General features: G+C 39.9%; 103 protein-coding genes and 2 riboswitches (1 of these 105 cut by a window edge). Of the genes, 39 read left to right on the top strand and 64 right to left on the bottom strand.

The window, feature by feature from the left end; translation table 11 throughout:
• Nucleotides 1-147: 147 nt before the first annotated feature.
• From JET18_RS10790 to JET18_RS10850, 13 genes are all read right to left on the bottom strand, one after another.
• The gene (locus JET18_RS10790) at nucleotides 148-858 is read right to left on the bottom strand and encodes a HesA/MoeB/ThiF family protein (protein ID WP_202090957.1); all 711 of its coding nucleotides are present in this window, start codon (nucleotides 856-858) and stop codon (nucleotides 148-150) included.
• A gap of 140 nt (nucleotides 859-998) precedes the next feature.
• Complete coding sequence (gene thiH, locus JET18_RS10795; RefSeq protein ID WP_202090959.1) at nucleotides 999-2,117, bottom strand: 2-iminoacetate synthase ThiH; 1,119 nt, start codon at nucleotides 2,115-2,117, stop codon at nucleotides 999-1,001.
• 14 nt (nucleotides 2,118-2,131) lie between these two features.
• Nucleotides 2,132-2,908 carry a thiazole synthase gene (locus tag JET18_RS10800; protein WP_202090961.1) on the bottom strand — a complete coding sequence of 259 codons (777 nt, stop codon included), beginning with the start codon at nucleotides 2,906-2,908 and terminating at the stop codon, nucleotides 2,132-2,134.
• Nucleotides 2,905-3,519, bottom strand: a complete 615-nt coding sequence (gene thiE, locus JET18_RS10805; protein ID WP_202090963.1) for a thiamine phosphate synthase — start codon at nucleotides 3,517-3,519, stop codon at nucleotides 2,905-2,907. The genes JET18_RS10800 and thiE overlap by 4 nt, the downstream gene beginning before the upstream one ends.
• A gap of 7 nt (nucleotides 3,520-3,526) precedes the next feature.
• On the bottom strand, nucleotides 3,527-4,105 hold the full coding sequence (locus JET18_RS10810) for a thiamine phosphate synthase (protein ID WP_202090966.1): 579 nt from the start codon (nucleotides 4,103-4,105) through the stop codon (nucleotides 3,527-3,529).
• Nucleotides 4,102-5,913 (bottom strand): phosphomethylpyrimidine synthase ThiC, encoded by a 1,812-nt coding sequence (gene thiC / locus JET18_RS10815; RefSeq protein ID WP_202090969.1) that lies wholly within the window; start codon nucleotides 5,911-5,913, stop codon nucleotides 4,102-4,104. Before thiC ends, JET18_RS10810 begins: the two co-directional genes overlap by 4 nt.
• 25 nt (nucleotides 5,914-5,938) lie before the next feature.
• A complete protein-coding gene (gene thiS, locus JET18_RS10820) occupies nucleotides 5,939-6,145 on the bottom strand; it encodes a sulfur carrier protein ThiS (RefSeq protein ID WP_202090972.1) in 207 nt (68 codons plus the stop codon).
• A 56-nt stretch (nucleotides 6,146-6,201) separates the two neighbouring features.
• Nucleotides 6,202-6,299: riboswitch (TPP riboswitch) on the bottom strand.
• A 100-nt stretch (nucleotides 6,300-6,399) separates the two neighbouring features.
• Nucleotides 6,400-8,460 carry an Ig-like domain-containing protein gene (locus tag JET18_RS10825; RefSeq protein ID WP_202090974.1) on the bottom strand — a complete coding sequence of 687 codons (2,061 nt, stop codon included), beginning with the start codon at nucleotides 8,458-8,460 and terminating at the stop codon, nucleotides 6,400-6,402.
• A 386-nt stretch (nucleotides 8,461-8,846) separates the two neighbouring features.
• Complete coding sequence (locus tag JET18_RS10830) at nucleotides 8,847-9,677, bottom strand: hypothetical protein (protein ID WP_202090976.1); 831 nt, start codon at nucleotides 9,675-9,677, stop codon at nucleotides 8,847-8,849.
• Between the two features lie 21 nt (nucleotides 9,678-9,698).
• The gene (locus tag JET18_RS10835; protein ID WP_202092549.1) at nucleotides 9,699-10,379 is read right to left on the bottom strand and encodes an RluA family pseudouridine synthase; all 681 of its coding nucleotides are present in this window, start codon (nucleotides 10,377-10,379) and stop codon (nucleotides 9,699-9,701) included.
• A gap of 3 nt (nucleotides 10,380-10,382) precedes the next feature.
• Nucleotides 10,383-10,706 (bottom strand): hypothetical protein, encoded by a 324-nt coding sequence (locus JET18_RS10840; RefSeq protein WP_202090978.1) that lies wholly within the window; start codon nucleotides 10,704-10,706, stop codon nucleotides 10,383-10,385.
• A gap of 3 nt (nucleotides 10,707-10,709) precedes the next feature.
• On the bottom strand, nucleotides 10,710-11,525 hold the full coding sequence (gene panB / locus JET18_RS10845; protein ID WP_202090980.1) for a 3-methyl-2-oxobutanoate hydroxymethyltransferase: 816 nt from the start codon (nucleotides 11,523-11,525) through the stop codon (nucleotides 10,710-10,712).
• Between the two features lie 62 nt (nucleotides 11,526-11,587).
• The gene (locus JET18_RS10850; RefSeq protein ID WP_202090983.1) at nucleotides 11,588-12,301 is read right to left on the bottom strand and encodes a Crp/Fnr family transcriptional regulator; all 714 of its coding nucleotides are present in this window, start codon (nucleotides 12,299-12,301) and stop codon (nucleotides 11,588-11,590) included.
• Between the two features lie 88 nt (nucleotides 12,302-12,389).
• On the opposite strand from JET18_RS10850, the gene JET18_RS10855 reads away from it, so the two are divergent.
• From JET18_RS10855 to JET18_RS10905, 11 genes are all read left to right on the top strand, one after another.
• The gene (locus JET18_RS10855; protein WP_202090985.1) at nucleotides 12,390-14,768 is read left to right on the top strand and encodes a heavy metal translocating P-type ATPase; all 2,379 of its coding nucleotides are present in this window, start codon (nucleotides 12,390-12,392) and stop codon (nucleotides 14,766-14,768) included.
• Nucleotides 14,769-14,877: 109 nt separating this feature from the next.
• Entirely contained in the window at nucleotides 14,878-15,105 is a 228-nt protein-coding gene (ccoS, locus tag JET18_RS10860) for a cbb3-type cytochrome oxidase assembly protein CcoS (RefSeq protein ID WP_202090987.1), read from the top strand.
• A gap of 5 nt (nucleotides 15,106-15,110) precedes the next feature.
• Entirely contained in the window at nucleotides 15,111-17,372 is a 2,262-nt protein-coding gene (gene ccoN / locus JET18_RS10865) for a cytochrome-c oxidase, cbb3-type subunit I (RefSeq protein ID WP_202090988.1), read from the top strand.
• A gap of 16 nt (nucleotides 17,373-17,388) precedes the next feature.
• A complete protein-coding gene (locus tag JET18_RS10870; protein ID WP_062652071.1) occupies nucleotides 17,389-17,589 on the top strand; it encodes a cbb3-type cytochrome oxidase subunit 3 in 201 nt (66 codons plus the stop codon).
• Between the two features lie 10 nt (nucleotides 17,590-17,599).
• Nucleotides 17,600-18,481, top strand: a complete 882-nt coding sequence (locus JET18_RS10875) for a cbb3-type cytochrome c oxidase N-terminal domain-containing protein (RefSeq protein WP_202090990.1) — start codon at nucleotides 17,600-17,602, stop codon at nucleotides 18,479-18,481.
• Between the two features lie 94 nt (nucleotides 18,482-18,575).
• Nucleotides 18,576-20,030, top strand: a complete 1,455-nt coding sequence (gene ccoG, locus JET18_RS10880) for a cytochrome c oxidase accessory protein CcoG (protein ID WP_202090992.1) — start codon at nucleotides 18,576-18,578, stop codon at nucleotides 20,028-20,030.
• Between the two features lie 67 nt (nucleotides 20,031-20,097).
• Complete coding sequence (locus tag JET18_RS10885; protein ID WP_202090994.1) at nucleotides 20,098-20,550, top strand: FixH family protein; 453 nt, start codon at nucleotides 20,098-20,100, stop codon at nucleotides 20,548-20,550.
• Nucleotides 20,541-21,299 (top strand): sulfite exporter TauE/SafE family protein, encoded by a 759-nt coding sequence (locus JET18_RS10890; protein WP_202090996.1) that lies wholly within the window; start codon nucleotides 20,541-20,543, stop codon nucleotides 21,297-21,299. Before JET18_RS10885 ends, JET18_RS10890 begins: the two co-directional genes overlap by 10 nt.
• A gap of 18 nt (nucleotides 21,300-21,317) precedes the next feature.
• On the top strand, nucleotides 21,318-22,058 hold the full coding sequence (locus JET18_RS10895) for a hypothetical protein (RefSeq protein ID WP_202090998.1): 741 nt from the start codon (nucleotides 21,318-21,320) through the stop codon (nucleotides 22,056-22,058).
• 222 nt (nucleotides 22,059-22,280) lie between these two features.
• Entirely contained in the window at nucleotides 22,281-23,462 is a 1,182-nt protein-coding gene (locus tag JET18_RS10900; RefSeq protein WP_202091000.1) for a hypothetical protein, read from the top strand.
• A gap of 2 nt (nucleotides 23,463-23,464) precedes the next feature.
• The gene (locus JET18_RS10905) at nucleotides 23,465-24,880 is read left to right on the top strand and encodes a hypothetical protein (protein WP_202091002.1); all 1,416 of its coding nucleotides are present in this window, start codon (nucleotides 23,465-23,467) and stop codon (nucleotides 24,878-24,880) included.
• Nucleotides 24,881-25,155: 275 nt separating this feature from the next.
• Here the strand turns inward: JET18_RS10905 and serS are convergent, their stop codons facing one another.
• Both serS and JET18_RS10915 read right to left on the bottom strand, forming a co-directional pair.
• Complete coding sequence (gene serS, locus JET18_RS10910; RefSeq protein ID WP_202091004.1) at nucleotides 25,156-26,424, bottom strand: serine--tRNA ligase; 1,269 nt, start codon at nucleotides 26,422-26,424, stop codon at nucleotides 25,156-25,158.
• Nucleotides 26,425-26,489: 65 nt separating this feature from the next.
• Complete coding sequence (locus JET18_RS10915) at nucleotides 26,490-27,014, bottom strand: hypothetical protein (protein ID WP_202091006.1); 525 nt, start codon at nucleotides 27,012-27,014, stop codon at nucleotides 26,490-26,492.
• 70 nt (nucleotides 27,015-27,084) lie between these two features.
• Here JET18_RS10915 and JET18_RS10920 point away from each other — a divergent pair, with 70 nt between their 5' ends.
• Together JET18_RS10920 and JET18_RS10925 are read left to right on the top strand one after the other, a co-directional pair.
• Nucleotides 27,085-28,317: a lipopolysaccharide biosynthesis protein gene (locus tag JET18_RS10920; RefSeq protein WP_202091008.1), complete on the top strand. Its 1,233-nt coding sequence runs from the start codon at nucleotides 27,085-27,087 to the stop codon at nucleotides 28,315-28,317.
• Nucleotides 28,304-28,912 carry an acyltransferase gene (locus JET18_RS10925; protein WP_202091009.1) on the top strand — a complete coding sequence of 203 codons (609 nt, stop codon included), beginning with the start codon at nucleotides 28,304-28,306 and terminating at the stop codon, nucleotides 28,910-28,912. The genes JET18_RS10920 and JET18_RS10925 overlap by 14 nt, the downstream gene beginning before the upstream one ends.
• 21 nt (nucleotides 28,913-28,933) lie before the next feature.
• On the opposite strand, the gene JET18_RS10930 is transcribed toward JET18_RS10925, so the two are convergent.
• The 5 genes from JET18_RS10930 to JET18_RS10950 form a co-directional block, all read right to left on the bottom strand.
• The gene (locus JET18_RS10930; protein ID WP_202091010.1) at nucleotides 28,934-29,422 is read right to left on the bottom strand and encodes a hypothetical protein; all 489 of its coding nucleotides are present in this window, start codon (nucleotides 29,420-29,422) and stop codon (nucleotides 28,934-28,936) included.
• Nucleotides 29,423-29,525: 103 nt separating this feature from the next.
• Nucleotides 29,526-30,311 (bottom strand): (Fe-S)-binding protein, encoded by a 786-nt coding sequence (locus JET18_RS10935; protein ID WP_202091011.1) that lies wholly within the window; start codon nucleotides 30,309-30,311, stop codon nucleotides 29,526-29,528.
• Nucleotides 30,312-30,389: 78 nt separating this feature from the next.
• Nucleotides 30,390-31,727 carry a 4Fe-4S dicluster domain-containing protein gene (locus JET18_RS10940; RefSeq protein ID WP_202091012.1) on the bottom strand — a complete coding sequence of 446 codons (1,338 nt, stop codon included), beginning with the start codon at nucleotides 31,725-31,727 and terminating at the stop codon, nucleotides 30,390-30,392.
• 7 nt (nucleotides 31,728-31,734) lie between these two features.
• Nucleotides 31,735-32,685, bottom strand: coding sequence for an MlaD family protein (locus JET18_RS10945; protein ID WP_202091014.1), 951 nt, complete (start codon nucleotides 32,683-32,685; stop codon nucleotides 31,735-31,737).
• Between the two features lie 128 nt (nucleotides 32,686-32,813).
• The gene (locus tag JET18_RS10950) at nucleotides 32,814-34,964 is read right to left on the bottom strand and encodes a peptidylprolyl isomerase (RefSeq protein ID WP_202091016.1); all 2,151 of its coding nucleotides are present in this window, start codon (nucleotides 34,962-34,964) and stop codon (nucleotides 32,814-32,816) included.
• A 261-nt stretch (nucleotides 34,965-35,225) separates the two neighbouring features.
• Here JET18_RS10950 and lon point away from each other — a divergent pair, with 261 nt between their 5' ends.
• The gene (gene lon, locus JET18_RS10955; RefSeq protein ID WP_202091018.1) at nucleotides 35,226-37,631 is read left to right on the top strand and encodes an endopeptidase La; all 2,406 of its coding nucleotides are present in this window, start codon (nucleotides 35,226-35,228) and stop codon (nucleotides 37,629-37,631) included.
• A gap of 498 nt (nucleotides 37,632-38,129) precedes the next feature.
• A complete protein-coding gene (locus tag JET18_RS10960; RefSeq protein ID WP_202091020.1) occupies nucleotides 38,130-39,242 on the top strand; it encodes an AI-2E family transporter in 1,113 nt (370 codons plus the stop codon).
• Between the two features lie 115 nt (nucleotides 39,243-39,357).
• Here JET18_RS10960 and JET18_RS10965 read toward each other — a convergent pair whose 3' ends face one another.
• The gene (locus JET18_RS10965) at nucleotides 39,358-39,609 is read right to left on the bottom strand and encodes a bacteriocin-like protein (RefSeq protein ID WP_202091022.1); all 252 of its coding nucleotides are present in this window, start codon (nucleotides 39,607-39,609) and stop codon (nucleotides 39,358-39,360) included.
• A 159-nt stretch (nucleotides 39,610-39,768) separates the two neighbouring features.
• Here JET18_RS10965 and JET18_RS10970 point away from each other — a divergent pair, with 159 nt between their 5' ends.
• On the top strand, nucleotides 39,769-40,146 hold the full coding sequence (locus tag JET18_RS10970; RefSeq protein WP_202091024.1) for a DoxX family protein: 378 nt from the start codon (nucleotides 39,769-39,771) through the stop codon (nucleotides 40,144-40,146).
• Nucleotides 40,147-40,235: 89 nt separating this feature from the next.
• Here JET18_RS10970 and JET18_RS10975 read toward each other — a convergent pair whose 3' ends face one another.
• Nucleotides 40,236-41,594, bottom strand: coding sequence for an acyl-CoA dehydrogenase family protein (locus JET18_RS10975; RefSeq protein WP_202091026.1), 1,359 nt, complete (start codon nucleotides 41,592-41,594; stop codon nucleotides 40,236-40,238).
• Nucleotides 41,595-41,802: 208 nt separating this feature from the next.
• Between JET18_RS10975 and JET18_RS10980 the strand changes: the two genes are divergently transcribed.
• The 4 genes from JET18_RS10980 (at nucleotide 41,803) to JET18_RS10995 (ending at nucleotide 44,875) form a co-directional block, all read left to right on the top strand.
• On the top strand, nucleotides 41,803-42,714 hold the full coding sequence (locus tag JET18_RS10980; protein ID WP_202091028.1) for a DUF4349 domain-containing protein: 912 nt from the start codon (nucleotides 41,803-41,805) through the stop codon (nucleotides 42,712-42,714).
• A gap of 157 nt (nucleotides 42,715-42,871) precedes the next feature.
• Entirely contained in the window at nucleotides 42,872-43,744 is an 873-nt protein-coding gene (locus JET18_RS10985) for a TraB/GumN family protein (protein WP_202091030.1), read from the top strand.
• A 98-nt stretch (nucleotides 43,745-43,842) separates the two neighbouring features.
• Entirely contained in the window at nucleotides 43,843-44,277 is a 435-nt protein-coding gene (locus JET18_RS10990) for an RNA polymerase sigma factor (protein ID WP_394369521.1), read from the top strand.
• Nucleotides 44,267-44,875: a hypothetical protein gene (locus tag JET18_RS10995; RefSeq protein ID WP_202091034.1), complete on the top strand. Its 609-nt coding sequence runs from the start codon at nucleotides 44,267-44,269 to the stop codon at nucleotides 44,873-44,875. The genes JET18_RS10990 and JET18_RS10995 overlap by 11 nt, the downstream gene beginning before the upstream one ends.
• A gap of 103 nt (nucleotides 44,876-44,978) precedes the next feature.
• On the opposite strand, the gene JET18_RS11000 is transcribed toward JET18_RS10995, so the two are convergent.
• Nucleotides 44,979-45,368: a tautomerase family protein gene (locus JET18_RS11000; RefSeq protein ID WP_202091037.1), complete on the bottom strand. Its 390-nt coding sequence runs from the start codon at nucleotides 45,366-45,368 to the stop codon at nucleotides 44,979-44,981.
• Between the two features lie 339 nt (nucleotides 45,369-45,707).
• On the opposite strand from JET18_RS11000, the gene pgi reads away from it, so the two are divergent.
• The 8 genes from pgi to JET18_RS11040 all read left to right on the top strand — a co-directional run bounded on the left by pgi (nucleotide 45,708) and on the right by JET18_RS11040 (nucleotide 53,564).
• Nucleotides 45,708-47,348 (top strand): glucose-6-phosphate isomerase, encoded by a 1,641-nt coding sequence (pgi, locus tag JET18_RS11005; RefSeq protein WP_202091039.1) that lies wholly within the window; start codon nucleotides 45,708-45,710, stop codon nucleotides 47,346-47,348.
• Between the two features lie 3 nt (nucleotides 47,349-47,351).
• Nucleotides 47,352-48,182 (top strand): class I SAM-dependent methyltransferase, encoded by an 831-nt coding sequence (locus JET18_RS11010; RefSeq protein ID WP_202091041.1) that lies wholly within the window; start codon nucleotides 47,352-47,354, stop codon nucleotides 48,180-48,182.
• A gap of 22 nt (nucleotides 48,183-48,204) precedes the next feature.
• The gene (locus tag JET18_RS11015; protein ID WP_202091043.1) at nucleotides 48,205-49,089 is read left to right on the top strand and encodes a bifunctional 5,10-methylenetetrahydrofolate dehydrogenase/5,10-methenyltetrahydrofolate cyclohydrolase; all 885 of its coding nucleotides are present in this window, start codon (nucleotides 48,205-48,207) and stop codon (nucleotides 49,087-49,089) included.
• 7 nt (nucleotides 49,090-49,096) lie between these two features.
• Nucleotides 49,097-49,726, top strand: coding sequence for a 7-carboxy-7-deazaguanine synthase QueE (locus JET18_RS11020; protein WP_202091045.1), 630 nt, complete (start codon nucleotides 49,097-49,099; stop codon nucleotides 49,724-49,726).
• Between the two features lie 182 nt (nucleotides 49,727-49,908).
• The gene (locus tag JET18_RS11025; protein ID WP_202091048.1) at nucleotides 49,909-51,279 is read left to right on the top strand and encodes an exopolysaccharide biosynthesis polyprenyl glycosylphosphotransferase; all 1,371 of its coding nucleotides are present in this window, start codon (nucleotides 49,909-49,911) and stop codon (nucleotides 51,277-51,279) included.
• Nucleotides 51,280-51,398: 119 nt separating this feature from the next.
• Complete coding sequence (locus tag JET18_RS11030) at nucleotides 51,399-52,151, top strand: MlaE family ABC transporter permease (protein ID WP_153396412.1); 753 nt, start codon at nucleotides 51,399-51,401, stop codon at nucleotides 52,149-52,151.
• Nucleotides 52,151-52,966, top strand: a complete 816-nt coding sequence (locus JET18_RS11035; protein ID WP_202091050.1) for an ABC transporter ATP-binding protein — start codon at nucleotides 52,151-52,153, stop codon at nucleotides 52,964-52,966. Before JET18_RS11030 ends, JET18_RS11035 begins: the two co-directional genes overlap by 1 nt.
• Nucleotides 52,950-53,564: an outer membrane beta-barrel protein gene (locus tag JET18_RS11040; protein WP_202091052.1), complete on the top strand. Its 615-nt coding sequence runs from the start codon at nucleotides 52,950-52,952 to the stop codon at nucleotides 53,562-53,564. The genes JET18_RS11035 and JET18_RS11040 overlap by 17 nt, the downstream gene beginning before the upstream one ends.
• Nucleotides 53,565-53,599: 35 nt before the next feature.
• On the opposite strand, the gene JET18_RS11045 is transcribed toward JET18_RS11040, so the two are convergent.
• Both JET18_RS11045 and JET18_RS11050 read right to left on the bottom strand, forming a co-directional pair.
• Nucleotides 53,600-53,911 carry a hypothetical protein gene (locus JET18_RS11045; protein WP_202091054.1) on the bottom strand — a complete coding sequence of 104 codons (312 nt, stop codon included), beginning with the start codon at nucleotides 53,909-53,911 and terminating at the stop codon, nucleotides 53,600-53,602.
• Nucleotides 53,912-54,002: 91 nt separating this feature from the next.
• Entirely contained in the window at nucleotides 54,003-54,809 is an 807-nt protein-coding gene (locus JET18_RS11050) for a M48 family metallopeptidase (protein ID WP_202091056.1), read from the bottom strand.
• Between the two features lie 106 nt (nucleotides 54,810-54,915).
• Here JET18_RS11050 and JET18_RS11055 point away from each other — a divergent pair, with 106 nt between their 5' ends.
• Complete coding sequence (locus JET18_RS11055; protein WP_202091058.1) at nucleotides 54,916-55,464, top strand: DUF4251 domain-containing protein; 549 nt, start codon at nucleotides 54,916-54,918, stop codon at nucleotides 55,462-55,464.
• Here the strand turns inward: JET18_RS11055 and meaB are convergent.
• Nucleotides 55,461-56,444, bottom strand: a complete 984-nt coding sequence (gene meaB, locus JET18_RS11060; RefSeq protein WP_202091060.1) for a methylmalonyl Co-A mutase-associated GTPase MeaB — start codon at nucleotides 56,442-56,444, stop codon at nucleotides 55,461-55,463. The genes JET18_RS11055 and meaB overlap by 4 nt on opposite strands.
• Nucleotides 56,445-56,586: 142 nt before the next feature.
• Between meaB and JET18_RS11065 the strand changes: the two genes are divergently transcribed.
• Both JET18_RS11065 and JET18_RS11070 read left to right on the top strand, forming a co-directional pair.
• A complete protein-coding gene (locus JET18_RS11065) occupies nucleotides 56,587-56,877 on the top strand; it encodes a c-type cytochrome (RefSeq protein ID WP_202091062.1) in 291 nt (96 codons plus the stop codon).
• A gap of 23 nt (nucleotides 56,878-56,900) precedes the next feature.
• Complete coding sequence (locus tag JET18_RS11070) at nucleotides 56,901-57,188, top strand: cytochrome C (protein ID WP_202091064.1); 288 nt, start codon at nucleotides 56,901-56,903, stop codon at nucleotides 57,186-57,188.
• Nucleotides 57,189-57,312: 124 nt separating this feature from the next.
• Here JET18_RS11070 and JET18_RS11075 read toward each other — a convergent pair whose 3' ends face one another.
• The 18 genes from JET18_RS11075 to JET18_RS11160 form a co-directional block, all read right to left on the bottom strand.
• Nucleotides 57,313-58,305 (bottom strand): enolase C-terminal domain-like protein, encoded by a 993-nt coding sequence (locus tag JET18_RS11075; protein ID WP_228728538.1) that lies wholly within the window; start codon nucleotides 58,303-58,305, stop codon nucleotides 57,313-57,315.
• The gene (locus JET18_RS11080; protein WP_202091066.1) at nucleotides 58,306-58,809 is read right to left on the bottom strand and encodes a hypothetical protein; all 504 of its coding nucleotides are present in this window, start codon (nucleotides 58,807-58,809) and stop codon (nucleotides 58,306-58,308) included.
• A gap of 188 nt (nucleotides 58,810-58,997) precedes the next feature.
• The gene (locus JET18_RS11085; protein WP_202091068.1) at nucleotides 58,998-59,501 is read right to left on the bottom strand and encodes a tetratricopeptide repeat protein; all 504 of its coding nucleotides are present in this window, start codon (nucleotides 59,499-59,501) and stop codon (nucleotides 58,998-59,000) included.
• On the bottom strand, nucleotides 59,488-60,186 hold the full coding sequence (prfH, locus tag JET18_RS11090) for a peptide chain release factor H (protein ID WP_202091069.1): 699 nt from the start codon (nucleotides 60,184-60,186) through the stop codon (nucleotides 59,488-59,490). Before prfH ends, JET18_RS11085 begins: the two co-directional genes overlap by 14 nt.
• A 3-nt stretch (nucleotides 60,187-60,189) precedes the next feature.
• Nucleotides 60,190-60,741, bottom strand: a complete 552-nt coding sequence (locus tag JET18_RS11095) for a nucleotidyltransferase family protein (protein ID WP_202091070.1) — start codon at nucleotides 60,739-60,741, stop codon at nucleotides 60,190-60,192.
• Between the two features lie 157 nt (nucleotides 60,742-60,898).
• The gene (locus JET18_RS11100; protein WP_202091071.1) at nucleotides 60,899-62,290 is read right to left on the bottom strand and encodes an RtcB family protein; all 1,392 of its coding nucleotides are present in this window, start codon (nucleotides 62,288-62,290) and stop codon (nucleotides 60,899-60,901) included.
• Between the two features lie 24 nt (nucleotides 62,291-62,314).
• The gene (locus JET18_RS11105) at nucleotides 62,315-63,052 is read right to left on the bottom strand and encodes a hypothetical protein (protein WP_202091072.1); all 738 of its coding nucleotides are present in this window, start codon (nucleotides 63,050-63,052) and stop codon (nucleotides 62,315-62,317) included.
• A 409-nt stretch (nucleotides 63,053-63,461) separates the two neighbouring features.
• Nucleotides 63,462-64,442, bottom strand: a complete 981-nt coding sequence (locus tag JET18_RS11110) for a M28 family peptidase (RefSeq protein ID WP_202091073.1) — start codon at nucleotides 64,440-64,442, stop codon at nucleotides 63,462-63,464.
• Between the two features lie 78 nt (nucleotides 64,443-64,520).
• A complete protein-coding gene (gene scpA / locus JET18_RS11115) occupies nucleotides 64,521-66,641 on the bottom strand; it encodes a methylmalonyl-CoA mutase (RefSeq protein ID WP_202091075.1) in 2,121 nt (706 codons plus the stop codon).
• 138 nt (nucleotides 66,642-66,779) lie between these two features.
• Nucleotides 66,780-69,740 carry a reprolysin-like metallopeptidase gene (locus JET18_RS11120; RefSeq protein ID WP_202091077.1) on the bottom strand — a complete coding sequence of 987 codons (2,961 nt, stop codon included), beginning with the start codon at nucleotides 69,738-69,740 and terminating at the stop codon, nucleotides 66,780-66,782.
• A gap of 238 nt (nucleotides 69,741-69,978) precedes the next feature.
• Nucleotides 69,979-73,014, bottom strand: a complete 3,036-nt coding sequence (locus JET18_RS11125) for a reprolysin-like metallopeptidase (protein WP_202091079.1) — start codon at nucleotides 73,012-73,014, stop codon at nucleotides 69,979-69,981.
• Nucleotides 73,015-73,149: 135 nt separating this feature from the next.
• Nucleotides 73,150-75,186 (bottom strand): prolyl oligopeptidase family serine peptidase, encoded by a 2,037-nt coding sequence (locus JET18_RS11130; protein ID WP_228728539.1) that lies wholly within the window; start codon nucleotides 75,184-75,186, stop codon nucleotides 73,150-73,152.
• 152 nt (nucleotides 75,187-75,338) lie between these two features.
• Nucleotides 75,339-76,013, bottom strand: coding sequence for a hypothetical protein (locus tag JET18_RS11135; RefSeq protein WP_202091083.1), 675 nt, complete (start codon nucleotides 76,011-76,013; stop codon nucleotides 75,339-75,341).
• A 63-nt stretch (nucleotides 76,014-76,076) separates the two neighbouring features.
• Nucleotides 76,077-77,162 carry a peptide chain release factor 1 gene (gene prfA, locus JET18_RS11140; RefSeq protein ID WP_202091085.1) on the bottom strand — a complete coding sequence of 362 codons (1,086 nt, stop codon included), beginning with the start codon at nucleotides 77,160-77,162 and terminating at the stop codon, nucleotides 76,077-76,079.
• A gap of 895 nt (nucleotides 77,163-78,057) precedes the next feature.
• Nucleotides 78,058-79,356: an APC family permease gene (locus JET18_RS11145; protein ID WP_202091087.1), complete on the bottom strand. Its 1,299-nt coding sequence runs from the start codon at nucleotides 79,354-79,356 to the stop codon at nucleotides 78,058-78,060.
• Nucleotides 79,357-79,364: 8 nt separating this feature from the next.
• Nucleotides 79,365-81,788, bottom strand: a complete 2,424-nt coding sequence (locus JET18_RS11150; protein WP_202091089.1) for a TonB-dependent receptor plug domain-containing protein — start codon at nucleotides 81,786-81,788, stop codon at nucleotides 79,365-79,367.
• 96 nt (nucleotides 81,789-81,884) lie between these two features.
• A riboswitch (SAM riboswitch) is annotated at nucleotides 81,885-81,993 on the bottom strand.
• A gap of 228 nt (nucleotides 81,994-82,221) precedes the next feature.
• A complete protein-coding gene (locus JET18_RS11155; protein WP_202091091.1) occupies nucleotides 82,222-85,059 on the bottom strand; it encodes an alpha-amylase family glycosyl hydrolase in 2,838 nt (945 codons plus the stop codon).
• A gap of 212 nt (nucleotides 85,060-85,271) precedes the next feature.
• Nucleotides 85,272-87,350 carry a T9SS type A sorting domain-containing protein gene (locus tag JET18_RS11160; protein WP_202091093.1) on the bottom strand — a complete coding sequence of 693 codons (2,079 nt, stop codon included), beginning with the start codon at nucleotides 87,348-87,350 and terminating at the stop codon, nucleotides 85,272-85,274.
• 151 nt (nucleotides 87,351-87,501) lie between these two features.
• Here JET18_RS11160 and JET18_RS11165 point away from each other — a divergent pair, with 151 nt between their 5' ends.
• The gene (locus tag JET18_RS11165; protein ID WP_202091095.1) at nucleotides 87,502-88,371 is read left to right on the top strand and encodes a helix-turn-helix transcriptional regulator; all 870 of its coding nucleotides are present in this window, start codon (nucleotides 87,502-87,504) and stop codon (nucleotides 88,369-88,371) included.
• A 98-nt stretch (nucleotides 88,372-88,469) separates the two neighbouring features.
• On the opposite strand, the gene JET18_RS11170 is transcribed toward JET18_RS11165, so the two are convergent.
• Entirely contained in the window at nucleotides 88,470-88,754 is a 285-nt protein-coding gene (locus JET18_RS11170) for a hypothetical protein (RefSeq protein ID WP_185113286.1), read from the bottom strand.
• Between the two features lie 94 nt (nucleotides 88,755-88,848).
• Nucleotides 88,849-90,456 (bottom strand): fumarate hydratase, encoded by a 1,608-nt coding sequence (locus tag JET18_RS11175; protein ID WP_202091097.1) that lies wholly within the window; start codon nucleotides 90,454-90,456, stop codon nucleotides 88,849-88,851.
• A gap of 169 nt (nucleotides 90,457-90,625) precedes the next feature.
• Here JET18_RS11175 and fumC point away from each other — a divergent pair, with 169 nt between their 5' ends.
• Together fumC and JET18_RS11185 are read left to right on the top strand one after the other, a co-directional pair.
• The gene (gene fumC, locus JET18_RS11180; protein ID WP_202091100.1) at nucleotides 90,626-92,020 is read left to right on the top strand and encodes a class II fumarate hydratase; all 1,395 of its coding nucleotides are present in this window, start codon (nucleotides 90,626-90,628) and stop codon (nucleotides 92,018-92,020) included.
• Between the two features lie 243 nt (nucleotides 92,021-92,263).
• Complete coding sequence (locus JET18_RS11185) at nucleotides 92,264-92,473, top strand: bacteriocin-like protein (protein ID WP_202091101.1); 210 nt, start codon at nucleotides 92,264-92,266, stop codon at nucleotides 92,471-92,473.
• 47 nt (nucleotides 92,474-92,520) lie between these two features.
• Here JET18_RS11185 and JET18_RS11190 read toward each other — a convergent pair whose 3' ends face one another.
• From JET18_RS11190 to porD, 5 genes are all read right to left on the bottom strand, one after another.
• Nucleotides 92,521-93,456 (bottom strand): Dyp-type peroxidase, encoded by a 936-nt coding sequence (locus JET18_RS11190; RefSeq protein WP_202091103.1) that lies wholly within the window; start codon nucleotides 93,454-93,456, stop codon nucleotides 92,521-92,523.
• Nucleotides 93,457-93,466: 10 nt separating this feature from the next.
• Nucleotides 93,467-94,186, bottom strand: coding sequence for an ABC transporter ATP-binding protein (locus JET18_RS11195; protein ID WP_202091105.1), 720 nt, complete (start codon nucleotides 94,184-94,186; stop codon nucleotides 93,467-93,469).
• A 3-nt stretch (nucleotides 94,187-94,189) separates the two neighbouring features.
• Nucleotides 94,190-95,656, bottom strand: coding sequence for a DUF5687 family protein (locus tag JET18_RS11200; RefSeq protein ID WP_202091108.1), 1,467 nt, complete (start codon nucleotides 95,654-95,656; stop codon nucleotides 94,190-94,192).
• 53 nt (nucleotides 95,657-95,709) lie between these two features.
• The gene (locus JET18_RS11205; RefSeq protein WP_202091110.1) at nucleotides 95,710-97,359 is read right to left on the bottom strand and encodes a DNA repair protein RecN; all 1,650 of its coding nucleotides are present in this window, start codon (nucleotides 97,357-97,359) and stop codon (nucleotides 95,710-95,712) included.
• Nucleotides 97,360-97,437: 78 nt separating this feature from the next.
• Nucleotides 97,438-98,340, bottom strand: a complete 903-nt coding sequence (gene porD, locus JET18_RS11210; protein ID WP_202091112.1) for a type IX secretion system protein PorD — start codon at nucleotides 98,338-98,340, stop codon at nucleotides 97,438-97,440.
• A 330-nt stretch (nucleotides 98,341-98,670) separates the two neighbouring features.
• Between porD and JET18_RS11215 the strand changes: the two genes are divergently transcribed.
• Nucleotides 98,671-99,249, top strand: a complete 579-nt coding sequence (locus JET18_RS11215) for a DUF6273 domain-containing protein (protein ID WP_202091113.1) — start codon at nucleotides 98,671-98,673, stop codon at nucleotides 99,247-99,249.
• A gap of 123 nt (nucleotides 99,250-99,372) precedes the next feature.
• On the opposite strand, the gene coaBC is transcribed toward JET18_RS11215, so the two are convergent.
• From coaBC to JET18_RS11235, 4 genes are all read right to left on the bottom strand, one after another.
• Nucleotides 99,373-100,578 (bottom strand): bifunctional phosphopantothenoylcysteine decarboxylase/phosphopantothenate--cysteine ligase CoaBC, encoded by a 1,206-nt coding sequence (gene coaBC / locus JET18_RS11220; RefSeq protein WP_202091115.1) that lies wholly within the window; start codon nucleotides 100,576-100,578, stop codon nucleotides 99,373-99,375.
• Nucleotides 100,579-100,701: 123 nt separating this feature from the next.
• On the bottom strand, nucleotides 100,702-101,025 hold the full coding sequence (locus tag JET18_RS11225) for a DNA-directed RNA polymerase subunit omega (RefSeq protein ID WP_027372958.1): 324 nt from the start codon (nucleotides 101,023-101,025) through the stop codon (nucleotides 100,702-100,704).
• A 41-nt stretch (nucleotides 101,026-101,066) separates the two neighbouring features.
• Nucleotides 101,067-102,062, bottom strand: a complete 996-nt coding sequence (locus tag JET18_RS11230) for an outer membrane protein assembly factor BamD (RefSeq protein ID WP_202091116.1) — start codon at nucleotides 102,060-102,062, stop codon at nucleotides 101,067-101,069.
• A 103-nt stretch (nucleotides 102,063-102,165) separates the two neighbouring features.
• Nucleotides 102,166-102,795 (bottom strand): TetR/AcrR family transcriptional regulator, encoded by a 630-nt coding sequence (locus tag JET18_RS11235; RefSeq protein ID WP_202091117.1) that lies wholly within the window; start codon nucleotides 102,793-102,795, stop codon nucleotides 102,166-102,168.
• Nucleotides 102,796-102,894: 99 nt separating this feature from the next.
• Between JET18_RS11235 and JET18_RS11240 the strand changes: the two genes are divergently transcribed.
• The 4 genes from JET18_RS11240 to JET18_RS11255 all read left to right on the top strand — a co-directional run bounded on the left by JET18_RS11240 (nucleotide 102,895) and on the right by JET18_RS11255 (nucleotide 105,515).
• Nucleotides 102,895-103,521 (top strand): TatD family hydrolase, encoded by a 627-nt coding sequence (locus tag JET18_RS11240; protein WP_202091118.1) that lies wholly within the window; start codon nucleotides 102,895-102,897, stop codon nucleotides 103,519-103,521.
• Complete coding sequence (locus JET18_RS11245; RefSeq protein WP_202091119.1) at nucleotides 103,514-104,239, top strand: tRNA threonylcarbamoyladenosine dehydratase; 726 nt, start codon at nucleotides 103,514-103,516, stop codon at nucleotides 104,237-104,239. Before JET18_RS11240 ends, JET18_RS11245 begins: the two co-directional genes overlap by 8 nt.
• Nucleotides 104,239-104,613 carry a ribonuclease P protein component gene (gene rnpA, locus JET18_RS11250; protein WP_202091121.1) on the top strand — a complete coding sequence of 125 codons (375 nt, stop codon included), beginning with the start codon at nucleotides 104,239-104,241 and terminating at the stop codon, nucleotides 104,611-104,613. Before JET18_RS11245 ends, rnpA begins: the two co-directional genes overlap by 1 nt.
• Before the next feature lie 293 nt (nucleotides 104,614-104,906).
• The gene (locus JET18_RS11255) at nucleotides 104,907-105,515 is read left to right on the top strand and encodes a DUF4126 domain-containing protein (RefSeq protein WP_202091123.1); all 609 of its coding nucleotides are present in this window, start codon (nucleotides 104,907-104,909) and stop codon (nucleotides 105,513-105,515) included.
• Between the two features lie 59 nt (nucleotides 105,516-105,574).
• Here JET18_RS11255 and JET18_RS11260 read toward each other — a convergent pair whose 3' ends face one another.
• The 9 genes from JET18_RS11260 to JET18_RS11300 form a co-directional block, all read right to left on the bottom strand.
• On the bottom strand, nucleotides 105,575-107,608 hold the full coding sequence (locus JET18_RS11260) for a hypothetical protein (protein WP_202091125.1): 2,034 nt from the start codon (nucleotides 107,606-107,608) through the stop codon (nucleotides 105,575-105,577).
• 1 nt (nucleotide 107,609) lies between these two features.
• Nucleotides 107,610-108,131, bottom strand: coding sequence for an LPS assembly lipoprotein LptE (lptE, locus tag JET18_RS11265; protein ID WP_202091127.1), 522 nt, complete (start codon nucleotides 108,129-108,131; stop codon nucleotides 107,610-107,612).
• A complete protein-coding gene (locus JET18_RS11270) occupies nucleotides 108,128-108,829 on the bottom strand; it encodes a DUF4013 domain-containing protein (protein ID WP_202091130.1) in 702 nt (233 codons plus the stop codon). Before JET18_RS11270 ends, lptE begins: the two co-directional genes overlap by 4 nt.
• Nucleotides 108,830-108,839: 10 nt before the next feature.
• Nucleotides 108,840-110,126 (bottom strand): sigma-54 interaction domain-containing protein, encoded by a 1,287-nt coding sequence (locus tag JET18_RS11275; RefSeq protein WP_202091131.1) that lies wholly within the window; start codon nucleotides 110,124-110,126, stop codon nucleotides 108,840-108,842.
• Between the two features lie 31 nt (nucleotides 110,127-110,157).
• Nucleotides 110,158-110,955 carry a tetratricopeptide repeat protein gene (locus tag JET18_RS11280; protein ID WP_202091132.1) on the bottom strand — a complete coding sequence of 266 codons (798 nt, stop codon included), beginning with the start codon at nucleotides 110,953-110,955 and terminating at the stop codon, nucleotides 110,158-110,160.
• Nucleotides 110,927-111,370, bottom strand: a complete 444-nt coding sequence (locus JET18_RS11285) for a hypothetical protein (RefSeq protein ID WP_202091133.1) — start codon at nucleotides 111,368-111,370, stop codon at nucleotides 110,927-110,929. The genes JET18_RS11280 and JET18_RS11285 overlap by 29 nt, the downstream gene beginning before the upstream one ends.
• Nucleotides 111,371-111,448: 78 nt before the next feature.
• Nucleotides 111,449-112,885, bottom strand: a complete 1,437-nt coding sequence (gene miaB / locus JET18_RS11290) for a tRNA (N6-isopentenyl adenosine(37)-C2)-methylthiotransferase MiaB (RefSeq protein ID WP_202092552.1) — start codon at nucleotides 112,883-112,885, stop codon at nucleotides 111,449-111,451.
• Nucleotides 112,886-113,064: 179 nt separating this feature from the next.
• Nucleotides 113,065-113,550 carry an energy transducer TonB gene (locus tag JET18_RS11295; RefSeq protein ID WP_202091134.1) on the bottom strand — a complete coding sequence of 162 codons (486 nt, stop codon included), beginning with the start codon at nucleotides 113,548-113,550 and terminating at the stop codon, nucleotides 113,065-113,067.
• A 226-nt stretch (nucleotides 113,551-113,776) separates the two neighbouring features.
• A protein-coding gene (locus tag JET18_RS11300) for a thiamine pyrophosphate-dependent enzyme (RefSeq protein ID WP_202091135.1) crosses the window boundary here: on the bottom strand, nucleotides 113,777-115,343 show its 3' portion. It continues 167 nt past the right edge of the window; 1,567 of the gene's 1,734 nt are visible here — the last part of the coding sequence; the start codon falls outside the window, past its right edge — the gene reads right to left on this strand; its stop codon occupies nucleotides 113,777-113,779.

The following is a 115,343-nucleotide window of genomic DNA, read 5'->3' on the forward strand; positions in this document are numbered from 1 at the left end:
AGAAATTTTACTGCCTGTTTTTTCCCGCAAAGCAAGACAAAGGTTTTGTACTTTATGCTGATTTTAAGGTAGACAAAGCCGCTAACGCTTATTATCGAAATACAAGGTTGGGGCTGAATACTTTTATTCTATATTTTTCTTTCCGGATTAAAAATTTATTGTTTGAAATCTCCAGTGCAAAGTATCAATAAGGGTAAGCTGGTCCGTTTGTATAGGAAGTCCTGTGATTATTTTCAGAGTCTGCATCGCCATCATGCTTCCTACAATGCCCGCCAGAGCTCCCAGAACTCCAAGACTGTCGCAATCCGGAGCATCCTCATCAAAAGGCGGTTCGGGGAAAAGTTCTCTCAGATTTTTGCTTCCTTTATAATTAAAAACCGCCACCTGTCCTGAAAAACCCAGTATGCTTCCATAGACCAAAGGTTTTCCGAGCTTCACACAGGTATCATTGATCAGATATCTTGTTGTAAAATTATCGGAACCATCTACAACAATATCATATTGTGAGAGAATATCTTCTGCGTTTGAATTGTCTATTTTCTTATCGATTCCGGTAAATTTTACCTGATGATTAAGAGTTTTTACAAAAATTTCCGCACTTGTTATCTTTGAAATTCCGACGGTATTTTCAGTATGGATGATCTGGCGGTTCAGATTGTGAAGTTCAACCTCATCAAAGTCAGAAACTGCCAGATTTCCAACTCCGGCAGCTGCAAGGTACTGGATAACGGGACTTCCCAAACCTCCAGCCCCAATAACAAGAACTTTAGCATTCATGATTTTCCGCTGACCTTCCAGACCGATTTCTTCGATAAAAACCTGGCGGCTGTACCTTACAAAAGTATCTTTGCTTTTCATTTTGCTATAATTATTTTGAACCATTAAGATCTTTTAAGAGGTTAAGGAATATTAAGGTGGGCGTTGCTTTGAGATTAAAAAAAATATTGATTTTTCTTAATTAAACTTAATGACTTCAATATTCTTAATGGTTTAATTTTTTAAATTCCGCTGTACGCCGGGTCCCAGTCTTTCATCACCGGATCATAGCCTGCTTTTCTGATGATGCTTTTTACTTCTTCCATACTTCTCTCGTCACTGGTTTCAAACTGTTCCAGGGATTCCACGTCTACGGCATAGCCTCCCGGATTGGTTTTTGAAGCTGCACTCATCGTTGTAGCCCCGAGTGAGATGATATGGTTTCTGAATTTTTCGCTTTCCCTTGTGGATATTGAAATTTCAAGATCTTCATTCCAGATTCTGTAGGCACAGATCAGTTGAAGCAGATCTTTGTCTTCCATGATAAAATTAGGTTCGATGATTCCTTCTGCCGGTCTTAATCGTGGAAAGGAAACAGAAAAACGGCTTTTCCAATACTGCTTCTGAAGATAGTCGATGTGCAGAGCATTAAAGAAACTGTCTACCCGCCAGTCTTCAAGGCCAAGCAAAACCCCCAGGCCAATTTTATGAATGCCTGCTCTGCCAATTCTGTCCGGCGTATCCAGCCTGAAATGGAAGTTTGATTTTTTTCCTTTGGGATGGTATTCTTTATAGACTTCCTGATGATAGGTTTCCTGATACACCAGAACAGAATAAACGCCTGCCTGATGCAGCTGCAGGTATTCTTCTTCAGACAAAGGCTGTACCTCGATTGAAATATTGGCAAAATGAGGCCTCAGCTGGTGAACGGCATTCAGAAAGTAAGAAATTCCCACTGTTTTGTTCGCTTCTCCGCTTACGAGCAGAACATGGTTCACTTCCATTGATTTTAACACGGAAGCTTCAATCATCAATTCTGTATCGGAAAGGGTTTTCCTTCTTACGTCGTTATCCAGGCTGAAACCGCAGTAGGTACAGATATTCTGGCATTCATTGCTGAGATACATCGGTGCATACAGCTGAATGGTTTTTCCAAACCGTTTCTGGGTAAGCTGGCGGGTCATTTTTGCCATCAGTTCCAGTTCCGAAGCTGCCGCAGGGGAAATCAGGTTCAGAAAATCATCCAGGGTTTTATTTTTTTTCCGGAGGCTGTTCAGAACGTCGGAATGGGTTACTTTTCCCAATCTTTCTTTTATGTCATCCCAATGATAGCGTTCAAAAACATCTTTAAAGCTGGTCATTATTTTTCGCTTAATTATTCAAATAAAAAAGAAGTCAGCGGGCTTGAAGCTTCGGCATGATCCGCTATCGCTCCCAACCCTGATTCGTAGGCTCTTCTTCCGGCAATCACGCCTTCTTTAAAAGCCAAAGCCATATTCACAGGGTTTTGTGCCACTGCTATTGCGGTGTTTACCAGAACAGCATCTGCTCCCATTTCCATAGCTTTTGCAGCATCTGAAGGTGCCCCGATTCCGGCATCCACTACAACGGGAACATTACTCTGGCTGATGATAATCTCCAGGAAATCCAGTGTTCTTAACCCTTTATTGGTCCCGATTGGAGCTCCCAAAGGCATTACCACAGCTGTTCCTGCATCTTCAAGCCGTTTGCATAAAACAGGATCGGCATGAATGTAAGGCATCACGATAAATCCCAGTTTGGCAAGCTCTTCCGTCGCGTACAGGGTTTCAATAGGATCCGGAAGAAGGTATTTGGGATCGGGATGTATTTCCAGTTTTACCCAGTTGGTTTCCAGGGCTTCTCTTGCCAGCTCGGCTGCCAGTACCGCTTCTTTTGCAGTTCTTGCCCCGGAAGTATTGGGAAGGAGATGAACTTTGGTTTCTTTTAATGAATCCAGCAGGCCGTCTTCTGCCGCACCGGAATCTATCCTTTTCAAGGCCATGGTGACCATATCGGTGCCTGAAGCTACAACAGAGGCGGCCATTTCCTGCAGATTTCCGAATTTTCCTGTTCCCAGAAACAGTCTCGAATCAAATACTCTGTCTGCTATTATTAATTTCTGATTATTCATATCATTGCTTTTTTAAATTCACTGATCACAGACGGCTGGCTGGTGATCTCACCTGAGATGGCTGCACCATAGATCCCGATCTGCTGGAGGCGTTCCATATCCTGAAGGACCACTCCTCCGATGGCAAAAATTTTTGGAACCGGAATTGAGTTTTCTTTTAAATGGTTCACCATATCCTGATAGCCTTCAAAACCTAAAATAGGACTCAGCTGCTCTTTTGTGGAGGTAAACCTCAACGGTCCCAAACCGATATAATCACATGGTTCACCAATTCTTTGAAGCACATCTGCAATGGTGTTTGCGGTTCCCCCGATGATTTTATTTTTACCGAGAATATGTCTGGCAATATCGATGGACAGGTCTTTTAGGCCCAGATGAACGCCATCCGCATCTATATCTTTTGCTATATCAACATGGTCATTAATGATACAGGCTGCCTGGTAATCTGAGCACAGCTTTTTTGAAATTTCACAAAGTTTAAAAAATTCGTTTTCATCCGCGTTTTTCCAACGGACCTGTACCCATTTCACACCATGATCCAAAGCTTGCCGGATATTATATTCCTGCTCTTCTCTTGTGTGTCCCTGAGATATGTATTGTAATTTTTCCATGATTTAACTAAATGTTTCTGCATTTTTTGAATGTACTGACCGGTTCGTTACTCTCCCAAACAGCCCCTAAAAGTGCTGCACCATCAGCCCCGTTTTCAAAAACCTTCCGGATATTGCTTTCATTAATTCCTCCTAAAGCAATTAATTTTACCTGATGATGAGCTCTGTGTTTCATATCATTTAAAACATTTGAAGTTTCACCGTATCCTTTTTTAGAGATACTTGGAAAAACCGGGCTGAAGAATGCATATTCCCATTCCTGCCCCAAAGCATTAAAGGTTTCAATATCATGTACCGAGGTTGAAATCATATTTTGTCCTGCATAAGGTTTATACATTCCGTTATTCCGGTCATTTTCCCTGAAATGAAGCCGGGAAATATGATAATCCCCTGCCCAGTCATAAGATCCATGCAATACCAACTTTGAATAATACTTTTCTTCAATCCCTGAAATAAAGTTTTTTATTTCTTCTCCGTTCAGCATCGGTTTTCTGATATGAAGCAGATCCAATCCTTCCTGAAATAGCTCATTGATGATCTCCGTTTCGTTTGGAACTGCTTTTTCAGGGGTGATAACGAGGATCATATATAAATTTCTTTCCCTTTTTCTATAAATTCCTGGGATTTGTCCAGCATTCCTTTTTCTGCGGAATCACGGATCTCCTGTGTGATTTTCATGGAACAGAATTTTGGTCCGCACATCGAACAGAAATGGGCAATTTTAGCCCCTTCTGCCGGCAGTGTCTCGTCGTGATAAGCTCTGGCAGTATCTGGATCTAATGAAAGATTGAACTGGTCTTCCCATCTGAATTCAAACCTGGCTTTACTTAATGCATTATCCCTGTATTGCGCACCGGGATGGCCTTTCGCCAGATCTGCAGCATGGGCGGCTAATTTATAGGTGATGACTCCCACTTTTACATCTTCTTTGTTCGGAAGACCTAAATGTTCCTTCGGAGTGACATAACAAAGCATAGCACAGCCGAACCAGCCGATCATCGCAGCCCCGATTCCGGAAGTAATGTGATCGTAGCCCGGTGCGATATCGGTCGTTAAAGGACCTAAGGTGTAAAACGGAGCTTCATGGCATTCTTCCAATTGCTTTTCCATATTTTCTTTGATCATATGCATCGGTACGTGGCCAGGCCCTTCGATCATTACCTGTACGTTGTGTTTCCATGCAATTTTGGTCAGTTCACCTAAAGTTTCAAGTTCTGCAAACTGCGCGGCATCATTGGCATCGGCAATAGATCCGGGACGCAGACCGTCTCCCAGTGAGAAAGCCACATCATATTTCTTCATGATCTCGCAGATCTCTTCGAAATGGGTATACAGAAAGTTTTCTTTATGATGGTAAAGACACCATTTGGCCATGATAGAGCCTCCTCTGGAAACAATTCCCGTTACTCTTTTAGCGGTAAGATGAATGTATCTCAACAAAACACCCGCATGAATGGTAAAGTAGGAAACACCCTGCTCTGCCTGCTCTATCAATGTATCTTTAAACACTTCCCAGGTAAGATCTTCGGGAACTCCTTTCACTTTTTCAAGAGCCTGATAAATAGGAACGGTGCCAATAGGAACCGGGCTGTTCCTGATGATCCACTCTCTGGTTTCGTGAATATTTTTTCCTGTGGAGAGGTCCATGATGGTATCTGCTCCCCAACGGCAGGCCCAAACCGCTTTCTCCACTTCTTCTTCAATACTGGATGAAACCGCACTGTTCCCGATATTGGCATTGATTTTAACCAGAAAATTACGCCCGATGATCATCGGTTCACTTTCCGGGTGGTTGATATTGTTTGGAATAATTGCTCTTCCTGCTGCAATTTCATCTCTTACAAATTCCGGGGTGATCTTATTTTTAGGCGTATTGGCTCCGAAACTGTTTCCGGGATGCTGAAATGCCATATCTGCGGAAGCCGTTTCCAGCTGTTCGATCCGCTGATTTTCCCTGATGGCTACGTATTCCATTTCGTGGGTGATAATTCCCTGTCTGGCATAATAAAGCTGGGTGATCTCCTGATTTTCCTTCGCTACTTTCGGTTTATGATCATAACCAAAACGAAGTTCATCAAGACGGACATCTGCAAGACGGGCTTTTCCGTATTCTGAGGTGATTCCGTTCAGAACATCTACGTCTTTTCTTCCCAGTATCCATTCTTCTCTGATTCTTGGAAGTCCTTTCATAATGTCAATAGATGCATTTTCGTCTGTATAAGGACCTGAAGTGTCGTAAATGGTTACGGGAGGATTATCTTCCAAAGTTCCGTTGGTCAGTTTGGTGGGACTTAGGTGAATTTCACGCATTGCTACGCTGACCGGATGTATTTTTCCTTCAACATAGATTTTCCTGGCGTTCGGAAATGGCGAACAGGTGATTGAATGAGCCATAAGTTTTTGTTTTATTAAATGAAAATTAACCGCCCTGAGTGGCAGTAATGATTAAAACTGAATCTTTGTCTTTAAGGAGTGTTTCTGCCCAGGCGGACAGCGGAATAATACGGTTGTTGAGCGCTACTGCAATCCCTTTTTTCTTTCCGGGTATTTCCATAGCCATGAGTGCTTCCAGATTACCGGGAAGTACTTCAAATGTTTTCGTAGTGTGGTTGATTGTAAGTTCCATTCCTAATTATTTTATATACTTTAGGAATGGCTCTTATTGTACAGTGGAATGTACAGCAAAAGTCATCAGCTTTTCCCTACGCTGGTATAATCCAGATCAGGTTCAAAGGGTAAAGTCTCAGTCTGTATGTGTACAGACACCCCTAAAGTCGGGACGAAGGTAGACATTTTTTCAGAACGGGCAAAATTAAGTTTCAAAAGAAAGCCCGGAGCTGTTGAGAACTCCGGGCTATTAAATGCTTTATTAAAAAAGTTTTATTTTTTAATGGCTTTGATATGGGTAGCACTTCCATCTTTCATGGTCAAATGAAGAATATACAACCCGGATTTTAAATCTCCCAGATCAATTTCTCTGGACAGATGATCAAGCGTTCTGATATTTCTTCCTGCACTGTCGAAAACCTGAATAGATTTTACTTTTTCAATATCAGTAATCGTTATGATATCTTTAAACGGATTAGGATATACTTTCATCTGCTCTTTCCTATTTACTTCCGATGTGCTTAAGCAGGCACTGTCTACCGTAGCGGTCACCGTTGTTCTTACACTTTCACAGCTGCTGGTGATCTGCCAGTCGTAGAAATAATAATACGATGTTGAAGGCGAATTTGCCGTTAGATTTCCATCCGTTATAGACATTACCCCCGGAACTGTAAACGGATAACTGCCCCAGCTGCTTCCGGATTCTCTTACCAGACTGCTTACACCGCCGGCTCTGGTCAGCATCATTAATTTATACTTGGTTCCCGGTTGAACGGTAAAATTCAAAGGGACATAGGTTTTTACATACGGAGCCGGAGAACCCGTCAGGTTTACCGTAATGGTTTGCAGGGTTACAGCCGGAGAAACGTTTCCGTCCTGCAGTGCAATTTCTACAGTTCCTGCTCCGGTACCCATCGGATATACATACACTCCATTGATTGTAGTTGTCGAATAGACATCAAAAAGAAGACCTGCATCCAGGGTATATCCTGATGTAGATATGGCATTCGTCAATCCCGTTGCGGATGAACTTCCCGTTGAAGCCGCTACGTAATATTGTGTTGTATTGCTCAGAGCCGGTGTCGCAAAACTTGCCCCGGTACCCACTACATTTCCTGCGGTAGAAGCATCATACCACTTGATAGATGCTCCTGCATCGGCTGTGGCAGTAAGTGTTGCAGACTGACCAGGGCAAACCGTTGCACCGGAAGTGGTAAGTATTGCCGGCGGCAGGCATTGTGTTACAACCTGTACAGGCTGAAGAGACCAGATGCTTGTATTTCCGCCTCCACAATTTGATCTGATCCACACGTAATACAAGGTAGAAGGAGCCAACGGTCCTATTGAGGCTGAAGTTCCCGGAACATTTGGATTCGTAGGGGGTGTGGAAGATGTCGGAGCCGTGTTCGTGGTGCTGTAGTAAATATCATATCCTGAAGGAGATGACGGGGAAGCAGTCCATGAAACGTTCGAACTGTTATTGGTTGTTGTTCCTCCTGTAAGGCCCGATGGAGCATAACATGTTGGAGGAGTCCAGATGTAGGTTAATCCCGCAGTTGGCATTCCCGGAACTGAATTCACCGTATTAAATGCCTGTGTACTGCTATTTGCCGTACCGGGAGTGGAGTTGACAAATTCTAAAGTCGTTGCATTAAGACGGGTATTGAAATCCGTTGCAGCAGCTCCTCTCAGGCCTATCTGAGCTGTTCCTGAAATACTTGCAGATCCTACTAAATAAGCTCCGTTGCTATACACCATCTGAATAACATTAGAGGTTTCCTGCAAGCGGATCTGGAATGAAAAAGTATAGGCTGCAGTGGTAGAAGTGCTGCTGTTCGGTCTGAAATTTCTCCACTGGATCACGGTTTCGCGATTGGGAGCAGTACCGGATGTTTCCCACATGATATCACCTGTGGTTCCGGCAATGTCGAAAACACTGCTTATATCGCGTCCAAAAACAGAAACGGCACCATCATAAGCAGTTGTACTTGATATGGGTGTAGTCGTTGTGGTACCAGGAGTAGTGGCACCAAAAGTGATAAACCCGTTACTTGATACATTCAATGCGTTGTATGCCGTTCCGTTAAAAACAAAATCGAAGGGCATGGTTACCGGATAGACATTGCTGTTAAGGTTGGTTGCCGAGGCATTACCGGTAGCAACTCCCAGTACGGTTCCGGAGATTGGACTATACGTTCCTGCCGATTGGGTAAAACTGTAGGCACTTACCTGAGCCTCAACCGTAGTAGCGGCAGCAAGCAGTACAAAACTGAAGGCAGCCTTCAGGTACTTTTTCTTTTCGTTGCCGAAGAAAAATTTGTAAAAATGTTTCATAATTGAATAGGGAATTTAGATTACCGACTAATGTATGAAAATTTTAAAATACTTCATTAAAAAATCAATTTTAACAAAATATTTATAACAAATCAAAATAAAACAAATCAATTCACCACATAAAACAAGAAAATAATATAAAATAATTTTACACAAAAGCCTTTCTTTAAAGCAAAAACCATCTCAAAATAGAGATGGTTTTATATTTTTTATAACCTGTTGTGCATGATGAAGCTTATCTTAATTCAAATTATTCATTTAAAAAAATTGTTTAACCTTGCTATTATTAAACACAAAGAAAGACAAAGAATTAATTTAATCTATTTAAATTAAGATAAACAAAGGCGTTTTACTTACGTTCGAAATACAATGCATAACGGTTTTTTTTAATAGAAAAGTTTCAGATTTCCATTAGGCTCATACTGGTTAGTCCACTCCTGTGTGTTATAAGAAAATCCACCACCAGGCTGGGAATATCTGGTTATTTTTTTCTGCGGATTATTCTTGGATAATGAAAGATAAAAGTATTCATCAAATAAAGCCAGCCTTTTAAAAGGGTTTTGAGCCGTATCAAAATTACTGAACTCTGTTTCTTGAAGTACGAGAAAGTCAACATTATTACGTCTTTCTGTGGCTACAACCTTTTGTAAGTTCCCGGAAGTATCATAGGTAAATCGGTCTATATAAGTTAAAATATAATCATTCGGATCGGTCGGGACGTAAGGCATATTAGGCAATTGGGTTGAAATCTCAACAAGCTTTCCCGCGTTGTCATAAGTGTAGGTCAGATGCTTTTCCCACTCAGGATATGGTGAATCAATAACAGATTTTACTACTCTCCCCTGGCTGTCAAACTCAAATGATCTTTTATTCAGTTTAACATTAAAATCCGAACTGTAAGTACCTATAATCGCAGTGTTTCCATTATAAGATACAGTAGTGTATATAGAATTTGAAAAAACTGATCCCCCTCCTGTACTCGAAGGAAACGTCATAATACCTCCGATCTTTTTAATCACTTTTCCCTGCCCGTCATATTCAAAATAGTAGTTAGGGTCTTTACCCGGTGAACTTTGGGCCATAAGAGGAAATGTGCATGAAATTTTATTGGGCGCCTGAGATACCGGCTGAGAAATTTCAGTGGAAACTTCGTCATCATTATTGGAACAAGAAGTAAAAGCCAGCAATGTGGCGAAGAAAAGTAATTTGGTTTTCATGTATACTATTAGTTTTTATCTTTATCCTTCACAAGCTCTCCAGATGGCATCATTTTGCGGAACAGGAGCTATGATCTCAATTTCTTCTTTCGTAACAGGATGAATAAATTCCAGTTTTCTGGCATGAAGATTAATGCCTCCATCCGGATTGGAACGCGGGGCTCCATATTTCAGATCCCCTTTTATGGGAATTCCGGTTTTCGACAGCTGGGCGCGGATCTGGTGATGCCTTCCCGTTTCAAGATCAATCTCCAAAAGCATGTAATTATCCAATGTTTTGATCACATGATAAGTCAAGATAGCTTCTTTTGCGCCTTCTGTTACTTTGGGAAAAACAATGGCTTTATTATTTTTCTCGTTCTTTTTTAAATAGTGAACAAGTCTCTGGCTCTGCGGGATCATTTCTTTTCCCACAACGGCCCAGTATGTTTTTTTAACCTCCCTGTTCTTCACCATCTGCGTTAAACGGGAAAGCGCCTTGGAAGTTTTGGCATAAATAACCAGCCCGGAAGTTGGACGGTCTATACGGTGAACCAGGCCGAGAAAAACATTTCCCGGCTTGGTATCTCTTTTTTTTATAAAATTTTTAATGGACTCCAGTAAAGATTCATCACCGGTTTTATCGCCCTGAACAAGCTGTCCTACTTTTTTGTTGACCACCAGAAGATGGTTGTCTTCATATACAATCTGCTCCTCCATGATTCATTATTGACGACGTCTGTTGGATATCGAAAGGATAACGCCAGCCAGAAGACCGATGGTTTTAAGTACTGAAAGCTTTGAATCTGCCGGCAGAAATGCCCCCAGTATACAAGCTCCTGCCGCTGCGTACATGGCATACATAAAATTTCTGTTCGTAAGCAAAGGAGCCTGAATAAGAAAACTTGCTCCTATCAATACATAAAAAACCCTTGCTGAAAGCAGATGATTAACGGCTGGTGAAAACAGATTGAACCAGCCTATAGCCATACAGATCAATGCTGCAATTGATAAAATCCCCTGGATAGATCGTTGTTGTTGCTCTTTCATCAATTAGTAGCTTTCATTTTCGTTAGGGAATTCCACACTTTTCACATCTTTTACGTATTGGGCCACAGCTCCGGTAATTTCCGTATACAGATCAAGGTATCTTCTCAGGAATTTCGGGCTGAAGCCTTTGTTCATCCCCACCATATCGTGGTATACCAGAACCTGTCCGTCACAGTCAGGGCCCGCACCGATTCCAATGGTAGGAATAGAAATGCTTTCGGATACTTTTTTAGCCAGATCAGCAGGAATTTTCTCCAAAACCACTGCGAAACAGCCTAATTCTTCCAAAAGCTGGGCATCTGAAATCAGTTTTTCAGCTTCTGCTTCGTCTTTGGCTCTTACTTTATAGGTTCCGAATTTATAGATCGACTGTGGAGTCAATCCTAAGTGTCCCATGACAGGAATTCCGGCATTGATGATTTTCTTAATAGATTTTGAGATCTCTTTTCCGCCTTCAATTTTTACAGCGTGAGCCCCTCCTTCTTTCATCATTCTTACTGCAGACTCCAATGCTTTCTCAGGATTACTCTGATACGTACCGAAAGGAAGATCTGCTACCACAAGAGCTCTGTCCGTTCCTCTCACCACACTCTGGCAATGATAGATCATCTGATCCAAAGTAATAGGCAGTGTGGTTTCAAAACCAGCCATAACATTTGCTGCGGAATCTCCAATCAGAACGGAATCTACTCCACCTGCATCCACCATTTTGGCCGTGGTATAATCATAAGCCGTAAGCATGGTTATCTTTTCCTTGTCGAATTTCATTTTACGCAAGGTTTCCGTGGTAACTTTTTTAATTTCAGAATGAACAGACATAATGTATCTATTTTTTAAAAGTTAAAAAGTCGGCTTTCGCCGACTTAAATTTTGTATGATTTTTATAAAACTACGTGACCTAGTTTCATCAGTTTGTCGTGGTTGAGAATTTTGATGTTTCGCCCGTCTACTTCTATGAGGCTGTCCTGTTTGAATTCGGAAATCAAACGGATGGCACTTTCGGTAGCGGTACCAATAATGTTGGCAATTTCTTCTCTCGTCAAAGAAATCTTGATAAATCCTTCAGGATCTACACCCAATTTCTGCTCAAGAAGAATAAGGATCTCTGCCAGTCTTTCTCTTACTGTTTTCTGAGCAAGGAAGGTGATGGTATTGGATGATTCTCCCAATTCATAAGAGATCTTCTGAAGCATGGCAAAAGAAAGCTGCGGATCTACTTCCAGAAGGTACATGAAGACATCTGCCGGAAGGAAGATGCATTCAATATCTGTCATGGCCTCAGCCTTTGCCTGGAAATTTTCCCCGCAAAGTAATGAACGATAGCCGATAATATCCCCCTCTTTGATAAATCTCAGGATCTGATCTTTTCCAAAAGCTCCGGACTTGGAAAGCTTGGCTGCTCCCTTTTCCAAAACGTATACCCCTTTAGGTGTTTCACCATCTTCAAAAATGGTGTCGTGCTTTTGAAAACTTAATCTTTTCTTGCTGTTAATATATTTTTCAAAATCAGTGCTAGAAAGTCTTTCCTTAAATGATTTATCATTAAAAACTCTGGCGAACCTCTCTTCAATTGCAATCTGTTGTTCCTGCGACATTTTATATGACATTTATCACAAAAATAGAACTTTTTAACACGATAAACAAAAAAAATTGTTATAATTTTGTAGTTCAATATTTTATGTGGTGAGCGAGAACTGTTTTCATTGTGGTCAAGGGATAGAAAAGGAGCGAATTTTGTTTGATGAAAAGACTTTCTGCTGCAACGGCTGCAAGTCTGTCTACGAAATTCTGAATATCAATAATTTAACTAATTTCTACGAGCTTAATAAAAGAGCGGGAATCCGTCCGAGTGAGGAAGGCTCTTCACAGTTTGAATACCTTGATACACCGGAGATCTTTGAAAAAATCACTGATTTCTCTGAAGGAAAGACCAGTCTTGTCACATTTAAAATCCCCGTAATACACTGTTCATCATGCATCTGGCTTCTTGAAAGTCTTCATACCCTGAATGAACATATCAACTATTCCCAGGTGAATTTCACCAGAAAGACCTTACAGATCTCATTCAACCATAACGATCTGAAATTAAGCGAACTCGCTAATTTTTTAACGAATTTAGGCTACAAACCTGTTATCAGCCTTGAAACAGCGGATAAAAATGTAGATCATCTTGATAAATCACTGCTGATAAAATTTGCCATCGCCGGTTTCGCTTTCGGAAACGGAATGTTCCTGGCTTTCCCGGAATATGTAGGGGGCGAAGATTACTGGATGGAGCATTACAAAGGGCTTTTCAGAACACTGATGTTCCTTCTTGCCTGTCCGGTTGTATTTTATTCCGCTTCGGATTATTATAAGTCTGCCTGGTATGGATTAAAGAACAGAATCGTGAACATTGACGTTCCAATTGTTCTGGGAATTTTCGTCCTTTTCGGCCGAAGTATTTATGAAGTGGTTACAGATTACGGTCCGGGATACTTTGATACGCTTTGCGGACTGCTTTTCTTCATGCTTATGGGGAAAATTTTCCAGAAGAGAACCTACAGCGCGCTTTCTTACGACAGGGATTATAAATCATTCTACCCTATCGCCGTAACCAAAGTGGATTTCGAAGGAAAACAGGACAACATCCTTCTTTCTGAAATTAAAGTGGGCGACAGAATTCTGGTAAGAAACCAGGAAATCATTCCGGTGGACGCCATTCTGATCAACGGAGAAGGAAATATTGACAACAGCTTTATTACCGGAGAAAGTGAAAGCATCAGCAAACAGCCGGGCGATAAAATATTTGCGGGAGGAAAACAGATCGGATCTTCTTTAGAGCTTGAAGTGATTAAAGATGTAGATCAGAGTTATCTGACTCAGCTTTGGAACAAGGAGGCGTTCAAGAAACATGAAACCGGACTGGACACACTGACGAACAACGTCAGTAAATATTTCACATTCATAATTTTAGGCATCGCAGTCGTTTCCGGGACTTACTGGGCTTTTATTGACCTGAATATTATGTTCCAGGTGATTTCAGCCATCCTTATCATTGCCTGCCCATGTGCACTGGCATTATCCGCTCCGTTTACTTTCGGACATATTATGAGGATTTTAGGCCGTAACAAGTTTTACGTAAAAGATACTTTAACGATTGAGAAAATTGCAAAACTGGATACTATTGTTTTTGATAAAACGGGAACCATTACGCACAGAAAAAAATCAAACATCAGATACGAAGGCTCAGAAATCAATGAATTTGACCAGCTGAATATCAAGACATTATTAAAGAATTCCAATCACCCGCTTTCTAAATCTTTGTATGAATTCATAGAGGTTGGCGACCTTTACTTCCCGGTAGAAAGTTTCCGTGAGATTTCAGGAAAAGGCTATGAGGCAAGTGTAAGAGGAAGCGTTTACAAGATCGGTTCCGCCCGTTATAATGAGCAAGAGCCTAAAAACCTTGAAACCGCAGTTTATATCAGTAAAAACGGGGAATTCGTGGGTAAATTCATCTTTAAAAATGAATACCGCCCGAAATTAAAAGAACTGTTTACCAAGCTTACCAGCTACAAAATATTCATCCTGAGCGGTGATAATTCCTCTGAGGAAAACCAGCTTAAAGAACTGATCCCGAATTACAAAGGAATGGCTTTCAACCAGAGCCCGGAAGACAAGCTTAACTACATCAAAACCCTTCAGGACCAGCACATGAAAGTCGCTATGCTTGGCGACGGACTGAATGATGCGGGAGCACTGAAGCAAAGTAATGTAGGAATAGCTATTGCAGACGACACAAACAGCTTTACTCCTTCTTCCGATGTGATCATGAATGGTGATAAAGTGGTTACGCTGGACAAGTATCTTAATGTGTGTAAAGGCTCGATCACTATTGTAAAAATGACATTCATAATCAGTTTTCTGTACAATATTGTCGGTTTAAGTTACGCAGTCACAGGTCATATGCATCCGCTCTTCGCAGCAATCATCATGCCAATCAGTTCCATCACGGTGGTTACATTCACTACACTTTCAACCTGGATTTTAGGCCGCAAATATTTTAAAAAGCAGGCGTAGAAGCCCTTATTTAGACTGATTTTAAATTAGCTGAAATCGGCATTTCGTGATGAATGTCATTATTTTTCACTAAATTTGAACCCCGAAAATAGGTTAATTTTGTTGTCCAATGGATATTCTATATTTAATGATCCTCTGCAGTGTTTCTTTAGCTGCGATTTTCTTGGTCGTATTTATAGTGTATGCCCGAAAAGGACAGTTTGAAGATGACGAATCTCCGGCTGTCAGAATCCTTTTTGATAATGGAGAAATCAAGGAAAAGGAGGAACCAGGCGACAAAGATAAAGACGATAAAAAAATAGGAGAGAATAATAAAATTGAAGAAAAAAGTGAATAGTTGATATGGAAACACAAAAGTTTAGTTATGACAACAGTATTGTCCGTGCGTTCCTTTATGCGACCTTAGTTTTCGGTCTTATAGGATTTACGTTCGGGCTTACGGCGGCATTAATGCTTTTCTACCCGGAATTGCCGGAATTTATATTCGGTACAGATGATACAACCATCAAAAGCCTTGCATCAGGCAATATTCAAGGGTTAATAAACACTCATGGTGCATTTGGTTTTGGTAGAATCAGAATGCTTCATACCAATACCGTGATCTTTGCATTTGTATGTAATATCGTTTATACCGGTATTTATTACTCGTTACAGAGATTATTAAAAACAAGAATGTACAGTGATACTTTATCATGGCTGCATTTCTGGACTTGGCAGTTTATGATCGTTGCTACGTTCGTTACGTTCTTTATGGGGATCAATACTTCAAAAGAATATGCTGAACACGAGTGGCCGATCGACATATTGATTGCATTCTCATGGATTATCTTCGGGATCAACATGTTCCTGACGATTTCAAAAAGAAGAGTAAGACACCTTTATGTAGCGATCTGGTTCTACATCGGAACATGGATTGCGGTGGCAATGCTTCACATCTTCAACAACCTTGAAGTTCCTTTATCTTTCACTGGCTGGAAATCTTATTCGGCATATGCAGGGGTAAAAGATGCTATTGTACAGTGGTGGTACGGTCACAATGCGGTTGCATTCGTATTGACAACTCCGGTTCTTGGTTTGATGTATTACTTCCTTCCGAAGGCAGCAGACAGACCGGTATTCTCCTATAAACTGTCTATTATTCACTTCTGGTCATTAATTTTCGTATATATCTGGGCTGGTCCTCACCACCTTCAGTATACAGCTCTTCCTGCATGGGCGCAGGCTGTGGGAACTGGTTTCTCTATCATGCTTATCGCACCGTCATGGGGAGGAATGCTAAACGGACTTCTTACGCTGAGAGGAGCGTGGGATAAAGTAAGGGAAAACCCTATTCTTAAGTTCTTCGTAGTAGCAGTTACCTGTTACGGGATGGCAACTTTTGAAGGTCCGCTTTTAGCCACTAAAAACATCAACAAAATTGGTCACTTTACAGACTGGGTTATCGGTCACGTACACTTAGGAGCTCTTGGATGGAATGGTTTCATGGCATTCGGGGTTATCTATTACCTGGTACCTATTATGTGGAGAACCAAAATATGGTCTGTAAAATTAGCTAACTGGCATTTCTGGTTAGGGACATTAGGAATTATTTTCTACGCAGTACCCATGTATATTTCAGGATTTACTCAGGGGTTAATGTGGAAGCAGTTCAACCCGGACGGAACTTTATTATGGAAAAACTGGTTGGATACCGTAACGGCAATCATTCCTTATTTCAAAATGAGATTCTTAGGAGGTTTATTCTATATTTCAGGATCTATCCTGATGATTGTGAACGTAATTGCTACGGTAAGAAAAGGTTCATTCCAGAAAGAAGTTCCAGCTGAAGCACCTGCATTGGCTAATATCGGAAACAAACGTAAAGAAGGTGAAGGTACTCACTTATGGCTTGAAAGAATGCCGTTATTATTAGGTATCCTGTCTTTCTTCACTATATCTATCGGTAGTTCAATTGAAATTATCCCAACGCTTTCCCTAAAGAAAAGTGTCCCGACAATTTCAGCTGTAAAACCATACTCACCGCTTGAATTAGAAGGTAGAGATCTTTATATCCGTGAAGGATGTAATGCCTGCCACTCTCAGATGATCAGACCGTTCAGGGATGAGATCACGAGATTCAACGGTAAAAACGGACAGTATTCCAAAGCGGGAGAGTTCGTATATGACAGACCATTCCTATGGGGTTCTAAGAGAACAGGACCGGATTTGCATAGAGAAGGAGGGAAAAACCCAAGTTCTTGGCATTACAAACACATGTACAACCCAAGATCTACGTCTGCAGGTTCTATCATGCCTCGTTACCCTTGGTTAATTGCCAATAACCTTGACAGATCCAAGATGGTAGACAAAATGAAGCTTATGAAGAATACATTCGATGTTCCTTACAGCAAAGCTGAAATAGATTCTGCCAACACATGGGCTGATAATCAGGCAACGAAGATTGTAAAAGATATTTTCTCTGAAGCGAATGACCTTAAGCAGGCTTATTCCAAGAGACCTCAGGGAGAATTGGAGAAAAAAGAGATTGTAGCTCTTATCTCTTATCTTCAGAGACTGGGAACAGATATCAAGACTACAGAAATAAAAACAGCAAGTACTAACTAAACATTAAAAGGTTCACATGATTCCTCAGAACTTTAAAGATATATTATCCAATACAGAAAACGCTGGTCTCTACCAGACGCTGGCTCTGATTTTCTTTATGCTGTTCTTCGTAGCTCTTGTAATCTATGTTTTTAGCAGACCTAAAAAATATTATAAGGAAGAAGAAGAAGCACCGCTTGGGGATGATGAGGATGACGATTTTAATTTAAAAAATTAAACTATTTATTATGAAACAAAGAACACCTGTTGTTGTAAACATCTTAATAATAACCGGACTTCTAATAGTTTTTTATTATTTGTTTGTACAGAGCTACTCGTTCCTGGCTTCACCTTACTTCTGGGGAACTGTGGTGATCAGTGCTATTTTAGCCTACATCCACAGTGCAATCGGAGATTTAATTGAAAACAATAAATTCAAAAAATTAACTCCGGAAGAAAAAGCAGCTTATTTAGCAGAAAAGAAGGTTCCTTTCCTGAGAAGAATGTACGACAGTGCTTTCAAGAAACAGTCTGCTACAGAAGAAAAAGATATCCTTATCGACCACGGTTTCGACGGGATTATGGAATTAGACAACCAGTTGCCTAAATGGTGGGTAGGTTTATTCTATTTTGGGACTGCTTTTTGTATTGTATATATCGCAGCTTACTCTTTCACAGATTTCGCACACCCGTTGAGCGAATATGAAAAAGAATATAAGGAGCAGATGGCAAGCATTGCTGATTACGAGAAATCTCAGCCTCCTGTAACGATAGAAACAGCGAAGTATTCAGCTGATAATATCGCAGAAGGTAAAGAACTTTTCAAAACCAACTGTGCATCTTGCCACAAAGAAGACGGAAGCGGTGGTATTGGTCCGAACCTTACGGATAACTACTGGATCAACCAGCCGGAGAAGACTTTATTTAAGACTGTTTTCCACATGGACTGGAATGGTTCTCCTACTAACCCTGCGATGAGAGCATTCGGTAAGAACGGAGAAGTTTCAGGGGCAGAGATTGAGAAGATTGCAGCGTATGTATATCACATCAATCAGGAACAGCCGCCAGTGACGCAGGCTCAGGGAGGAGCAGCTCCTCAGGGAACCGAAGCGCATTGGGAAAAAGAATAATTTAAAAGATTAGAAATCATATGAAAAAAACATAATTTGTTATTAATAAAAATAGTAACGAATTATGTTTTTTCTTTTTTAAACCTATTACACAATGTCAGATATAGAAGAAATAGAAGTACGAGGCGGACAGGGACAGGTTCTGGATCCTGAGACTTACAGAGATTCTATCGGGACAATGGAGCAATCCGGTAAGAGAAGGTGGGTATTCCCGAGAAAACCAAAGGGAAAATACACCAACTACAGGAACCTTGTAAGCTATATTTTATTAATTATTTATTTTACGGTGCCATTTCTTAAGATCAATGGCAACCCTTTCTTTTTATTTAATGTTATCGATAGAGAGTTTTTCATTCTTGGACAGCCTTTCTATCCACAGGACTTTTTTATCCTTACTTTAGGGGCTATCGCGTCTTTAATTTTTATCATCATTTTTACGATTGCATTCGGAAGAATTTTCTGCGGGTGGATATGCCCTCAGACAATTTTTATGGAATCTATCTTCCGTAAAATTGAATATATCATTGAAGGCGACCGAAACAAGCAGATGAAGCTGGACAGACAGGAGTGGAACAGCGAGAAAATCTGGAAAAGAAGCTTGAAATGGACGGTTTACATTATTATTTCTCTGATCATTACCCACTTTATGCTGATGTATATCGTAGGGTATGAGGAAATCTTAAGAATCATTTCACAGGGACCGTTTGCGCATCCTACCAATTTTATCATCATGGTTCTGTTCACGGCAGCATTTTACTTTGTATTTGCATGGTTCAGAGAGCAGGTTTGTACATTGGTCTGTCCTTACGGAAGATTGCAGGGTGTATTGATTGATAAAGATACGATCAACGTTTTCTACGATTTTAAAAGAGGGGAAAACAGATCGAAATGGAGAAAAGGAGAAGACCGGAAAGCCGCCGGAAAAGGAGACTGTATCGACTGTCACCAGTGCGTGGTGGTATGCCCTACCGGAATTGACATCAGGGACGGACAGCAGCTGGAATGTGTGAACTGTACAGCATGTATCGATGCCTGTGATGAAGTGATGGAAAAAGTAGGCCTTCCGAAAGGACTGGTAAGATATGCTTCTGAAAACGAAATCGAGCAGCAGACGCAGTTCAAGTTTACAGGAAGAATGAAAGGTTTTGCCGTAGTTCTTGTTCTGTTGGTAGGATTCTTAGGATTCCTTCTTTACAGCCGTGGCGAAATGGAGGCTAAATTCATTAAACCGGCAGGAAGTACATTCTTTGTAAGAGACGGTAAAATTACCAATACCTACAATTATACGTTCCTTAACAAAACGAACGACAAGAAGATCGTGACGATAAAAGTTCTGGAACCGGCTCACGGCGAGATCACGTACAGTGCATCCAGCAAAATCCAGGTAGACAGAGATAAAATCTCGAAAGGAACCATCAACATCAGCTTCCCGGAAAATGATATGAAGCTTTCCAAGCAGAATATTACCATCGGGGTGTATGATATGAAGGGTAAACTTGTTGACTCTTATCAAACTTACTTTGAAGGACCATTCAAACTACAATTTTAATAAAAACCCTTTGTGGCTCAGATATCACAAAGGTTCACAATCATAAAGACAAAAAAATCCGGAAGAAATGAAAAACTTTAGTTGGGGACACGGTGTATTCATTGCATTATTTGCATTCATTGCTTTTATATTATCCATGCTGTTTCTTTTCCCGAACGGGCAGAAAAACTCTGAAATGGTGACCGATAATTATTATGAGGAGGAACTTAAGTATCAGGATGTGATTGATGCTAAGAAAAGGGCTGATGATTTACAGGAAAAACCCGTGTACAGCCAGGAAAAAAGCGGAATTAAAATTACTTTCCCAAAAGATTACGACAACGCCAATACTACGGTAAAATTTGTTTTAAACAGAACCGACGACCAGAATCTGGACATAAAAAAATCTGTACAGCTTGATGCCTCAAAGTCTTTCATCGTACCTGCACAGGTATTAAAAGCAGGAAACTACACGCTTAGACTGATGTGGACCAGAGACAAAGCAGACTATCGAATGGATTATGATGTGATATGGAAATAGGACTCATTTTATCGGCTATTGCACTAGGATTCGCTTCCGGTTTTCACTGTATCGGAATGTGCGGCCCTATTGCTTTATCGATGGGATTGACCAAAAAACAGGCTACCAATTTCTACCTTCAGAATTTAACCTATCAGTTCGGAAGAATTGCTACCTATTCATTATTGGGAGCTATTCTGGGCATTATAGGTGAAGGATTTGAAATGGCAGGTTTTCAGCAGTATTTAACGATTATTGCGGGAATTCTGCTGATTATTATGGCTTTGTTTTCATTTGGCGGAAAAGATTTCGCCTCCAAAATCCCTTTTCTTTCTAAATTTCTGTATTCTGTAAAACTGAATTTAGGAAAATTACTTCAGAAGGCGGATTACCGCTCAAGATTTACGACAGGACTTCTTAACGGCTTTCTTCCGTGCGGAATGGTTTATATGGCCCTTACCGCCAGCCTCGCAGCCGGAGGAGTATGGCAGGGAGCTTCATATATGGCTTTATTCGGGCTTGGAACACTTCCGTTCATGTTTGCAGTAGTTCTGGCCGGAAACCTTATGAATCAGGCTTTCAGAGTAAAGGTTTTAAAAGCAGTTCCGGTCATCATGATTATTTTAGGCGGATTATTTATCCTGCGTGGCCTTGAATTGGGTATTCCTTACGTTTCTCCGCGCGCAGAAGCGATGACGATCTCCAAAGATCATAATGGTGCCAGCTGCCACATTGAAGGACACAATCACAGTTCAGGCAACTGTCATTAATAAAAACTAATCAACCCCATGAATAAAATCCTCTTTTTACTCACTGCAGCATTGTTTGTATTGCAGTCCTGTGCCATTAATTCTGAAATTGTTTATCATAAAGATGCAGCCTCCACCTCCGTCACAGATATCGATATGAAGCAGTTTATGGCTGAAATGAAAGCCATGACTCCCGATTCTATGAAACAGCAGAAGGAATTCGGAGAAATGGATAAGCTGCCTACAGTATGGACCAGTTTTCTGGATCTTCAGAAAAAGGATGGGAAAAAGCAGACTACAGACCCGGATTCTTTAAGGATCATGAAAAAGATCTTTATGAAAATGAATAAGGAGAACAACGAGCCTGCCGGTATTTCTTTAAAAATGGAACGCTTTACCCAGGCCGATTATCTCATGCTGAGCAATTACAACAAAAAGGAAAAGCTTCCGCTGGATCAGAATATTTTCAATGACTGGGACGGGAAAACCCTGACGATTAACACCGAAAATTTCAATCTTAAAAATATTGAGGAAACCCTTCGAAGCAAAACGTCAAAAGAGGAAGCCGAAAAAGTACAGGGAATGATCACCATGTTCTTTAAAAGTATCGGAACCACCCTCAAATTTGAGAACAAAATAAAATCCGTCACCGGGAAGCATGACTGGGTGAAGCAGATCGACAATTACACCGTGAAAATAGATTATGATCTGAAAACGATGTACGATAGCGAAGCTAAGCTCAAAAATGCAGATAAAAAAATTATCATTGTCACAGAATAATAAAAAAACGGCTGAATATCAGTCGTTTTCTATTAACCATGTCAAGGTTTTGAACCTTGACATGGTTAACAGGACTACCAAAATCTAAATAAGTCCAGAATTCCTGCCCGTCATTAAAAACAAACAGTTCTTATCCGGAATTCAGATATTCATCGAAACACATTAACAAATTTTAGTTTTTGCTTAAAAATATTATCTTTGAATCTTAATTTATAAATAATCATGAGAAAATTTTTACTGTCTCTTACTCTTATTTCAGCACTCAGTGTACATGCGCAAAGCATTAATTCTGAAACGGTTGATTTTCGTGTTTTAAAAGCACCGCAAACTTCAATTAACGAAAACTCCAGGACTTATAATATTACAGTCAACTCTCCTTACAACCTGACGAAGGAAGATGTAATAAAACAATCTAAAAAGGAGCATCAGGAAGCTGTTGCTAATTTCAGTAATACCATTGCAGAAAGTCAGAGCAATTATCAGCAGTCTCTTAAAGATTACAATGAAGAAATCATTAAAGCAAAGGAGAAATTTGCCCTGGAATCGGCAGAATTTAAAAAACTGAGCCTTCTGGAGCGTCTTACTTTACAGGAAAAAGGCCTAAAGCCACAGCTTCAGCTCCCATCCAAGCCTGTGTATTCAAAGCCGACTCCTCCTGTATACAGAGATCCTAATCTGAATGATTATTTCATTGTAGACAATAATGTTCTGGCGTCTCAAATTGCCATTGACGGTTATAAAAAAGGAAACCCGAATGTAGATGTTTACGTAACCATGGAAAAAGTAAACTTTCAGGATAATGCCGGACAGACGTATGCCAACCAGCCAACAAAAATCCTTGTAAAAGAAAACGGAACTGAGAAAATTAATACCACCCTTTCCCAGGACTTCACATTCGTATCTTCCCAGCCTTCTGATAACATCAACAAACCTGCTGAAGAAAAAAAATATCTTGGAAACAACATTAAAGCGATCAATACTTTCCTGAATGATAATTACGGATACAAAACGCTTAACAAGCAGGTAAAACTGGAGTTTGTGAAAAATAAAGGTGAGTTTGATGATTTAGAAAAAGCACACATTTATGTAACCACTAATTTGAGAAAACTACAGGCCACCTCTGATCAGACCAACAATAATATTGCTTTTGCCAATATGAAAAAAGGAACTGATATTTGGGAACAAGCTCTTAAAAAAGTAAATTATAAAGACAAAAAAGCTCCTTATAACGCTAAGATCGGTAAATACATTAATTTCAATTTAATAAGACTGAACGTAGCTCTTGAAAACAAAAAAGAAGCAGAAAAGTATCTTAACGAGATGCAGGAGAAACTTGTAGATCTGGATTTATCATACAACGAGAAAGCAGAATTAAAGCAATTGGAAAACCAGATTTATAAATAACCATGAAACTAAAAACATTAACAGCATTAGCGATCTGCATCTCTTCTATTACATGGGCGCAGACCAGTTATAAGTACGGAAACAAGTTTGATTTTGACCCTATCCAGGAAAAAGATGTAAAACTTATTGCCGGTGGAACGGATACTTATTATATGCAGAGCAGCATTAATGAAAACAGCATCCGCAGCAACAATAAAATACTGGTAAGAAAGTTTGATAATTCCAATAACCTGAAGCAGACTTTTTCTTACGATATGCCTCAAATAGAAAAATATGCTCCTATTAATTATCTGGGAAGCTTTGAATCTGGAAATAAAATTGTTTTTATTACAGAAACTTACGCAGGTAAGGTAAAAAAGAAAGACATTTATAAAATTATTTTCGATAAAACGGCAGGTACCTTCTCCAATGAACTGCTGGCTTCCTACCCTATTGAATCTACGATGAAATCAGGGACTGCCTACTTTGAGAAATCTGAAAATGGCAGATATGGTGCCGTTGTCTTCTATCAGCATGCTCCGAGAAAGGAACCTGTAAAAATCAGCATCAATGTCATTGATACCGGAAGCCTGAAATCTGCCTGGAATAAAGAAGTTACCGGAGAAGCAGGAAGTTCTGATACCGATTTTTTTGTGACTAATTCAGGAAATATCGGGCTTTTAAGATCGGCCAATCAAAATGCATCCCTTCTGTTTGTAACGGCTTCAGGACAGGAAGAAAAATTCTTTACAGAGAAGATGAAGGTCATCAGTGAAACGGCCGTATCTATTGGTGATAAAGATTATCTGGTTGCCTTTAACAGTACTCCTAAAACGGTAAAGTTTAATGCCAGTAATTTTGAAAATTTAATGTTATATGATATTAAAGAAGGAAAAATTATTGCCAACGAGGTGGTGAAACAGTACAACGACGGCAGCAAAATAGCAGATCTATTTATTCCTTACACTTATGTGAGCGGAGATAAAATCTATATTTTCACAGAAAGTAAACTGGATGCAGGAACAAGACAGGTAAAATCTCCTATGGGAACCATGATGATCACCGAAACGTCTTATAAAGCAGGAGACCCGAGAATTGTAGCCATTAATACCGCTTCAGGAAAAATAGACGCGGTAACAAAACTCCACAGTGAAAGACTTTCTGATCTGGAAGTACACGCTTTCGGACTTGTAAATATAAAAGGGAATTATATCTTTAAAGCCGGATCACTATTAAATCTGTCGGCTATTAATTTTGACAGCAATAACACCAGCATACTTCCTTCGCTTTCCAAAGCAACAGGTAAAGACCCTTATTATGGAGGTGAGGCCTATACCCAGGCTTTACTTTACAGACCGGAAGTGAAAACATTAGCTTATCCCAGAGCATGGGAGAACCAAGCCAGTATCGTTACCCTGGAGAACTTTGAAGGGAAATAGTTTGTGAGTTACGGGATACGGGGTGCGTGTTTGAGAGCAAGAGGGTTTTAGGAAGTTATGAGTTATAAATTATGAGTTATCTGATGCGGGTTTTAGAGCCACGGGATATTGTTTTAATTCAAATCCGACTTAATCTTAGCCTTAGCCTCAACCTAGAGATCTGATGTCTGAAATCTAGCATCTCTATATCTTAACTCTTATCCTGAATCAGATTAAAATAACAAAACCACTGAAAAATTTCAGTGGTTTTTATTTGGCTTGATGTCTTACATTTTCTAGTTGATCAGATCGAATCTTGCATATTCTGCAATTTTCTTAGGAAGTCTGATTCCTTCTGCAGTCTGGTTATTTTCAAGCAATGCTGCCATAATTCTTGGAAGAGCCATAGCAGAACCGTTTAAGGTATGTACCAGCTGAGATTTTCCATCTGTTTTGAAACGGCATTTCAGACGATTAGACTGGAATGTTTCAAAATTAGATACAGAGCTTACTTCCAGCCACATTTCCTGCGCAGCACTCCACACCTCAAAATCATAGGTCATTGCAGATGCAAAACCAGTATCACCGCCGCAAAGTCTCAATACTCTGAACGGAAGTTCAAGATCGGTAAGGATCTCTTTGATATGTTCTACCATTTCTTCCAAAGCAGCATAAGAATTTTCAGGCTTTTCAAGTCTTACAATCTCTACTTTTTCAAACTGGTGAAGACGGTTCAGCCCTCTTACGTGCGCTCCGTAACTTCCCGCTTCTCTTCTGTAACACTGAGAGAATGCCGTATTTTTAATCGGAAGATCTTTTTCTTCAAGCAGTACATCACGGTAAAGATTCGTTACAGGAACTTCCGCCGTAGGGATCAGATACAGGTCATCCAGACCAATGTGGTACATCTGTCCTTCTTTGTCAGGAAGCTGTCCCGTTCCGTAACCTGAAGCTTCGTTCACCACGTGAGGAGGATTCACCTCCATATAACCTTTGTCTATGTTTTTATCCAGGAAATACTGAACCAAAGCTCTCTGAAGCCTCGCTCCTTTACCCAGATATACAGGGAAACCGGCACCTGCGATTTTTACACCTAATTCAAAATCAATCAGGTTGTATTTTTTCGCAAGCTCCCAGTGAGGGATAGCACCTTCACCAAGACCTTCCACATCGTGAGACTGGAAAATATTTTCGTTGTCTTCCGCAGAAGCTCCGCTTTTCACTTTTTCAAACGGAACGTTGGGAATCTGGTACAAAATATCCAGTAACGCTTTTTCCGTTGCATCCAACTGAGACTGCAGTTCTTTACTCGACTCTTTAAACTGTGCTGTTTTAGATTTTGATAATTCCGCTTCTTCTTTTTTTCCTTCTTTCATCAAAAGCCCGATTTCTTTGGAGATTCTGTTGATTTCGGAAAGCTGGGAATCTAATTCAAACTGAATTCTTTTTCTTTCGTCGTCAGTAGTGATCGCATCATCTACCAACCCAAGATTCTTGAATTGTCTTTTCTGAAGACCTTCTAAAACGCGTTCTTTATTGTCGCGTAAAAAATTGACTTGTAACATTTTATTTAGATGTTAAATATTAGAGTCAGACTTACATATTAAGCTGACCGTTTTACAAATTTAAATTATTTTATGATAGTAATGGTATTTATAGCATTGGGTGCACCTGCTTCTTTGGTAAATACGACCTGATTATTGTATTTCACTTCAGAAACCTGGAATACTGACGGCGTCCAGCGGTATTTGATCTCCATAGAATCAATAGTTGTTACCACCACATTATTCTCTGTTCTCCTTAAGGCAAATGCCATTTTAGAATGATACGTTCTGTTGTCCGGGCTTAATGAATCCAGTGTTCTTCTTTTTGCTCCCCTCAAATATTCAAAATAATATAAGGAATCTGTAGTCATTTTCAAAGGTACAGATACCGGAGCCACGTCTGATACACCAAAAACATCATTCACTGTATAGGAAGAATAAGAGCCGTTCTTTTTAGCATTCAGCAAATCCTGGCCTGCACTGTTTTTTATATAAATGTTCATGGTCTGGTCTATCCTCTGCAGAGAATCCTCATCGCTTCCGCAAGAAACCGTCACCAACAGCAGTGTTATAAGTTGAAATAGTAAAATATGATTGAGCTTAGCTTTCATCTCCGTTAATTTTCAATAATCTTTTTTATGCAAATGTATAATTATATATTTGTTCTCGTAATATTTTACCATGTTTTTAAACAAACTCAAAAAATTAAACGGCAGCCACATCACCACGATCTTTAAAGGAAACTTTATTTCCAAGTTCGTTCTGGTGATCGGAGGTCTTTTGCTGGCAAAATATTACGGTTCCTCGGAATACGGAATCTTCAGCATCTATCTCAGCATTATGAGCATTTTCACGGTGGTGCTGAGCCTCGCACAGGAACATATGATCATGCTGGAAGGAAATGAACAGGACGTGAATAACAATTTCAGTGCAGCCGGTATTATTTCCGCCGGAGTGATGCTTCTGGCTTTCCTGCTGGTATTGATTCCTTTTGATATTCCTAAAAACATTTTATTTCTGGGGATATTTACGGGCTTCATTTACCTTTTTACCAATAATGCGAAGTTTCTGCTGGCTAAAAAAAAGCTCTTCAAATTAGTTTCGGTACTCACGATCATAGATTCTGTGGTGAGTTTTCTGTTTCAGGTTTTATTTGTCTTTATTAAAATAGAAAACGGTCTGGTGATCGGTAGTCTGATAGGCTATATCGTTGCTTTTCTTGCCGCCCTTTATTATTCCCGGACCTATTTTGCCAAACCGGATTTCAAAAGGTATTTTGCCAATGCTAAAAAACGGCCGGAGCTTTTTAAATACTCCTACCCTTCTACGCTGATCAATGCATTAGGAAATAATATCATGCCGATCCTGATTTCGCTTTATTTTGCACATTCGCTGCTGGGAGAATATTCTTTAGCAGTAAAAATAATGTCTGTTCCGCTGCTGCTGATCTCATCCTCCATCGCCACGGTTTATTACCCGAGAGCCGCGGAGATCAATAACAGAGGCCGAAGCAGAAGTGAGCTTTTTGCGTATACCAAAAAAATGAGCCTGATGAATTTTTATATTATCCTGGCTTTATACATTCTGATCAACGTAGCCGGAATTCCTGTTCTGGAAATGTTTTTCAATAAAAACTGGGAACATCTGGGGCTGTTTATCTTCCTGATGTCCTTCGGATACCTTACCCGAAGCCTTATCAATCCTATTTCGGATATTTTAACGATTTTAAAACGGAATAACGTTGCATTGGTTTTTAATATTTATCTTTTCCTGGCCAATATTGCCGCCATATTCATTGGAAAGGAGAAAGGAATCAGCTATCTGGTAGGTATTTTCTCCCTGCTTTTGTTTGTAGGCTATGGATTTTTGTATTTTTACATTATGTTTATTCTGAAGAAAAATGAATCCGATTAAAAAATTTATTGAATACCAGATTTTCCATAGAATTAATAATTTTTTCTATCCGGAATATTACCGCCAGAAGTACGACTATCTTCTTCCCCATGTGCTTTTTTTCACGTATTTAGTTCCGCAAAAAATATTGAGGATCAACGGAAAAGTTCCGTGGCCGGTGCATTTTACTTCGGAAATCAGGGGACACCTGAATATTAAGAAAGGAATTATGTGCGATCCGGGTGATAATCCCAATATTTACATTCAGGCGAATAACGGCATCATTATAGGAAGCAATGTAGGTTTCGGGGCGGGAACGTCTCTGATATCGGCCAACCATAACCATAATGATCACAGCATTCACGATGCATGCGGCCCGATTGTTATCGGAAATAATGTTTTTGTAGGAACCAATTCTGTAATCCTTCCGGGGGTAAAGATCGGTGATAATGTAGTGATCGGAGCGGGCTCTATTGTGGCTAAAGATATTCCATCCAACTCAATTGCAGTAGGAAATCCGTGTAAGGTCATCAAACAAAAAGAACCTTACATTGAAGACTTTACAAAGACGGTTTTCAACAGAAAACTGCCTGAAGGCTTCAATCTAAAGTTCTGATTGATTATTTTTTACAGCTGCTTAAGCAATTCCTGCCGCCCAGCTTTTCTCCAATGGTAAAAGAAAATGGCTTAAAAAGTCCAGATAGGTATTTTTAGAGAAATCAAAAACCTGGATGTCTTTCGGCAGTGCACCGCTTCTCAGCTGAGATTTAAATTCCTGAAGTTTCAGGGTTTTTACCTGATCATCGTGTACAAAGCTGGCTTTCATTCTGTCGAAAAGTCCAAGCTGATATTCTTCATCTATTTCACGCATGATCTTCCCTAAGGCGTCAATGCTGCATCCTGAAGCCATTTCTTTCTCTTCGTCTACACACACCACGATAAATTGATTTTTTTCAATTTTAAAAGAGGAAGCAAGCGGTTTTCCGTGTGCTGCCCATGTGGCCAGGAAATCGAATAATTTCTCGGTGATAACTTTCGCCTCTTTGGTTTCAAAAGGTCTTGATGCGGGGTATATAATGACTCTGTAGTCGCTGGTTTCTACGATGCTGGATTCTTCAATTTTCATATCCTGTCAATTTTAAAGTATAAAATTAAGAAATATTCCTGAGTTTATAATCAACAAAAACCCAAGCCTGCGCTTGAGTTTTTATATATCTTTAATGTTGCTGTTACAAATCTTCCGCCTCAGCAAGAAGTTCTACAATATCTTTTACAGCTACTTCTTCGTTTTTGTTGAAATGCTTTACTCCATCTGTCATCATGGTATTACAGAATGGACATCCTGTAGCGATCACTTTCGGCTGGAAAGATAAAGCTTCTTCCGTTCTTTCAATATTGATGTCTTTATTCCCTTTTTCCGGCTCTTTAAACATCTGTGCACCTCCTGCACCACAGCATAAACCGTTGGTTTTGCAACGTTTCATTTCTACCAGCTCGGCATCCAGCTTTTCAAGAAGCATTCTCGGAGCCTCATATTCGTCGTTGGCTCTTCCCAGGTAGCAAGGATCATGGAATGTGATCTTTTTTCCTCTGAAAGCACCTCCTTCTATCTTCAGTCTTCCTTCTTCCATTAATGTTTTCAGGAACTGGGTATGGTGAACCACATCAAAGTGTCCGCCCAAACTTGGATATTCATTTTTAAGGGTGTTGAAACAGTGAGGGCAGGCCGTAACGATCTTTTTCACTTCATAAGCGTTCAGGACCTCAATATTGGTAAGGGCCATCATCTGGAAAACAAATTCGTTTCCCGCTCTTTTTGCAGGATCTCCGGTACAGCTTTCTTCCTGTCCCAGAACCGCAAATTCAACATTGATCTTATTTAATATCTTGCAAAATGCTTTTGTAATTTTTTTGGCGCGGTCGTCAAAACTTCCGGCACACCCAACCCAAAATAAAACTTCAGGGGCCTTTCCTTCGGCAGCATATTCTGCCATTGTTTTTATGTTGAAATCCATTTCTTCAAATTTACCAATATGCCAATGTACCAGTTTACCAATGATTGTTACATTGTTACATTATTTTACATTGTTCGATTAATTTTCATTTGCCCAATTCAGACGGTCAGCCTGATTATACTGCCATGGAGCAGCATTGTTTTCTACGTTCGTCATCATCAGATTCAGTTCCTGAGGGGCAGCGGACTGCTCCATCACGAGGAATCTTCTCATTTCGAAAATAATAGAAAGCGGATCCAGCAATACAGGACATGCTTCTGTACATGCATTACATGTGGTACACGCCCAAAGTTCTTCTTTGGTAATATAGTCATTCAGAAGCTTCTTACCGTCGTCTTCGAATTTTCCGTTTTTGTCGATATTTCTGCCTACTTCTTCCAGTCTGTCTCTTGTTTTCATAAGGATCAGTCTCGGAGAAAGCTTTTTTCCGGTGATATTGGCGGGACATACAGAAGTACATCTTCCGCATTCTGTACAGGAATAGGCATTCAACAGCTGTACCTGGTTCAGATCGAATATATCTTCTGCTCCAAATTTAGAAGGAACCTCGGCAGCATCCCCTTCAGCCGGAGCGGCATAAGGATCAGCATTGGGGTCCATCATTAATTTGATTTCTTTGGTTACAGAGTCCAGATTATTGAATTGTCCTTTTTTATCAAGATTAGCAAACCATGTACTTGGAAATGCCAGAATGATATGCAGGTGTTTTGAATAATACAGATAGTTCATGAAGAACAGAATCCCCACGAAATGGAACCACCAGGCTCCCTTTTCAACAAACATCAGGAATCCGTTATCAAAACTGAAAACCTCTAAAAACGGAACCAATGTGATTTCGCTGATCGGGAAACTTCCATGTTCGGGAAGAACACCTCTCATCTGCAGAATATAATCTGCCGTATTCATGCTGAAAAAAGCCACCATCAGGGCAAATTCAATGATAAGAATCCAGTTGGCATCATTTTTAGGCCATCCGAAAAGCTCTTTCATCGTTAATCTTTTAACCCCATAAAAGTTTCTTCTGATAAAGAATACCACTACTCCAATCACAACCAGCAAAGCCAGGACTTCCAGTGTTGCGGTGAAGAAATTGTAGAAAGTATGTCCGAAAACTGAAGCTAAAAATCTGTGGGTTCCGAAGATTCCGTCTACAATAATTTCTATCAGCTCGATATTGATAATCACAAAACCTACATACACAAAAAGGTGAAGAATACCTGCTACAGGACGTTTTCCCATTTTGCTCTGGCCCATTGCCACAGTGGCCATGGTTTCCCAGCGCTCGGCTTTCCTGTCGCTTCTGTTGATTTCTCTTCCTAATCTGATATTTCTGTAAATCTTTTGCAGGCTTTTTGCAAAGAGCCCAAAACCAGCAACTAATAAAATCAGAAAAATAATGTTATCGATGTACTGCATAAGGTGATTAGTCTTTATTGTTCTTACCGAAAACTGAGAAATTGATGTATCTCTTAGGATTGGCTTTCATGTCTTCAATCAGGGAATTCAGATTCGTAGAGGCGGAATTCAGATTATTGTAAAGCTGCTCATCCTTCATTAGTTTTCCTAAGCTTCCCTGTCCGTTATCAACTCCGGCAATAACCTGGTTAAGTTTTCCAACGGTAGCATCCAGATTGGCAATTGTAGCATTCAGCTTTTTGGTATCAATGCTTTCCGCAAGGTTACCGTATTTATCCAAAGTCACTTTTCCGCTCTGCATCGTAACGCTGGCCTCATCCAGTACTTTCTGGAGTTTAGGATCATTGTTTCCTACAAGGGTATTCACACTTCCTGCCGTAGTCTGCAATGCACCTACTGTTTTATTAAGATTGGACAGCAATGCCTTGATCTCAGCTCTGTTCTGCCCGTCAACCAAAAGATTGGCATTCGCCATCAAAGAGTCCACACGGTGTAAAACAGTCTGCAGCTGATCTTTCACAGGTCCTACCTGAGAAGAAAGACTTCCCAGAGTTCCCAGTTTGAAGGCACCCTGAAGGGTATCTCCGTCTTTTGCAGTGGTACCGCCGTACATCAGGTTTACTCTCATTTCTTTTCCGGACATCAGTCCCGGTTCAAAGATTTCAAGGGTAGAATTTTTGGAAAATTCGAACTTGTCGTCCACAGTAATTTTTACGACAAAACTGATCTTTCCGTCTTTGGCTGTTTTCGGGATGATCTTATCGACCTGCCCTACTTTGAGACCATTGATGGAAACTGCAGAAGACTGTGCCAGCCCCTCTACATTATCGTATTTTGCGTAAAATATATTATCGGTAGTAAACAGGCTTCTCCCTTTCATGAATTGAAACAATAACACAAAGCCTACAATAGCTAAAAGTGCAATGACACCAGCTTTTAATTCTTTACTCAACTTCACTTGCTAAATTTTTTCTAATGAGCAAATATAGCACATTTTAAATTAATCTTTTTCTTTATTGTTCTGCGTTAAATACAAAAAAAGCGGCAGAAAATTCTGCCGCTTTTATATTGATAAAAAATAATTTCTTATTGTTGATTTCCAATCTTGCTCCAGATCTCGATTCTGTAATCTTCGATATCTGCATTATCCTGAAGGCTCTTCATCCAGGCCTGCCCGAACATTCCTGCACTTCTCTGGGTAATAGATTCTGTAAACTGCTTCAGGTCACCCGGCTGCTTGTTTACTGTTTCTGATTTTTTAATCAATACATAAACTCCTGTTCCTCCTTCGATAGGGTTAGAAAGTTTTCCTTTTGCAACTCCGAAAGCAGCACCAGCTACTTTAGGCTCCATAGCACCAGCTACTGTAGGGTTAAGCATGTTAACCTGAGCTGCCTGCTTTGTAGAAGCAAATAATTTAGCGATCTGATCCAGGTTTGAAGCTTTAGCCCCTGCAATTTTATCAGAGATCTGTTTTGCAGCCAACTTGTTTTTAACGATCACTTCTATCTGGTCTCTTACAGATTCAGGATCAGCAAGACCTGCTTCCTGTTTTCCGTTAAGATAAGCCACAATTTTATCTCCCGTACCTTCTACGGTAAAGAATTCCGTATCTCCTTTAGATCTTTTCTTATCGAAAGCCCATGCTAAGATTTCTCCGTCTTTATCAGTACCAAGTCCCTGAAGCTGTCCGTCAAATCTTTTAGCTGTTTTAGGATTGGAGAACTGATAGTTTCCTTTTTTAGCAATATTCACGAAATCGTTGAAAGATTTCCCCTGAACCTGCTGAATGAATCTTCTCGCTTGTTTATCAGATTCTGCTTCTGTAGCTTCTGATGGCTTCACTTCTTTTACAAGGTTAGCTACTTTATAGCTCATTGCCCCTGCTTTTTTATCTTCAATATTGATGATATGGTATCCGAACTGTGTTTCTACCACGCCTGTAGCCCCTTTAGGATTGTTTGCTAGATAGGTAAGGAATTCAGGAACGAAAGGCGTTTCCGGAGTTGTCCATCCTAAGCTTCCTGCCTGAGCTGCAGAACTTGGATCATTAGAAAGCTTCAGGAACTCTGTAAATCTTGCTGGAGTTGCCTTTACAATAGCTCCGATAGAGTCTGCCAGTTTTTTAGCCTGCTCTTTGGATCTTGTCACTCCTTCTCCCGCAGGACTTCCTTTGAAAGCGATAAGGATATGTCTTGACAATGTAGAATCTGAAGTCTTTTTATCCAAAAGTTTTGAAACTACATAGAAATTCTGCTCTTTATAAGGTCCGAAAGTCTGCCCGATAGCGGCAGTAGCAATCTGTCCCTGGATAGTCTGTGGCAATTGGGTTGGCGCTGAATACTGGTTGTTGAACGGCATATCAGAATTAGCCATTACAAACATAGAGTCATTCTTTGTATTCTGGAAGTTCTCCGTACCTCCGCTCGCATCTGTACCCCCTGAGAAAAGTTTATTGATTTCCTTCTGAGTCGCTGCATCATCTGCAGGGCTTGGTTTGGAAGGGAAATAAACAACTCCGATGTTTCTGCTAGGTTCAGCTTTGAACATTACCGGGTGCTGTTTGATATAGTTTTCAAGGTCTGCTGTAGTAACGTTGATCTTAGTTTTCTGAAGGTATGCAGCATAATCGATCTTTACAAAATCGATGTCTGCCAGCTGATCTCTCTGTTTCATGATCTCTTCAGCTTCTTTCTTACCGGTAGTGATACCCGCAGAAATATTAGTAAACACCTGTCTTGCCATCAATCTGTATTCTACAGTTTTTCTGGTTTTCAACCACTGGTTGTATTGTTCAGGATTGGTGTTTTTTAATGTTTCAATCTCTTTTTTAAGCTCTTGAGTTTTAAAATTACCTTTCTCATCAAAGAACTGTTTGTTTTGGGCAAACATCTGATCGTACTGGATCTGGTTCCAGAAATAATCATCTGTCATTTCAAAGCCCAATTTCTCAAACTGCTGCTTGATAAGTTTAGATTGTACAAGTAACTGCCATGCCTGCTCTTCAAGTCCCGTTTTTGGACGGCCTTGCTGTTCAGCCTGCTGCTGCAGTACGAAAAGCTGATCATTGAACTCTTCGCGGGTGACTTTCTCACCGTTTACTTTTCCTAAAACATCAGGATTTTTTCCAAAAACCTTGTCGATACTGTCCGGGTTTACGAGAAACGCTAAAAGCGCCAATGCGATCACTCCCATCAAAAGCCAAGGCTTACTCCTAATCTGTCCTAAAATTGCCATTTTATATATTATAGTTTTTTATCAGTTTGCGAAAATACACATTTTTAAGAAATTAGAGAAGCAGAAGTCCTTTATTTTAATTTTTAAAATGAAAGATTATTGAAAAAAGGAAATTTTGACCATATTTTTTAGCAAAAAACAAATGGCATAGGTATTGTGCAATTTAAGGAACCATAATACGCTGCACGTTTTCAGCGCATATTGTAAAATATCATTTTAACGATTTAAAACGAAGATGACAATTTGTCATTTTATATAAGTATGACAGAATTTGAAGATATGAGTTTAGAGGAAATGATCGGCGATGGATTTGACATTGTAGCAGAAGAGATCAATCTTTCAGACTTTTCGGAGACCGATAAGAATTCCGAACAGAGAATATTCCCTATACTTCCTGTAAGAAATATGGTCATGTTTCCCAACGTAGTAATTCCTATTACTGCGGGAAGAAAAGCATCGATACACCTTCTTGAAGAAGCACAGAAAAACGGTGATTTCATTGGTATTGTAAGCCAGAAAAACTCAGATCTGGAGCAGCCTGCAGAGAAAGATATGTACCAAACCGGTACGCTTGCCAAGATCATTAAGATCATTAAACTTCCTGAAGGCAATATCACGGCTATCACTAAAGGATTTCACAGATTTAAGATCAAAAAGATCGTAGAAAGCCAGCCTTATTTCAAAGCGGAAATCACCAAACTGAAAGATTCCCGCCCGAAAAACAAGGAAGAATACGAAGCTTTGCTGGACAATATCAAGGATTTAGCGTTAAAGATCATTGAACTTGATCCTAATATCCCGAATGCGGCCAATTTTGCGATCAAGAATATCAGCAATAATGATGATCTTCTGAACTTCATCTGCACCAATGCCAGTTTTCCTTCCGTTGAAAAGCAAAAACTTCTGGAGGAAAAAAGCCTGATAGAAAGAGCCAACAAGTGCTACGAAATGATGCATGAGGATTTCAGAAAGCTGGAACTCAGAAACCAGATCCATCAGAAAACTTCAAAAGATTTAGATAAACAGCAGAGGGAATATTTCCTGAACCAGCAGATCAGAACCATCCAGGATGAGCTGGGAGGCGGTCCGGAAAGTGATGTGGAAGACCTCCTCAACAAAGCAAGAGCCAAAAAATGGAACCAGGAAGTGGAAGACCATTTCCAGAAGGAGATCAACAGGCTTCAACGCCAGAACCCTAATGCTCCGGATTATAACGTGCAGAGAAATTATCTTGATTTCTTCACGGATCTTCCATGGGAAACCTACACAAAAGATGTTTTTGATATCGCCAAAGCTGAAAAAACTTTAGATAAAGCCCATTTCGGACTGGAAGATATTAAAAAGAGAATCCTTGAGCACATGGCTGTTTTAAAATTAAAAAACAACATGAAATCCCCGATTCTATTGCTTGTAGGGCCTCCGGGAGTAGGAAAAACCTCTTTGGGAAAATCTGTTGCTGATGCTTTGGGAAGAAAATATGTAAGATTATCTCTGGGCGGGCTTCATGACGAAAGTGAAATCCGCGGACACAGAAAAACATACATCGGGGCGATGGCGGGAAGAATTCTGCAGTCTATCAAGAAATCAGGCACCTCCAATCCGGTGATTGTGCTGGATGAAATTGATAAGATCGGGCAAGGTCTTCACGGCGATCCGAGCTCTGCGCTTCTGGAAGTTCTTGATCCGGAGCAAAATAAAGCGTTCTACGATAATTTCCTGGAAATGGGGTATGATTTGTCCAGAGTGATGTTTATTGCTACCGCAAATTCCCTTTCCACGATCCAGACTCCGCTTCTGGACAGAACGGAAATCATTCAGATCGCAGGCTATACGATGGAGGAAAAGACAGAAATTGCGAAAAGACATTTAATTAAAAAACAGCAGGAAGAAAACGGTTTGGATGCAAAATCATTTAAACTGGGCAATCCTGAACTTAAACATATCATTGAAGCACACACTTCAGAAAGCGGGGTAAGAACATTGGAGAAAAGAATTGCTTCCATCGCGAGATGGGTTGCTTTACAAACCGCTCTGATGAAGGAATATAATCCCAAAATCACGGTTGAAAAAATAGATGAGATCCTTGGTGTTCCAAGACCTAAAAGTCTTTCTGAGATCACGGGAGTTCCGGGTGTGGTAACAGGTTTAGCCTGGACCAGTGTTGGTGGAGATATTTTATACATTGAAAGTATTTTAAGCAACGGAAAAGGAGGTCTTACGATGACCGGAAACCTGGGAACTGTGATGAAGGAATCTGCAACCATCGCTCTGGAATATATCAAAGCCAGACATGATGACCTTGGAATCCCGCAGGAAGATCTGGACAAAAAGAACATCCATGTTCACGTTCCGGAAGGCGCGACTCCTAAAGATGGACCATCTGCAGGTATTGCCATGCTTACTTCAATGGTTTCGTCATTCAAGAATAAAAAGGTAAAACCTCATCTTGCGATGACGGGAGAAATAACATTAAGAGGAAAAGTACTTCCTGTAGGCGGAATCAAGGAAAAACTCCTTGCAGCCACCAGAGCAGGCATAAAAGAAGTGATTCTATGTGAAGCGAACAGAAAAGATGTGGAAGAAATCAAGAAAGATTATCTTAAAAACCTGACTGTTCATTATGTCAACAGAATGGAGGAAGTCATTGACTTTGCTATAGAAAAATAATCCATAACATATCAACTCTCAATAAGGAAACGCGTCTCAGATTATATTTGGGATGCGTTTTTTATTGAACCACAAAAGGCACAAACGCTTTTGAACACTTTAGTTAAGTGAATATGTTATGCACAGGAAGTACACCTAAGTTTTATAAAAAAATCAAAGTTTTTCAGCTTCATTTCTTCTTAAAGCGGAGCTCAGCTTAATATTCTTAAAAACTTAACTGCTCTTAATGGTTTAAATAAATAACATCCATAAAGATTATTCAAGTTTAGAAAGCCAAAAGATTTTTATGAGTTATTTCTAAAATCTGCTTTATCTGCAAAATCAGCGGGAGATAAAAATTATTTTAAACTACTAAAGAATCAAAGTTCAAAATTGAAAAACACATACCACATTTCCCTATTCATCTGCTTTTTCATCAAAATAATTATGTTAATTAAACCAAAACGGCATAGTTATTAGTTGGGTTTTATTATTTTTATCCAACAGATTTGAAAAATTATGAACTTTCTTAAGCTCCCTTTTATCGTCAATCTAACCCTTGTTGTTATTTCCATTATTGGTCTCGGTTACCTTTTGGCACTTGGGCAGAGTATTTTAGCACCTTTTTTCCTGGCTTTTTTAATGGCCATGCTTTTTCTTCCCATTGCAACTTTTATGGAAAGAAAACTAAGATTTCCAAGATCTGTATCTACCATGACGTCGGTTTTCATCATGCTGGCTATTTTATCGGGGCTTATCTATTTTTTCGGATCACAGCTCTCTGATTTCAGCAAAGACCTTCCGCATCTTCGTGAGCAGATGACCACCGTTTTCAACAATCTGCAGCACTGGATCTCAAAAACATTCAATGTAAAGATTGACGAACAGCTGGATTATATTAATCAGGGACTTAATAAACTGCTTTCTTCCTCGGGGGTAATCCTTGGCTTTACTTTCGGAATATTTTCAAGCGGTTTTGGCTTTATCGTATTTTTCACTCTGTTTTTTATCTTTATCTTGAATTACAGAAGGATTCTTAATAATTTCATTGTCACGGTTTTTAACGAAAAACACAAAACCAGTGTACAGGAAGTCGTTACCGAGATCAGGGTGATGACGAAGAAATATATTTTCGGACTCTGCCTGCAGGTTTTGATCGTTTCCATACTCTGTTCAATCGTACTTACAGTTTTAGGAGTAAAATATGCGGTTCTTCTTGCGGTCTTAACGGGTTTATTAAATGTTATTCCTTACCTGGGAATCTGTATTTCGCTTTTAATCTCATGCTTTATTGCTTTTGCCACCGGAACACCTTCTACTTGCGTTTATGTAGCCATTGGATATATCGCGATACATATTGTAGATGGAAATATTGTACTTCCTTTTGTGGTAGGCTCAAAAGTAAAGATCAATGCTTTATTTTCTTTTATCGGGATTATTTTAGGGGAACACCTTTGGGGAATTGCGGGAATGTTCCTGTGTATTCCGGCTATTGCCATCATTAAGATTATTTTTGAACGAGTGGACGGCTTAAAACCCTGGGGAAAACTGCTGGGTGAAGAAGAAAAGCCACACAAAAAGAAAAAGAGCTATAAGATCTCTAAGAATATTACTTTGAAAGAAATGGACTGATCTAAATCATTAGTAATGAGCAATCGGTAATGAGTAATACGTGCTGGCCGATAATTGCAAAACTTATTATTTATAAAAAAAGCTGCTTCAGTTGAAACAGCTTCTATAGTTAATTTTATAATGCGCAAAATGGGCTCATTCCGCTTGGACAGAGCTGGTCGCACGGAATATAAGACTGGTTGTCCGGGCAGTATCCCAAATCCGTTCCGGGATTAGTGCCGCCACCGCCACCACCGCCTAAACAAGGGTCTCCTGGTGGAATTTTACAAGGGCAGCCTACAGGCCCGATATCACAGATAGGTGGTTTTCCGCCTCCATTAATTTTCTTTAGATTCTCACGATCCAGTTTTTGAAGATTTTTCAACATAATAGATTTTTATTTAGTTTGATTTGTAAAACAAATATATCAAATGAAATGATACATTATTCCACACATAGAGAAAAAACCAGAAACATTAACAGATTTTAATAAAAATAAATCCATCAATATCATTTTTGTTATACATTTGATCTAAAATCAACAATCATGAAAATCGTAAAATTTATTCTTTGCCTTTTGTTTGCATTGGTTTTCATCAATGCCGGACTTGATAAATTCCTGCATTATTCTCCAATGCCAAAGCTGACTCCCGAACAGGAGAAGCTTTTTGCTGCGTTCATAGAAATTGGATGGCTGATGCCATTAGTAGGAATTGTAGAAATTGTTGGCGGGGTATTATTTATCTTCCCAAAAACCAGAGCTCTTGCTGCTATCATCATTCTTCCTGTTATGGTAGGAATTGTGCTTCATAACGTATGGAGAGACCCCAATCAAACAGGCATCATTATCTCTGTAGTGATGTTCCTGATCAACATCTGGGTAATTATTGATAACAGAGAGAAGTATAAGGCTTTGATCAGTTAGGATTATTTGTGAATAGTGAATGGTCAATCGTGAATTTTAGCCGAATATAAAAATTGACTGCAAAGCAAATTGACCATTCACCATTCACATTATACAAATGCACTGAATCCCGTAATCGATCTTCCCACAATCAGGGAATTGATCTCTTTCGTTCCTTCGTAAGAATAGATGGCTTCAGCATCGGCGACGAATCTTGCCACATCATACTCGAGGAGAATCCCGTTTCCTCCCAATACTTCTCTGGCTCTGGAAACAATATCCCGGGTTCTCAGCGTACAGAAAACCTTAGCCAGCGAGGCGTGCTCATCCTTTAAAATTCCTTCATCCTGCATTTCAGAGAGTCTGAAAACCATGGTCTGCATAGCGGTAAGATTGGAAAGCATTTCCACCAGATGTCCCTGGATCATCTGAAACGAAGCAATAGGTTTTCCAAACTGCTCTCTGGTTCTGGTATACTGCAAGGCACTTTCGTAGGCTCCTCTTGCACATCCGGTAGCCATCCACGCTACTCCCGCTCTGGTCATACGCAGTACTTTTCCGGTATCTTTAAATGAATTGGCGTGCTGCAGGCGGTTTTCTTCAGTGACAAGGCAGTCTGTTAAAGTGATCAATCCGTTCTGGACGATTCTCAATGCCATTTTTCCTTTAATTTTCTCCACGGAATAGCCCGGATTGTCTTTTTCAACGATAAATCCTTTCACTTCACCACTGTCCAGGTCTCTTGCCCATATAATAACCAGGTCGGCAAAAGTGGCATTTCCGATCCATTTTTTCTGTCCGTTCAGAACCCAGCCTTCAGGCGTTTGTTTACAGGTTACAGTAAGACCGCCCGCTGCTCCTGACCCTACTTCAGGTTCGGTAAGGCCGAAAGCTCCTATTTTTTCAAATTTCTGCATCTGCGGAAGCCATTTCTGTTTCTGTTCTTCCGACCCGCAGATGTAAATAGATCCCATAGCCAATCCGGACTGTACCCCGAAAAATGTCGCAATGGAAGCATCTATCCTTGCCATTTCCATGGCTATAACGCCTTCCATCAGAAAAGGCATTCCGGGACAGCCGTATCCTTCATAGGTTACGCCGCAGATATCCAGTTTCTGGAATTTGGGAATCAGTTCAAAAGGAAATTCGTCTCTTAGCCAGTAATGATTAACGAGAGGTTTCACTTCTTTTTCCATGAAGGCTCTTACTTTAAGCTGAATCTCCCGCTGTTCCGGGGTCAGGGTATGGTAGATATCATAAAAATCTCCGTCAATAGGGGGAAGTTCTCTTTTTTTCTTGTTGGGATCCAGCATTTTCATCATTCCGTTCAGCTGCTTATCATCCAGTTTGGAGAAATTCTGCATCAGCTTTGGCAGATCTACTTTTTGGGAAATGGCACTCAGCTGATCAAAATCTATGGATCTGAATAAGTCTATTGCGTTTCTGATTTTAGAAAAAGTATTTGACATAGTAATGTATTGTGGGATTGATTTGTAAAAGTTAAGCAAAAATTGCTCCGAAAACAAGGTTACAAAACGGTATTTATTTTACAAAACACTCATTTACAGCAAATTAAAACAGAAATATTTCTTTACAAACTTTTTGCCTCTGATTTTCAAATGTTACAAAGATTCCTGACAGAACTTTGACCTAAGCAAACCCATAAAAATAAACGCTATGAAAACGACTTACATTAAATTATCATTATCCGCACTGCTTCTTTTAGGTATTTATTCATGTAAAAAAGGGGAAGCAGCAGTTTCTAATGAACGCGCAGATTATACGGCGGATGCCGCAACCGCAACTACAGACAGCATTTCATCTGCAGCAACGATGACGGTAAAGGATAAACAGTTCATAAAAACAGCAGATGTGAATATGGAAGTGAAGGACGTATATGAAGCCACCGTTTCCATTGAAAAATCGGTTCATGATCTTGGAGGGTTTGTTACCCACAGCAATCTCAGCAGCAATGTAGTTTCGGAGAAAACCTATAATACTTCCGGCGAAAATGCTATGCTGATCAAAAAGTTTCAGTCAGAAAATACCATGCAGGTAAGAGTTCCTATGGAAAAACTGGGCGAGCTTTTAACCTTGATCAATAATAAAAAGCTTTTTCTGAATTCAAGAATTATCAATGCTGAAGATGTAACCTCAGGCATCAAGTATGCAGAAATGGAAGCCAAAAGAATCAAGAAAACGGGCGAAAATATAGACGAGCTTAAGACCAACAAAGACAAAGTAACGCTTGATAATGATAATATGGCGGAAGGAAATCTTCAGCAGCTTGCAAATATGGATGTTTCGGACAACATAAAATACAGCACCGTAGATATTTACATTAAAGAACCGAAACTGCGCATTGCTGAAATAGCGGTAACCAATACCAGCAGCCTTGATAACAAATACAAGTTCAATTTTATATATGATGCGAAAAACGCTTTTGTGGAAGGGTTTTATCTGATCCAAAAGATCGCAGTAGGACTTATTACCATATGGCCTCTCTTATTAATTTTAATTGCAGTTTTCTATTTTTTAAGAAAAAGAAAGCTGGTAAAGCCGGAAAGCACAAAAATTTCTGAAGAATAAAAAAAGCATTCCTAACCAATTGGTTATCATCATAATTTTAGATTTTACAGACCTCCTTTTCCGGGAGGTTTTTATTTTTTTCAAAAAAAACTGTAACGATCATCAGACTGCCCTTACCTACTGTTTAAAGAATAAGAAAATCAAAAAACTTAACCATATGAAAAATTTAATACAACTAGGATTCGCAGCATTGCTGTCATTGAATGTGACCACCGTAAAGGCACAGAACAAAAATGCAGAAAACAGTACCCTTTGGGAAATTTCAGGAAACGGACTTACAAAACCTTCTTATCTTGCAGGCACCTGCCACATCATGTGCAGCCAGGATTTTGAAATAAAACCGAAAGTCATGAAAGCTCTTGAAAAATCTGATCAATTTGTAATGGAGATCAATTATACAGATCCTTCTGAAATGACCGCGATGCAGAAAATGTTTCAGACGGATAAAAAACTCTCAGAGCAGCTTAGTCCGGAAGAAGCCAAAGAATTAGACAAAATCCTGATCGCTGATTATGGCACAGATCTGAAGAAAATGGATAATTCCAGTTCGCAGGGGTTGTATGCTTTAATCTCCATGAAAGCAGTTCCATGCCCGCAGACTGAGATCAAACTGTATGAAATGGAGCTTTTGCAGAATGCCCTTAAAAACAAAATGAAAGTCAACGGACTGGAAAAAGTGGAAGACCAGATGAAATCTATCAATAAAGCTTATGATCTTAAAGGAGTGATCGGACAGCTGAAAATGGGGAAAGAATATGAAAAACTGCTGAAAGAGATGGTAAGCGCCTTCAAAAAAGAAGATGTAAGGTCCGTCTACACCCTTTTTAAAGACGACAGAATAATGAATGCCGAACAGGAAAAAGCCATGCTGACGGACAGAAATAAAAACTGGGCAGAAAAAATGCCGGATATGATGAAAAAAGAAAGTTCTTTCTTTGCCGTAGGAGGCGCTCATCTTATGGGTGACAACGGAGTGATCCAGCTCCTGAAATCTAAAGGATACACCGTGAAACCGGTATCAAGCTTATAAACTAACCAAACCGTGAAACCATCGTGAGCAGTCAGACTGAAACCGCTTTTTTAAAGCTCATCAACCAGCACAAAGGCATTCTGTACAAGGCCTCCCGCATCTATGCAGATTCTGTGGAAGACCGGGAAGACCTTCAGCAGGAAATCCTTATCCAGCTGTGGAAATCTTACCAGAATTTCAAAGGCAACAGTGAATTTTCCACATGGATGTACCGTGTAGCCATCAATACCGCGATCACCTATTTGAAAAAGGAGAAGCAGCGGACCAGCAATCAGGCTGATGTGCCGCATCATTTTGAAGTTCAGAATGAAGACTATAACCCTTCCAAAGACAGGCAGCTGGAAATATTCTACTCTGCCGTTCAGGAACTGAAAGCCCTGGAAAAAGCCATTATATTCTATTTCATGGAAGGAATGTCTCACAAGGAAATTGGAGACAATATGGGGATCAGCGAAGGCAATGCCCGCGTAAAACTTAACCGAACCAAAGAAAAAATACAACAAATCATAAAAAAATCAGGCTATGAATTTTGATCAATTAAAAGAACAGTGGAATAATGAAGACGGAGACAGCGTCAATATTCCCAACACCATAGAACAGTTAAAGAAAAGCAAGCATCCTATAGAAAAAATCCGGAAAAGCATGAAGGCAGAATTCCCGCTTCAGGTGATCGCCGTTATTCTGATCGGTTTCTTTCCGATGCAGCTTGGATTTCCTTCTTCACAATATGTTATTTACTATACTTCCTATGCCATGCTTGTGGTGATCTCCTCTTATTATCTGTACGGCTTCTATAAATTTTACAAGCAGACAGGATTATACACCGGAAACACCAAAAACAGCCTCTGGAAAATATACCACGAATTAAAGCTGAATATGGAAAGATACCAGTCTTTCGGGTTCCTGCTTCTGCCGCATCTGATGATTACATTAGGCTTAGAATTCTATAACGTTCTTTCTGAAAAAGGGCAGTCTTTGGGAAATCTTACCGGTTCTTATCAGCAGTCCCTGATTCTTACCGTACTATTAGGAACATTAGCAACTGTAGCTGGCATTGTTTTATGGACCAAATACATTTACGGTCGTCAGGCTAAACATCTGGAAAACATTCTTAACGAAACGGACGAATAATATTCTTCCACCTCTCATAAAAACGATAACCATGAAACCCTAGATATGAATCTGGGGTTCTTTTTTTAATTGGCTTTATTATTTTCCAGCAAATTTTTCCAGCTTAGATGTTTACGTTGTAGTTCAATACAAGTTTATCTGCGCTTTTACCCCGTATTCCCCAGTTATGCATTGGAGTTTCAAAGATTGTAATTTCCAGATCCATGGTTGAAATTCCAAGCTCATTCTCAAACCGGTCAAACAAAAGCTGGTAGAGTTTCTTTTTTGCTTCAATACTTCTTCCTTCAAAAACATTGATTTCTATAATCGTATGCTTTTCTGTCCGGGTATCGAAGTAGAAAAAACTGTCTTCGTCTATATAAATAAATCTGTGCGCTTTCTTTTCTTTCGGGTAATGAAAAGCATCCACTATGCATTCGTGTACAATTCCGGATAATTTCTCCCGGATTGGGTGCAGGTGTTTTTTTATGCCGAATATTTTAATTTGTCCCATTTTTCATCAGTGTTTTTTTAAGGTGAAAGAATCACTCCAAATATATAAAATCTCCCTAAATATCTAAAAACCAAATACTCTGAACCTGCAAAGCATGAATATAGCGCTTGATCTTTCTCATCTTACAGTTTGCCGGTATATCTACAGAAAAATCAGCCAGATTATTAACCCAATCATCACAACCTTTTCATTATTATCATAATTTTATATTTTACAGCCTCCGTTTTTTCCCGGAGGTTTTATTTTTCCTTAAATTTGCACATCAGAAATAAAATGATATGGATTTTAAACATTTTGAATCCAGCTAGTCATTTTCTGAATCTACTAAATTCCAAAAGTATGCTATCAAAAATAAATCCTATACACACCAACAGCTGGAAAGCACTTGACGAACATTTTGCAGGAAACGACTTCGATATGAGAAGCCTTTTCCAGTACAATCCGAATCGTTTCAATGAATTTTCCCTGCAGAAAGACAATTTTCTTTTTGATTATTCTAAAAACCTGATCGATTCAAGAACGAAGGACCTTTTAATTCAGCTCGCCAACGAATGCCAGCTGAAAGAAGCTATTTCCAAAATGTTTTCAGGTGACAAGATCAACGAAACAGAAGGAAGAGCAGTTCTGCATACGGCTTTAAGGGATTTTTCAGATAAAGAGATCATCGTAGACGGTGAAAATATAAAACCTCAGATCAGAAGGGTTCTTGACCATATGAAAGCTTTTTCTGAAAAAATTATTTCAGGGGAACACAAAGGTTTCAGCGGAAAAGAAATTACTGATGTGGTGAATATCGGAATCGGAGGTTCAGACCTTGGTCCGGTAATGGTTTGTTCAGCATTAAAGCATTTTAAAACAAGACTAAACGTTCATTTCGTTTCTAATGTTGACGGGAATCACATTGCTGAAACCGTTAAAAAACTGAATCCTGAAACCACATTATTCATCATTGCGTCCAAGACTTTTACGACTCAGGAAACGATGACGAATGCCAACTCAGCGAAGGACTGGTTCCTGAAAGCAGGAAAAGAAGAAGATGTCGCGAAGCATTTCGTAGCCTTATCCACTAACGTTGAGGAAGTTAAAAAGTTCGGAATTGCAGAAGAAAATATTTTTGAGTTCTGGGATTGGGTAGGCGGAAGATATTCCCTTTGGAGTGCCATCGGCCTGAGCATTGTTCTGGCGGTAGGATATGAGAATTTTGAGCAGCTTTTAAAAGGCGCTTCCGATACAGACCAGCATTTCCAGACGGCAGATTTCTCTGAAAACGTTCCTGTTTTAATGGGCCTTTTAGGAATCTGGTACCGTAATTTCTATGCAGCAACAAGCTATGCTATTCTGCCTTATTCCCAGTATCTGGACAGGTTTGCCGCTTATCTTCAGCAGGGAGATATGGAAAGCAACGGAAAATGTGTTGACAGAAACGGTGAGTTCGTAGAATATGAAACCGGCCCAATTATCTGGGGTGAGCCTGGAACAAACGGACAGCATGCTTTCTACCAGCTTATTCACCAGGGAACAGAACTGATTCCTGCAGATTTTATCGCTTACGTGAAAAGCAGCAATGCAGTATCTGATCACCAGCCGAAACTTTTAGCTAACTTTTTCGCTCAGACTGAAGCACTTGCATTCGGGAAAACGGAAGAAGAGGCAGAAGAAGAATTAAGAAATTCAGGAAAATCCGATGAGGAAACAGACAGACTGCTGAATTACAAAGTCTTCCACGGAAATACGCCTACTAACTCCATACTGTTCAATGAATTAACTCCTTTTTCACTGGGGCAGTTAATTGCCATGTACGAGCATAAGATTTTCGTTCAGGGAGTGATCTGGAATATTTTCAGCTTCGATCAGTTTGGAGTGGAATTAGGAAAAGTTTTAGCCAATAAAATCCTTCCGGAGCTTGAAAATGATGCTGCAGTCAGTTCTCATGACAGCTCTACCAACGGATTGATCAATTATTATAAAGGAAATAAGTAACCAATGTCTTTACTGCGGTCATATTATTATAAGCTTCCTCCCGGTCTCAGACTTCTGGGAAGAAAGATCTATTTTTTCCCGATAGACCTCTATGACAGTCTGACGGGGAAAAGATCTGAAAATGCTCCCAAAAAAGGAGATATTTATGTTGGCGGCCGCGGTGATGATTTTATTGCTCACGGAATCCGCCAGGTGAATGCCCTGAAAAAATATATCGGTCTGCAAAACACAGATCACGTTCTGGATGTGGGATGCGGTATCGGAAGAACTGCAGTAGCCCTCACAGGAATTATTGATAAAGGAACTTATGACGGTTTTGATGCCGTAGAAAAAGGAATCAGCTGGTGTAATAAAAATATCGGTAAAAAACATCCGAATTTTAAATTTAAGTTTACCCCGATTTATAATGATCTGTACAATACTTTCAGCCAGAAAGCGGAAGATTTTACATTTCCTTATGATGATGCCCGGTTTGATAAAGTATTCCTGTTTTCCGTGTTCACCCACATGCAGATTCCCGAGATCAAAAGGTATCTGAAAGAAATCAGCAGAGTGATGAACAGCAGCGGACAGTGCCTGGCTACCTTCTTCCTGTATGATGAAACCAAAACGGAATTTGGAACCATGCCTTTTCCACACCAATATGACGGGTACAGGCTGATGGATGATAAGGTAACCGCAGCCAATATTGCAGTAAGCATACCTTTGCTGAACCAGATGGCCGCAGAAGCAGGACTGAAAGTATCCACTGTAAAAGGAGGATTCTGGAGAACGGATGTAAAGAGGGAAGGCGCCGATGAGTTCCAGGATATCGTTGTATTCAATAAAATCTAAATAAAAAGTAAATAAAGTAAAAATGGCAGAAATTCTTGACGGACTTAAAGTATCCAAAGAAATAAAGGCAGAGATCAAGGCTGAAGTAGAAAAGATCCTTGAAGGCAAGAAAAGAGCACCGCATCTGGTAGCGATTCTTGTAGGAAACAACGGAGCGAGTAAAGCGTATGTAAACAGTAAAGTAAAAGACTGTGAGGAAGTAGGATTCCGTTCTTCTCTTTTAAAGTTCCCAAGCACTGTTTCCGAGTCTGAATTGCTGGAAAAAATTGATGAGCTTAATAAATCCAAGGAGGTAGACGGCTTCATTGTACAGCTTCCTTTACCGGACCAGATTGATCAGGAAAAGATCATCCTGGCTATTGATCCCAGAAAAGATGTAGATGGTTTCCACCCTGAAAACTTTGGGAAAATGGCTTTGGAAATGGACACGTTCCTTCCCGCTACCCCATTCGGAATCCTTACCTTACTGGAAAGATATAATATTGAAACCAAAGGAAAAGACTGTGTGATCATCGGAAGAAGCAAGATCGTAGGAAGACCTATGAGCATCCTGATGGGAAGAAAAGATTTCCCGGGGAACTCTACCGTGACGTTAACGCACTCTTACACAAAAGACATTGAAGAATATACAAAAAGCGCAGACATTGTTATTACCGCTTTAGGTGATCCTCACTTCTTAAAAGGAGATATGATCAAGGATGGCGCAGTAATCGTGGATGTGGGTATTACAAGAGTAGATGATGACTCTCCAAAAGGATACTACCTTGCCGGTGATGTGGATTTTGACAGCTGTGCAGCCAAAGCAAGCTGGATTACACCTGTACCCGGAGGAGTAGGTCCTATGACCAGAGCCATGCTGATGAAGAATACCATCATCGCCTACAAAACTTCGGTCTATAACGACTAATTTTAAAATGAACAAAGAAGAAGATATTTTATTAAAAGAAGGTAAAATGCTCCCGGTAATGGAGCATTTTTACACTTTACAGGGAGAAGGAGCACACACCGGAAAAGCGTCTTATTTCATCAGATTGGGAGGCTGCGACGTTGGGTGCCATTGGTGTGATGTAAAAGAAAGCTGGGACCCCAACCTACATCCATTGATGAATGCAGAGGAAATTGCCGAAACGGCTGCAAAACACTGCAAAACCATTGTTCTTACCGGCGGAGAGCCGCTGATGTGGAATCTGGATATTCTTACAGGGAAATTAAAGGAACTTGGATGTACCATTCATATTGAGACTTCGGGGGCTTATCCGATGAGCGGACAGATCGACTGGATCACTCTTTCCCCTAAAAAAACAGGACTTCCGAAAGAAGAGATTTATGAAAAAGCAAGTGAGCTGAAAGTGATTATATTCAATCAGCATGATTTCACATTTGCCCAGGAGCAGGCAGCAAAGGTTTCCGGAAACTGTAAACTGTATATGCAGAGCGAATGGAGCAAACGTGATGAAATGTATCCAAAAATCACCGATTTTATTCTGGCCCATCCGGAATGGCAGGCTTCTGTTCAGACCCATAAGTATCTGAATATTCCTTAAAGATCACTTCTTTTAGATTTCACAGAAAAATACCGGATCTGGGTTATTCTTTTATTTATATTACTGTTTTTTCGCCTGAAGTACATAAGTAGTAGGCGAAAATTTATAATATTCAGAGAATACCGGAATATACCGCAAAAATTATGTACATTAGCTCTTCGTATCCGTTATAACACCGATAGATGCAGAGAATTCGATACTCTAGATACCTGAAATCGATTATTATTTTGCTTGACCTTCTGGTTATTGCATCTATTTTTATATTCTTTTTTGTAAGCCGGAACGAAAACTTAAAGTACAGCGAAGAAACATGGTATGAGAATATTTTCTCTATCACCCTGCTGTTTTTATTCTGGATGCTGCTGAGCGGCAGGACAAAAATCTATAATATCCAGAGGAATCTTACGTATACTTTGTTTCTGGAACGTCTCCTGATTCACTTCATTTTTTTTATCCTGGGGGTTTTTCTTATTGCGAAAGTGAGTAAGAATGTATTTTTCAATTCAGATATTTACTGGCTTACCTTTTATCTGTTTTTCTTTATTTTCCTTACCAAATCGGTCATTTATTTTTCTATAAAATACTTTCGTTCCCTGGGGATCAACTACCGGAATGTAATGTTTCTGGGTGAAGAAGGTTCTACAGATATTTTAAAGAATATTTTCCAGAACAGAAAAGATTACGGGTATAAAATTTTTGAGTACGGAAATCCTGAAATACATCCGAATGACCTAGTTGGATTCTGGAAAAAGAATGGAATTCATACTTTATTTTTATCTACGGAAAATACCTTCAGTGAAGAGATTGAAAAAGAGATCTTTAAGCTGGCCGAAGACAATAAAGTTCACGTTTCACTGATTCCCAGCATTACACAGAGTGATTTTTTCCTTTATGATCTGGGCTATATTCAGACCCAGCCTATTCTCAGCCAGGCCAAATATCCTTTGGATTATTATTCCAATTTTCTGGTTAAAAGAACGTTTGACATTGCTTTTTCAGTGTCGATTTTGCTGCTGTTATGCTCCTGGTTATTTCCGGTGATCGCTATTTTAATAAAAGCAACATCCAAGGGCCCTGTTTTTTTTGTTCAGAAAAGATACGGTTTCCATGAAGAGGTATTTTCGTGTTTAAAGTTCAGAACCATGGTTGTTAATGATGAGTCTGCAACCAAAACCACGGAAGAAAATGATTCAAGAATTACCAATATCGGAAAATTTTTAAGAAAAACCAGCCTTGATGAGCTGCCTCAGTTCATCAATGTTCTCAAAGGTGAAATGTCCATCGTAGGGCCGCGTCCGCATATGCTGTCCGTTGACAATTATTACAAACCGAAAATCGGAAGGTACAGCTTAAGAAGCATGGTGTCTCCCGGAATTACGGGTCTTGCACAGGTAAGCGGACTTCGTGGAGATTACGGAGATGTAGAGGTAGAAATGAAAAAACGTATCCTTGCAGACACTTTTTATGTAAGAAACTGGAGCTTTGTTTTGGATCTGGTTATTATTTTAAAGACGGTTTTACTGGTTATCGGCGGGGATAAAAACGCAAAATAAATCAAACAAAAACTAAAGATTGAAATTAAGGAATCATATTTGCTGCTAAGGTTAGATAAACCTTAGGGTGAAGACTGAACCTTACCCTTAATTAAATAAAAAAAGTCTAATTTAGCAGCATGTTAAAAAAGTTTTTCACAGCAGTAGGAGAATACATTATCCTTCTAGGTAAATCTTTGCAGAAACCGCAGAAAATGAGGGTTTTCTGGAAGCTGTTCATGAGAGAAATTAATGATCTCGGAGTCAATTCTTTTGGGCTTGTGATCTTCACTTCTATATTTGTGGGAGCAGTAGTTGCTATCCAGATGTTCAACAATTTTGATTCTTCTTCTTTCCCGATTCCGCCTTCCTTCGTGGGTTATGCTACGAAAGCAGTTTTGGTTCTGGAATTTTCGCCCACCATTATCAGTCTTATCCTGGCGGGTAAAGTAGGATCTTATATTGCATCCAGTATAGGAACCATGAGGGTCTCCGAGCAGATTGACGCATTGGACATTATGGGGGTGAATTCGCCCAACTTTCTGATACTTCCAAAAATTTTCGCCTGCGTTATTTTCAATCCTATTCTTATTGCCATCAGTATCGTGTTCGGTATCGGTGGAGGCCATCTGGCAGGTATGCTTACCGGGAACTGGACTGAGAATGATTATATCGTAGGGATTCAGATGTATATGCCGAACTTATTCGTGTATTATGCATTTATCAAAACTACCGTATTTGCTTTTATTATTGCTACGGTTCCTTCCTATTTCGGGTATAACGTAAAAGGAGGATCGCTGGAAGTAGGTAGAGCAAGCACCCAGGCGGTGGTATGGACAATGGTATTCATTATCATTTCCGAATTAATTTTAACCCAATTAATATTAAGCTGATGATTGAGGTAAAAGATCTTAAGAAGAGTTTTGGCGATGTTGAAGTACTTAAGGGAATTTCAACTTCTTTTGACAAAGGAAAGGTAAACCTGATCATCGGGCAGAGCGGCTCGGGAAAAACTGTTTTCCTGAAAAGTTTACTGAATGTATACCAGCCCTCATCGGGAGAGATCCTTTTTGACGGTACGGATATCAATACCATGACCAGAGACCAGAAACAGCATCTGCGCTCTGAAATCGGAACCGTATTCCAGGGAAGTGCACTCTTCGATTCACTAACGGTGGAAGAGAATATCATGTTTCCGCTGGATATGTTTACGAATCTTACATTCCGGGAAAAAAAGAAAAGGGTTTTTGAAGTGATAGGCCGGGTACACCTTGATAAAGCGGGCAGAAAATTCCCGTCTGAGATTTCCGGGGGAATGCAGAAGCGTGTGGCCATTGCAAGAGCCATCGTGAACAACCCGAAATATCTGTTCTGTGATGAACCGAATTCCGGGCTTGACCCTTACACCTCCAATATTATTGATGACCTGCTTCTGGAAATCACTCAGGAATACAATACAACAACGATCATCAATACCCACGATATGAATTCCGTGATGACGATTGGCGAGAAAATTGTATACCTCCGCTTAGGAATCAAAGAATGGGAAGGCAACAAGGACATTCTGATCACCGCAGGCAATAAAAATCTTATTGACTTCGTTTATTCTTCAGAACTGTTTAAAGAGCTGAGAGAATATTTACTTGAAAATAATAAAACGATTGAAAATACAATCACTAAAATAGACGATAATGAAAAAGGTATTTAGTATAGCATTAATCGGGGTTTCAATGTTCGCTTCTGCACAGATTTCACTGGCAGGGAAAGCTAACTTAATATTCCCGACAGGCTCACCATCCTGGAAAAACATCAAAGGAACGGTAAATGATGCCATTGAAGGAACAGGAAAAAACAATGTAGGGTTCAATGTAGGGCTTTCATTAAAAGTAGGACTTCCTGCTGCATTTTATGTAATGCCGGAAGTATATTACACGAACTTCAAAAATGAATTCACTACGGAGAATACTACTTTTGATGTGAAGAGCAGCCGTATTGATGTTCCGTTGCTTTTGGGACACAATGTTTTGGGAAATATGCTTAGTGTGTATGCAGGACCTGTAGCCAGCTATAATCTGAGCACAGACAACACTTACAATGACTTTAAGGAAAATGCTAAAAATGATTTCACAGTTGGATACCAGTTCGGGGCACAGCTTGAAATTAAAAAGCTTCTTATCAATGCACGTTACGAAGGATCATTCAGCAAGGATGAAAGAAATTTCATCAACAAGGTTTCCGGTGCAGAAGTAAGATACGACAACAGACCTAACCTGTTTTTAGTAGGGGTAGGCTACCGATTTAAGTAATTTGAAAATAACTTCTATAAAAAACCCTCAATATCTTAGATTTGAGGGTTTTGATTTTGATTCTGAAGTTCAGCTTCACGCTTGGCAATTTCTGTCGCCTGCTTTTCCAGCTCTTCTTTGTCCTTCTGAAGTTGTTTGAATTCTTTTCTTTTCTCTTCCGCCTTTATGGCACTTCCCTTACTTACATAGCCCACCATTCCTCCAATAATAAGGCCTATACCCACTCCGGCCATCACACCCATCATATGGGAGATGGTAATGCCGCCCACGGTAAAATCTGTGGTCAGGTAAAAAAGAAGTGCTGAAACAGCCAGCAATATCAGTCCTGTAATTGATAAACTTTTCATAAATATTGTGTTTAGTGGTTTAAATTAAAAAGCCTTACCCAATTTAGTGAAAATTAAATAAGGCTCTATACAAGATTAAAATACTTAAAAATTATATTTTCCCTCCGGCTGCTTTATAGTATTCCAAAGCTTTCGGAAGGTCTTTATTGATATCTGATATTCTGGATTCAGGATTCGGGTGGGTAGAAAGGAATTCCGGCTGTCTGGATCCGGATGATGCGCCTTCCATTCTATTCCAGAAAGGGATGGCTTCTCTTGGATCATATCCGGCCATAGACATCAGGTAAAGCCCCATTTCGTCTGCTTCAGATTCCTGATTTCTTCCATATTTTAAGAGAGCGACCTGCGATCCGATCGGATATACTTTTTCAAAAATTCCCGCCCACTGTGAATTGGAAATGGTTCCTCCTAAAATAGATCCGCCATACTGGGCAACCATCGCTTGGGAAATTCTCTCATTTCCATGTCCTGCTAAAGCGTGTGAAACCTCATGCCCCATTACTACGGCAAGACCGTTGTCATTTTTCGTAACAGGAAGAATTCCTGTGTATACGGCTACTTTCCCACCTGGCATACACCATGCATTCAGTTCGTTGCTTTGAATAAGATTAAATTCCCAGTTGTAGTTCGCAAGATCTGCTGATCTACCAATGCTCTGGTAATATCTTTCTGCGGCATTTTTTATTCTGCTTCCCACACTCACTATTCTTTTGGCATCTGCAGTCCCTGATATAATTTTAGATTTAGACAATGTCGTCTTGTATTCCTGAGCAGACATTGTGAGTATTTCCGAATTATTTGCAATCTGTAATGAAGATCTGCCCGTAATTGGATTAGTAGTACAAGCTGCAGTTGACAGAGCAACTGCTCCTATTCCTAATAGATGTGTTAATTTCATAGTTCGCGTGTTAATAATTCAACATTTACAATTTTTGTTCCAAAATGGTTGAGAAGGGATATATTTGCATACATTTTGCTATTTAAAATTAACAATTATTACGGTTATGAAAAAGTATATTTCATTTATATTTATTTTTGGATTTCTTTTTTTCTTCCAGAGCTGTTCCTCACAGGCTGCCTTAGATTCCAAAACAGTAGATACGCTGGTAGATTCTGAGGAATTTACTTTTGTTGCCCAGCGAGCCAATCCTATGAATTATGATGTGATTAATGTGATGGGTTCCATTCAGAATGCACCTGCAGCCAGAATGCTTCAGCTGGATGGAAGCTACTCTATAGAGATTAAAAAGAATCATTTGGATGTGGCACTTCCTTACTTTGGAAGAATGTTCACTTCTTCTTACAACACGGCTGAAAACAGCTACCGGTTTACTTCAAAAGATTTTACGGTAACCAAATCCCAGAACAAAAAAGGGAACTGGACTTTAAAAATCAAGCCTAATGATACCACAAATGTGGATGAAATCAATATAGAAATCTTTAAAAATGGTAAAGCTTTCGTTTCTATGAGAAGCAACGACAGACAGCCTATCACCTACGACGGCTATATTTCTAAAAATCCGGAAACTCCAAAAGAAAAAGAAAAGCTTTAGTCTTCGGATAAAAATTTTTCAACAAATAATTTTGCTTCAGTGCTGGGATTGGAAACCATTTCTGAAGCATTTTTTTTGTGCTGCAGATAAGCTTCTTCCATGGAACTGCTTTTTTTCATCAGAGCCAGAATATATTCCTGAACCCAGTATTCAAAGCGCTTTTCTGCCTGATGGGTACGGACTTCGTTAAAACGTCCGCTTTTTATTTTCAGGCTGATGAACTCATCTATTTTAGTATAAATCTCTTCAAGGCCTTCATTAAAGAGCGCAGAACCTAATAACACCGGGATTTTCCAGCCTTTTTCCTTTGGTGGAATAAAATCCAGTGCCCTTTTCAGTTCCAGTCTTGTATTTTTGGCTTTCTGCAGATTATCCTGATCTACTTTATTGATGAAAACAAGATCTACCATTTCCATGATGCCCCGTTTAATGCCCTGCAGCTCGTCTCCGCCGCCAATGATCTTCAGGAATAAAAACACATCGGTAATATCGGCGACCAGTACCTCAGACTGCCCTACTCCCACTGTTTCGATTAAAATATAATCATATCCGGCAGCTTCACAGATCATCATGGTTTCAAAGGTGGTATTGGCAACCCCTCCAAGGAATCCTGAACTCGGGGAAGGACGGATAAAGGCGTTTTCTTCTTTGGCCAGTTCTTCCATTCTGGTTTTATCCCCCAGAATACTTCCTTTATTGATCGAAGAACTTGGGTCAATAGCCAGAACGGCTACTTTTTTGCCGTGGGAAATGACCAGCCTTCCGAAATTTTCAATGAAAGTTGACTTCCCGGCACCCGGAACTCCGGTAATTCCTACCCTGACAGATTTCCCCGTAAAAGGCATAATTTGTTTCAGAAGTTCCTCCGCCTGGATCCTGTGTTCCGCTTTTTTACTTTCAACTAATGTAATAGCTTTTGCGATCAGGCGTTTATTTCCAGACCGTATTCCTCCGATTAGTTCTTCTGTAGAAAATTTCATTGATTCAAAATTATAAAAATAACCTTCAAACTCCCATATAATAGGCCATTAATTTTATTTCTTCTAAATTAAAACTACAGGCCGTTTCATGAATGGGAGAGGGAAATTCCTACATTTGTTTTAAATCAAAAATTGAAGAAACATGAAAAGAATATCCGCTGCTGCGCTATTTACCTGCCTATTACTGGCCTCTTGTGCACCCAAAGCCTCTACAGCCGGACCGATAGGACCTGCCGTTTCCACTGCAGAACAGATAGCACAGGGAAAAACAATCTTTGAAAATTCCTGCGGAAGATGTCATAAACTACCGGATCCTGCAGCACACACTTCTGTACAATGGGTAGGAATCATGAATTCTATGGCACCCAAAGCAAAATTAACGGATGAGCAGCACCAGTGGGTTTACGATTATATTGTTTCTGTGAAAAAATAATCACCAAAATAAAAAATAAGGGTATGAAAAAAGTAATTTTAAGTATAGCAGCAGGTTCCGCATTCCTTGTATCGTGCGGACCTAAAAGTACAGCTGTAACAGGACCGAAGTATACCGCATCTGAGCAGCTGGTTCAGGGTAAAACAATTTTTGAGAATTCATGCTCCCGATGCCACAAACTTCCGGATCCTGCCAAACATGATGATCAGGGCTGGATCAAAACATTAAGCAGAATGGCCCCTAAAGCCAAACTCAGCGATGATCAGCATCAAATGGTGTATGATTACCTGATTTCTGTGAATAAAAAGTAGATTTTTGAGTTAGAGAGTGACAGAGTTGGAGGGAGATAGGGTTTGAGAGTTGGAGAGTTTTAGTGTTTGAGCGTATCAGTGTTTAAGCAATGTTATTCACTATTCACTATTCACAATAAATAAATTATAATTCTATCCCAAGTCCCGGTTTTCCCGACAGGATGATGTTTCCGTTTTTTACAAAATTTCCGGAGGCATAGTCGTTGGAAATAAGATTGGCGCCATCAAGATCTGCAAAATCGGTAAGCCCGGCCAATACGCAGCCGGCAGAGATGCCGACGGTAGATTCTGTCATGCAGCCAATCATGGTTTTATAGCCTAATTCTTTTGCTTTTCTGATCATTTCCAGAGCCGGAGTGAGCCCGCCGCATTTCATCAGTTTGATATTGACACTTTTATAATAAGGCAGCAGCTCTTCAAGAGAATTCAGGTTCTGGGCATCTTCATCTGCCATCCAGTTGGCAAAACCTTTTTTATTGAGTATTTTGTATGCTCCAACAGGTCTTGGCTGTTCCAGATAAGAAAACTGACTGCCCATCTCGTATTCCTGAAGCCAGAGACAATCCTGATCAGTAAAACTGGCATTGGAATCCAGTGCAATATCACGGTTTAACCTCAGCAGTTGTTCGATATTGTTTTTATCCAAACCTTTACATTTTACTTTGAATCTGTTCCAGCTGCTCTTTTCTATTTTCCTGATCTGCTCGTCAATATCCGCTACTGAAATGGTAATAGAACTTTCTGCCAGACTTTCAGAAGGAATCTGATTGAGTTCTGTAAAACTTTTGTTTTCCAGTTTTCCAAAAAGATCCCAATAGGCGCAATCCAGAGCTGATAACAAAAAAGGATGGAGATCCAGCGTGGAAAGAAAAAGGAAAAAATCTGCAGGATGAATGATCTTCTGCTTTTCAAGTAAAGGCTGTATTTCTTTTAATTTTATAATGAAACGCTTCAGATCAATGTGATAATAATCTATCGCAACACATTCGCCATAACCATGACGGTTTAAGTGAGATAATCTTACCAGCAATGCTTCTCTTTTGTCATAATTGCCATAGGAGATGGAGAAGGTTTCTTTTAACTTCAGTTCTTTTATTTCCCAATTTATCGTCATCATCTAGCTAATCCACTGATCTAATATTTCAACTTCAACCCATTGACCCTTGATTTTTTTATAGATGGCCGTATATCCGCTGCCACTTAAATAACCGCAAGAGATAGAATTCTGTACCATGCATATTGTTTTTTCTTTATTAAAAAAAGGTGCCGAGAACTTACGAAAACATTTATTTCCAAATTTTGCATGAAATTCAGCCCAAAAATCTTTTTTACCGTTTTCCGTTAATTGACGGAGGTGATGGAGGTCTTCCTCTGTAGCATACTGCAATTTCCTCTTGATTTTTGTGGTATCCAGTTTGAAATTAAGCGCTATTTTTTCCTGATTTTTGTAGTAAGCAGAATCTTTAATTGAAAAAACGGAATCATATTTTAGATTAGCCCCAAGAGGTCTGGGCTCATCATTATTTTCCTCTTCAAAAAGATAAACGGTCTGTAATGGAATGATCAATACATCCTTATTTTCCTGTAAAGAAATACTGTCTTTATCAATGAGTTGATTCAAAACTTCATATTTTAAATCTAAATCATCACCTCCCGCACTGGTTTTCAACCCCGTATTTGGGCTGTTTTCATTTTTCTTACATGAAATCATTAACAATAAGAACAAAAAAATGTAGTGTTTCATCTACTAAAGCTACGAAAAAAGGATCTTTTGAAAACATCAAAGCCGGAATTTCTTCCGGCCATGAGTTATTTCTTTTTTTTGGTTTTGGTTTTTGTTATCTTGCCTTTAATAAATTTTTTCCTGTTTTTCAAAAAATCTACCATAGCCTGATTGTAGCTGTATTTTTTTGCTTCTTTTAAAGGCCCGAATGCTTTTTTGTATTCCAGTCTGATCTCAAAAAGCAATGATTTTTGTATCAGGATCCTTGCGGTGTCAATTCCTTTGATTTTTAAAGCATAATTGATCAGCTTTTCAGCTTCATCAAGATCTTCATTATCCAGAAGACATTTAATGTAATATTGCGGGGTATTCAGATTGGCTACATTACACTGCATGGCTTCTTCAAAATATATTTTTGCTTTTTCGTAATCGGTCAGCATTTCGCTGTATATTCTTCCCATCAGGCAGAGGCTGTCTGCATCTTCGGGATCATAGGACAGGGCATAATTCAGTGCTTCCAGACAATCCGGAAGACTGTAAGGGTAATTGTCCAGTGCTTCGAAATAATATTTACTTTTAGTTAAGGTCATTTCTGTCGTTTTTGAGTTCTTTTTTCAGGATATTTCTCTGTTTTTTAAATGATTTATCCTGATGATTCTTTTTAAAATCTGTCCCGGAGAATGTACGGACCGGGCTTCCTCTCTGTACCTGCAGATGGTTATTCCACGTGTCCTGCATTCTTTTCTCAAGCTGTTTGATGTAAAGTCCGGTTACTTTTTCTTTCAGCCGCATCACCGCAAGCTTTTTATTTTCCAGCTGCGAACGTGAATCCTGTGCAAACACACTTTCGCCAGTCGGTAAATGAACGGCCCGGACTGCTGTATTTACTTTATTCACATTCTGCCCGCCGCTTCCCTGGCTTCTTGTCGTCTGAAACTGAATATCTTTTTCACTGAAATTGATTTTCTCCAATCCTTCCAGCTCGAAAACACCGATAAACCAGTTGCTTCTTTTATGCAGCTTCCTGAACGTACTTTTCCCGGTCCAGCAGATGCTTCCTAGCCATGTTTTTAAAAATCCATCCAGCTCTTTTGCCTTTAAAAGTATCGTTACCGACTTCAAAGTCAGATTTTCATCCCCATTTTCGCGGTGAATGATTTCGTAATCTATTCTATGATCTTTAATTTCCTCAAGGAAGACCTTCAGTACCTTCGCAGTCACCCACTGGCATTCTAAAGGTCCTCTTCCTGAAGTTATTTGTATGAGTTTTTCCATTTTTTAATTTACTTTTGGAATTTCACTTAATTTCGGATGTCCCACGGGATCAATTCCTTTCTGCAGGAGATCTTTGGCAGCCATTACCGCCCAGCATTTATCACTGGAATGAATATTTCTGTAAAATGTCAGTAAAAGCTCCGGCTTCACCACTGTAAAACCATTAATTTCAATAGTTTCCAGATCATTTCTTTCAAAAAAATCTATAGTGATCCGGTGAGATTTTCCGTTTTCCAGCTCTGCTGTTTTCTCATATCTGCGGAAGTTTTCTTCGCTCTGAAGATGGTCATAACGAGTCCATACTTTCTGAAAACCTTCCTGCTGAAGAATCATCACGGCTTCTGCTGCATTTTCTTTCTTTACAAAAACATCAATATCCTTGTGGTCATGGGCGTGTTTGTATTCTGTATGACCGGTTTCGGACATAAAATGCCATGCCCAGCCCCCTGAGATAATGACTTTATCTTTTAATTGATTTAAAATTTCAAGTCCGTGCAGGATTCTAAACTCCGGCCAGACTTCTCCGTATCTTTTTATATTATGAGGTGCTCCCATTTTTTTGTTTTTTGTTGATTAATACTGATAAGAATCTATATTAACATCGTTATTTATAAAACCTTATAGGTTCTTTGAAACCTATAAGGTTTGAGCCGCAGGTTTATCACTGAAAGCCGGATTGCTTCAACTGACAACTATCAAACCTGCAACTGAGTTATTTATCCATTCTCACAATTCTGGGCTGGAATGTTCCAAGAATATCTACCAGTTCACTCTGAGCATTCATCACATCATGAATGTCTTTGTAAGCCATCGGTGCTTCTTCTGTATTTCCACCCATTAAGGTGACTTTCTTCAGCTTCAGCTCTTTTTTGATGTCATTCTGAGTGAAAAGGCTTCTGCATTCCCCTCTTGAATGGGCTCTTCCTGCTCCATGCGATGCTGAATTCAGCGATTCGGGATTTCCTTTTCCACGAACGATAAAACCTTTTGCCGTCATAGAACCGGGAATCATTCCCAGCTCGTTTTTATGGGCTGGTGTGGCACCTTTTCTGTGAACAATCACTTCTTTCCCATTGTGAATTTCCTTCCATGCGAAATTGTGGTGATTCTCAATTCTGGCTTTCACTCTTCCACCCACTGCTTTTACCAATCTTCTGTGGATATCATCATGGCAGGCAGATGCGTAGTCTCCCGCAAGGTTCATCGCTGTCCAGTATTCCAGACCGAGATGGGTATTCAGATCCAGCCAGGCAAACTGCTGGGCTTCTTTTGGAAGCGGGCACTGCTCTGCAGCTACTCTTGAATAATACTGGGCAATCTCAGCTCCTAATCCACGGGAACCGCTGTGAGACAGTATTCCCAGGTATTTTCCTTTTGAAAGCCCGATCTGGTCATCCTCTTCTGTGATTTCCACTTCTCCGAATTCCACAAAGTGGTTTCCGCCGCCGGAAGAGCCCATCTGTTTAATGGCTTTTCCTTTTAATCTTCTCAAAACCGGGATCATACCGAAAGTATCTCTCTCAAAGATTTCATGATCTATATGAGATTTATGCGTTTCATACATCCCGAATTTGGTGTGTTCGGCAAGGACTTTTTCATATTTATCCCTTGCTCCGTCCAGATAAGAAACCGGGATATCCAGAATACTGAGGCTCATTCTGCAGCCAATATCCATGCCTACTCCGTAAGGGATCACTGCGTTTTCTACCGCAAGAACACCGCCTATCGGAAGTCCGTAACCGCTGTGTGCATCGGGCATTAAAGCTCCCTGCGTAGAAACCGGCAGTTTTAAAGCCGTGTACAGCTGGTTTTTGGCTTCTTCAGAAATGTTGGTTCCAAAAATCTGAAATGAGGCCCGCTGGGTATTGAGCATTCTTTTTTCTGTTTTTCTGGACGAAAGCAGGGATTCTGCAATCTGCCCGAAAGTCAGGTCTTTTTCAAAGGTCTCCGGATTCAGGAGGATTTCTTTTAAGATAGATTTTACATGGTGAATATTCTTCGTTGCAAAATTTCTTTTCATGACCTCCAAAGCCACATTGACACTTTGATTATTCGGATATCCGAGTTTTAATATATCTTTTCCTTTTAGTTTTAAATTTCCCATTGTTTTTGCTTTAAATAATTGGACCTATTCGTCCTCAAAATAAGCTGCAAGCTCTGTTGCAGACATCGTGCAGTTCGCATATTTCCTGCTTTTGATAAGATGAGTTTCATCATCCTTTAATTTCCATGGATTTGATTTACCATTGATTGTTTTCTGAATAATCCCGGACACTTTATAGCGGCTTAAATAGGATTCCAGCTCATCATATTCCTTTTCCAGTTCGGAATCCAGGGGTTTATAATGGGTAATCATGTTAGGTCTTACTCTGAGGGTAAATCTCCAGGGTTCGATGAATTCGTAGTAGATATCATTCCTTTTCCGGAACGGATTGTATTCTTCCTTTTTCAGAAAATATTGTCTTTCTCTGGATGTAAATCCCAATTTAGGATCGTTCCAGCCAAAGGAAGAAATCCGCTTCAGCTTTTGTTCTCTTTCCACATATATCTTCCGTCCGAACTTCCTCTTTTTTTTCAGGTAGTGCCGGCTTTGGGAATACATGAACGTGTTGATTTTGTTCAAAATTCCTTCGAAGAAATCTCCGTCTTTGGATCTTTTCACATCATCCCGGAGAACAAAAAATCTTACAAACCCTCTTTGATAAGGGTTTTCCAGAGGAACCCACGGAATATTTCTTCTGATATTCCACAGTTCTTTACTACGTGTATACTTTTTTCTTATCTGCTTTTCTACATGTTTTCTGCCTGTTCTTTTTCTGCTTCTGAGGCTTCTTAAACCATAGAGCAGCGCATTATTATTTTCCATGAATGAAGACACAAGATGTCAGATACAAGATCCAGGACTATGAATCTGTTTACATCTTTTCTTATTCAACTAAAATATAAGTTGATTGATTTACGATATGGAACAGCATGAAAGAATGACCATTATGATCTTTTCATCTGCTCTTTAAAAACACTAAAAAATTTCGGGGAAACTGGAGTTTGTATTATTGCGCAATAAAAAACCCGAAATCTTTACGACTTCGGGTTTTGATATTTCGTTGTACTATTATTCTAAGAGTATACCAAACCACGAAGCCTTACCACCATAAGCGGTACTCCAGCTAAAGAATTTTGTTTCAATTTGAACATTGCTTCGTTGTTTTTTAAATGGGTTAAACTTGATTTTCAGGTGCAAATATAATATTTTTTCTGAATATCAAAATATTTTTTTATTTCAAATGGATCAGGCTGAGAAAAATACCGTCTATCACTTGGGTCATTCTCGGGAGATCCAGCGTTTCTAAAGTGTCGGTGGGCTCATGATAATTTTTGTTTCTAAAAAATGACGTATCGGTGATCATCAGGGCAGAATATCCAAGTTTCCAATAGTTAAGATGATCTGAAAAATCTGTTCCTGTGACGAATTTCGGTGCGGTAAAAGTTTCTGTTTTAATCTGGTTGGCTTCTTTAAAATTTGTGGTGAAATTATTAACAAAATTTCCGGCACTGAACTTTTTAACCAGTGTAATGAAGTCTCCTTTATTGCCATACACCCAGGACAGCATGCCCAGCGGATAGCTTTGTGAGTTTTTTTCATCTTTAAAATATCCGATCATTTCCACACTTGCCATTCCGTAGACCTCAACATGATTGTCTTTCAGAGATTTGGCATGGATATAACTTCCCATATTTTCAGTTCGGAAGTACGGCGGCTCTTCGAGTGTATACGCCACAAGATCTATCCTGTAGTTCAGCTTCTGACGTTTAAGCATTCTTGCCAGCTCCAGCAAGGCTGTAACTCCCGTAGCATTGTCATCTGCTCCCTGCTGGTCTCCGCAAACGTCATAATGCGCTCCGATGATGATTCTTTTTTTATGCTCTGTCCCGAATGATGTAATGACATTTTTATAGATCTTTCCATCAACAGGATATTCCTGAAAGGCTGTACTGTCGCCATATTTACTGAAATTCTGACGGATGTATTCAGCCACAGTGTTCAGCTGGTCAATATTTTTATGGTTTCTGAACTCCGGAGTTTGTGTAAGAGCCGTAAGATGGCTTTTAACCAAATTAATATCAGCCGGAACCGGAGATTTCTGGACAGGCTTATCTTTACAATCTGCCGCAAAACAAAACACGGCTATAAAAATCAAGCCTGCAACAATAATGATCTTACTGGCTGCAGGCTTTATTAGGTTGTTAAAATTCATCTCACGGTTTGTTTTATGTTTGGAATTCCTGAAATTAATACTTTTCCGCCAAACCTTAATGAGACTGTAAGTTTTTATTTAATTTTCCAGAAATCTTTCCAGAATTTCCACGGCACATTTGGGAAGATTGGTTCCGGGACCGAAGATAAAATCGGCTCCGTTTGCATAAAGGAATTCATAATCCTGTTGTGGGATAACTCCTCCTACCACGATGGTGACGTCGTCTGCACCCAGTTTCTTCAATTCTTCCACGACTTGTGGAACCAGCGTTTTATGTCCTGCTGCAAGGGAAGAAACCCCAAGGATGTGGATGTCATTTTCTACGGCCTGTTTGGCGACTTCTTCAGGAGTCTGGAACAATGGTGCCACATCGACATCAAATCCCATATCTGCGAAAGCAGTGGCTACTACTTTTGCGCCTCTGTCGTGGCCGTCCTGGCCCATTTTAGCAACCATCAATCTTGGACGGCGTCCTTCTTCTTCTTCAAATTTCTGAGTCAGATGAAGGGCTTTTTCAAAATATTCGTTTTTCCCTGCATTCATAGCATATACTCCGGATATTGTTCTGATATTCGCTTTATATCTTCCAAAAGTTTCTTCCATGGCATCACTCATTTCGCCAAGGGTTACTCTTCTTCTCGCCGCTTCAATGCATAAAGCAAGAAGGTTTCCGTTTCCTGTTTTTGCACTTTCACGGATGTCGTTCAGGATTTCTGTTACGGCTTCCGGATTTCTTTCAGCTTTTATTTTTTCGAGTCTTTCGATCTGCTTTCTTCTAACTTCCGTATTGTCGATATCCAGAATCTCAATCCCGTCCTGTTTCAGGGTTGTTCTGAATGAATTTACACCAATGATAAATTCTTCGCCGCTGTCTATTTTAGCCTGTTTTTTGGCGGCAGCTTCTTCGATCCTCATTTTTGGAATTCCGGCTTCGATCGCTTTCGTCATTCCTCCTTCCTGCTCTACCTCATCGATGTATTTCATGGCTTCTTCAATCATCTGCTGGGTAAGGCTTTCCACAAGATTGCTTCCGCCCATAGCATCTACCACGTCACAGATTCCGCTTTCCTGCTGAAGGATAATCTGGGTATTTCTCGCAATTTTCGCTGAATAGTCAGTAGGAAGGGCGATGGCCTCATCCAGTGCGTTGGTATGCAGCGACTGGGTTCCGCCTAAAGCTGAAGAAAGAGCTTCAATAGCGGTTCTTGTAATATTATTGAAAGGTTCCTGTTCTGTAAGGGACCAGCCTGAGGTTTGGGAATGGGTTCTTAATGCCAGAGATTTCTGATTCTGCGGATTGAACTGCTGCAAAAGAGTAGCCCAGATGTATCTTGCGGCACGCATCTTTGCAATTTCCATAAAGTGGTTCATTCCGATGGCCCAGAAGAATGAAAGTCTTGGAGCAAAATCGTCCACATTCATCCCTGCTTTTATCCCTGTTCTTACGTATTCCAGACCGTCTGCAAGGGTATAGGCCATTTCCAGTACGGGAGTGGCTCCTGCTTCCTGCATATGGTATCCGGAGATAGAAATAGAGTTGAATTTTGGTATGTTTTGGGCAGTATATTCAAAAATATCTGCAATAATTTTCATGGAAGGTGCGGGCGGATAAATGTAGGTATTTCTTACCATGAATTCTTTGAGAATATCATTCTGAATGGTTCCTGAAAGCAATTCCTGCTTTACACCCTGCTCTTCTGCGGCAACGATGTAGAAAGACAAAATAGGAAGTACCGCTCCGTTCATGGTCATCGACACGGAAATCTGGTCTAATGGAATTTCATTGAAAAGAATCTTCATGTCTTCCACGGAATCGATGGCTACTCCGGCTTTTCCCACGTCTCCAACCACTCTTGAGTGGTCTGAATCATATCCGCGGTGTGTAGCCAGATCGAAGGCTACGGAAAGTCCTTTTTGTCCTGCTGCAAGGTTTCTCCTGTAGAATGCATTGGATTCTTCTGCTGTGGAAAACCCCGCATACTGTCTGATCGTCCACGGCTTCTGCACGTACATGGTGGAATACGGGCCTCTGAGGTAAGGAGCAATTCCTGGAGAAGTCTGCGTTAAAGGTTCATTTTTAACATCTTTTGGGGTGTAAGATGATTTTAACTCTAAACCGTCTTTTTCAAAATTATAGATTTCTCTTTCCAGAGGTTCCATATTAAAATCCGGCTTTTTCACAGAAATTGTCTTTCGCATTCCAATAATTTTTGTCTGCGTAAAGTTAATTTTTTTGAACGAAACATGAAACTTATGTTAACTCTCAGTTTTACTGAATTTTAAAGCATAAAAAAGACCGGACAAATGCCCGGTCTCCGTTATAGATGTACTTACTTATTATTTTTTGATCAGTTTTGTATTGTACGTGTTTTTGTCATCTTTAAGAGTGATCACATACATTCCTTTGATCAGTGATGCTACATTAATTCTGTTGCTACCGTCTGTCTGACCTTGCTGAACCAATCTTCCGTCTGCACTGAAGATGCTGTAATCCGCTTTTCCTTTCAGGTTCTTCACTTCTACGAAAGTATCTGCAGGGTTTGGATAAATAGAAACTTCTGAACCTTTTGGATTGTTCACATCATTTACTGCTAATCCGCTGGTGATTTTCACTGAAAGATCCATTACGCTTCCCGCCTGGTTGGTATTTCCACAAGCATTGGCCAAAGCTCCGTTGAAATTCCCGGCTACTCTCATTCTCAATAATTTATCACCGCTGTAAGCTGTTGCCGGAACAGTGAAACTGGCTGTTTCTGTTCTTGTTCCAGCTACAGAATTGGAGGTCATTACTTTTTCAGTGGCTTCAAAAACGCCGTTTCTGTTGTAATCGATCCATGCATTTACAGTAAACGGATACTGCCCATAACTGGAAGAACTTCCCGCCAATACGGAAATATTGTATTGAGTTCCTTTTGTAAGGTTGACGATCTGCGCTGCGTTTTCACTTACATCTTTGTATGATCTGAAAGTTCCGTCCTGATAGTTAACATTGGAAACCTGAACACGGGCAATGGTACCCAACTGGTTGATGCCTGTGTTTAGCAAACAGTAATCTATTCCTGTTTTTAATCCTTTTGTTTTGAAGGTATAATTCGTTGAGAAAGCTCCAGGCACGCTGTTTACTACAGCTGCCACCTGTACTTCAAAGTTTGTTTCATCTTCCAAACCTGTCAAAGCTACAGAATTCACTGTACTTGTTGTATTGGACCAGGTTGTAGTTCCTGCTTTTCTATAGTTTACAGAATAAGTAGCTGCTCCCGGTACGCTGTTCCAGGATACTCTTGCTGTAGTTTTGAACACCTCAGAATCTATTGCGGAAACGCCTGTTGGCGCAGCTGAAGTGGATGTCGGCGCTGTCCCGACGGTTACTGCCGGAGATACCGCATAGAATATATTACCCAATGCGGATATTCTTAATTTAACAGCTCCTGTTAAACTTGCAGGCATCTGAACTGTATAGCTTCCACTGTTTGGTACTGAAGCCGCAAGATCGGTCCACGTAACGCCGTTATCAGCGGTGTAATCTATTTTTACATTTGCTACATTATAAGGGGCAGCTGTTGTATTGGCCGCATCCCACTGAATGGTGTTTGATGCATTATTATACAATACTGAAGCCGCGGTAAGCCCGTTAAATTTGAACGGTCCATCGTTTCCTACCGTTACTGTAGTTTCCGAAGAAGAAACCATTGGTCTTACAGGGTTTGCATCCCTCAATGTTACAGCATATTTTAAAACTCTTGGAATATAAGACACGGTTTCCCAATTTGCCTTATCCGTAAGTTTTCCGTCCATTACAGCAGTAAAACTTGGGAAATATCTTCTTCCGCCTACTGTTCCGAAATATGATCTTGCTATACTTCCTTCGGTGTTGTATCCCCAACCGCTGTCTCCGGAAATGGTGTTGTTGCCTCCTACACTGTCATACTGCTCCCATGTGTAGGTAAACGGATCGCTCTGTGCATCTGTTGCGGATGCATCAAGATAGTAAGCTGTTCCTTTGGGAATAGTTTTTGCCGTAAGAGGTGAAATCGCAGGTGCTGTGTTGGTTGTAATGTCTTCGGATGTTCCACATGCTGTTTTCCCGTCCAGACTGGTTAATATCTGATTGATTGAGGAATAATGGAAATAAGCATCGGAGTTCATCTGTACATTATCTCCTGTAATTCCTGCATATGCCATGATGGTAGTTCCTCCTCCCGGTTCTATATTAACTCCTGAATTTTCAGATGAATGAGAGAATGTGTGGTTTCCACCAAGCTGGTGCCCCATTTCGTGGGCTACGTAGTCAATGTCAAATAAATCTCCTACAGGGTTTGTATTTTGAGTGAATGCGGATCCTTTAGCCAGGTTAGTGGCACTTGTAGGATCTTTACATGTAGATCCAATGGAACCTGCATTTCCGTTTCCTCCGGCAGCATTGAATACGTGCCCCATATCATAGTTTGCATTACCCACCACGGAGGTCAGGGTCTGCTGAAGGTTAAGATTTAAATTTCCGGTATATGGATCTGCTGTAGGATCTGTATATATAATGGCCGGAATATCCTGAATAATTGTTTTGATCCCAAATTCTTTTTCAAATACGCCATTCACACGGGTCATGGTGGCATGCATCTGGATTACCGTATTCACTATTCCTCCGGCAGGATCAAATTTCTTGGTATATTCTCCAGTCGTGGAAAGAGCCAGTCTATAGGTTCTGTATTTTGTAATGGAAGGTCTGTCGGTGATTCCTATATTGGAAAGATTATTTTTTCCATGAATTTCCAGTGATTTGATATCCTTGGTATTTTTCTCTTCTGTAGTACATTCAAATCCATTATCACTGGCTGTTCTTTTTGTTTTGTAGAACACCCCGTAAGTCTGCTTATCTGTAGTGATAGGCTCTATAAACTGAAATACTCCGTTTTTGATAATCATAGACTGTATCTCAGTAGGTGCAGTACTGAATCTTACATATTTGGCAGGATCATCAACTCCTACCCCTACATACGACCCCAGCTGGTACCTATCGGCCAGAGATTTTTCAGCAACAGGATTGCTGTATACGGCAAACTTTTCAATTTTTCCTTCCGCTGTAGGAAGAGAAACAATCACAGGTTTTGCGTCTTTACCGGTTTCTACAGCATCTTTCAGAATATTTCTAAGCGATGCCAGGTCTACTCTGTATGAGTATTGAACTTCAACTTCTTTTCTGATTTGAGAAGTTTTCTGGGATGCAGGTTCCCACCTTTGTGCATTAGCAGAAGCCAAACCGGCAGCCAGAGCACAAACTAGTAAAATTTTCTTTTTCATAATTCACATAGATTATTAAAAAATACTATCCATTTTTTACAAAAATAAAAATTTAAACCACATTACTATCACAAAAAAAGACATTTCATATTAAAATATTAAAATAAGGATGAAAGATTATTCCCAGCCTTCATTTTAGGATGTTGATATTTTCTTAAACATTTAAGAATAATTAAAAAGGCTGTTAAATAAAAAGACCGGACAAATGCCCGGTCTTCATTATAGATGTACTTACTTATTATTTTTTGATAAGCTTGTTGGTGTACGTGTTTTTCTCATCTTTGATGGTTACCACATACATTCCTTTAGTTAAACCAGCTACGTTAATGATCTGATCAGTAACATCACCGCTTTGAACCAATCTTCCGTCTGCGCTGTAGATTTTGTAATCCGCTTTTCCTTTAAGGTTGGTAACGCCTACAAAATTATCTGCCGGGTTTGGATAAATTTCAACTTCAGTATTGGTTTCTTTGGTTTCATCTACAGCCAGTGCTGATCCAAAAATTCTCACTGAGAAATCCATTACACTTCCTGCTCCGCTTGTTATGCTGCCGTTGGTACCACAAGCATTACTTAATGCAGAAGAATAGTTACTGGCTACTCTCATTCCCACAACTCTGTTTCCTACAAGTGCTGAAGCCGGAACGGTAAAGTTACCTGCAACGTTTCCTACACCTAAACCTCCTGACACCTGGCTGTAGTTGGTTGCAGGGCTGGTGTACACTTTTTCAGTGGATTCGTAAACACCGTTTCTGTTATAGTCAATCCAAACATTATAAGTCATAGGAGCACTCTGGTTGTACAATCCGAAAATAGTGATCGGATAAGAGTTTCCTCTGATCAGGTTGATTATTTTTGTAGGGATTTCGCTTACATCTTTGTAAGATCTAACGTTGGTATCGATGTGGTTCACATTGGAAAGCTGTACTCTTGCGATGTTTCCTACAGCATTATACCCTGTATTTAAGATACAGTAGTTGATTCCTGTTGCCAATGGTTTTGTTTTGAAAACATAGTTTGAAGAGTAGCTTCCAGGTACACTGTTTACAACAGCAGCCACCTGAGTTTCATAAGCTGATTCGTCTTCAAGCCCAGACACCAATAATGAGTTCGTTGTGCTTGTCGCGTTAGTCCAGGCTGCAGCCCCTATTTTTCTGTAGTTTACAGAATAAGTAGTTGCTCCCGGTACACTGTTCCATGAAATTACCGCTGAGTTTTTAAGAATATCCGCAGATGTAGTGGATAATCCTGTTGGCGCAGCTGTAGTAGAAGTTGGTGCAGTACCAATAGTTACAGCAGGAGATACTGCGTAGAAAATATTGTTGATTGCTGATACTCTCAATTTAACAGCACCTGTTAAGCTTGCCGGCATTTGTGCAGTATAGCTTCCTGTATTTGGTGCAGAAGCTACAAGGTCTGTCCATGTAGTTCCGTTATCTGCTGTATAGTCTATTTTAACGTTAGCCACATTATAAGGAGCAGCTGTAGTATTGGCTACGTCCCACTTAATGGTGTTTGATGCGTTATTATAAAGAACTGTAGCAGTGGTAAGACCGCTGAATTTAAATGGTCCGTCGTTACCTACATTTACAGTAGTTTCTAAAGAAGAAAGCATTGGTCTTTGTGCATTCTCATCTCTTACCGTTACTGCATAATGCAATAATCTTGGAACATAAGATACCGTTTCCCAGTTTGGAGTTGTATCTTGTGCAGGGTCGGTTTTTTTAGTCAGAGTTCCGTTCATTACCAAAGGCAGGCTCGGGAAATATCTTCTTCCGCTTGTTGTTCCGAAATAAGATCTCGTTAATGCTCCCATAGAGTTGTACCCCCATCCGGCATCTCCGGAAATAGTAGCATCATCATTTACACTGTCATACTGCTCCCAAGTGTATTTAATAGGATCTGTATCTGTTGCTGATGCCTCTAAATAATAAGCTGTTCCTTTTGGAATGCTGTATGCTGTAAGAGGAGCAATAACAGGTGCCGTGTTGGTTGTAATATTCTGAGAAACACCACAGGTTGTTTTAGAATCCAGGTTGTTAAGAATCTGGTTTACTGAAGCGTAGTGGAAATAAGCATCAGAGCTCATCTGTACATTATCCCCTGTAATTCCTGCATAGCCCATGATGGTAGTACCACCTCCCGGCTCTACATTTACATTGGAACCTTCTGTATTATGTGAGAAGGTATGGTTTCCACCTAACTGGTGTCCTAATTCGTGTGCTACGTAATCGATGTCAAAAGAATCTCCGGATGGAATTCCGTTGGCAGGAGAAGTAAATCCGGAACCTTTGTAAGCTACCGGCGAACCTTGGTTCAATGTCATATCATCGCTGCAGATACATCCGATACATCCGGCATTACCGCCTCCTCCATCAGCACCAAATAAGTGACCGATATCGAAATTGGCTTCTCCAACGTTGTTGTGAAGAACATTCATTAATTCTCCGTTCCACAATCCATCATCTACACCCGGTCCGGACTCTGAATAAGGATCTGTAGCCGCCGCAGGATAAATAATATTCTGATAATCCTGAAGAAGAAGTTTAATCCCAAAGTCTTTTTCGAAAACTCCGTTTACCCTGGTCATTGTATTGTTGATCTGCGTTACCGCTCCTGGAATACCTCCAAAATAAGCTGTATATTCTCCTGTAGTAGACATGGCCAGCCTGTATGTTCTGTATTTTGTGCTTGCCGGTCTGTTGGTAATCCCTACGTTAGAAAGATTTTTTTTTCCGTTCTGCTTTAAAAGCTGGATATCTTTGATGTTGGTTTCATTGGTCCCACATTCAAACCCCTGCTCGCTATTTGTTCTTTTTGTTTTATAGAATACTCCATAAGTCTGCTTATCTGTAGTGATAGGCTCTATAAACTGGAAAACACCGTCTTTGATAATCATAGACTGCATTTCCGTTGGAGATGTACTGAATCTTACATATTTAGAAGGGTCATCCACACCTACTCCTACATAAGAACCCAACTGGTATCTGTCCGCCATAGACTTTTCCATTACAGGATTGCTGTATACGGCAAACTTTTCAATTTTTCCTTCTGCTGTAGGAAGGGAAACAATAACGGCCTGCGCCCCTTTTCCTGTTTCTACAGCATCTTTTAGAATACCTCTAAGTGAGGCCAGGTCTACTCTATACGAGTATTTTACTTCAACCTCTTTTCTGATTTGAGATGTTTTCTGCGACGCAGGCTCCCATCTCTGTGCATTGAAACTGGCCACACCAGCTGTCAAAGCACAAACGAGTAAAATTCTTTTTTTCATAATGAACTACATGAATAGAATTAATAAATTTTAAATATCCACAACAAAAATAACAATTTACTACATAGCACCATTAAAAAAAGTGACTAATTTTAATTAAATTAGCCACTTTCGTTAAAATTTTATTTTTTCTATTTATTTATTAATTCCCATCTCATATAAGGCAAATGATATAAGATCCGCATTTTCGCTGATCACCTGATCGGTTGCTCTTCCTGCTCCATGGCCTGCATTTTTCTCAATTCTCAACAGAATTGGATTTTTACAGCCTTGTTTTTCCTGCAGCTCTGCCCCAAATTTAAAGGAGTGCGCCGGAACAACACGGTCATCATGGTCGCTGGTAATGATCATGGTGGAAGGATAGCATGTTCCTTTTTTCACGTTGTGAACCGGGGAATAGGATTTAAGATATTCAAACATTTCTTTGCTGTCTTCCGCCGTTCCATAGTCGTATGACCAGCCTGCACCTGCTGTAAATTTATTGTATCTCAACATGTCCAGTACGCCTACTCCAGGGAATGCCACTTTAGCAAGATCCGGACGGATGGTCATGGTAGCTCCTACAAGCAGTCCTCCGTTTGATCTTCCTGACAATGCCATATATTCTTTTGACGTATAGCCTTTGCTCTGCAGATATTCTCCGGCTGCAATGAAATCTTCAAAAACATTTTTCTTCTGGGTCTTCGTTCCTGCATCATGCCATTTCTTCCCGTATTCGCCGCCGCCGCGGATGTTTGGTACCGCATAAATTCCTCCGTTTTCCATCCAGATCGCATTCACTACTGAGAATGAAGGCTGAAGGCTGATATTGAATCCACCGTAGGAATAAAGAATGGTAGGGTTTTTACCGTTAAGCTTCGTTCCTTTTTTATAATTGATCATCATCGGGATCTTGGTTCCGTCTTTTGAGGTATAAAACACCTGCTCAGAAACATAATCATCCGGATTGAATTTCACTTTCGGCTTCTGATAGATTTCCGATTTCCCTGAATCTGCATTAAATTTATAGGTAGTTCCCGGAGTGATGTAGTTGCTGAAAGAGAAATAAAGTTCTTTTTCCTCTTCTTTTCCGCCAAAACCACCGATATTTCCTTTTCCAGGAAGCGTAATTTCTCTTACCAGTTTTCCTGTTTTATCAAACTGCTTCACCTGGTCAATAGCATCAATCATGTAGGTTGCAAAGAAATATCCTCCGCCTGAGGAGATTCCCAAAACATTTTCTGTCTGCGGGATCACATCTTTCCAGGTATCCGGAGAAGGGTTTGTGATGCTGGTTTTTACCAGACGCATATTCGGTGCGTCTTTATCGGTGAAAATAAACAGGTCATCACCCTGCGTATCCACAATATTGGCATTGATATCAAATCCTTTAACGATCTGAACGAAATCACCGCCTTTCTTTAAGTCTTTGATATAAAGCTCATTCCCGTTCGTTGCGTTGGCAGCAGAAACAATCAGGTATCTCTGGTCTTCAGAAACACCGGCACCAAGGTATCTTCTCGGAGTTTTGTCGCCCCCGAAGATCAGCTTGTCTTCTGCCTGTTTTGTTCCTAATTTATGGAAGTACACTTTATGCTTGTCCGTCATTCCGGAAAGTACGGTTCCTTCTTTCGGTTTGTCGTAGCTTGAATAATAGAAACCTTCATCACCCTGCCATGAAATTCCACTGAATTTTACGTCCAGGATCGTCTCATCGATCTGCTTTTTCGTCACAGCATCTATGATAATGATCTTATTCCAGTCGCTTCCGCCTTCAGAAATGGAATAAGCCGCAAGGTTTCCTTTTTTGTTGAATGACAGATTGGAAAGTGAAGTGGTTCCTTTTTCTGAAAATTTATTCGGATCTAAAAATATTTCCGTTGCTTTTGTCTTGTTGTTCGTTCTGTATAAGATCGACTGAGCCTGAAGACCGTCGTTCTTGTAATAATAAGTATAATCTCCTTCTTTGAAAGGGGCTGAAATTTTTTCGTAGTTCCAGATATCTTTCAGCTGATCCTTGATTTTGTTTCTGAAAGGGATCTTTGAAAGGTAATTCTGGCTGTACGCCACTTCTTCATCTACCCATTTCTTCGTAGCATCAGAATCATTTTCCAGATCTCTGAAAGGGTCAGAAACAGCATTTCCAAAATAGGTATCTGTCTGACTTCCTTTGATCGCTTTAGGATAATTCATTTTTTGAGAATAAAAAGTTGCTGAAAAAAGAACTCCAGCAGTTAATAAAAAAGGTTTAAAATTCATAATCAAGGGTTTTATCAAAAATACGTAAAGTATGTGGAATAAAAAAAGCCCTGAGACCAGAGCTTTAATCAGATATATTCATCTTATTATTTTGTTCCGAAACTTTCGAAATAGAAATCAGTTAATCCTGAAACTATTTCATCCGGACTTCCGTTCCAATAGTATATTTTTCCGCCCTCATTCAACTGATACAGGCTGAATTTCTGTTCTGTTACTACGGTTTTATCTGCATTTTTAAAGTCCTGAACACTTTGAACCAGATATTTCTTAAGCTCTTCAGGTTTTACCGTTTTAATATCGCCTGTAGGAATATCCGAGAATTTTGCAGGAACTTTGAAACTTACCGAATACGTAACCTCAGCGATTTTCTGGTCTTCAATGTATTCATTCTGAACAACTTTCACGTCTTTCACGGTCAGTTTTCCGGCTTTAAAATTTCCCATCATGGCTGTAAAGTAATCTTCCGCTTCTTTTCTGCAGGCATCCGCCGTGGTTTTGGAAAATGCAGATAAAAAGTTGTCCGTACTTTCTTTCATCATGTCCTGGCTGACGGTTTTAAAATCTACCTGATAAGCGGTTTCTCCCTCCACTGTAGGTTTTAAATAGTCATTCAGTTTGTCTAAAACAGCGGTATCATTACTGACAAAGGTTCCGAAATACATTTCAAAAACTTCCTTCGGGTTCTTTACTTCTGCCTGTGCTGCGAGATTCTGGCTCATCACTCCCAGCATAAGGAATAGAATAATTTTAAACAATTTCATAATTAATATTTTGTATGATCTGATGCAAAAAAAAGCCCTTGAAATTCAAGAGCTGTGTATATTTTAATAATTTTCTTCTTCTCCCTTCATCTTCTCTGCATTTTCCGCCATGATCACAGAATCGATCATATCAGAAATATCTCCGTTCATATAGGCATCCAGATTATACATAGATTTGTTGATTCTATGATCCGTTACCCTTCCCTGAGGATAGTTGTAGGTTTTGATCTTTGCAGAACGGTCACCCGTAGAAACCATGGATTTACGCTGTGCGGCAATATCTCCCTGAACTTTCTGCAATTCTATATCATATAGCTTGGTTCTCAGCATTTCCATGGCCAGCTCACGGTTAGCCAGCTGGGAACGTGCCTGCTGACAAACCACCACCATTCCTGAAGGTTTGTGCGTCAGCTGAACTTTAGTTTCAACCTTGTTTACGTTCTGACCTCCGGCTCCACCTGAACGTGATGTCTGCATTTCGATATCTGCAGGATTCAGTTCAAAATCCACCTCCTCAGCTTCCGGTAATACGGCAATCGTGATGGCAGACGTATGAACTCTTCCCTGAGATTCTGTTTCAGGAACACGCTGTACACGGTGAACTCCGGATTCGAATTTCATAATTCCGTAAACGCCTTCTCCTTCTACTTTCATGATAAGTTCCTTGTAGCCTTTTGCTGCTTCATTAGAATCCGTTACTTCATGTCTCCAGCCTTTCGTTTTGAAATACATGGTATACATTCTGTACACATCTTCCACAAAAATAGCAGCTTCATCACCTCCTGTTCCGGCACGTAATTCTACAATAACGTTTTTGTCATCTGCAGGATCTTTAGGAATCAAAAGAACTTTCAGCTCTTCTTCCAATCCGGGAAGTTTAGCCTGAGCTTCCAGTTTTTCTTCTTTAGCAAGATCTACCAGATCTCTGTCTGAGCCATCCGCGATGATTTCTTCAGATTCTTCGATCGAATCTAAAGCACCTTTGTACTGGTCATAAACTTTTACAATTTTGCCCAAATCACTGTATTCTTTGTTCAGAGAAGAATATTTTTTTTGATCTGAAATGATATCAGGCTGTATAATAAGGTCGGCAACCTCATTATATCTTTGTTTAATAGCTTCTAATTTTGGAATTAATGATTTAGACATTCTGCAATTTTTGAGAGTGCAAAGATAAGAATTATTAATTCAAAACTCAATGCCATTTTTATAAAGTATAAGTATTTGGGATCTATTCTTTTGCCTTGAAGCAAAAGAATCAAAAATTGTCTCCATAAAGTCGACGAATGATATTTCAAGACCTGGAAACTTCCGCTAAAAATAAATCCTGCTCTCTAAAAATTCTAAAACTTGCGCGGATGTACACTTACTTCTTCGTTTCAATTCCCGTCCCGCGCTTCAGACAGTAGAATTTTCTTAACGTTCACAGAATTTATTTTCTTAACGCTCCATTTTCCTATGTCAATTTATCGCAGTTACTACAATCAATCAGTATTCGTTCAAATAATCAACAGTATTAAATTTTATCGAAGATAAAATCCTTGCGTCTTAATAACACATTGCTTGAAAAAAATAGCGTTTTAGCGATAACCAACAATTTACAGAGATTAATCTCCAAAATATTGTACAATATTCTTTTGTCTTGAAACAAAAGAATCAAAAATTCAAGACCGGGAAACTTCCGCTAAAAATAAATTCTGCTCTCTAAAAATTCTAAAACTTGCGCGTATGTACTGTTGCTTTTCGTTTCAATTCCCGTCCCGCGCTTCAGACAGTAGAATTTTCTTAACGTTCACAGCATTTATTTTCTTAACGCTCCATTTTCCTATGTCAATTTATCGCAGTTATCAAAATCAATTAGTCATCGTTCAAATAATCAGCAGTATTAAATTTTATCGAAGATAAAATCCTTGCGCCTTAACAACATATTGTATGAAAAGAATATCGCCTTAGCGATAACCAACAATTTACCGGAATTGATTTCATAAATATTTTATGAGATTCTTTAGCCTTGAAACAAAAAGTTTCTATTTCTAACACCTTATTATTGAACATTTTTAAAAAACTTCCTGTCAATTAAATATAAAATCAATCCAAAGGCGACAATTCCAAGCCCTATGATGCTCTCTTTAGGGTTATGAATTAATGTAAAATAGAGAATATAGATGCTGAAAAGGAGAAAAACGGTTGGGAAAACATAGAATACATTGGATTTAAATATTTTCCGCTGGCTTTTTTTAAGGAAGAAAACTGTAGAAATGGAAAGGCTGGCGAATAACTGAAGGATAAAAGCAGTGTACACGAAGATTTCTTTAAAACTACCCGTCAGAATAATTACTGAAGCAATCAAGGCATGGGCAAAAATAGCTCTGACCGGAATTCCTTTTTTATTATTTACAGCAAGCGACCGCCAAAGATGATTTTCTTTTGCAAAAGCCTGTGTAAGCCTCGACCCTACCCAAAGATAACCACTGATGGTAGCAATCAGCTGTAAGGCGATAAAAACATTGACAATTTTTCCAAAGCCGTTCCCCAGCATATTGCCCGCCGCTTCACCCATCACATCTTCTTTTCCGGCCATCTGGCTTACAGGGGCATGTTTCAGCATAATAAAATTAACCAGAAGATAACTTACCGTCACAAAAACAGTTCCTGCTATTAAAGCCCGCGGAAGATTTTTCTGAACATCTTTTATTTCACCCGCAATATAGGACGCAGAATTCCATCCTGTATAGGAATAAGTCACAAAAACCAGTGAGGTTGCAAATGCGGGAAGCATGATCTCGCCCTGCCAGCTGTTTCCAAATTCCAGGCTGTTTCCGGCATCAGAGCCAGAAAGAAACACGCCTAAAATAACCAGAACAATGATAAAAGCCACCTTGATAAAGGTGAAAAAATTGTGAAACCGGCTCGATGTTTTAAGGCTGAATGATAAGGCGGCCGCCACAAGAAAGATAATTCCAATGGCAAAACCGTTTCCAAAGGTGTAATTAAAAGCTGAAAGGTATTTTGACATCGCAAGCGCGGCCAAAGCAACCGGTGCAGAAAATCCTATGATCAGGGAAATCCAGCTTACAAGGTAGCCGAATATGGGATGATAAGTTTCTTTGAGATAAATATAATCGCCACCATTCCCTTTGAAATAAGAGCCGAGCTCGGCATAACAGAATGCCCCGAACAAAGCCAGAATCCCGCCGATGATCCACAGCAGAAAGATGCTGTAGGTATTGGTGATATCAGACAACTGGAAACCTAACGTCGTGAAGATCCCGGTCCCAATCATATTGGAAACTACAATAGCGGCGGCCGTTTTCCAGCCTATCTGATGTGAAGCAGTACTCATTCAGCAGTTTAAAAATTAAAGTTAAGCCTTCCGAAGAAGTAATTTCCCAGTGTTCCCATCTGAACCGGAGCATATTTGAACACTCCATAATAGGAATTCTCATAGATCTGCAGGTCAGGAAACACATCAAAGGCATTATTGGCTCCTACGGTCAGATTAATATTTTTCGTTATATCATAGCCTACACTTACGTCTGTAACCACTTTAGGCGAAAACTTCTGAACCTTTCCAAATGGGTAGCCGTCTCTTATGACCTGACCAAAATACGTATTTCTCACCATGAAATTGAATTTTCCAACGGCATAATTCAATCCGAGCGATGCTTTTGTCTTAGGCGAAAGGGTTTCTATGATATTGATCTGATCCGGTCCGAAGAATTGATCCTGTGTAGGCACCAGCTTTTCAGGAAAGTGGAAGTCTGTGATCTTGGTTTCCGTATAGTTTCCGGCTAAATTGATGTTTAAATTTCCGCCGCCCAGTTTCAAGTCGTAGGCGATGACCAGGTCTACTCCTTTGGTTTCCGTATCAATGGCATTGGCAAAAAACCTTCCGCTTTCTACATTGTACGGTTCCAGTCTAGGGTCTGTAATATTGCTGGTAATAACAATTCTGTCTTTCACCTTGATCCAGTATCCATCCACAGTAACCGACAGCCTGTTTAGAGGTCTCAATGTAAATCCGGCACTGGCATTCACTGAAGTTTCCTGCTTCAGCTTATCGAATCCCAGTGCTCTGGCCGCGTCACTGTCATTTCTGAAAATTCCTTTTGTTACAATTCCTGATCCTGAAGTTGAAATATCGGCATAGGAATTATTAAAATACTGCTGCTGAAGGGATGGCGCTCTGAAACCTGTTCCTATCGCCGCTCTTATTGCATAATTTTTGATAAACTCATACCTCACGGCCAGTTTTCCGTTCAGGGTGTTCCCAAAATCTGAATAATTTTCAAATCTTCCGGCAAGGTCTATATTTAATTTTTTATCCAGATCATAAGAAACATCTGCGTATACTGCCGCTGAATGTCTGGATTTCTTCAGGGCATTATCCGGTGAAAAACCGATAAACGACTGTGATCCTCCATTTGTCCCATCCACTATAGATCCGGGACCTGCGGGATTTCCATTCACATCATACCTGGTGTAAGAAGCTTCATCTCCAGCTTTGATCTGGTATTGCTCAAAACGGAATTCTCCTCCGAATGCCACATTAAACTGATTCAAATTTTTAGAAACATCAAGATTTACCGTATTCTGAAGGAAACTGTGAGCTCCCGCATAGAAACCTGTGGGAGATTTTGCACCTAAAGAAGCATTATTGGTATTATTGACATTATAGTTGAAGGTATTGCTTCCGAATGTATTGCTCAGGTCAACCAGCCAGTTATTAACATTATATTTAGCACCAACGGCATAGGAAAAATCGTAGACCTGCGATCCCAGGGAAGCCTGAAAACCGTTTGGGTAAATAGATTCAACCACATTGGATTTTTCACCCGGCAGCCTTCTGAAACCAAAACCTTTTCCTTCTTTAATGCTGAATCCTCCGAAAGAATAGAGTTTAAAACTTTCACTTAAAGGATATTCGGAATTAAAAAACAGTTGAGCCTGTCTGATCTGGGCATCCCCGATCTGGAAGTTAAAATCATTGCGGGTAAGCCCTCTTCTGGCCAGTTCCTGATCATCAGCCAGTCTTGCGGCATCAGGATCAGCCGCAAACGCATAGGCAAAATTGTCTCCGAAAATATCCAGGTCATGATTCTGGGTTCTCGTTGTCTTTCCTCTGTGGCTGAGCTGTAACGAAAGATTTACATAGCTGTCCTTTTTTCCAAGAGAAGATCCGTAATTGATTCCAGCCTGATAGGTTTCACCGTCATTTCTTCCACTGATTCCGTAAGAAGCTGATGCAGATGCTCCGATATCTTTTTTCAGAATAATATTCACGACTCCGGCAATGGCATCAGAACCGTACTGGGCTGCTGCTCCATCCCTCAATACTTCAATCCGGTCAATAGCGATCACCGGAATGGTACTGAGATCCGTTCCTACAGATCCGTTTCCTACCGTGTTCTGATAATTCACCAGGGAAGTGGTATGCCTTCTTTTTCCATTAATAAGAACAAGCACCTGATCTGGCCCCATTCCTCTTAAAGTGACAGGATCAATATGCTCTGTCCCGTCTGAAGCCGATTGTCTCACCGTATTAAACGACGGAATCACATAGTTCAGAAGATCCTGAACGGTAGTCTGAGGCGCAGATTTCTGCAGTTTTTCTATATTGATAATATCTACAGGAACCGGAGTTTCCAGCTTTGTTCTTTTTGCATTCCGGTTTCCTACGATCACTACGTCTTCAATCTGGGTTCCTTTTTCCTGCTCCTGGGCACTGACCAAAACTGCTCCCAGAAGTATAACCGACAGGCTTAATTTTTTCATCTTTGTCTCTGAATTTTAATAAACAATCCTTCCACGGACCTCATCCGCAGCTAAAAAAGACTTCAAGAAATGGAATTGTTGTCAGAATATTGACTTTTCTCATCTTCCCCTCAACGGGTTGGAATTAGCACCTTTACACTTTTTAGAGCCGTGCAGGTTGCTAAGGTTTCATAGGGCCAAATCCCTCCACCTTTCTTGATAAATCTACTGCAAAAGTAGACTAATCTTTTTAATTGACCAAAAAAGAGGATTACAAGATGATCTTGCAGAAGTTTTTTAAGTTAACCGCTGATTTCACAGATTTGCACGGATGACTGTGTTGAATTTAACATTATAAAGATTAATTCAGAAGTGAAACGCAGCCTGCTTAAAACATAAAAATCTGTGGTCAAAAAAATAAAAAAGGGATAACTTTCATTACCCCTCCTATCTTTTATTTAATAATCATCTTCTGGATTGCAACCCCTGTTTCAGAGCGGAGATGAACCAGATAAGTTCCCGGCGGATAGCCTGCTTTCAATTCGTAGGTTCCGTTTTCATTGTTTAATTTAAATGAATCCAGTTTTTTGCCACTCATATCGAAAATAGTGATCTCCCCATTTTTAGCTTTATGATAAATCAATTTGGCGACCCCGTTTTTCACCGGGTTATCAGCAATCTGAAGTGACAGTTTATGAACTGCATTTACATCAACTGTTGAAAGTGCCCCTGCATAATTTCCGAAAATCCTGAATTCTCCCGGCTGCAGCATAATCGGAGTTGTTGTAGAGGCAAAATTTGAGATAGAATTATCCATTAAGTTCTGCCACTGCCCCGCATAAGGAAAGTAAGGAACCACATTCTGGGCAGCCGTTGTATAATTAGCTAAAACCACGACATTCTTCATTCCGCTGATTGAAGGATCATAAACATAAATCCTGGTAATCAATCCATTCGGATCATTCGTAAGATTGTTGGATTCAATACTGTATGTTTTTGATTTGAAAACCTGATGGGCATTTCTGATGTTGATTATTTTAGCCCAGGTATCATAAATGGCTTTTCTGTTCGCATTGGTATCATATCCTAAAGTAAAGGCAACAGGCTTTTCATCGGTACGGCATCCGCTGTTGATGGAACCGTCCGCACATCTGTTGATACTGAATTCATAGCCAAGCTCGCCAAACTGCCAGATCATTTTCGGACCAGGAATGGTGAAAAATGTGGCACCGAAGGTTTTCATTCTCTCAAGGGCTGTATTCAGATTTGTTATGTTGTAGCTTCCGTTAACGGCTCCGTAAGCAAGATTTTTAAACATCAGTCTTTCTTCATCGTGGCTTTCTCCATATCCTACCGCATGCATATTGGTAAATCCGTGAAGGGAGTGGTTCATTCTGTCATAATTGCTGTTATCCACATACCCCATCGTGTTTTGATTGTAAGGCTCGGTCTGTTTATTCCAGAGCATTACTCCTTTTCCTTCTGCAACTCTGTAATTTGCCCATTGCTGTTCTTCCGCATCTGTTCCCAAATGCTCAAAGATCATATAAGAATTGGGATCTATGGCCCATTGTCTGTCCGCATAATGTTTCAGAATATCTACTCTGTCCTGCTGATAGGCATTGGTACAGCTTTCATCATTTTCAGAGCAGTTTTGGGTAAATCCTTTGGTCAAATCCCATCGGAATCCATCGATATGATATTCCGTAAGCCACTGCTGAAGGCTTCTTTCAACGTAATATTGCGTTGAAGGACTGCTGTGGTTAAAATCATTAAACACATTGTACGAGTGCTTGGGAACCTGGTTGAAATAAGGATTGTTAGCAGCAATATCTCCGAAACCATCTCCATCCGGATCAATATTCCAAAGTCTGGCCAGTGGTGAACGGCCCGTTGCATGGTTGAATGCAATATCTAAAATCACAGCGATCCCGTTCTGATGACACATATCTACAAATTCTTTGAATTTTTCAGGAGTTCCGTACGCTTTATCCAGTGCGTAATGGAAGGAAGTATTATAACCCCATGACAGATTTCCTTCAAATTCCATGATGGGAAGCAGCTCAATTGCGTTGATATTTAAATTCTTCAGGTAAGCTATTTTGTTGATCAGCGACTGCCAGTTTTTTTCCTGGGTAAAATCTCTCAGCAGCAATTCATAAACCACCAGATTTTCTTTAGCCGGTCTCTGAAAATTCGTCACCTGCCAGCTGTAAGGTACCTGTCCGGTTTTGATTGTAGAAACCTCAAAACTCTGACCCGCAGGAAACGGCGGCAAATTCGGATAGGTTGAAGCCGAGATCCACTGATCATCATATGACGAAAGTATCTGCGGTGAATACGGATCGGCCACAATTTTCAGATCATTTGTTCTGTACTGGAAGGTATACAGCTGCTGAGGAGTCAGTCCGGTCAGCTCAATCCAGTAAAGGTCCGGATTTGTGATATCTCTTTTCATCAAATAGGTATCGTTTACCGTCCAGTTATTAAAACTTCCGATGACATGAACGAAGTTTTTATGCGGCGCGTACAGAGCAAGGCCTGCTTTTGTGGGGTCTGCAGGATCGTAATTAATTCCCTGACGGATCCAGCCAGGAACCGCTTCTGAAATTACCGTTCTTGGCGTCTGCAGCATAAATGTGACATTCCTTGAATTGGAATTTGCATCTGTTGCAATCAGTTCCATATTAGCATCCTGGGTTACTGTATAGCTGTAATTATAGGATTGTGAAGGCGTCACTGTGGAATTGATTGCCGTTCCGTTAGCCTTCAGCTGAAAGGTGGCATCAACATTTGTTGTCGCCGTGATATTAATTGAATTTCCTACAGGGACCGTCGTAAGACTGTTTGCCAGCGGATTGGTCAGATTCAGATTTAAAATACCGACATTGACAAAAATATCCGGCGAGGTCTGATGCGAACCCGTTTTATCTTTTAACAGGAAACCAAATCTTCCGATTCCCGTTCTTCCGTAGAAAGTTGTTGGGGTAAACGTTAAAGAATAAGTGTCAGTTCCCGAATTATAATTAAGTTTATTAAGCTCATTGGAATTGTTCCAGCTTCCATTGGTAGGGCAATCCTGACTGCTCTGATAGTTGGTATCAAAAGACCACGACCAGATATACACGGCATTGTTGGAGACACCCCATGCTGTTTCATCAATCTGATTCCCTGGAACTGTTAATGTTATAGCATCAGTTTCATTGAATGGGTTGGGCGTTATGGTATAGTTGATCTGCCCGAAAACAAGTGCGGCAACAAACAGATAAACAAGAGAATAAAACTTTTTCATTTATTTATTTTTATCGAATATAGGATTTATTTTCTTTTTTATACTTCATTTTAAAGTGAAAAATCAATACAAAAAAGGCTCATGAAGAAATTTTCACAAGCCTTTCCGATAAAAGTAATTATAATGAACTATTTTTTTATTTGTTGTATTTATCCTGAACAACAAAGGGCTTTCCTAAAAAAGCCCCCGCTGATCAATCAAACGTATCGGGACTAGTTTTTAATCAATTTCTTAGAAAAAATCTGTCCGTTCTTTAACTTTAATTCTACAATATAAATTCCATTGGGAAGTCCGTTCATATTGATCTGGTTATTTGAAAACTGCATATTATTCAGCCTCTGCCCTACCATATTGATCACGCTGATGCTCTCAATCAGTGAATCCGATTTCACATTAACAATACCGCTTGTCGGGTTTGGATAGATGCTTGTGGTCTCCGTATTTCTGATAATATCTGAAGTTCCCAGTGCAGATGCCGTTTTAATACATCTTACTGCGGAACCCTGTCCTCTCATTGCTCCCGCAGAAGGATTGGCAATGGTAGAACCAATGTATAAGTATTTTCCTCCTAAGCCTGATGTGTCTGAGCTCCAGAAGTATCCTCTTTGCCCTGTAAAGGTAAGGGCACCGCTTGAAGAGCTTCTGTACCCTGATGCAGGAAGTTTCAGACGGCTGTTATACGCTGTTCCCGGATTTGCTATATTTTCTGAACTTACAATACCAGCCCATTCCGCCTGGGAAGGCATTTTCCAGCCCTGCCCCAAAGCACGGCAAGGATCTGCTCCTACTGTACCTGAAATATTGGCCGGACTCGTGGCCGTCCATTTATCGGTAGATGCGAAAACATCCCACCATGAAGCTGAACCTATGATAAAGGCATTTGAACCAGCCAATCCATCCGGTGAGTTCGGCGATGTAGGTGCTGCCGTAGCCGAATTTCTAAGCTGGTGACCGTCATCCCATCTTCCCCACTGGAAAAGATCTCCGTAAGAAGTGTCATCGCCTAATGAAGTGGCTACCCCAGAGCTTCCGAGATTCTGCTGCAGCCAGATGTTTCCGTCCCCGCCTCTTACCGTTGCATAGGTTACCTGCTGCCCCTGATACGTGAACGTGACACAACCGGTATCTCCCGGGTTACTTCCCGGATCTGTATTCGTACAGCCTGGCGGAACTCCGTCCAAAGGAATTCTTTTCACCCTGGTAACGTCTTCTGAGTAAGCCAGTACGAGGTAATTATTAGTGCGGTCTATAGCCAGATCATTAAATTTGGCTTCCCCTGCGGAAATAAAATCTCCTCCTAAAGTGATCCAGTTTTGGGTAGCGGCATCAAATTTATAAGCCGTATTTCTGAACAGATTATCATTTTCAAAACGGCTGGCGACTACATACGGCTGGCCTGCCTTGGTAACGGTAATGGCTACATGCTGAACTCTTCCGCTTGAAAAATTAGCCTGACCAACCTGTATCCACGCTGTTCCGTCAAATTTCTTGACATTCAGTTTCTGTTCGTTGGCAGAACTGGAAACGTAAGCAACATAAAGATTGTTATTCCCGTCGATAGCAATATCCGATGTGTACTGTTCTGATGAAGAAGCAGCATCCACAATGCTTCCTCCTACCAGCGTCCAGGTATCGGTAGATGCAGCAGAAGTACTGTTCTGGTATACTCTTACGCCCGCAGAAACATTACAGGTATAGACTCTTTCATTCGTTCCGATCACCAATTCGGCAAAGGAAGCCCCGTTTGAAAAGCCTGTATTTCCTACCTGTTCCCATGCTCCGTTTACAAAACGCTGCACGGTTCCTGAGTTCTGACCTCCAAACGTAAATAAAGTATTGGAAGGAGAAACCGCAGATGCATGATAATTGGCAGAAGATTCTGTAGCTTTTGGAAGCTGTGACCATGAAATTCCGTTAAACTGGTGAACAGCAATTCCGGTCCCCGGATATCCAACCTGATGGGTATAAAAAATATTTCCGGTCCCGTCGAGAGATAGAGAATTAAAAGTAGCAGTGCCCTCCGTTATTCCGGGAGATCCTCCTACATAAGACCATGAATTTCCGTTGAATTTCTGTACAGAGCCTTTCGAAACAGAAGTATCATAATAAGAAAGATAATAATTTCCTGTCTGATCCACTACCAGATTATTATAGCTGCTTCCTCCTGCGGAAACTCCCTGCGCACCTCCTACATCCTCCCATTGCTGGGCATATAGATAACTTCCTGCAATGGTGAGCAAGGCTAAACCGGCTCCTATTTTACGCATCACAAAATGTAAATTTTGAAACATATTTAATATTATTTTTAATTATTCTAAATTTAATTTAATTTTGCGCAAAATTACCCCACATTATTAACCGTGAGTTATCATTTTCAAACTTTCTGTTATCCGGTGTAAGGGTTTTATTTCAAATTGTACCATGCCCGTAAAAACATTTCCTATGAAGAATCTCTCCAGGAGCGGATTGCTGTTCAGTTCCGACCATATCAAGATCATCATGCAGGAAGACCAGCAGCCTGAAAAGTTTTCAAGACTGCATATGATTGAAAGTAAGGCCAGTTTCAGCCTTCTTTTCCTGCTGAGTCCCAATATCAGGCTGGAAGCCAATGACTGTGATACGAAATTCCTGTTCAGGAAGAACCAGTACATTCTTCATTATTCCTCACAGGAGAGTACGGCAGAGCTTTGGTCGGAAAATCAGGAAACCATAAGGTATTTTCAGATCCAGATCAATTACCAGTATATTTTCAACCTCATCGATCCGGAATCCAGCAAAGAGAATGCAGATATTCTGGAAAATATGATCAGGAATAATTATATTTTCCTCCATAAGAAAACACCGCCGTATATGACTGTGGAAATGCATATGATCTTAAATGAACTGATCAGTGATTCTAAAAAAGGGATGATGCAGAGATTATTTGTGGAAGCGAAAATTATTAAGCTCCTCATTCTTATTTTTGAACAGTTCAATGAAAAAAATACGGTGCAGGCTGAACCCGGAACGTCTTATGTGGTGAAGAAATTCATTGATGAAAATTACCACAAAAATATCCGTGCGGAAGATATGGGAAAACTTACGGGGATTAATCAGAATAAAATCAGGAAAGAATTTAAGGCTCAGTATCAGAGAACTGTGGCAGATTATATGCTGGAACTGAGAATGCTGAAGGCGAAGAAAATGATTATTGATCAGGATATTATGATCAAAGAAATCGCTATTGAATGCGGCTATGAATATGTGCAGAATTTCACCCGGGCTTTTAAGAAAAAATTCGGAGTTTCGCCGGAAAAGCTGAGAAAAGGGTAATAATAGAAAAACCGCCTAAAAAATTAAGCGGTTTATATATGTTGTTTTGCTTTGATATTACTTTTCCAGAATTAAGGTGAAAAAGCAATGACAACTCATTAATGATGATGTCCGTGATCGTGTAGGAAAGGTCCGTTTCCTTTTGGCTGGCTGAATACTACTTCTACACCTTCCTGCTCATTAAGCTCTTTTCTTCTGATATCTTCAGGATCAAAAGGTTTTATTTTTCCGAAATATTCTTTCAGACCTTCAGTTAACCACATTGGGATTACCAATCCGAAGAACATGAAGATACACCAGAACCCTACTAAGAACATTATAATAAAGTATACAGTCCAAAGGAACTGGTAGAACGGCCAAAATGCTGATAAAATCGTTATCATTTCTCTTAAAGATTTTAGGCAAAAATAGGACTTTTTTGTTTTGTACACAAAAGATACAAGCCCTATTTTTTAATTTATTTTGATTTTAAACTAATTAGTGCGCAAGATTGGCGAAGAAATCATTGCCTTTATCATCAGTAATAATGAATGCAGGGAAGTCTTTTACTTCGATCTTTCTTACCGCTTCCATCCCTAATTCAGGGAAATCCACGATGTCTACGGAAACAATATTGTCTTTCGCAAGGATAGCAGCCGGTCCGCCGATGGATCCCAGATAGAATCCTCCGTACTTACCGCAGGCATTGGTTACGTCTTTACTTCTGTTTCCTTTGGCCAGCATGATCATGCTACCGCCGTGGCTTTGGAACTCGTCAACATATACGTCCATTCTTCCTGCCGTAGTAGGCCCGAAACTTCCTGAAGCCATTCCTTCCGGAGTTTTTGCTGGTCCTGCATAATAGATCGGGTGGTTTTTGAAATATTCCGGCATTGGTTTCCCACTGTCGATGATTTCCTTAATTTTTGCGTGGGCAATATCTCTGGCAACAATCAGTGTTCCATTCAGTTTTAACCTTGTTTTGATTGGATATTTGGAAAGTTCCGCTAAAATTTCCGGCATTGGCTTGTTCAGATCAACTTCAACGGCTTCTTCCAAATGAGGAGGTGTATCCGGTAAGAATCTTTTTGGATTTTCTTCCAGCTGCTCAAGGAAGATTCCTTCTTTTGTAATTTTTCCTTTGATATTTCTGTCCGCAGAACAGGAAACTCCCATTCCAACCGGACATGAAGCTGCGTGGCGCGGAAGTCTGATTACTCTTACGTCATGGGTAAGGTATTTTCCTCCAAACTGAGCTCCGATAGCACTTTCCTGACAGATCTTCTGAACTTTAGCCTCCCATTCAAGGTCTCTGAATGCCTGTCCTGCTTCATTTCCTTCTGTAGGAAGATGGTCGTAATATTTTGCAGATGCTTTTTTCACAGCCGCCAGGTTCGCTTCCGCAGAAGTTCCTCCTATAACAAGCGCCAGGTGATAAGGCGGGCATGCAGCTGTTCCAAGATCTGATATTCTTTCTTTAACGAATTCTTCAAGGGATTTTTCGTTCAGTAATGATTTTGTTTTCTGGTACAGAAATGTTTTGTTGGCAGAACCTCCTCCTTTCGTTAAGAACAGGAATTCGTAGTAATCTCCTTTTTTAGCATAAATATCAATCTGCGCCGGAAGATTGGATCCTGAATTCTTTTCCTCAAACATGGTCAAGGGTACCACCTGAGAATATCTAAGGTTTCTTTTCTGATAAGTATTGTAAATTCCTTTGCTCAGGTATTCTCCGTCATCCACTCCTGTGTAAACACTTTCTCCTTTTTTACCCATCACAATAGCCGTACCTGTGTCCTGGCATGAAGGAAGAGCTCCTTCAACGGCAACGGCAGCATTCTGAAGCAGATTGTACGCTACGAATCTGTCGTTATCTGTAGCTTCAGGATCGTCGATGATTCTTCTAAGACTTTCAAGGTGTGAAGAACGAAGCATGAAAGACACATCAGCCATAGCTTCTTCAGCCAGAAGCTCAAGACCTTTCGGGTCGATGGTTAAAATTTCTCTGTCTCCTAATTTTTCAACCTTTACATAGTCTGATGTCAATTTTTTATACACCGTATCATCTTTCTGGATCGGATACGGATCCTGATATCTAAAATCCATTCAATTTTTGTTTGTGCAAAAATACGTCATCCTTAAAAAAACATGAGTAAAATCACTCATCCATATTGATATTTATAATGGTTATAAATTGCGGGATTCTGGGTTTATGGCTAACTTTATAAAAATTAATTTATTCAATCATAAACGGATTATAAAAATTTCAATCACAATGAATTACAGAATCGAAAAGGACACGATGGGAGAAGTTCAGGTGCCTGCTGATAAGTTTTGGGGTGCACAGACTGAACGTTCCAGAAATAATTTTAAGATCGGGCCTGAGGGTTCCATGCCTCACGAAATCATCGAAGCTTTTGCGTATTTAAAGAAAGCCGCCGCATTCACCAATACTGATCTGGGTGTACTTCCCGCAGAAAAAAGAGACATGATCGCTAAGGTATGTGATGAAATTCTGGAAGGAAAACTTAACGACCAGTTTCCATTGGTGATCTGGCAGACAGGTTCGGGAACACAGTCCAATATGAATATCAATGAAGTAGTTTCCAACAGAGCCCACGTGAACAACGGCGGAACTTTAGGCGATCAATCTGAAATCCATCCGAATGACGATGTGAACAAATCCCAGTCTTCGAATGATACTTACCCGACAGCGATGCACATAGCTGCCTATAAAAAAGTGGTGGAAGTAACAATTCCTGCTGTTGAAAAGTTAAAAAATACCATTGCTGCAAAAGCTGAAGCGTTCAAGGATATTGTAAAAATCGGGAGAACCCACCTGATGGATGCTACACCTCTTACGCTTGGACAGGAGTTTTCAGGCTATAAAGCCCAGCTTGAATATGGACTGAAAGCTTTAAAAAATACCCTTCCTCACCTTTCTGAACTGGCTTTAGGCGGAACTGCTGTAGGTACAGGACTTAATACACCAAATGGTTATGATGTAAAAGTAGCGGAATATATTGCAAAGTTTACGAACCATCCTTTCGTTACGGCTGAGAATAAATTTGAAGCTCTGGCCGCTCACGATGCCATTGTGGAATCTCACGGAGCCCTAAAACAACTGGCGGTTTCTTTATTTAAAATCGCTCAGGATATCAGGCTTTTAGCTTCAGGACCGCGTTCCGGAATCGGGGAAATTCATATTCCTGAAAATGAGCCGGGATCTTCTATTATGCCCGGAAAAGTAAACCCTACACAGAATGAAGCAATGACTATGGTTTGTGCTCAGGTTCTTGGAAATGATACCACAATTTCTTTTGCAGGGACCCAGGGAAATTATGAACTGAATGTTTTCAAACCTGTGATGGCATACAACTTCCTTCAGTCTGCCCAATTGATCGCGGATGCATGTATTTCATTCAATGATCATTGTGCGGAAGGTATTGAGCCTAATCATGAGAGAATTAAAGAACTGGTAGACAAATCATTAATGCTGGTTACCGCTTTGAATACGCATATCGGATATGAAAATGCAGCAAAAATTGCAAAAACCGCCCACAAAAATGGAACAACCTTGAAAGAGGAAGCCGTAAACCTGGGATTTCTAACAGCCGAGCAGTTTGATGAGTGGGTAAAACCGGAAGATATGGTTGGAAGCCTGAAATAGTAACTTTATGGTAATTAATCAAGTTTCGGGATGCGGGTTCCGAGGTTAAAAGCGAGGACTATCAACCTTTAATTTTCTCTTCAAACTTCAAGCGTCCTGACATTCAAATAGATTAAATAGTAGAAAAACCTCAGAAATTCTGGGGTTTTTATTTTTATTAAAACACTGAATTACAATTTACTATGAAAAACAATTTTACTATCCTGTTTTTTCCTATATTAGTGATATACAAAAACTAATTCTATGAGAAATCTGAAAAAACTGAACAGAGCGAACCTGAAAGAAGTATTTGGAGGAGCCGTTATTCCGCGATGCCCTGCTAATTGGTATTTAATTCAATATAACGGATACTATGCGTGCTGCCCTGTTCCTACAGACAATCCCTGCTCACAGGCAGGATGCATGATCCATGTCGATATGTGTGCCACTCCGATAGAGGAAGATCCTATTTAAAAATAATTGATGAAAAGGCCGGAACTTGTTTCCGGCCTTTTTATATCTTATCCTGAAAATTCATCCAGCATATTCCTCGACGGAACGAAGAAAAATGTTCCCGTCACGGCTGTACTGAAATCTAAAATTCTGTCGTAATTTCCGGGCGGATTGCCGATAAACATATTCGTCAGCATTTTCTTTGTGGTACTGAATGTACTGGCATAAGCTATGAAATATGTTCCGAATTCATTGGAAGACGGACTTCCGAAAGGCATATTATCTCTGACAATTTTAAGTTCTTCTCCGTTTTCCCCTTCAATATTGGCTAAAGCAATATGGGAATTGGAAGGCTTTACATCATCGGACATTTCAATATCATTTTCTTTTGATCTGCCAATGGCTTTTTCCTGTTCTTCTGTGGAAAGGCCTTTCCAGGCATCCATATTGTGCAGGTATTTCTGGACAAATAGATAGCTGCCACCTTTATATCCGGGATCTTCGTCTCCGATTTTTGCAAAATAATCGCGGTCTTCTCCGTGCGGATTTTCGGTTCCGTCTACAAAACCGAGAATGGAACGGGCATCCCAATATTTGAATCCATGGATTTCAAGAATACTTTCTGCAACCGGAGTCAGAAGTTTTGAGAGCTCAACCGCCATATCGAAAATAAGGCTTTTATTATCTGCCCTTAAGTGAAAATGAAGGTCTCCGGGCGTAGAAACAGCGGTATGTTTCACTCCTTTGATCTCTTCAAAAACAGCCAGCTCTTTTGGCATTGGCGTTGGGAGTTCCAGCTTTTTCCAGCCTTCAAACCCAATTCCCATGACACAGCTTGCCCTGCTGTCCGGAAATCTGTTGAAAACGGAATTATTCAGATTGAGAACCAAAGCACAAAGCCTTTGAAAAGCCTCTTTCAGCAATGGACCGTCCTTCAGTTTCCACACCATAAAAATGGTATTGCTGTTGGGATAATCTGTGACGTTTTGAGATTCTATACTCATTTTACAGGAATTAAATAACTGAAGATGTTGAAACCTGATCTGCGAAATACTGTTCAAGGTCCTGCAGCGTTTCAGGATTGGTCTGAATATCTTTTACAAGCTGTCCTTTATTCACCACAACAATCCTGTTGCAGACTTCGGTGGTGTGGGAAAGGTCATGACTGGAGATCAGAAAGGTAACTCCGTCCTGCTTTGAAAGTTCTTTTATTAAATTTTTAAGCTTGATCTGCGTGGAAGGATCCAGATTTGCAAAAGGTTCGTCAAGGATTACAATTTCCGGATTTCCGATAACAGCTCCGATAATTCCTACTTTTTTCTGGTTTCCTTTTGATAAATCACGGACGTATTTTCCGGAATTAAGGATCTCCCCGTTGAAAAAATCATGAAAAGGCTTTAAGAATTCGTCTACAGAAGCTTTATTCTGCCCTCTAAGCTCTCCGATAAAGTAGAAATATTCTTCCGGGGTCAGATAACCGATGAGGAAAGTATCATCTACAAAAGCTGAAACTTTATTTTTCCAGGCTTCGGATTCATTGACTTTGATTTCGTCAATGCTTACATAACCTGTCGTAGGCTGGATCAGGTCGAGCATAAGGCTGAAAAGCGTAGTTTTTCCTGCTCCGTTGTTTCCTACAAGACCAAATGTTTCTCCATTCGGAATTTCAAGATGCTCAATATTAAGAACGGTAGCCGTTCCGTATGTTTTGGATAAGTTATTAATAGTAATCATAGTTTAGCCTTTATTTTTAAATGCGTCCAGCGTACTGTACTTTTCTCTTTTGTATTGTTTTACGATAATATCGAATATCTTTTCTCTGAACATAAACCCTGCAAGTCCCAGAACCGCAATGCTTACGACACCAGCTGTAATACCAAAAAAGTATTGTGTTGCGGCAAAAACGGCCATCGGAAGAAGCATCTTAGGGATAAGAAGAAGCATTGCTTTGAGATTAAAGCTGTTTTTCTGCCCTATCCTTTTTTCCTTTGAATTCAGATCGATCTGGGTTTTGTTAAATGCCCCGGACCAAAGGGTAAGCTGGGAATTCACTCCGATATTATAAAGCCCGGCCGCAAAGAAAGCCAGATACACCTCCCAGCCGAAGTACGCGTAGAACAATGCCACAACAATTGAAGCCGCTGTTACAATATTAATGAGCCACCACTTTGCTTTAAGATATTCTTTGTAAGGCACATTCAGGGTCATCATCAGCGGATAGTAAGAACTGTCGAAAGAAGGAACCCTCTGCCCGAACAGGAACTGAAAACCACCTGTCACAAACAATCCCATAAACATCATCATAGCCGGTGTCTTATAAATGACGGAAGTGTACATCAGCAGTCCGTAAAAAAGGAAGAAAAAGCTTCCGATCAGAATACCTTTGGTGACTTTATTACGCCGCAGCATTTTAATATCATTATTGATGAATGTTCCGGTAACGCCATATTTATTCAGGAAAGCAATATTCTCTGTCTTCCCGAACTGTTTTTTAGCTTCAAGCCCCTGATCCAGATAAAACTCCCGGCGTACATGGCTGAAAGTGATTCTCCACAAGACCGCAAAAAGCACCACAGAAATCACTACGAAGTAAGGTTTTTCATAAAAACTATAGAAAAACGTTTCGGAATAGGTAAGAACAGGTAGAATATTGTAGTAGGAAAGTCCTGCCACCAAAGCAAAAACACATCCTACGGCTATGGCCACCGTTTCCTTATTATTAAACAGAATATTAATAAAGTTATTCAGATAAAACAGCAAAGAAATCCCGACAAACCAGGTCAAAACCCCTAAAACACTGTAACCATTGAACAGCGCAATGATGGAAAATGTGATAAAAAAGATGGAATTCAGCCAGCTTAATGCTGAAATAAAGGTCTTAATCAGCATGTAATTGACCAGCGTATTTTTGGGGATATTCAGGGTCAGAAACGGCTTTATGTTCTGCGTTGGCATTTCCTGCCAGATGTATTTTAAGATCAGATCTACGGCCCAGCCCATGATTAAAAATTTTGAAACCACTTTCAGAGGGTCCATATGCATTTTTTCCTGTACATAATAGAATGCTGCAAAAGCACCGCCTGCCAGACATGCCGTAAAATAAAGAATTCCTATAAAGCGGAGGATCTTCATGGCAAGATTGACTCCTACAGAGGTACCGCGGAAAAAGCTTTTGATTTCCAGCCTGAGGAATTTTAGAAACATATCTTAGTTTTTACGTATTAGTAAATATAATGTAAAATATGTTACAGTTTTTTTCAGCCAATTAATTCTCTGGCCTGTGCCATTGCGGCTTCGGTAATTTTACTTCCGGACAGCAGCTGGGCAATTTCGTTCAGTTTTTCTTCTTCGTTCAGAGGAATAATGGTGGATTGGGTTTTGCCCGAGATATCTCGCTTCACCACTTTGTAGTTGTTGTTTCCTTTAGCAGCCACCTGGGCAAGGTGTGAAATAACGATAAGCTGCATATCTGAGGACATTTCGCGCATTAAGTTCCCGATTTCTTCGGCTACTTTTCCGGAAACTCCGGTATCAATTTCGTCTAGAATAAGAGTAGGCAGCTCATCACTTTCTGCAATGATTTTCTTTACGGCAAGCATTACTCTGGATCTTTCTCCTCCAGAAATAGCCGTTTGGATAGGTTTTAAAGGAAAACCTGAATTGGCCTGGAACAGAAGCTGGATATTTTCTTTTCCAAATGCATTGAATTCCTGAGCATCCTGAAGTTCTATATCCACTCTGGCTTTTTCAAGACCTAATTTTTTCAGAAGTCCTTCTGCCTTTTTTACAAAGAGAGGAACAGATTTTTTTCTGTTTTTGGATAATTTTTCTGCAAGAGCTTCCAGTGTTTTCTCTTTTTTAGAAATATTTTCTTCAAGCTCAGCAATATTCTCTTCAAGCTCTGAAGCTCCTTTCTGCTCGCCTGCAAGCTGATCTCTCAGCTCTTTCAGTTCATTGAGATCTGAAACATTATGTTTTAGAAACAAGGCATTGATCTTGTTATTAAGCTCAACAAGGATGGCAAGACTGGCAGGATTGATTTCTATTTTTTCCGATTCATTTTCAAGTTCGGAAATTATATCTTTCAGTTCTACAAAAGAGGTTTCCAGTCTTCCGTCAAGCTCGGCAAAGCTGTTGGAAACTTCTGAGATTTTTGATAATTTATTTTTAGCTTCGTTAAAGAAGGAAAGAATTCCCACTTCTTCCTGATGAAATCTTGAAAGGATCTGCACAAGGTTTTCAGAGATCATTTCGGCATTTTCCTGCACAGAAAGCTGGTTTTGCAGTTCTTCATAATCTACATCGTCCAGTTTCAGCTCTTCCAGCTCATTCAGTAAAAAATCTTTGTAATCACTTTCTTTTCTGTTTTCGGAAAGCTGTGTCTGAAATTTTTTAAGCTGTAATTTTAAACTCTGAAAGTCTGAAAACTGATTCTGATAGTCTTCAATCACTTTTTTATTTTCAGAAAGGCCATCAATAATTTTAAACTGATATTCTGAAGTAAAAAGATTTGAGGTTTCAAACTGGGAATGGATGTCGATCAGCTGGGAAGACAGTTCTTTCAGCACATCAAGGGTTACCGGCACATCATTGATGAACGCCCTGGATTTCCCGGAAGGAAGAATTTCTCTTCTGATAATGGTATGATGCTCGTAGTCCAGATCATTTTCAATAAAGAATTTTTTGAACTGGTTGTTGAGATCAAATTCAGTTTCTACAATGCTTTTTTCTTCTGATTTAGCAATAGATTTTACCTCTGCCCTTTCGCCAAGGATAAGTCTCAGGGCTCCTAAAATAATAGATTTTCCGGCTCCGGTTTCCCCGGTAATTACCTGCAGACCATTATTCAATGATACTTCAAGAGTATCAATCAGGGCAAAATTTTTAATGTAAATTCTCGAAAGCATGGATAATAGCTGATTACTTTAAGTAATGCAAATATAGAATTTAGAATTAAGTATTCAATAGCTGAATATCATGGATGTTTATTTCCACTTATTCCATTTGTTCTCAGAATTTTTTGGAGAAAGCGTCATCATCAGCTGTTTAAGGTCGTTCATGACGATACCTCCGTTATTTCCGGAATTGAAAATATTGAAGATCTCATCACTTTTATTGTCCAGGAACAGATTGAAATAATAAGACTGCTGAAATGAGTTTTCGTATCTTTTCAACTGTAAAAGCGCATCAAAAATCACTTTCTTGGCAGTGGTCTGATCCTGGTTGAACAAGTTATCCAATCCGGCTCTGTGATAAGTGTACATAGTGGAACGAAGCTGGCTCCAGTTCGGGTTGATGATCTCATTGATCAGTATCGTGCGGCTTCTAGGCTCGTTGATGACATTCCAGCCTTCATAGTTTCTGTTCTGAGAGTTTTGGGCAATCTGCTGCGCTTTTGAGAACCATTGTGTCCCGCCCATGGACTGGTAGCTGTCTGCATCATATCCTAAGATCACATACACATAAAAGCTCACAACATCAATGAGGTTTTTACCGGAGAACTGTCTTTCATTAAAAACAAGGTTTTCATTTTCAACATATTCAAAAGCAAAACGCTGGTCCTGAAGGTTGATCAGAGGAGACTCGTAAGTGGTACTGAAAACCGGACGAACCGCCTGGATCACAATGCTTCCTTTGAACCTGTTTCCTTCTCTTTCCGCGATAACGACGGCAAAATTACATTTTATCTTCTCGAAATTCTGAAGTTTTTTCCCTGTCCAGCTGGTATTATTGATAAAATCCCTGAGACTTTTTTCCAGGGCTTTGTACGCCTGCTGGTTACTTCCTCCCAGCTGTTGGGAATTGACCTGTACCGTTGCAAGCAGTTCCTGGGAAAAACTCAGATTGTATATAAAAAGCAGTAAGAATAAGCTTATGATTTTTTTCATTATCTATTAAAAATTGAAAACGGAAATTTATTAAAATTATTCTTAGTATACGACAAAAACATACAGAATTAATTTAAATCGGGGATTAATTAAAATCAGAAGCACAATAAAAAATCCAAAGGGCTTTTTATTTACTTAAATCCGTAATTAATTACCCGTCTAAAATTTAAAAAATCTAAATTGGTGAATTAAGTTTAAGTTTTACAATTTGGAGCAAAAAGAATTCATGAATGAGTTGAGCTTAACAAATGAAATGCTTAAACAACAAACTTCATATCAATGCAATTCGTAAATTTGGATGTTAGATGTCATTATACAACAAAACTACCGATGAAAAAAGACGACTTAATTGCTTTTGGAAATTACAAATGGCGCATACTTGACATTAAAGAAGATAAGGCTCTGATAATCACGGAAGAAATAATTGAATTACGGTGGTATAATGATGAATTTGTAGATATAACCTGGGAAAACTGTTCATTGAGAAAATATCTTAACCATGATTTTCTCGAAACTTTCAACACCACTGAAAGAGCAGAAATAATTACAGTAAAAAACAATAATCACGATAACCCCTGGTTTAAAACTAAAGGAGGAAATGAAACTATTGACAATATTTTTTTATTAAGCCTTGAGGAAGTTTGTAAATACTTCGGCGACAGCAGAGAAAATTTATCCCACAAGGACAAACAAAAATGGCTAATAAACGACGAAAATAATCAAAGGCGACAAGCAGAATTTAGAAAAGAAAATCATTGGTGGAGACTTCGCTCGCCTGGATATTACTCCCGGACTTCTGCCAGTGTAAATTCAAAAGGTAATGTGTATATCCGTGGCAATGGAGTTTATGGACGACCTAAAGACGGAGGTGGAATTCGTCCCGTATTATGGTTAAAAATAAAAAATTGAGTTTTTAACTTGACGAACAAAAAAGTAACGACAACTTAGCCCTCGGTCTTGCAAAATGCAGGCTGAAGCACTAAAACTCAACTTTCGGATTTCTCTTCCGCCAACGCTTTTGCCGTTTCTAAATCACCCCAGAAGTTGAGCTTCCACAAAATCCAGAATATCCGCAGCGACTTCATCTTTAGATTTCAGGTTAAATTCTTTCTTTTCGGTTCTGGTGAATATTTTAATCTTATTGGTATCATTTTTAAAGCCTGCACCCTCATCCCGGAGTGAGTTCAGGACGATCATGTCCAGGTTTTTCTTTTCCAGTTTTCCTTTGGCATTTTCCTCTTCATTCTGGGTTTCCAGGGCAAATCCTACCAGAAACTGATGGGTTTTCTTTTCACCCATGGTTTTAAGAATATCTGGATTTTTAACCAATTCAATGGTTAAACTGTCATCATTCTTTTTAATTTTTTCTTTGGCTACCTCTTTCGGAGCATAGTCTGCCACTGCAGCACTCGCAATACCGATATCTACACGGTCATAAAACTCAAAGACCTTATTCAGCATTTCTCTGGCGGAGGTTACTTTATGAAGTTCAATATTCTTATCATCGGTGGTTTGAGAACTTGGTCCGGAAATAAGAATCACCTTTGCTCCTCTTTTTGACGCCTCTTCAGCCAGCGAGAAACCCATTTTCCCGGAGGAATGATTTCCGATAAATCTTACGGGATCAATGGCTTCGTACGTAGGTCCGGCCGTAATCAGCACTGTTTTTCCTTCAAGGCTTTTGGCTGAAGTTTGGGAAGTAAAGAAATTTTCAACGGCTTTAACAATCGTTTCCGGTTCTGCCATTCTTCCTTGCCCGATCAGGCCGCTCGCCAGTTCACCGGTTTCAGCAGGAATAATAAAATGTCCGTAATCTTCTGCCACCTCAATATTTTGTCTGGTGGAAGGATGGGCATACATATCGAGATCCATAGCCGGAGCGATGAATACAGGGCATTTTGCAGACATATAGGTCGCAATAACCAGATTGTCACACATTCCGTGCGTCATTTTCGCCAGTGTATTGGCGGTGCAGGGAGCAATAATCATGACATCTGCCCACAAGGCCATTTCCACATGACTGTTCCAGGTTCCGTTATCTCCATAAAAATCTGAATACACAGGATTTTTCGAAAGGGTTGAAAGGCTTAGCTTCGTTACGAATTGTTCTGCATCAGGAGTCATAATCACCTGAACCTCGGCGTCTTTTTTCACAAAATCCCGGATCAGGAAATGGATTTTATAGGCCGCAATTCCTCCAGAAACAGCGATAAGTATCTTTTTACCGGAAACACTCATTTAGTTTTAATTTTTGAAATACTAAATTACTTATTTTTTCGCACAAAGACGGATACAAACAGACAAAGGTCATAAAAGAATTGAATTCCCTTATGACCTTCATATGATTAAAAACAAAAATAATTATTTTCTGTCTTCTGTCTTTCTGAAATAGATATCTTCATTTAACCATTCCTCGATAGCAATAGAGGTAGGCTTAGGAAGTTTTTCGTAATGTTTAGAGATTTCAATCTGCTCTCTGTTTTCGAAAACTTCTTCCAATGTAGAATTGTGCACAGCAAATTCGTCCAATTTATTGTGAAGTTCCGTACGGATCTCCGCATTGATCTGCTCTGCTCTCTTTCCCATGATAACAATAGCTTCATAGATTGAACCTACTTTATCTTCAATCTTGTCTTTATCGTAAGTAATAGTATTTACTTCTGCTTTTGTATCTTTTACACTCATTTTGAGAAAATTATTTTATTTTAAGATGGCAAATTTACGAATTATCTTTGAATTTTGAAAGTGGCTGCCGGCGGAGGGGTCTGAAGTGCCGCACTATCCCTCTGGATCTGCATTGCCTTCTTTTCATTACTGATCTGATCTTTGATCTGCTGCTCAGTTTTACCTTTTTCTGCCAGTCTATCCTGCTCTTTTTTCTGTCTTGCCGTTAATGTTGCAATTCTTGCTTCCGTTTGTTTTTTAACGACTACAAAATTTTGCTTTTCTTTTTCCAGTTTTGCTCTCAGATCGGTAGCTGTTTTGGAATATTCCGTATTGGGAAGTTCTTTTTCTACCATCTTTGTGTAAGAAAGAGCACTTTCAATACGTTCGTCCTTAAGGTCATAGATAGATTTTGTAGCAAGCTCATATCTGGACTTCATGATAAAGTCATAGATTTTCGGACGAAGTTTTGTTCCCGGAAAATCTTCCAGTACGTTATCCAAAGCTACGTTAGCTGCTTTATATTCACCCATTTTGAAATACTGTCTCGCATTCTCGTAGGCCTTAAATTCCAATTTATAAGACAGCTCGTCAATCAGCTGGCTGATATTTTTTGATCTTTCAGAGTTCGGGTAATTCGTAAGGAAATCCTGAAGCTCATTGATCGCTGTTTCTGTAGTAGACTGGTCCAGGTTATAATCCATAGAACCTTCATAGTAGCACAATGCAGACATATATGCTGCTTCTTCTGCTCTTGGATCCTTCGGGAAATTCACTGCAAAGTTTTTGAACTGGTGTCCTGCCAGTTTATAACTCTTGTCATAGTAATTAGCATAAGCCGTATTAAAACCTACGTTCGGGAAATCATCTGTTCCTGCCACTAGGTTAGTAAGCCTGTCATAAAGAGCCAATGCATTTTTCCACTTCTTTTTGGCAAAATTTTCATTCGCTGCCTTTAAGATAAAATTCTTGTCAGCACTCTTCATTGCTTTTTCCTGCTGGCTTACACAAGAGGAAATAACTGCTACCGCAAAAAGACCTAAAATATATTTTTTCATATAAAAAATTCAACAGTTTTCGGATTACACAGCCGATTTACTAATTTGCAAAAATATAACTTTTTTGCCAATAGATTTTTTTTTATGAATATTTAACGTAAATTTAGTCTGCAGCGTATCCCAAAATCGCAAAAACACTCACTAAAAGATTCATTCTTACTTTTTTCTCAGCTTCTTTGGTGTAAGCTTCCTCATTTTTGCTTGGCACATAAAGTTCGTAGAAATTTTTATTTCTGATGACGAATAATGTGGAACCGAGGATCATGGTAAGAATATCTTCAGGTTTCGGTGTAAAGGTAAATACGCCCGAAGCAACCCCTTTCTTGATCACATCGTCCAGCTTCTTTACAAACAGCTGATAGAAGTCCAGCAGCTCATCTTTAAGGTTTTCCGTATGTCTGAGTTCCTGGGTAACGAATCCGTGAAAATAATTGTATTTGAACAGTTGGGAAACAATGTATTTGATGATCTCCCTCAGCTGCATTTCCGGCTTGCCGTCTTTAATGGTATCTGCAAATTCTGAAAAGTTCTCCCTGGTTTTCAGTACCCTGTACTGATAGAGGTAGGACATCATTTTTTCTTTGGACCCGAAATAATAGGAAATCATGGCCACATTGATGTTGGCCCTGGAACAAATATCTCTTACAGAAGTTCCCTCGTACCCTTTTTTGGCAATAAGTTCCTCAGCAATATCCAAAATATGGATCTGTTTTTCTGTAAATTTTTTTCTCATGAAGTGCACTTTGAGTAAAGTTAAGAAATTTTTAACACATTTATAAACGTTCGTTTAATAATTTTAAATTAATTTTTCAATATAATCGTACCTTTGTTAATGGATTTTTTTGATTTTCACCATCATAAGAAGAATATTCAGTACGGGATCTACAATCTGGATCTGGATGCAGTTCCTCTGGAATCGTCCTATTCTATTGGTATTCATCCTAAAGATATTGCAGTGGATTCTCTTGAAGAACAGTTCAGATGGCTGAAGTCAAATATTTCAGAAAACTGTCTGGCCATAGGAGAATGCGGTCTGGATTCTATGGTTCCCATTCCCCAAAATATCCAGGAAAAAGTTTTTCTGAGGCAGATCTATCTCTCAAACGAGATCCGGAAACCGATGATCATTCACTGTGTAAGAAAATTTTATGAGGTCATTTCTTTTAAAAAGAAGGCTGAGCAGGCGGTTATTATTCATGGTTTCAACAAAAAGCAGCGCATTGCTGACGACCTTCTCAAAAATAATTTTTATCTGAGTTTTGGAAAAGCGGTTTTGTATCATTTATCTTTGCAGGATATTGTAAGAAACACACCCTTAGACAGAATGTTTTTAGAAACTGATAATGAACAATTTAACATTGAAGAATTGTACTCAAAAGTTTCGGATTTAAAAGGTATTTCTTTGGAAAAACTGAACGAACAGATTTTAGAAAATTTAGACACGATAAAGAATGGATAAGTATTGGCTGGAGCGAACGGAACTCCTGATCAAAGATGAAGGATTAGAGAAGCTTAACAAAGCAAAGGTCCTGGTAATAGGTTTGGGAGGTGTAGGTTCTTTCGCCGCAGAATTTTTAGCCAGAGCCGGCGTTGGAAATATGACGATTGTAGACGGTGACACGGTAGATATCACAAACATCAACAGACAGCTTCCTGCCCTGCATTCAACGGTAGGAAAACATAAGGTGGAAGTGGTTGCAGAAAGGCTGCTTGATATTAATCCTAAAATTAATTTAATCAAAATCAATGAATTCCTGAATCCGGAAAGAATGGATGAAGTTCTTGATGCTGATAAATTTGATTATATCCTGGACTGCATCGATAGTGTAACCCCGAAGCTGTGCCTGATTAAAGCCGCAAAAAGAAGAAAAATAAAACTCGTAAGCTCCATGGGGGCAGGCGGGAAAACCGATCCCAGTAAGGTAATGGTAAGAGATATCAGCAAAACGCAGAACTGCTTCCTTGCCAGACAGATCAGAAAAAGACTTAAAAAGGAAAAGATCAATAAGGGTTTCAGATGTGTGTTTTCTAACGAACTTCAGCAGGAGGAAAGTCTGAAAATGACGGACGGAGCCAATTACAAAAGGTCTTTCTATGGGACGATCAGCTATATTCCAGCCATTTTCGGATTGTATGCAGCCTCTGAAGTGATCAATTATTTAGTGAAACAAGATTAATGCAGAACTTTAAATACCCGAGAGAAGAAAAACTCAAAAAAAATACTGAGATCGCTTTACTTTTTGATAAAGGTAAATGGAGAAGCTGTGGGAATCTCAGGATTATTATTCTGAAGGATAAGCCCGCTCTTCCGGTAGAACATCACAAGTTTGGGGTTTCTGTTTCTAAGAGGTATTTTAAGAAAGCGGTCCACAGAAACCGGGTAAAAAGGCTTTTAAGGGAGTGCTACCGCCTGAATAAGGATTTGTTTAAGGAAGCATTTGGAGAAAAAACATTAACGATGATGTTTTGGGTTTCTCCTGAAATTCCGGCTAAGTTTCAGGAGGTGGAGGAGCAGTTTATTAAGCTTTGCCAGATGCAGAAGAAGACTTGATCTCATAATATAACAATTTAATAGTGTAGCAGTGTAACAATGTGTGGGTAACCATAGATGAAAGAGATTAGATTCTAAGATTTATCCAATATTAAAATGTAAACATCAGCGGAATCTGAGAAATCTGTGGGAGATCTATATTAATTTCGATTCTCTTTCTAACCACGGATTGTACAGATTTTCACAGATAATTGTGGGTACGAGGAGCTGCAAAAATTGATGAGTGGTAATTTTTTACAGAATCTTGCATAGTTTTTGTAATTTTAGGGGAAACAATAAATCTGAAAATTAAAATGTTAGACAATATCCCCTACTTTTCTTATGTTCTCAGTGCCTTTATCGGTATTGGTCTGGCAGCAGCAACCGGCTTCAGGGTTTTCCTGCCTATGTTTGCCGTGAGCATGGCTTCCTACTTTCACTGGATCCCGATGAACGAGCATTTTGAATGGCTTGCCGGACTTCCCGCTCTTATTACGACCGGAATTGCTACGATCGCTGAAATTTTAACGTATTATATCCCTTTTGTGGATCATCTGCTGGACACTATTTCGGTTCCTTTGGCTACTGTGGCGGGCTCCGTTTTATTTGCGAGCCAGTTTGCAGATATGGGAACTTTTCCGCAGTGGGCATTAGCTTTGATTGCAGGCGGCGGAACGGCAGCCACGATAAGTTCCGGCTTTGCAGGAATCCGGGCCGCTTCTACAGCTACCACGGGCGGTTTGGGGAATTCTGTAGTAGGAACCACTGAAACCGCGGGAGCAGGAATCATGTCTATCTTAGCGATGGCAGCGCCTGTTATTGCTGCTGTTTTTGCCATTATCCTGATTATTCTTGTGATTGTTTTCGGGCGGAAGGCATGGCGGAAGCTACGGGGAGGCAAGACTGCTGCAGACGACATTTAAAACATAAAAAAGGCCGATCGTATGAATGATTGGCCTTTTTCTAATATTTTTCTAAACGATCAGCTTTTAGTTCTGAAATCTTTTATTTCCTGTATCTTAGATTGGAAATGTTCCTTTTTTTCAGGATTCTTTTTGATCAGAATTTCAAATGCTTTTATAGCTTTCGTATATAATTTTTGTTCAAAATAAAGATTGGCCAATGTTTCCGTCATCAAATGGGAAATATCATCATTCTTTTCTTTAACCACATAGGTGCTTTCTTCTTTTAACTGGCTGATTCTCGGATTGTTTTCAATAAAGGCTTCAATAACCTTTTCCTGAACTTCAATCTTATCATTGTCTACAACTTCTTCTGCAGGTCTTCCTATTTTAAGCCAGCTCTGCCAGGTGTTGATAAAGCCGGGAACATTACTGTCAGCCGGTATTTCCTGCTTTTTCTCAGCTTTAATTTCCTGAACAGGTTCTTGTTCTTCTTTTCCGCTTTTATCTACGGATAAACTGGAAATATCTGACCCAAAGAATGAAACATTCATCACGGGAGCTTCTTCTTTCGTTTTTATTTCTACCGCTTCTTCTAAGCTTTTAAGTTCTTCCTGTTTTTCTTCTGCCAATTCAGACGTTTCTTCTACAGCTGGAAGGTTATCTTCTGAAACCGTTTCGGCAGCTTCTTTGGTCTCTTCAACAGGTTCTGCAATTACTTCTACAGGTTTTTCTTCTGCAGCCGGAACTTCTTCCTGTTTTGAAGATTCAATTTTAGCCACAGGAGCTGCTGTTTCCTTGCTGATCATAGAATCTGGAAGATTGGATTCCAGACTCATGGGTTTCCAGCCGGAAACTTCTTCTGCTGCGACTTCTTTTTCTTCGGCTTTTTCCTGTACTTCTGCAGGTTCTTCGGATTGTATGGTTTGTTCAGACACAGCCTCTACAGGCTCAGCTGCCGGCTGTTCTGCTTTAGGTTCTTCCTTTTCAGTAGACCAGAAATGGAAATTCTGAGTCTCTGCAAAACTGATCTCGTGATCGGTGGTTTCCGGTTCTTCTGCTTCAATTTTCGGAGCTGCCTGAGCCTCTTTCATTTTCTTCTCCACTTCTTCAATCAGGCGTCTCATTTCCTCCTCATGCTTATTCACATTCGGTTTTGAAACTTCGGGAGCCACGGCTTCATCCTCATTATTTGCCTGGATTTTTACCTCCGGCAGGAACTCGTCCATTCCGTGGAAACTGATCTCAGCTTCCGGTTCAGCTGTATTTTCCTCTTCATTAACTGCTTTAAATTCATCATCTGCTTCAACAGTTACAGGTTCTTCATCAATTTCCGGCTGTTCTTCCTCCGAAGCAGCTGCTGTTTCCGGAGCTAAAGTTTCGACTTCATGAAAGCTTAAGTTGTCTTCCTCTTTAACTTCTTCTGCTTCTGTTGTGTCATCTGCTGCTGCTTTCTCAACAATCACTTCAGGTGTAAATTCTACATCAGCTTCTGAATCTTCTGCTACTTCATTTTCTACAGTTTCTTCTTTCTCTGCAATTTCCTCTTTAAATTCTTTTGCAGCAGGTTCTGCTTTTTGGGTAACCAGTACTCCTGATTCCAGAGTAGATTCAAGATCTATGGTTTCTGAATTGGTTTCGTCAAGGTAATTTTCCTCTCCTTCAAAGAGAATTCTGTTTCTTTCGCCATTGACGTAAATATGCTTAATATCCTGAGCCGGCGGTATCATGCACGCTGCCTCTTCGTATTGATTTTGTACTTTTTCAGAAGGCTCTTCTCTTTTTATCGGGAAAGCTTTTTCTTTATAGGAATATTTTACGGCTTTATCAACGGTCTGCAAAGGCTGTTTTTCTTCCTTTGTTTCAGGTTTCGGCTCTTTTTTGATCTTACCGTTGATCAGCTGGTAAAGAAGCTTTTTATCCGTGGTATAAGCCGCAGTGGTGGAAAGCTCTTTCTGATAGTTTTCTTTATCATAAAGGTGTACCCCAAACAAATGAAGCGCCCTTATGTTCTGTACATAAGGAAAAGTATGAATTTCTTCTTTCAAAAGACCGAGATCTTCTGACTGAATATTTTTGGGGTTCTTTAATAATTCTAAAACTCTGGGATTCATCTTACCAATTGGCTACAATATCGTTAAATATCTTGTTAATAATTCTGTCTGTCACAAGCTTCACCTGGGAAGCCTCAATCTCACTTTGCGTCAGGTTACTGTTATAAACGGCTTCATCCGAGTACGTTCTGTCAAAACTGGAATCCGGGTGGAGCTTGTTTTCGTAATGTACCTTTACCGTAATCGTCAGTTTGCTCTGTGCCTGCTGTACTACACCACCCGAAGGGTTCTGTATTGTATTGGAGCTGATCGTAGTAGGGGAAAAACCGTAGTCGGAGATTTCACCTTCTATCAAAATATCAGGATTGGATTTTGTTCCTTTCAAAGTGGTTCTCTGCAGAAACCGGTTCTGGATATCTGTAGAAAACTGCTGGGAAAGGGTTGGATTTACCAACGCTGCATTATTCGGGAATTCATTGATCTGAACGGTCTTTTCATCCGTCAGCGATGATCCTGTGAAAGAATAACACTGATGAAAAAGGGAAAGAACAACAAACCCGAATATGATCTTTAATTTACTCATACCATTTTTTGATTTACGGATTCCAATACATCTTTATAGGCCGCATACTTCATGCAGATTCCCAGTGGAATGGAAAACAGTACACCTATTCCGCATGCTATAACGCCAAGCTGGGAAATGAATCCTACGATAATAGAAAATACAAAAATTTTCAGGAAATTCCTTCTGGCAATTTTCCATGAAAGCATGAAAGCTTCTCTTACACTGGTCATTCTGTGCAGCGAAATCAGGGGCTGAACAAAAAACATGGCTACAGCAATCGCAAATATCAGGATCATAACCAATAAAAACCAAATTCCCATTCCTCCTGCAAATAAAGCACTACCCGTCTCAGAAAGTGACCCCTCGGAAGCACTGGCTGCAAAAATAACCGGCAGCAATGAAATCTGGACCGGAATCATCGCAATAATTACTATGGCAAAAATAAGCAGGAACAGTTTCAGGTACATTACAAAATCTGTAAAATCGAAAATATCTCCTACGGAAACTTTTTCTCCTTCATCTACCTTTTTGCAGATCTTGTAAAAGTTGCCCATTCCAAGAATCCCGCAGAAAGGGATAAAATTCATTACAAATAAGAGTAACGTTGCCACGATAAAACCGCCGATATCTTTTTTGAAAAGCTCCATTCCGTCAGACAGGTACTTTCCTATATTGAAATCATATCCTTTTACGCCGAGTAATTCTAAATGCTTCATTCCTGTTTTTTTAGTCTTCTAAGTTATATTGTTTTATTTTTCTGTATAAAGTTCTTTGTGAAATTCCAAGTTCGTCCGCCGCTCTGTTTCTGCGTCCTTTATGCTTTTCCAGCGCTTTGATGATCAGATCTTTTTCATTGTTCTGAAGGGACAGGGATTCCGGTCTGTTTTCTTCTATTTCTATTTCTTCGATGTCTTCATAGCTGTCGTCAGAATTTGAAATAATAGTGGGTGCAGACTGTCCCACAGGAGATTTATCCTCAAAATACAGCAGTGAATTCTGGCTTACGGGCTGAGCCTGTTCCGCAGAATAAATCCTATTGATCAGATTCTTTTCCTGATTGCTGAGATCTGCTGTTCCTCTGTTTTTTATCAGTTCTGAAGTTAGTGATTTTAAATCATTAATATCGCTTCTCATATCGAAGAGAATTTTATACATAATTTCTCTTTCGCTTCCGAAATCATTCTGCTTCTGAGCACCCTGATTGTTCACCACCATAGGAAGATGGGTCTCCATTGGAATATATTCTGCCAGCTTTTCAACTGTTATTTCGCGGTTTCTTTCCACCACGGTCATCTGCTCTACCAGATTTCGCAGCTGGCGGACATTCCCGGGAAAACCATAATTTTCAATATAATGTACTGCGCCTGGCTCCAGCTGCAGCTCAGGCATTCTGTATTTTTCGGCAAAATCTATAGAGAATTTTCTGAACAGCAAGTGAATATCTCCTTTTCGGTCTCTTAAAGGAGGCATATCGATCTGAACGGTATTTAAACGGTAATACAGGTCTTCACGGAATCTTCCGTCATGAATGGCCTTCATCATATTAACGTTGGTAGCCGCCACAATTCTTACATTGGTTTTCTGAACCTGTGAGGAACCTACCTTCATAAATTCACCGCTTTCCAGAACTCTCAAAAGACGGACCTGGGTCTGCAGGGGAAGTTCTCCTACCTCATCCAGGAAGATGGTTCCGCCGTCTGCTACTTCAAAATACCCTTTTCTGGTCGCCGTAGCTCCGGTAAACGCTCCTTTTTCGTGACCGAATAATTCGGAATCTATGGTTCCTTCCGGAATCGCTCCGCAATTGACCACAATATAAGGCTGATGTTTTCTTTTGGATTCTGAATGGATGATTTTCGGGATGAATTCTTTCCCTACACCGCTCTCTCCGATCACCAGAACGGAAATATCAGTGGGTGCCACCTGAATGGCTTTTTCCAGGGCCCTGTTCAGGACAGGAAAGTTTCCGATGATGCCAAAGCGGTTCTTTATATTTTGTAACTCGTTGCTCATAAAGTAAATTTTTGATTATTGATTTAATCATCTACAGCTGCTCGATCTGTTTTCTGTAGACTTTGTTAAAGTGATGGGTATACACATCTTTCATGGTCTTGCCCTCATCATAAGTTCTCAATGCTAACTTTTTTAAATCTAAATAATCTTTGTTTCTGATCTTGGAAACTTTACTTTTAAAATATATATTCTCGGCAAAGTCATTTTCTTTGCTCTGCTTTTCAAAATGTTCTGAAGCTTTGTCGTATCTGCCCAGTTCAAAGTAAGTAACTCCCAGCTGGTAGTGGTCGTACATTCCTTTAAAATAGCCTTTTGATGCCAGAAGCTTTTCAATAATCCCTGCGGCTTTAGCTTTATGCCCTAAAGCACTGTAAGACATGGCTCTCACCACATCCAGATGATAATCTCCGTTTAAGGATCTTCCCAGATCTTCCGGATAATATTTTTTAAATTCCTCTAAATCCTGAACTGCTCCAGTGTAATCACCCAGAAACTGGAATTTGCACCAGCCTCTGTAGCCCAGATGCATTTTAGGATCTACAGCAACTGCTTTGTCTATAAGTATTTTCCAGGTTAAGAAATCTCCGTTTTTAAGATATGGAACAGCTTTTTCCATATAAGCATTGGAGAAATCCGGACACAGGCCGATCGCTTTATCAAAAGCTTCCTGAGATTCCCGGCTGCCCTGTCTGTCTGAAGCCCAGTTGTACAGCTCACAAGCTTTTTTGCAGTTCTCACCCTCTACTGCATTACAGTTGACCTGCGCAATAGTATTGGTGTAAACGATAAGCAATAAAAAGCTAAGGTAATACCTCTGAAACTTTTCCATCTTCAATTTTATAGGTTAAATACTGATAATAGCCTGCTTTTAAACCTTTTATATCTTTCGGAATCCAGCCGTTGAGCGATTTTGTAAACCGCAACAGCTTTTCCGCCAGAATTTTATCCTGAACGGACTCTTTCAGATCTGCATCCATCTGCTGAACTCTGAACAGTCCTGTTTTTCCTTCACAATTTACTAAAAATCTCACGGTAATATAGCCGTTCATCATAGTTTCGGAAGATATTTTTTCTTTTTCCAGTTTTTCTATAATGGCCAGTTTTTCGCCTTTATAGTTAAACTGCTTTTCACCATGATAATACTGAAGACTCAATCTCTCTTCCGGGCTGCATTTTTTAAAATCCGGATCGTCCAGTTTGTCATCAAATTCAATATCACCAACAGTTGCGGGGTATTTACTCATGCTTTTCTCTGCCTGACAGGACATCAGTACAAAAGAAAATAATGCAAAAAAGTAAACCGCCTTTGTCAAGATATTCAATTATTCCGCTGTTCTCCCTAAAAGTGTGCCCTGGGTGTTGCCATAAACAAAAATGTCCACAATGTCACCTATTTTCTGCCCTTCAAGCATATCGAACACACAAACTGCATTCTGGGAGTTTCTTCCTTTCCACTGGTTTTTGTTCTTTTTGGAAATTCCTTCAATCAGAACCTGGTGCATTCTTCCCACGTAAGATTCCATTCTTTTTCTGGAAAGTTCACCCTGAAGCGCTATCACCTCAGCCAGACGTCTCTGCTTCACATCGGCAGGAATATTATCTTCCATTTTTTTGTGTGCAGGTGTTCCCGGTCTTTCGGAATACGCAAACATGTACCCGTAGTCATATTCCACTTCTTTCATCAGGCTTAATGTATCCTGATGATCTTCTTCAGTCTCGTTGCAGAAACCGATGATCATATCCTGAGAAAAAGCAACGTCAGGAACAATTTCCTTTGCTTTTTTTATTAAATCCAGATATTCTTCTCTGGTGTGCTGCCTGTTCATCGCCAGAAGCATATTGTTGCTGCCGCTCTGTACCGGAAGGTGAACGTATTTACAGATATTGTCGTGTTTCGCAATCATTCTGAATACATCAAGACTCATGTCCTGAGGATTGGAAGTAGAGAATCTCACTCTCATTTCAGGAACTGCTTTAGCCACCTGATCAAGCAACTGTGCAAAATTCACAGCCGTAGCCTTCTGCATTTCAGAAGCTTTGGCAAAATCTTTTTTAGGACCTCCTCCATACCATAAGTAAGAATCTACGTTCTGTCCTAAAAGGGTAATTTCTTTGTATCCGTTCTCTGCAAGGTTTTTACATTCTTCAATAATTGAATGCGGATCGCGGCTTCTTTCTCTTCCTCTGGTAAAAGGAACCACACAGAAAGTACACATATTATCACATCCTCTTGTAATGGTTACAAATGCTGTAACTCCATTTCCGCCTAAACGAACCGGGTTGATATCTGCATACGTTTCTTCTTTTGAAAGGATCACGTTGATGGCATCTCTTCCGTCTTCCGTTTCTTTTAACAGGTTGGGAATATCCCGGTAAGCATCAGGACCTACTACAAGGTCTACCAGCTGCTCTTCTTCTAAGAATTTGGTTTTCAAACGTTCTGCCATGCATCCTAAAACCCCCACCGTCATGCCCGGTCTTTCCTTTTTCAGTCTTTTGAACTGAGAAAGGCGCATTCTTACGGTCTGTTCTGCTTTTTCACGGATGGAGCATGTGTTTAAAAGAATCAGGTCTGCTTCTTCTACATTCAGGGTGGTATTATACCCCTGCTCATTAAGAATAGAGGCAACAATTTCGGAATCAGAAAAGTTCATCTGACAGCCATAGCTTTCTAAAAACAGCTTTTTAGAGTTCTCAGGCCTTTCAGCGATGGCAAAAGCTTCTCCCTGTTTTGTTTCGTCTATATATTTTTCCTGCACAATAATCGTTTTAAAGTTCAATGCCCAGCATTTAAAGTCCAAAGCATTTGCGATGAATTTTAGATCCTGAACAGATTAGTCTGCAAAGATACAAAATATTGTGACAGATTGTCAGGAGATTATTTTGGAGGATGAAATTTAATGGCGTGCGTTTAAAAGGTTTTTTTTCATCTGAACCATTATAAATCTGTCGCGATTGAAGAGAAATTCATTTTAAGTTTGATCTGTGAAGTAACGGGCTTTCCATCACACGAAGCCGGAATCCAGTTTTTTTTGATGCGCCTTACCACATATTTCATATCATCAAAAAAGTACGCGCTGTTGGCTACTTTTGGCGTTCCTTCAATATTGGTGACTTTTCCGGTTTGATCAACGGTAAGGGTAAATGTAAAATCTCCGTTCAATACATAAAAATCCGAATTCAGATAATCGTACATAAATTTTTGCAGGGTTTTCTTATAAACGGCTACTCCTCCTTCAAACGCTGCGGGTTTAAAATCTGTACAATTCTTTACTGCAACCTGTAAAAGAGGTTCCTTAATGTCTATTTTCAACAGGTTTTTATTGAGTTCTGCGATCGGATTATCATCTCTGTCCTCCACATCCTGCTGTGCCCATGCGAAGTTTCCTATAAGAAGTGCTATAAATAATGTAAAAGCTTTCATAGAACCGTAATCATTAGTTATTAAATTATGATAGCAAATTTAATTATTTAACCTGAGAAAATTGATATGATGACTGGAAGAAGGAAGAGGGAAGCTGGAAGTTACCATCAGTATTTCAACACTTAAACCAGGGAAGCTTATAAATAAATTAATAAAAATTCCCCTATAGTTCTGATGCTGCCTTCAATAACCTCCCTCTTCCATCTTCAAGCTTCCTGACAAGGAATTACAACAGTCCTTTAATATGTTTATAATTCGACTTCACCGTATCCAGCACCTCTTCCATCTTGCCTCCCAGCATGAGCTGAGCCATAGATTTCGTCATTCCCAGAACCTGGTCAAAGTCTATTTTCGGAGGAAGCGCCAATGCATTCGGGTTTGTAAAGATATTGAGCAGATACGGCCCATTGTAGGCCAGACATTCTTTAATGGCACTTTCCACCTCTTCCGGTTTGTGTACGTTTTTCCCCGGATATCCCATAGCCTGGGCTACCATCGCGAAATCAGGGTTGATCATATCCGTTTCATTATCCGGCATTCCGCCTACTTCCATTTCCAGCTTTACCATTCCAAGAGTTCTGTTATTGAAAACAATTAATTTTATGGGAAGTTTATACTGAAAGATCGTTGCCATATCTCCCAGAAGCATCGAAAGCCCTCCGTCGCCGCACATGGCAATAACTTCTCTTCCCGGATACGTCAGGGAAGCTCCTATAGCCATTGGCATTGCATTCGCCATTGATCCATGATTGAAAGATCCCAGCATTTTTCTTTCTCCGGTTCCGGTGATGAATCTGGCGCCCCATACACAACACATTCCCGTATCTACCGTAAATATGGCATCTTTTTTAGCAAGCTGGTCTAAAGTATGTGCTACATATTCCGGCTGAATAGCATCTTCCTTTCCAAAGTCTTTTACATAGGCAAGCTGATTTTCTTTTACTTTTTCATAAAATGCCAGCTGCTCATTAAGGAAGTGAACATCCGTTTTTTCCTGAAGCAACGGAAGTAAGGCATTAATAGTTTCTTTTACATCGCCTGCCAGCCCCAGCTCAAGTTTCGCTCTTCTTCCCAGTCTTTCAGGACTTTCGTCGATCTGTACAATTTTATTTTTGACGGGCATGAATTTCTGGTAGGGAAAATCCGTTCCCAGCATAATCAGAAGGTCTGCTTCATGCATGGCGTGGTAAGCTGATGGAAATCCCAGAAGACCTGTAAGGCCTACTTCATTAGGATTATTAGGCTGAATTGACATTTTTCCGCGGAAAGAATAGCCTACGGGAGCTTTTAAGAATTTTGAAAGTTGAATGACCTCAGCATTGGCTCCTTCTGCCCCGATTCCGCAATACAGGGTCACCTTTTTACTTTCATTAATCAAAGCAGCCAGACGTTTCAATTCTTCATCGGAAGGCCTGATCACCGGGTTGGTTTTAAATATCTGTGTGGAAGTCGTTCCTTCTTCGGCATCCAACTCAGAAACATCACCCGGAAGCCCGATCACAGCCACTCCTTTTTTGGAAATAGCGTGCTGAATTGCCGTCTGTAAAGTTCTCTGCACCTGTTCGGGTCTTGTGATCATCTGGTTATAATAGCTGCAGTCATCAAAGAGTTTTATGGTATTGGTTTCCTGAAAATAATCCATCCCCATTTCGTCGCTTGGAATCGTGGACGCAATGACCAGCATCGGAATATGAGATTTATGGGCTTCATACACTCCATTAATCAGATGGACATGTCCCGGACCGCAGCTTCCGGCACATACGGCAAAACCTTCAAGTTCCGCTTCTGCTGCG

It is taken from the genome of Chryseobacterium endalhagicum (assembly GCF_016745235.1).
Taxonomy (GTDB): Bacteria; Bacteroidota; Bacteroidia; order Flavobacteriales; family Weeksellaceae; genus Chryseobacterium; species Chryseobacterium endalhagicum.

Excerpts from the sequence above, each read along its gene's own strand:
- JET18_RS11170 (WP_185113286.1), bottom strand. The coding sequence starts at position 88,754 with ATGATAACGATTTTATCAGCATTTTGGCCGTTCTACCAGTTCCTTTGG.
- JET18_RS11125 (WP_202091079.1), bottom strand. The coding sequence starts at position 73,014 with ATGAAAAAAAGAATTTTACTCGTTTGTGCTTTGACAGCTGGTGTGGCC.
- JET18_RS11085 (WP_202091068.1), bottom strand. The coding sequence starts at position 59,501 with ATGACCTTAACTAAAAGTAAATATTATTTCGAAGCACTGGACAATTAC.
- JET18_RS11105 (WP_202091072.1), bottom strand. The coding sequence starts at position 63,052 with ATGGAAAATAATAATGCGCTGCTCTATGGTTTAAGAAGCCTCAGAAGC.
- JET18_RS10920 (WP_202091008.1), top strand. The coding sequence starts at position 27,085 with ATGTTTTTAAACAAACTCAAAAAATTAAACGGCAGCCACATCACCACG.
- JET18_RS11280 (WP_202091132.1), bottom strand. The coding sequence starts at position 110,955 with ATGGAAAAGTTTCAGAGGTATTACCTTAGCTTTTTATTGCTTATCGTT.
- JET18_RS11150 (WP_202091089.1), bottom strand. The coding sequence starts at position 81,788 with ATGAAAAAATTAAGCCTGTCGGTTATACTTCTGGGAGCAGTTTTGGTC.
- fumC (WP_202091100.1), top strand. The coding sequence starts at position 90,626 with ATGAATTACAGAATCGAAAAGGACACGATGGGAGAAGTTCAGGTGCCT.
- JET18_RS10940 (WP_202091012.1), bottom strand. The coding sequence starts at position 31,727 with ATGCAGTACATCGATAACATTATTTTTCTGATTTTATTAGTTGCTGGT.
- scpA (WP_202091075.1), bottom strand. The coding sequence starts at position 66,641 with ATGCGAAAGACAATTTCTGTGAAAAAGCCGGATTTTAATATGGAACCT.
- JET18_RS11230 (WP_202091116.1), bottom strand. The coding sequence starts at position 102,062 with ATGAAAAAATATATTTTAGGTCTTTTTGCGGTAGCAGTTATTTCCTCT.
- JET18_RS11110 (WP_202091073.1), bottom strand. The coding sequence starts at position 64,442 with ATGAATTTTAACAACCTAATAAAGCCTGCAGCCAGTAAGATCATTATT.
- JET18_RS10935 (WP_202091011.1), bottom strand. The coding sequence starts at position 30,311 with ATGGATTTCAACATAAAAACAATGGCAGAATATGCTGCCGAAGGAAAG.
- JET18_RS11010 (WP_202091041.1), top strand. The coding sequence starts at position 47,352 with ATGTCTTTACTGCGGTCATATTATTATAAGCTTCCTCCCGGTCTCAGA.
- JET18_RS11260 (WP_202091125.1), bottom strand. The coding sequence starts at position 107,608 with ATGAATCCCAGAGTTTTAGAATTATTAAAGAACCCCAAAAATATTCAG.
- ccoG (WP_202090992.1), top strand. The coding sequence starts at position 18,576 with ATGTCAGATATAGAAGAAATAGAAGTACGAGGCGGACAGGGACAGGTT.
- JET18_RS10870 (WP_062652071.1), top strand. The coding sequence starts at position 17,389 with ATGATTCCTCAGAACTTTAAAGATATATTATCCAATACAGAAAACGCT.
- JET18_RS10985 (WP_202091030.1), top strand. The coding sequence starts at position 42,872 with ATGAAAAATTTAATACAACTAGGATTCGCAGCATTGCTGTCATTGAAT.
- JET18_RS11185 (WP_202091101.1), top strand. The coding sequence starts at position 92,264 with ATGAGAAATCTGAAAAAACTGAACAGAGCGAACCTGAAAGAAGTATTT.
- JET18_RS11095 (WP_202091070.1), bottom strand. The coding sequence starts at position 60,741 with ATGGGAGCACCTCATAATATAAAAAGATACGGAGAAGTCTGGCCGGAG.
- JET18_RS10950 (WP_202091016.1), bottom strand. The coding sequence starts at position 34,964 with ATGGCAATTTTAGGACAGATTAGGAGTAAGCCTTGGCTTTTGATGGGA.
- JET18_RS10925 (WP_202091009.1), top strand. The coding sequence starts at position 28,304 with ATGAATCCGATTAAAAAATTTATTGAATACCAGATTTTCCATAGAATT.
- coaBC (WP_202091115.1), bottom strand. The coding sequence starts at position 100,578 with ATGAGTGTTTCCGGTAAAAAGATACTTATCGCTGTTTCTGGAGGAATT.
- JET18_RS10965 (WP_202091022.1), bottom strand. The coding sequence starts at position 39,609 with ATGTTGAAAAATCTTCAAAAACTGGATCGTGAGAATCTAAAGAAAATT.
- panB (WP_202090980.1), bottom strand. The coding sequence starts at position 11,525 with ATGTCTGTTCATTCTGAAATTAAAAAAGTTACCACGGAAACCTTGCGT.
- JET18_RS11205 (WP_202091110.1), bottom strand. The coding sequence starts at position 97,359 with ATGCTTTCGAGAATTTACATTAAAAATTTTGCCCTGATTGATACTCTT.
- rnpA (WP_202091121.1), top strand. The coding sequence starts at position 104,239 with ATGCAGAACTTTAAATACCCGAGAGAAGAAAAACTCAAAAAAAATACT.
- JET18_RS11015 (WP_202091043.1), top strand. The coding sequence starts at position 48,205 with ATGGCAGAAATTCTTGACGGACTTAAAGTATCCAAAGAAATAAAGGCA.
- JET18_RS10790 (WP_202090957.1), bottom strand. The coding sequence starts at position 858 with ATGAAAAGCAAAGATACTTTTGTAAGGTACAGCCGCCAGGTTTTTATC.
- JET18_RS11270 (WP_202091130.1), bottom strand. The coding sequence starts at position 108,829 with ATGAAGCATTTAGAATTACTCGGCGTAAAAGGATATGATTTCAATATA.
- JET18_RS11235 (WP_202091117.1), bottom strand. The coding sequence starts at position 102,795 with ATGAGAAAAAAATTTACAGAAAAACAGATCCATATTTTGGATATTGCT.
- JET18_RS10830 (WP_202090976.1), bottom strand. The coding sequence starts at position 9,677 with ATGAAAACCAAATTACTTTTCTTCGCCACATTGCTGGCTTTTACTTCT.
- JET18_RS11200 (WP_202091108.1), bottom strand. The coding sequence starts at position 95,656 with ATGTTTCTAAAATTCCTCAGGCTGGAAATCAAAAGCTTTTTCCGCGGT.
- JET18_RS11035 (WP_202091050.1), top strand. The coding sequence starts at position 52,151 with ATGATTGAGGTAAAAGATCTTAAGAAGAGTTTTGGCGATGTTGAAGTA.
- JET18_RS11130 (WP_228728539.1), bottom strand. The coding sequence starts at position 75,186 with ATGAATTATCCTAAAGCGATCAAAGGAAGTCAGACAGATACCTATTTT.
- JET18_RS10970 (WP_202091024.1), top strand. The coding sequence starts at position 39,769 with ATGAAAATCGTAAAATTTATTCTTTGCCTTTTGTTTGCATTGGTTTTC.
- prfH (WP_202091069.1), bottom strand. The coding sequence starts at position 60,186 with ATGGAAAAACTCATACAAATAACTTCAGGAAGAGGACCTTTAGAATGC.
- JET18_RS11145 (WP_202091087.1), bottom strand. The coding sequence starts at position 79,356 with ATGAGTACTGCTTCACATCAGATAGGCTGGAAAACGGCCGCCGCTATT.
- JET18_RS11285 (WP_202091133.1), bottom strand. The coding sequence starts at position 111,370 with ATGAGTAAATACCCCGCAACTGTTGGTGATATTGAATTTGATGACAAA.
- JET18_RS10800 (WP_202090961.1), bottom strand. The coding sequence starts at position 2,908 with ATGAATAATCAGAAATTAATAATAGCAGACAGAGTATTTGATTCGAGA.
- prfA (WP_202091085.1), bottom strand. The coding sequence starts at position 77,162 with ATGTCTAAATCATTAATTCCAAAATTAGAAGCTATTAAACAAAGATAT.
- JET18_RS10915 (WP_202091006.1), bottom strand. The coding sequence starts at position 27,014 with ATGAAAGCTAAGCTCAATCATATTTTACTATTTCAACTTATAACACTG.
- JET18_RS11045 (WP_202091054.1), bottom strand. The coding sequence starts at position 53,911 with ATGAAAAGTTTATCAATTACAGGACTGATATTGCTGGCTGTTTCAGCA.
- thiE (WP_202090963.1), bottom strand. The coding sequence starts at position 3,519 with ATGGAAAAATTACAATACATATCTCAGGGACACACAAGAGAAGAGCAG.
- JET18_RS11120 (WP_202091077.1), bottom strand. The coding sequence starts at position 69,740 with ATGAAAAAGAAAATTTTACTAGTTTGTGCTCTGGCTGCCGGTTTGGCT.
- JET18_RS11245 (WP_202091119.1), top strand. The coding sequence starts at position 103,514 with ATGGATAAGTATTGGCTGGAGCGAACGGAACTCCTGATCAAAGATGAA.
- JET18_RS10905 (WP_202091002.1), top strand. The coding sequence starts at position 23,465 with ATGAAACTAAAAACATTAACAGCATTAGCGATCTGCATCTCTTCTATT.
- JET18_RS11000 (WP_202091037.1), bottom strand. The coding sequence starts at position 45,368 with ATGGGACAAATTAAAATATTCGGCATAAAAAAACACCTGCACCCAATC.
- porD (WP_202091112.1), bottom strand. The coding sequence starts at position 98,340 with ATGAAAAAAATCATAAGCTTATTCTTACTGCTTTTTATATACAATCTG.
- thiS (WP_202090972.1), bottom strand. The coding sequence starts at position 6,145 with ATGGAACTTACAATCAACCACACTACGAAAACATTTGAAGTACTTCCC.
- JET18_RS11020 (WP_202091045.1), top strand. The coding sequence starts at position 49,097 with ATGAACAAAGAAGAAGATATTTTATTAAAAGAAGGTAAAATGCTCCCG.
- JET18_RS11295 (WP_202091134.1), bottom strand. The coding sequence starts at position 113,550 with ATGAAAGCTTTTACATTATTTATAGCACTTCTTATAGGAAACTTCGCA.
- JET18_RS10975 (WP_202091026.1), bottom strand. The coding sequence starts at position 41,594 with ATGTCAAATACTTTTTCTAAAATCAGAAACGCAATAGACTTATTCAGA.
- JET18_RS10885 (WP_202090994.1), top strand. The coding sequence starts at position 20,098 with ATGAAAAACTTTAGTTGGGGACACGGTGTATTCATTGCATTATTTGCA.
- meaB (WP_202091060.1), bottom strand. The coding sequence starts at position 56,444 with ATGAAATTTTCTACAGAAGAACTAATCGGAGGAATACGGTCTGGAAAT.
- thiC (WP_202090969.1), bottom strand. The coding sequence starts at position 5,913 with ATGGCTCATTCAATCACCTGTTCGCCATTTCCGAACGCCAGGAAAATC.
- JET18_RS11135 (WP_202091083.1), bottom strand. The coding sequence starts at position 76,013 with ATGAAATTGTTTAAAATTATTCTATTCCTTATGCTGGGAGTGATGAGC.
- JET18_RS10810 (WP_202090966.1), bottom strand. The coding sequence starts at position 4,105 with ATGATCCTCGTTATCACCCCTGAAAAAGCAGTTCCAAACGAAACGGAG.
- JET18_RS10980 (WP_202091028.1), top strand. The coding sequence starts at position 41,803 with ATGAAAACGACTTACATTAAATTATCATTATCCGCACTGCTTCTTTTA.
- JET18_RS10995 (WP_202091034.1), top strand. The coding sequence starts at position 44,267 with ATGAATTTTGATCAATTAAAAGAACAGTGGAATAATGAAGACGGAGAC.
- JET18_RS10825 (WP_202090974.1), bottom strand. The coding sequence starts at position 8,460 with ATGAAACATTTTTACAAATTTTTCTTCGGCAACGAAAAGAAAAAGTAC.
- JET18_RS11215 (WP_202091113.1), top strand. The coding sequence starts at position 98,671 with ATGAAAAAAGACGACTTAATTGCTTTTGGAAATTACAAATGGCGCATA.
- JET18_RS11175 (WP_202091097.1), bottom strand. The coding sequence starts at position 90,456 with ATGGATTTTAGATATCAGGATCCGTATCCGATCCAGAAAGATGATACG.
- JET18_RS11025 (WP_202091048.1), top strand. The coding sequence starts at position 49,909 with ATGCAGAGAATTCGATACTCTAGATACCTGAAATCGATTATTATTTTG.
- JET18_RS11100 (WP_202091071.1), bottom strand. The coding sequence starts at position 62,290 with ATGGGAAATTTAAAACTAAAAGGAAAAGATATATTAAAACTCGGATAT.
- JET18_RS11165 (WP_202091095.1), top strand. The coding sequence starts at position 87,502 with ATGAAGAATCTCTCCAGGAGCGGATTGCTGTTCAGTTCCGACCATATC.
- JET18_RS11055 (WP_202091058.1), top strand. The coding sequence starts at position 54,916 with ATGAAAAAGTATATTTCATTTATATTTATTTTTGGATTTCTTTTTTTC.
- JET18_RS10960 (WP_202091020.1), top strand. The coding sequence starts at position 38,130 with ATGAACTTTCTTAAGCTCCCTTTTATCGTCAATCTAACCCTTGTTGTT.
- JET18_RS11275 (WP_202091131.1), bottom strand. The coding sequence starts at position 110,126 with ATGAGCAACGAGTTACAAAATATAAAGAACCGCTTTGGCATCATCGGA.
- JET18_RS11070 (WP_202091064.1), top strand. The coding sequence starts at position 56,901 with ATGAAAAAAGTAATTTTAAGTATAGCAGCAGGTTCCGCATTCCTTGTA.
- thiH (WP_202090959.1), bottom strand. The coding sequence starts at position 2,117 with ATGACCAGCTTTAAAGATGTTTTTGAACGCTATCATTGGGATGACATA.
- JET18_RS11075 (WP_228728538.1), bottom strand. The coding sequence starts at position 58,305 with ATGATGACGATAAATTGGGAAATAAAAGAACTGAAGTTAAAAGAAACC.
- JET18_RS11040 (WP_202091052.1), top strand. The coding sequence starts at position 52,950 with ATGAAAAAGGTATTTAGTATAGCATTAATCGGGGTTTCAATGTTCGCT.
- JET18_RS11160 (WP_202091093.1), bottom strand. The coding sequence starts at position 87,350 with ATGTTTCAAAATTTACATTTTGTGATGCGTAAAATAGGAGCCGGTTTA.
- JET18_RS11240 (WP_202091118.1), top strand. The coding sequence starts at position 102,895 with ATGGATTTTTTTGATTTTCACCATCATAAGAAGAATATTCAGTACGGG.
- JET18_RS11030 (WP_153396412.1), top strand. The coding sequence starts at position 51,399 with ATGTTAAAAAAGTTTTTCACAGCAGTAGGAGAATACATTATCCTTCTA.
- JET18_RS11255 (WP_202091123.1), top strand. The coding sequence starts at position 104,907 with ATGTTAGACAATATCCCCTACTTTTCTTATGTTCTCAGTGCCTTTATC.
- JET18_RS10930 (WP_202091010.1), bottom strand. The coding sequence starts at position 29,422 with ATGAAAATTGAAGAATCCAGCATCGTAGAAACCAGCGACTACAGAGTC.
- serS (WP_202091004.1), bottom strand. The coding sequence starts at position 26,424 with ATGTTACAAGTCAATTTTTTACGCGACAATAAAGAACGCGTTTTAGAA.
- JET18_RS10895 (WP_202090998.1), top strand. The coding sequence starts at position 21,318 with ATGAATAAAATCCTCTTTTTACTCACTGCAGCATTGTTTGTATTGCAG.
- ccoS (WP_202090987.1), top strand. The coding sequence starts at position 14,878 with ATGGATATTCTATATTTAATGATCCTCTGCAGTGTTTCTTTAGCTGCG.
- JET18_RS11225 (WP_027372958.1), bottom strand. The coding sequence starts at position 101,025 with ATGAGTGTAAAAGATACAAAAGCAGAAGTAAATACTATTACTTACGAT.
- JET18_RS11050 (WP_202091056.1), bottom strand. The coding sequence starts at position 54,809 with ATGAAATTAACACATCTATTAGGAATAGGAGCAGTTGCTCTGTCAACT.
- JET18_RS11155 (WP_202091091.1), bottom strand. The coding sequence starts at position 85,059 with ATGAAAAAGTTTTATTCTCTTGTTTATCTGTTTGTTGCCGCACTTGTT.
- JET18_RS10875 (WP_202090990.1), top strand. The coding sequence starts at position 17,600 with ATGAAACAAAGAACACCTGTTGTTGTAAACATCTTAATAATAACCGGA.
- ccoN (WP_202090988.1), top strand. The coding sequence starts at position 15,111 with ATGGAAACACAAAAGTTTAGTTATGACAACAGTATTGTCCGTGCGTTC.
- JET18_RS11190 (WP_202091103.1), bottom strand. The coding sequence starts at position 93,456 with ATGAGTATAGAATCTCAAAACGTCACAGATTATCCCAACAGCAATACC.
- pgi (WP_202091039.1), top strand. The coding sequence starts at position 45,708 with ATGCTATCAAAAATAAATCCTATACACACCAACAGCTGGAAAGCACTT.
- JET18_RS10840 (WP_202090978.1), bottom strand. The coding sequence starts at position 10,706 with ATGAAAGAGCAACAACAACGATCTATCCAGGGGATTTTATCAATTGCA.
- lptE (WP_202091127.1), bottom strand. The coding sequence starts at position 108,131 with ATGAGTAAATTAAAGATCATATTCGGGTTTGTTGTTCTTTCCCTTTTT.
- lon (WP_202091018.1), top strand. The coding sequence starts at position 35,226 with ATGACAGAATTTGAAGATATGAGTTTAGAGGAAATGATCGGCGATGGA.
- JET18_RS11065 (WP_202091062.1), top strand. The coding sequence starts at position 56,587 with ATGAAAAGAATATCCGCTGCTGCGCTATTTACCTGCCTATTACTGGCC.
- JET18_RS11195 (WP_202091105.1), bottom strand. The coding sequence starts at position 94,186 with ATGATTACTATTAATAACTTATCCAAAACATACGGAACGGCTACCGTT.
- JET18_RS10900 (WP_202091000.1), top strand. The coding sequence starts at position 22,281 with ATGAGAAAATTTTTACTGTCTCTTACTCTTATTTCAGCACTCAGTGTA.
- JET18_RS10890 (WP_202090996.1), top strand. The coding sequence starts at position 20,541 with ATGGAAATAGGACTCATTTTATCGGCTATTGCACTAGGATTCGCTTCC.
- JET18_RS10850 (WP_202090983.1), bottom strand. The coding sequence starts at position 12,301 with ATGTCGCAGGAACAACAGATTGCAATTGAAGAGAGGTTCGCCAGAGTT.